The 115,343-nt window shown below is 59.5% G+C and carries 99 protein-coding genes (1 of these 99 running past the window's edge); 59 read left to right on the forward strand and 40 right to left on the reverse strand.

The features are described 5' to 3' along the window. Positions 1–649 precede the first annotated feature (649 nt). The 5 genes from glpK to ptsP all read left to right on the forward strand — a co-directional run bounded on the left by glpK (position 650) and on the right by ptsP (position 7,117). Positions 650–2,149: a glycerol kinase GlpK gene (glpK, locus tag ACTJJ7_RS02340; protein ID WP_105733553.1), complete on the forward strand. Its 1,500-nt coding sequence runs from the start codon at positions 650–652 to the stop codon at positions 2,147–2,149. 88 nt (positions 2,150–2,237) lie between these two features. After that, positions 2,238–2,963 carry an MIP/aquaporin family protein gene (locus tag ACTJJ7_RS02345; RefSeq protein ID WP_130272780.1) on the forward strand — a complete coding sequence of 242 codons (726 nt, stop codon included), beginning with the start codon at positions 2,238–2,240 and terminating at the stop codon, positions 2,961–2,963. Positions 2,964–2,978: 15 nt separating this feature from the next. Further along, entirely contained in the window at positions 2,979–3,980 is a 1,002-nt protein-coding gene (gene dhaK / locus ACTJJ7_RS02350) for a dihydroxyacetone kinase subunit DhaK (RefSeq protein ID WP_130272779.1), read from the forward strand. Between the two features lie 111 nt (positions 3,981–4,091). Next, positions 4,092–4,721 (forward strand): dihydroxyacetone kinase subunit DhaL, encoded by a 630-nt coding sequence (dhaL, locus tag ACTJJ7_RS02355; protein ID WP_130272778.1) that lies wholly within the window; start codon positions 4,092–4,094, stop codon positions 4,719–4,721. Further along, positions 4,718–7,117, forward strand: coding sequence for a phosphoenolpyruvate--protein phosphotransferase (gene ptsP, locus ACTJJ7_RS02360; RefSeq protein ID WP_440965117.1), 2,400 nt, complete (start codon positions 4,718–4,720; stop codon positions 7,115–7,117). The genes dhaL and ptsP overlap by 4 nt, the downstream gene beginning before the upstream one ends. Before the next feature lie 5 nt (positions 7,118–7,122). Here the strand turns inward: ptsP and ACTJJ7_RS02365 are convergent, their stop codons facing one another. Then, a complete protein-coding gene (locus tag ACTJJ7_RS02365; RefSeq protein ID WP_105733558.1) occupies positions 7,123–8,601 on the reverse strand; it encodes an MDR family MFS transporter in 1,479 nt (492 codons plus the stop codon). 575 nt (positions 8,602–9,176) lie between these two features. Between ACTJJ7_RS02365 and ACTJJ7_RS02370 the strand changes: the two genes are divergently transcribed. Further along, entirely contained in the window at positions 9,177–10,004 is an 828-nt protein-coding gene (locus ACTJJ7_RS02370) for a bifunctional allantoicase/(S)-ureidoglycine aminohydrolase (RefSeq protein WP_440965120.1), read from the forward strand. A gap of 36 nt (positions 10,005–10,040) precedes the next feature. Here the strand turns inward: ACTJJ7_RS02370 and ACTJJ7_RS02375 are convergent, their stop codons facing one another. Together ACTJJ7_RS02375 and ACTJJ7_RS02380 are read right to left on the reverse strand one after the other, a co-directional pair. Next, positions 10,041–10,262: a hypothetical protein gene (locus tag ACTJJ7_RS02375; protein WP_105733561.1), complete on the reverse strand. Its 222-nt coding sequence runs from the start codon at positions 10,260–10,262 to the stop codon at positions 10,041–10,043. Then, complete coding sequence (locus tag ACTJJ7_RS02380; RefSeq protein WP_440965122.1) at positions 10,259–11,014, reverse strand: COG4280 domain-containing protein; 756 nt, start codon at positions 11,012–11,014, stop codon at positions 10,259–10,261. Before ACTJJ7_RS02380 ends, ACTJJ7_RS02375 begins: the two co-directional genes overlap by 4 nt. 79 nt (positions 11,015–11,093) lie before the next feature. On the opposite strand from ACTJJ7_RS02380, the gene ACTJJ7_RS02385 reads away from it, so the two are divergent. Continuing rightward, on the forward strand, positions 11,094–12,065 hold the full coding sequence (locus ACTJJ7_RS02385) for a MurR/RpiR family transcriptional regulator (protein WP_440965124.1): 972 nt from the start codon (positions 11,094–11,096) through the stop codon (positions 12,063–12,065). Here the strand turns inward: ACTJJ7_RS02385 and ACTJJ7_RS02390 are convergent. Genes ACTJJ7_RS02390 through ACTJJ7_RS02405 form a run of 4 tightly spaced genes read right to left on the reverse strand, consistent with a single transcriptional unit; the run spans position 11,988 to position 15,505 of the window. Beyond that, positions 11,988–12,773, reverse strand: a complete 786-nt coding sequence (locus tag ACTJJ7_RS02390; protein WP_105733564.1) for an undecaprenyl-diphosphate phosphatase — start codon at positions 12,771–12,773, stop codon at positions 11,988–11,990. The genes ACTJJ7_RS02385 and ACTJJ7_RS02390 overlap by 78 nt on opposite strands. 23 nt (positions 12,774–12,796) lie before the next feature. Further along, a complete protein-coding gene (locus ACTJJ7_RS02395) occupies positions 12,797–13,396 on the reverse strand; it encodes a tyrosine-protein phosphatase (protein ID WP_105733565.1) in 600 nt (199 codons plus the stop codon). Next, a complete protein-coding gene (locus ACTJJ7_RS02400) occupies positions 13,393–14,841 on the reverse strand; it encodes an ATP-binding protein (protein ID WP_440965127.1) in 1,449 nt (482 codons plus the stop codon). The genes ACTJJ7_RS02395 and ACTJJ7_RS02400 overlap by 4 nt, the downstream gene beginning before the upstream one ends. Continuing rightward, complete coding sequence (locus ACTJJ7_RS02405; RefSeq protein ID WP_440965128.1) at positions 14,828–15,505, reverse strand: winged helix-turn-helix domain-containing protein; 678 nt, start codon at positions 15,503–15,505, stop codon at positions 14,828–14,830. The genes ACTJJ7_RS02400 and ACTJJ7_RS02405 overlap by 14 nt, the downstream gene beginning before the upstream one ends. Before the next feature lie 457 nt (positions 15,506–15,962). Here ACTJJ7_RS02405 and ACTJJ7_RS02410 point away from each other — a divergent pair, with 457 nt between their 5' ends. Both ACTJJ7_RS02410 and ACTJJ7_RS02415 read left to right on the forward strand, forming a co-directional pair. Then, positions 15,963–16,223, forward strand: a complete 261-nt coding sequence (locus ACTJJ7_RS02410; protein WP_440965130.1) for a hypothetical protein — start codon at positions 15,963–15,965, stop codon at positions 16,221–16,223. Positions 16,224–16,254: 31 nt separating this feature from the next. After that, positions 16,255–17,043, forward strand: coding sequence for a COG4705 family protein (locus tag ACTJJ7_RS02415; RefSeq protein WP_440965131.1), 789 nt, complete (start codon positions 16,255–16,257; stop codon positions 17,041–17,043). Here the strand turns inward: ACTJJ7_RS02415 and ACTJJ7_RS02420 are convergent, their stop codons facing one another. Next, entirely contained in the window at positions 17,044–17,682 is a 639-nt protein-coding gene (locus tag ACTJJ7_RS02420; RefSeq protein WP_105733570.1) for a DedA family protein, read from the reverse strand. It abuts the gene before it with no gap. Continuing rightward, positions 17,675–18,274, reverse strand: a complete 600-nt coding sequence (locus tag ACTJJ7_RS02425) for a class I SAM-dependent methyltransferase (RefSeq protein ID WP_105733571.1) — start codon at positions 18,272–18,274, stop codon at positions 17,675–17,677. Before ACTJJ7_RS02425 ends, ACTJJ7_RS02420 begins: the two co-directional genes overlap by 8 nt. Before the next feature lie 269 nt (positions 18,275–18,543). Between ACTJJ7_RS02425 and ACTJJ7_RS02430 the strand changes: the two genes are divergently transcribed. Next, positions 18,544–19,218, forward strand: coding sequence for a response regulator transcription factor (locus tag ACTJJ7_RS02430; protein WP_130272767.1), 675 nt, complete (start codon positions 18,544–18,546; stop codon positions 19,216–19,218). After that, positions 19,215–20,576, forward strand: coding sequence for a sensor histidine kinase (locus ACTJJ7_RS02435; protein ID WP_440965133.1), 1,362 nt, complete (start codon positions 19,215–19,217; stop codon positions 20,574–20,576). The genes ACTJJ7_RS02430 and ACTJJ7_RS02435 overlap by 4 nt, the downstream gene beginning before the upstream one ends. A gap of 20 nt (positions 20,577–20,596) precedes the next feature. On the opposite strand, the gene ACTJJ7_RS02440 is transcribed toward ACTJJ7_RS02435, so the two are convergent. Continuing rightward, positions 20,597–21,859 (reverse strand): amino acid deaminase, encoded by a 1,263-nt coding sequence (locus ACTJJ7_RS02440; protein WP_440965134.1) that lies wholly within the window; start codon positions 21,857–21,859, stop codon positions 20,597–20,599. 29 nt (positions 21,860–21,888) lie between these two features. Continuing rightward, the gene (locus ACTJJ7_RS02445) at positions 21,889–23,034 is read right to left on the reverse strand and encodes an NAD(P)/FAD-dependent oxidoreductase (RefSeq protein ID WP_105733575.1); all 1,146 of its coding nucleotides are present in this window, start codon (positions 23,032–23,034) and stop codon (positions 21,889–21,891) included. A 128-nt stretch (positions 23,035–23,162) separates the two neighbouring features. Here ACTJJ7_RS02445 and ACTJJ7_RS02450 point away from each other — a divergent pair, with 128 nt between their 5' ends. The 6 genes from ACTJJ7_RS02450 (at position 23,163) to ACTJJ7_RS02475 (ending at position 29,574) form a co-directional block, all read left to right on the forward strand. Then, on the forward strand, positions 23,163–23,837 hold the full coding sequence (locus ACTJJ7_RS02450; RefSeq protein ID WP_130272764.1) for a helix-turn-helix domain-containing protein: 675 nt from the start codon (positions 23,163–23,165) through the stop codon (positions 23,835–23,837). A gap of 96 nt (positions 23,838–23,933) precedes the next feature. Beyond that, positions 23,934–25,475, forward strand: coding sequence for an ABC transporter substrate-binding protein (locus ACTJJ7_RS02455; RefSeq protein ID WP_440965136.1), 1,542 nt, complete (start codon positions 23,934–23,936; stop codon positions 25,473–25,475). A gap of 178 nt (positions 25,476–25,653) precedes the next feature. Continuing rightward, positions 25,654–26,670, forward strand: a complete 1,017-nt coding sequence (locus ACTJJ7_RS02460) for an ABC transporter permease (RefSeq protein WP_105733578.1) — start codon at positions 25,654–25,656, stop codon at positions 26,668–26,670. Beyond that, positions 26,670–27,563, forward strand: coding sequence for a D,D-dipeptide ABC transporter permease (ddpC, locus tag ACTJJ7_RS02465; protein WP_105733579.1), 894 nt, complete (start codon positions 26,670–26,672; stop codon positions 27,561–27,563). The genes ACTJJ7_RS02460 and ddpC overlap by 1 nt, the downstream gene beginning before the upstream one ends. Beyond that, positions 27,563–28,582, forward strand: coding sequence for an ABC transporter ATP-binding protein (locus ACTJJ7_RS02470; RefSeq protein ID WP_440965138.1), 1,020 nt, complete (start codon positions 27,563–27,565; stop codon positions 28,580–28,582). Before ddpC ends, ACTJJ7_RS02470 begins: the two co-directional genes overlap by 1 nt. Next, complete coding sequence (locus ACTJJ7_RS02475; protein ID WP_440965139.1) at positions 28,477–29,574, forward strand: oligopeptide/dipeptide ABC transporter ATP-binding protein; 1,098 nt, start codon at positions 28,477–28,479, stop codon at positions 29,572–29,574. The genes ACTJJ7_RS02470 and ACTJJ7_RS02475 overlap by 106 nt, the downstream gene beginning before the upstream one ends. 47 nt (positions 29,575–29,621) lie before the next feature. On the opposite strand, the gene ACTJJ7_RS02480 is transcribed toward ACTJJ7_RS02475, so the two are convergent. After that, on the reverse strand, positions 29,622–31,088 hold the full coding sequence (locus tag ACTJJ7_RS02480) for a M81 family metallopeptidase (RefSeq protein WP_105733582.1): 1,467 nt from the start codon (positions 31,086–31,088) through the stop codon (positions 29,622–29,624). A gap of 108 nt (positions 31,089–31,196) precedes the next feature. Between ACTJJ7_RS02480 and ACTJJ7_RS02485 the strand changes: the two genes are divergently transcribed. The 4 genes from ACTJJ7_RS02485 to ACTJJ7_RS02500 all read left to right on the forward strand — a co-directional run bounded on the left by ACTJJ7_RS02485 (position 31,197) and on the right by ACTJJ7_RS02500 (position 35,337). Further along, positions 31,197–32,021: a M55 family metallopeptidase gene (locus ACTJJ7_RS02485; protein WP_440965142.1), complete on the forward strand. Its 825-nt coding sequence runs from the start codon at positions 31,197–31,199 to the stop codon at positions 32,019–32,021. Between the two features lie 53 nt (positions 32,022–32,074). Beyond that, the gene (locus ACTJJ7_RS02490; RefSeq protein ID WP_105733584.1) at positions 32,075–32,866 is read left to right on the forward strand and encodes a creatininase family protein; all 792 of its coding nucleotides are present in this window, start codon (positions 32,075–32,077) and stop codon (positions 32,864–32,866) included. A gap of 76 nt (positions 32,867–32,942) precedes the next feature. Next, a complete protein-coding gene (locus tag ACTJJ7_RS02495) occupies positions 32,943–34,562 on the forward strand; it encodes an ABC transporter substrate-binding protein (protein ID WP_440965144.1) in 1,620 nt (539 codons plus the stop codon). Positions 34,563–34,659: 97 nt separating this feature from the next. After that, positions 34,660–35,337, forward strand: a complete 678-nt coding sequence (locus ACTJJ7_RS02500) for a Pr6Pr family membrane protein (RefSeq protein ID WP_440965145.1) — start codon at positions 34,660–34,662, stop codon at positions 35,335–35,337. Positions 35,338–35,349: 12 nt separating this feature from the next. On the opposite strand, the gene pepT is transcribed toward ACTJJ7_RS02500, so the two are convergent. From pepT to ACTJJ7_RS02540, 8 genes are all read right to left on the reverse strand, one after another. Then, entirely contained in the window at positions 35,350–36,582 is a 1,233-nt protein-coding gene (gene pepT, locus ACTJJ7_RS02505) for a peptidase T (protein ID WP_130272760.1), read from the reverse strand. 149 nt (positions 36,583–36,731) lie between these two features. Next, positions 36,732–39,854, reverse strand: a complete 3,123-nt coding sequence (locus ACTJJ7_RS02510) for a multidrug efflux RND transporter permease subunit (protein WP_440965147.1) — start codon at positions 39,852–39,854, stop codon at positions 36,732–36,734. Between the two features lie 18 nt (positions 39,855–39,872). Beyond that, positions 39,873–41,063, reverse strand: coding sequence for an efflux RND transporter periplasmic adaptor subunit (locus tag ACTJJ7_RS02515; protein ID WP_440965148.1), 1,191 nt, complete (start codon positions 41,061–41,063; stop codon positions 39,873–39,875). Between the two features lie 184 nt (positions 41,064–41,247). Beyond that, positions 41,248–42,201: an HlyD family secretion protein gene (locus ACTJJ7_RS02520; RefSeq protein ID WP_158531279.1), complete on the reverse strand. Its 954-nt coding sequence runs from the start codon at positions 42,199–42,201 to the stop codon at positions 41,248–41,250. Continuing rightward, the gene (locus ACTJJ7_RS02525) at positions 42,188–42,919 is read right to left on the reverse strand and encodes an ABC transporter ATP-binding protein (RefSeq protein WP_105733878.1); all 732 of its coding nucleotides are present in this window, start codon (positions 42,917–42,919) and stop codon (positions 42,188–42,190) included. The genes ACTJJ7_RS02520 and ACTJJ7_RS02525 overlap by 14 nt, the downstream gene beginning before the upstream one ends. A gap of 5 nt (positions 42,920–42,924) precedes the next feature. Beyond that, positions 42,925–44,058 (reverse strand): ABC transporter permease, encoded by a 1,134-nt coding sequence (locus tag ACTJJ7_RS02530; protein WP_105733589.1) that lies wholly within the window; start codon positions 44,056–44,058, stop codon positions 42,925–42,927. Between the two features lie 4 nt (positions 44,059–44,062). Next, positions 44,063–45,511, reverse strand: a complete 1,449-nt coding sequence (locus ACTJJ7_RS02535; protein WP_440965151.1) for an efflux transporter outer membrane subunit — start codon at positions 45,509–45,511, stop codon at positions 44,063–44,065. A 225-nt stretch (positions 45,512–45,736) separates the two neighbouring features. Continuing rightward, a complete protein-coding gene (locus ACTJJ7_RS02540) occupies positions 45,737–46,369 on the reverse strand; it encodes a TetR/AcrR family transcriptional regulator (protein ID WP_440965486.1) in 633 nt (210 codons plus the stop codon). A gap of 212 nt (positions 46,370–46,581) precedes the next feature. Here ACTJJ7_RS02540 and ACTJJ7_RS02545 point away from each other — a divergent pair, with 212 nt between their 5' ends. From ACTJJ7_RS02545 to cysE, 5 genes are all read left to right on the forward strand, one after another. Next, positions 46,582–47,058 (forward strand): (2Fe-2S)-binding protein, encoded by a 477-nt coding sequence (locus ACTJJ7_RS02545; RefSeq protein ID WP_440965152.1) that lies wholly within the window; start codon positions 46,582–46,584, stop codon positions 47,056–47,058. Next, the gene (locus tag ACTJJ7_RS02550) at positions 47,055–48,038 is read left to right on the forward strand and encodes an FAD binding domain-containing protein (protein WP_440965154.1); all 984 of its coding nucleotides are present in this window, start codon (positions 47,055–47,057) and stop codon (positions 48,036–48,038) included. Before ACTJJ7_RS02545 ends, ACTJJ7_RS02550 begins: the two co-directional genes overlap by 4 nt. Further along, on the forward strand, positions 48,035–50,329 hold the full coding sequence (locus tag ACTJJ7_RS02555) for a xanthine dehydrogenase family protein molybdopterin-binding subunit (protein ID WP_440965155.1): 2,295 nt from the start codon (positions 48,035–48,037) through the stop codon (positions 50,327–50,329). Before ACTJJ7_RS02550 ends, ACTJJ7_RS02555 begins: the two co-directional genes overlap by 4 nt. A gap of 231 nt (positions 50,330–50,560) precedes the next feature. Next, positions 50,561–51,892 (forward strand): NAD(P)/FAD-dependent oxidoreductase, encoded by a 1,332-nt coding sequence (locus ACTJJ7_RS02560; RefSeq protein ID WP_440965156.1) that lies wholly within the window; start codon positions 50,561–50,563, stop codon positions 51,890–51,892. A 12-nt stretch (positions 51,893–51,904) separates the two neighbouring features. Further along, the gene (cysE, locus tag ACTJJ7_RS02565) at positions 51,905–52,714 is read left to right on the forward strand and encodes a serine O-acetyltransferase (protein WP_440965157.1); all 810 of its coding nucleotides are present in this window, start codon (positions 51,905–51,907) and stop codon (positions 52,712–52,714) included. Between the two features lie 21 nt (positions 52,715–52,735). Here cysE and ACTJJ7_RS02570 read toward each other — a convergent pair whose 3' ends face one another. Further along, positions 52,736–52,927: a hypothetical protein gene (locus ACTJJ7_RS02570; protein WP_130272751.1), complete on the reverse strand. Its 192-nt coding sequence runs from the start codon at positions 52,925–52,927 to the stop codon at positions 52,736–52,738. A gap of 329 nt (positions 52,928–53,256) precedes the next feature. On the opposite strand from ACTJJ7_RS02570, the gene ACTJJ7_RS02575 reads away from it, so the two are divergent. The 9 genes from ACTJJ7_RS02575 to ACTJJ7_RS02615 all read left to right on the forward strand — a co-directional run bounded on the left by ACTJJ7_RS02575 (position 53,257) and on the right by ACTJJ7_RS02615 (position 61,993). Then, a complete protein-coding gene (locus ACTJJ7_RS02575) occupies positions 53,257–54,138 on the forward strand; it encodes a glycine betaine ABC transporter substrate-binding protein (RefSeq protein ID WP_130272750.1) in 882 nt (293 codons plus the stop codon). An 87-nt stretch (positions 54,139–54,225) separates the two neighbouring features. Then, positions 54,226–54,843 (forward strand): ABC transporter permease, encoded by a 618-nt coding sequence (locus ACTJJ7_RS02580; protein ID WP_440965158.1) that lies wholly within the window; start codon positions 54,226–54,228, stop codon positions 54,841–54,843. A 9-nt stretch (positions 54,844–54,852) separates the two neighbouring features. Continuing rightward, on the forward strand, positions 54,853–55,494 hold the full coding sequence (locus tag ACTJJ7_RS02585; RefSeq protein ID WP_130272749.1) for an ABC transporter permease: 642 nt from the start codon (positions 54,853–54,855) through the stop codon (positions 55,492–55,494). Beyond that, on the forward strand, positions 55,491–56,423 hold the full coding sequence (locus ACTJJ7_RS02590) for an ABC transporter ATP-binding protein (RefSeq protein WP_440965159.1): 933 nt from the start codon (positions 55,491–55,493) through the stop codon (positions 56,421–56,423). Before ACTJJ7_RS02585 ends, ACTJJ7_RS02590 begins: the two co-directional genes overlap by 4 nt. Before the next feature lie 54 nt (positions 56,424–56,477). Next, complete coding sequence (locus ACTJJ7_RS02595) at positions 56,478–57,218, forward strand: DUF427 domain-containing protein (RefSeq protein ID WP_440965161.1); 741 nt, start codon at positions 56,478–56,480, stop codon at positions 57,216–57,218. Beyond that, entirely contained in the window at positions 57,215–58,183 is a 969-nt protein-coding gene (locus ACTJJ7_RS02600) for an LLM class flavin-dependent oxidoreductase (RefSeq protein WP_440965163.1), read from the forward strand. Before ACTJJ7_RS02595 ends, ACTJJ7_RS02600 begins: the two co-directional genes overlap by 4 nt. Beyond that, on the forward strand, positions 58,180–59,502 hold the full coding sequence (locus ACTJJ7_RS02605; RefSeq protein WP_440965165.1) for an LLM class flavin-dependent oxidoreductase: 1,323 nt from the start codon (positions 58,180–58,182) through the stop codon (positions 59,500–59,502). The genes ACTJJ7_RS02600 and ACTJJ7_RS02605 overlap by 4 nt, the downstream gene beginning before the upstream one ends. A gap of 14 nt (positions 59,503–59,516) precedes the next feature. Next, a complete protein-coding gene (locus ACTJJ7_RS02610) occupies positions 59,517–60,518 on the forward strand; it encodes an ornithine cyclodeaminase family protein (protein ID WP_440965167.1) in 1,002 nt (333 codons plus the stop codon). Continuing rightward, positions 60,515–61,993 (forward strand): HAL/PAL/TAL family ammonia-lyase, encoded by a 1,479-nt coding sequence (locus ACTJJ7_RS02615; RefSeq protein ID WP_440965169.1) that lies wholly within the window; start codon positions 60,515–60,517, stop codon positions 61,991–61,993. The genes ACTJJ7_RS02610 and ACTJJ7_RS02615 overlap by 4 nt, the downstream gene beginning before the upstream one ends. Before the next feature lie 26 nt (positions 61,994–62,019). On the opposite strand, the gene ACTJJ7_RS02620 is transcribed toward ACTJJ7_RS02615, so the two are convergent. Further along, positions 62,020–62,964 (reverse strand): LysR substrate-binding domain-containing protein, encoded by a 945-nt coding sequence (locus ACTJJ7_RS02620; RefSeq protein WP_440965171.1) that lies wholly within the window; start codon positions 62,962–62,964, stop codon positions 62,020–62,022. A 120-nt stretch (positions 62,965–63,084) separates the two neighbouring features. On the opposite strand from ACTJJ7_RS02620, the gene ACTJJ7_RS02625 reads away from it, so the two are divergent. Together ACTJJ7_RS02625 and ssuE are read left to right on the forward strand one after the other, a co-directional pair. Then, entirely contained in the window at positions 63,085–64,491 is a 1,407-nt protein-coding gene (locus ACTJJ7_RS02625) for an LLM class flavin-dependent oxidoreductase (protein ID WP_440965173.1), read from the forward strand. 8 nt (positions 64,492–64,499) lie between these two features. Next, positions 64,500–65,093, forward strand: coding sequence for an NADPH-dependent FMN reductase (gene ssuE, locus ACTJJ7_RS02630; RefSeq protein WP_440965175.1), 594 nt, complete (start codon positions 64,500–64,502; stop codon positions 65,091–65,093). A 22-nt stretch (positions 65,094–65,115) separates the two neighbouring features. Here ssuE and ACTJJ7_RS02635 read toward each other — a convergent pair whose 3' ends face one another. From ACTJJ7_RS02635 to ACTJJ7_RS02665, 7 genes are all read right to left on the reverse strand, one after another. Then, a complete protein-coding gene (locus ACTJJ7_RS02635) occupies positions 65,116–66,339 on the reverse strand; it encodes a sensor histidine kinase (protein ID WP_440965177.1) in 1,224 nt (407 codons plus the stop codon). 56 nt (positions 66,340–66,395) lie between these two features. Continuing rightward, positions 66,396–66,935 (reverse strand): hypothetical protein, encoded by a 540-nt coding sequence (locus ACTJJ7_RS02640; protein ID WP_440965179.1) that lies wholly within the window; start codon positions 66,933–66,935, stop codon positions 66,396–66,398. Beyond that, positions 66,925–67,629 (reverse strand): FkbM family methyltransferase, encoded by a 705-nt coding sequence (locus tag ACTJJ7_RS02645; RefSeq protein ID WP_440965181.1) that lies wholly within the window; start codon positions 67,627–67,629, stop codon positions 66,925–66,927. Before ACTJJ7_RS02645 ends, ACTJJ7_RS02640 begins: the two co-directional genes overlap by 11 nt. A 59-nt stretch (positions 67,630–67,688) precedes the next feature. After that, positions 67,689–67,940, reverse strand: coding sequence for a hypothetical protein (locus ACTJJ7_RS02650; RefSeq protein ID WP_440965183.1), 252 nt, complete (start codon positions 67,938–67,940; stop codon positions 67,689–67,691). Continuing rightward, a complete protein-coding gene (locus ACTJJ7_RS02655) occupies positions 67,937–68,227 on the reverse strand; it encodes a hypothetical protein (RefSeq protein WP_105733611.1) in 291 nt (96 codons plus the stop codon). Before ACTJJ7_RS02655 ends, ACTJJ7_RS02650 begins: the two co-directional genes overlap by 4 nt. 143 nt (positions 68,228–68,370) lie before the next feature. Continuing rightward, positions 68,371–69,672, reverse strand: coding sequence for an ATP-binding protein (locus ACTJJ7_RS02660; RefSeq protein WP_158531282.1), 1,302 nt, complete (start codon positions 69,670–69,672; stop codon positions 68,371–68,373). 70 nt (positions 69,673–69,742) lie between these two features. Continuing rightward, positions 69,743–70,288: a hypothetical protein gene (locus ACTJJ7_RS02665; RefSeq protein WP_440965185.1), complete on the reverse strand. Its 546-nt coding sequence runs from the start codon at positions 70,286–70,288 to the stop codon at positions 69,743–69,745. A 394-nt stretch (positions 70,289–70,682) separates the two neighbouring features. On the opposite strand from ACTJJ7_RS02665, the gene ACTJJ7_RS02670 reads away from it, so the two are divergent. The 4 genes from ACTJJ7_RS02670 to ACTJJ7_RS02685 all read left to right on the forward strand — a co-directional run bounded on the left by ACTJJ7_RS02670 (position 70,683) and on the right by ACTJJ7_RS02685 (position 74,928). Then, positions 70,683–72,437 (forward strand): alkaline phosphatase, encoded by a 1,755-nt coding sequence (locus tag ACTJJ7_RS02670; protein ID WP_440965187.1) that lies wholly within the window; start codon positions 70,683–70,685, stop codon positions 72,435–72,437. Between the two features lie 67 nt (positions 72,438–72,504). Continuing rightward, positions 72,505–72,969, forward strand: a complete 465-nt coding sequence (locus ACTJJ7_RS02675) for a hypothetical protein (RefSeq protein ID WP_130272736.1) — start codon at positions 72,505–72,507, stop codon at positions 72,967–72,969. A gap of 4 nt (positions 72,970–72,973) precedes the next feature. Next, positions 72,974–73,660 carry an ABC transporter ATP-binding protein gene (locus tag ACTJJ7_RS02680; RefSeq protein ID WP_440965189.1) on the forward strand — a complete coding sequence of 229 codons (687 nt, stop codon included), beginning with the start codon at positions 72,974–72,976 and terminating at the stop codon, positions 73,658–73,660. Next, complete coding sequence (locus ACTJJ7_RS02685) at positions 73,657–74,928, forward strand: FtsX-like permease family protein (RefSeq protein WP_440965191.1); 1,272 nt, start codon at positions 73,657–73,659, stop codon at positions 74,926–74,928. Before ACTJJ7_RS02680 ends, ACTJJ7_RS02685 begins: the two co-directional genes overlap by 4 nt. Before the next feature lie 5 nt (positions 74,929–74,933). On the opposite strand, the gene ACTJJ7_RS02690 is transcribed toward ACTJJ7_RS02685, so the two are convergent. Next, positions 74,934–75,779, reverse strand: coding sequence for an SDR family NAD(P)-dependent oxidoreductase (locus ACTJJ7_RS02690; RefSeq protein WP_440965193.1), 846 nt, complete (start codon positions 75,777–75,779; stop codon positions 74,934–74,936). 112 nt (positions 75,780–75,891) lie between these two features. On the opposite strand from ACTJJ7_RS02690, the gene ACTJJ7_RS02695 reads away from it, so the two are divergent. Next, positions 75,892–76,797, forward strand: coding sequence for a LysR family transcriptional regulator (locus ACTJJ7_RS02695; RefSeq protein ID WP_440965195.1), 906 nt, complete (start codon positions 75,892–75,894; stop codon positions 76,795–76,797). Positions 76,798–76,853: 56 nt separating this feature from the next. On the opposite strand, the gene ACTJJ7_RS02700 is transcribed toward ACTJJ7_RS02695, so the two are convergent. Then, entirely contained in the window at positions 76,854–79,931 is a 3,078-nt protein-coding gene (locus tag ACTJJ7_RS02700; RefSeq protein WP_440965197.1) for an efflux RND transporter permease subunit, read from the reverse strand. A 9-nt stretch (positions 79,932–79,940) separates the two neighbouring features. Further along, positions 79,941–81,074: an efflux RND transporter periplasmic adaptor subunit gene (locus ACTJJ7_RS02705; RefSeq protein ID WP_440965199.1), complete on the reverse strand. Its 1,134-nt coding sequence runs from the start codon at positions 81,072–81,074 to the stop codon at positions 79,941–79,943. A 507-nt stretch (positions 81,075–81,581) separates the two neighbouring features. On the opposite strand from ACTJJ7_RS02705, the gene ACTJJ7_RS02710 reads away from it, so the two are divergent. The 4 genes from ACTJJ7_RS02710 to ACTJJ7_RS02725 all read left to right on the forward strand — a co-directional run bounded on the left by ACTJJ7_RS02710 (position 81,582) and on the right by ACTJJ7_RS02725 (position 85,195). Then, positions 81,582–81,938 carry an ArsR/SmtB family transcription factor gene (locus ACTJJ7_RS02710; RefSeq protein ID WP_130272729.1) on the forward strand — a complete coding sequence of 119 codons (357 nt, stop codon included), beginning with the start codon at positions 81,582–81,584 and terminating at the stop codon, positions 81,936–81,938. Between the two features lie 48 nt (positions 81,939–81,986). Then, entirely contained in the window at positions 81,987–82,409 is a 423-nt protein-coding gene (gene arsC, locus ACTJJ7_RS02715; protein ID WP_440965202.1) for an arsenate reductase (glutaredoxin), read from the forward strand. Beyond that, positions 82,402–83,115, forward strand: a complete 714-nt coding sequence (arsH, locus tag ACTJJ7_RS02720; RefSeq protein ID WP_440965204.1) for an arsenical resistance protein ArsH — start codon at positions 82,402–82,404, stop codon at positions 83,113–83,115. Before arsC ends, arsH begins: the two co-directional genes overlap by 8 nt. A 103-nt stretch (positions 83,116–83,218) precedes the next feature. Beyond that, positions 83,219–85,195 (forward strand): oleate hydratase, encoded by a 1,977-nt coding sequence (locus ACTJJ7_RS02725; RefSeq protein WP_440965206.1) that lies wholly within the window; start codon positions 83,219–83,221, stop codon positions 85,193–85,195. A 27-nt stretch (positions 85,196–85,222) separates the two neighbouring features. Here ACTJJ7_RS02725 and ACTJJ7_RS02730 read toward each other — a convergent pair whose 3' ends face one another. The 5 genes from ACTJJ7_RS02730 to ACTJJ7_RS02750 all read right to left on the reverse strand — a co-directional run bounded on the left by ACTJJ7_RS02730 (position 85,223) and on the right by ACTJJ7_RS02750 (position 92,263). Beyond that, positions 85,223–86,515, reverse strand: coding sequence for a c-type cytochrome (locus ACTJJ7_RS02730; RefSeq protein ID WP_440965208.1), 1,293 nt, complete (start codon positions 86,513–86,515; stop codon positions 85,223–85,225). Positions 86,516–86,530: 15 nt separating this feature from the next. Continuing rightward, entirely contained in the window at positions 86,531–87,076 is a 546-nt protein-coding gene (locus tag ACTJJ7_RS02735; RefSeq protein WP_105733625.1) for a (2Fe-2S)-binding protein, read from the reverse strand. After that, on the reverse strand, positions 87,073–89,898 hold the full coding sequence (locus ACTJJ7_RS02740; protein WP_440965210.1) for a xanthine dehydrogenase family protein molybdopterin-binding subunit: 2,826 nt from the start codon (positions 89,896–89,898) through the stop codon (positions 87,073–87,075). The genes ACTJJ7_RS02735 and ACTJJ7_RS02740 overlap by 4 nt, the downstream gene beginning before the upstream one ends. A 239-nt stretch (positions 89,899–90,137) precedes the next feature. Further along, positions 90,138–91,112, reverse strand: a complete 975-nt coding sequence (locus tag ACTJJ7_RS02745) for a DUF2971 domain-containing protein (RefSeq protein WP_440965213.1) — start codon at positions 91,110–91,112, stop codon at positions 90,138–90,140. A 173-nt stretch (positions 91,113–91,285) separates the two neighbouring features. Continuing rightward, positions 91,286–92,263, reverse strand: coding sequence for an MBL fold metallo-hydrolase (locus tag ACTJJ7_RS02750; protein ID WP_440965488.1), 978 nt, complete (start codon positions 92,261–92,263; stop codon positions 91,286–91,288). A gap of 98 nt (positions 92,264–92,361) precedes the next feature. On the opposite strand from ACTJJ7_RS02750, the gene ACTJJ7_RS02755 reads away from it, so the two are divergent. The 8 genes from ACTJJ7_RS02755 (at position 92,362) to ACTJJ7_RS02790 (ending at position 99,865) form a co-directional block, all read left to right on the forward strand. Continuing rightward, positions 92,362–93,291: a LysR family transcriptional regulator gene (locus ACTJJ7_RS02755; protein WP_440965215.1), complete on the forward strand. Its 930-nt coding sequence runs from the start codon at positions 92,362–92,364 to the stop codon at positions 93,289–93,291. Between the two features lie 188 nt (positions 93,292–93,479). Then, positions 93,480–94,370, forward strand: coding sequence for a LysR family transcriptional regulator (locus ACTJJ7_RS02760; RefSeq protein WP_105733630.1), 891 nt, complete (start codon positions 93,480–93,482; stop codon positions 94,368–94,370). Positions 94,371–94,481: 111 nt separating this feature from the next. Continuing rightward, positions 94,482–95,285, forward strand: a complete 804-nt coding sequence (locus ACTJJ7_RS02765; RefSeq protein WP_440965218.1) for a carbon-nitrogen hydrolase family protein — start codon at positions 94,482–94,484, stop codon at positions 95,283–95,285. Positions 95,286–95,296: 11 nt separating this feature from the next. Beyond that, entirely contained in the window at positions 95,297–95,968 is a 672-nt protein-coding gene (locus tag ACTJJ7_RS02770) for an RraA family protein (RefSeq protein WP_105733631.1), read from the forward strand. Between the two features lie 33 nt (positions 95,969–96,001). Next, positions 96,002–97,042 (forward strand): ABC transporter substrate-binding protein, encoded by a 1,041-nt coding sequence (locus ACTJJ7_RS02775; protein WP_105733632.1) that lies wholly within the window; start codon positions 96,002–96,004, stop codon positions 97,040–97,042. A gap of 32 nt (positions 97,043–97,074) precedes the next feature. Beyond that, a complete protein-coding gene (locus ACTJJ7_RS02780; protein WP_440965220.1) occupies positions 97,075–98,184 on the forward strand; it encodes an ABC transporter ATP-binding protein in 1,110 nt (369 codons plus the stop codon). After that, the gene (locus ACTJJ7_RS02785; RefSeq protein ID WP_440965222.1) at positions 98,181–99,065 is read left to right on the forward strand and encodes an ABC transporter permease; all 885 of its coding nucleotides are present in this window, start codon (positions 98,181–98,183) and stop codon (positions 99,063–99,065) included. Before ACTJJ7_RS02780 ends, ACTJJ7_RS02785 begins: the two co-directional genes overlap by 4 nt. Positions 99,066–99,070: 5 nt before the next feature. Next, complete coding sequence (locus tag ACTJJ7_RS02790; RefSeq protein WP_130272715.1) at positions 99,071–99,865, forward strand: ABC transporter permease; 795 nt, start codon at positions 99,071–99,073, stop codon at positions 99,863–99,865. Between the two features lie 26 nt (positions 99,866–99,891). Here ACTJJ7_RS02790 and ACTJJ7_RS02795 read toward each other — a convergent pair whose 3' ends face one another. The 3 genes from ACTJJ7_RS02795 to ACTJJ7_RS02805 form a co-directional block, all read right to left on the reverse strand. After that, positions 99,892–100,914: an LLM class flavin-dependent oxidoreductase gene (locus tag ACTJJ7_RS02795; RefSeq protein WP_440965224.1), complete on the reverse strand. Its 1,023-nt coding sequence runs from the start codon at positions 100,912–100,914 to the stop codon at positions 99,892–99,894. A gap of 180 nt (positions 100,915–101,094) precedes the next feature. Next, complete coding sequence (locus ACTJJ7_RS02800) at positions 101,095–103,161, reverse strand: ATP-binding protein (RefSeq protein WP_440965225.1); 2,067 nt, start codon at positions 103,159–103,161, stop codon at positions 101,095–101,097. Beyond that, positions 103,158–103,901, reverse strand: a complete 744-nt coding sequence (locus ACTJJ7_RS02805) for a response regulator transcription factor (protein ID WP_280952404.1) — start codon at positions 103,899–103,901, stop codon at positions 103,158–103,160. Before ACTJJ7_RS02805 ends, ACTJJ7_RS02800 begins: the two co-directional genes overlap by 4 nt. A 227-nt stretch (positions 103,902–104,128) precedes the next feature. On the opposite strand from ACTJJ7_RS02805, the gene ACTJJ7_RS02810 reads away from it, so the two are divergent. From ACTJJ7_RS02810 to ACTJJ7_RS02830, 5 genes are all read left to right on the forward strand, one after another. Next, positions 104,129–105,148, forward strand: coding sequence for an ABC transporter substrate-binding protein (locus ACTJJ7_RS02810; RefSeq protein ID WP_440965228.1), 1,020 nt, complete (start codon positions 104,129–104,131; stop codon positions 105,146–105,148). A gap of 72 nt (positions 105,149–105,220) precedes the next feature. Next, positions 105,221–107,377 (forward strand): ABC transporter permease, encoded by a 2,157-nt coding sequence (locus tag ACTJJ7_RS02815; RefSeq protein WP_440965230.1) that lies wholly within the window; start codon positions 105,221–105,223, stop codon positions 107,375–107,377. Between the two features lie 23 nt (positions 107,378–107,400). Then, a complete protein-coding gene (locus ACTJJ7_RS02820; protein WP_440965231.1) occupies positions 107,401–108,504 on the forward strand; it encodes an ABC transporter ATP-binding protein in 1,104 nt (367 codons plus the stop codon). Between the two features lies 1 nt (position 108,505). Next, entirely contained in the window at positions 108,506–108,997 is a 492-nt protein-coding gene (locus ACTJJ7_RS02825; protein ID WP_440965490.1) for an SRPBCC family protein, read from the forward strand. Positions 108,998–109,192: 195 nt separating this feature from the next. Next, positions 109,193–115,343: the 5' portion of a DUF4781 domain-containing protein gene (locus ACTJJ7_RS02830; RefSeq protein ID WP_440965232.1), read on the forward strand. The gene runs 131 nt beyond the window's last position; only the first 6,151 of its 6,282 coding nucleotides appear in the window; the start codon lies at positions 109,193–109,195; its stop codon lies off the right edge, out of view.

The raw sequence follows: 115,343 nt of genomic DNA on the forward strand, positions 1-115,343 counted from the left end.
ATGACCGCACAGGACGTGTTGTGGCGGCGCACCAAGATCGGCCTGCATGTCACCGACGCCCAGGCCGACGCCCTCGACACCTTCATGGCCAAAACCGTCCAGCGACCATCGCAGTAGAAGCCGGCAGCAGGCTGGCTTCGCAATGGAATGTAACCGGTTGTGAATGCGCGTTTTATTTTCACTTTACATTCCTTGCCTTCGCTTTTGGTTTCGGTTATCGTTTCATCAACGACAAATGATCGCTTAGACAGCGGCTGCATCCGGTGGAACGCTAGAGTTGGGGTGGCACGTGCAAGCACGTCCTTACGGCCTCATTGTTTTCGGAGTTGATCTCGACGGCTGCGGCGCTGCCCAGCCTGCCGTGAACTCTGGATTTTGCGGGATATCCGGCGGCAGGCTTTGGCGTTTTTCCACTGAGGCGACTGCCGGACTGACCCGCACGCCGTCACGTCTTTCGAACGTGGCCAAGAGTTCAAGGCACGCCGCCTGCCGCTGCGCGATGCTGCTCAAAACCCCGTTTTCACATCACCACCCGAGATTCGAACCGAGGGGATCGCAATCCCTGCGGGACGTTGGTTGGTCCACGGTTGCAATTTCTGTTCAAACCCAAACACCACACCGAACGCAATAGAAGAAACAGGAGGAAAATATGACGAAATATGTTGGATCCATTGATCAGGGCACAACCAGTTCCCGCTTTATCATCTTTGACCGCAAGGGCACGGTCATCGCCGTTGACCAGAAGGAACACGAGCAGATATTCCCCAAGCCCGGCTGGGTTGAACACAATGCGATCGAGATCTGGCGCAACACCATGAGCGTGGTTGCCGGTGCGCTCAAGAAGGCAAAGCTTTCCGCATCGGATCTGGTCTCGATCGGTATCACCAACCAGCGCGAAACAAGCGTCCTGTGGGACAAGAAGACGGGCGCGCCGCTGCACAATGCCGTGGTCTGGATGGATACCCGCACGGACCAGCTCGTTGCGCGTTACGAGAAGGACGGCGGCAAGGACCGCCTGCGCGAAAAGACGGGTCTGCCGCTTGCAACCTACTTTTCCGGACTGAAGCTGCATTGGCTTCTCGACAACGTGCCCGGCGCGCGTGCCAAGGCTGAGGCAGGGGAGGTGCTCTTCGGCAATATCGATACCTGGCTGGTCTGGAACCTCACCGGCGGCGCCGATGGCGGCATTCACATCACCGATGTGACCAATGCCTCCCGCACGCAGCTGATGAATCTGAAGACCCTGGAATGGGATGACGAGATTCTCAAGCTCTTCAACATTCCGCGCGCCTGCCTGCCGACCATCCGCTCGTCGAGCGAAGTCTATGGCGAGATCAAGGCGGCACCGCTTCAGGGTGTACCGGTTGCCGGCATTCTCGGCGATCAGCAGGCGGCCCTGTTCGGTCAGGCGTGCCTCAATCCGGGCGAGGCCAAGAATACCTATGGTACCGGCTGCTTCATGCTGATGAACACGGGTGAAAAGCTGGTTCCATCGACCTTCGGCCTGCTGACAACGGTCGGCTACAAGCTCGGGGACAAGAAGGCGGTCTATGCGCTCGAAGGTTCCATCGCCATCACCGGCGCCCTCGTGCAATGGCTGCGTGACAATCTTGGCATCATCCAGACAAGCCCCGACGTCGAAGCTTTGGCCCGGACGGTGGAAGACAATGGCGACGTGTATTTCGTCCCGGCGTTTTCCGGTCTTTATGCGCCGCATTGGAAGGACAGCGCCCGCGGCGTCATTGCCGGCCTGACACGGTTTGCCAATAAGGGGCACATTGCCCGGGCGGCGCTCGAGGCCAGCGCCTACCAGGTGCGGGAAGTGCTCGATGCCATGGTCAAGGACTCCAAGGTCGAGATCAAGGAACTGCGCACCGACGGCGGCATGACCGTCAATGAATTGCTGATGCAGTTCCAGTCGGACATTCTCGACGTGCCGGTCGTGCGCCCGAAGGTTATCGAAACCACCGCTCTTGGCGCCGCCTACGCCGCCGGTCTTGCCGTCGGTTACTGGAAGTCCACCAATGACATCGTGGAAAACTGGGGCGTCGACAAGCGCTGGCATCCGGCCATGTCAAAGGCCGAGCGCACAAAACTCTTTACCGCCTGGAACAAGGCGGTAACCCGTTCGCTCGACTGGGTGGACTGATCATCATCAATAGGGGAGCTGCGGTCGCCGCGGCTCCCCTCGCATTCATTCCGGACAACGAAACTGATCTTTTTGGTAGGAGGAGACTATGCATACACCGTTTATCGGCGAACTCTTGGGAACAATGATGCTCATCATTCTGGGTGATGGCGTCGTTGCGGGCGTCCTTTTGCAGGGCTCGAAAGCACAGAATGCCGGCTGGGTGGCAATCACCGCCGGCTGGGCCTTTGCCGTGCTTGCCGGCGTGTTTGTCGCCACATCGACAGGCAGTCCCGACGCGCACATCAATCCGGCCGTGACCATCGGCTTCGCGGTTGTATCGGGCGATTATTCGAAGATCGCGTCGTATATTCCCGCTCAGCTCATTGGCGCCTTCCTTGGCGGGGTGATCGTCTGGCTGCAATATCTGCCGCATTGGGCGAAAACATCGGACGCCGGCCTGAAACTTGCGGTTTTCTGCACGGGACCGGCCATTCGGAATACGGGGGCAAATCTTCTCAGTGAAATCATCGGTACCTTCGTGCTGGTCTTCGTCATCGCTTCCATCTTCTCGAAAGCGGTTGCAGGCGCCGGCATCACCCCGGCCATCGGACCTTACATGGTTGCCATGCTGGTTTGGGCCATCGGCCTGTCGCTCGGCGGCACCACCGGTTATGCCATCAATCCGGCCCGCGATCTTGGACCGCGTATTGCCCATGCCGTGCTGCCGATCTCCGGCAAGGGCGGTTCCGATTGGGGCTATTCGTGGATTCCGGTGGTCGGCCCGATCGTTGGTGCTATCATTGCCGCGTTCTTCATCAAGGCCCTGATTTAACCCAAGGAGGCTGGCATGAAAAAGCTGATCAACGCTCCCGACGCTGTCGTGGAGGAAGCTCTGGACGGCATGACTGCCGCCCATGGCGATCTGATCCGGGTCCACCGCAACCCCAATTTCATCACGCGGGCCGATGCGCCCATTCGTGGGAAAACCGCCCTCCTTTCGGGGGGCGGCAGCGGTCATGAGCCCATGCATGGCGGCTTTGTCGGCCGGGGCATGCTCGATGCAGCCTGTCCGGGAGCGGTCTTCACCAGCCCGACCCCGGACCAGATGCTGGAAGCATCAAAGGCGGTCAATGGCGGCGCAGGCATTCTTCACATCGTCAAGAACTACACCGGCGACGTGATGAATTTCGAAATGGCCGCCGATCTTGCCCGGGCCGAGGGGATCGACGTCGAAAGCGTTGTCATCGACGATGACGTGGCGGTGAAGGACTCGACATGGACCGCCGGACGGCGCGGCGTTGCCACCACGGTTCTGGCGGAAAAGATATGCGGCGGTGCCGCCGAAGCCAGGATGCCGCTCGCACCGGTGGCAGATCTTTGCCGCAGGGTCAATGCCAATGGCCGCTCCATGGGCATGGCATTGTCGGCCTGCACCGTGCCGCATGCGGGCAAACCATCCTTCGTCCTGCAGGAGGATGAGATGGAAATCGGCATCGGCATTCATGGCGAGCCGGGCCGGCACCGGGTAAAGCTGGAGAGTGCGGACCGTGTGGCGGAAATGCTGCTCGAGCCCATTCTCGAAGACCTGCCTTTCAAGAGCGGCGACAATGTGCTTCTCTTCGTCAATGGCATGGGGGGAACGCCGCAGATCGAACTGTATATCGTCTATCGCAAGGCATATGAGATCGCGGCAAAACACGGTCTGAAGGTCGTGCGCAATCTTGTCGGGTCCTATGTCACCAGTCTGGAAATGGCGGGCTGCTCGATCACCCTCCTGAAACTGGACGATGAAATGGTAAAATTCTGGGACGCTCCGGTGGTCACGCCATCGCTGCGCTGGGGCGCCTGAAACGATGGATTGAAGCCCTTCGTCGGGGCTTCGGCCAAGCTGTGAAATCAAGTCCCATCCCGTTCGCGGGGTGGGACCATTGCTGTCAAAATCTATCCGGGAGAAATTCAAATGGATGTGCTGTCCGCCGCAACGCTTGTCACGTGGATCAACCGTGCCGCCGATGTCTATGAGCGTGAAAAGGCTTATCTGACGGAACTCGATGCGCCGATTGGCGATAGCGATCACGGCGAGAACATGGCCCGCGGCTTCCTCGCGGTCAAAGCCAAACTGGCGGACCAGTCATTCCCGGATGCCGCCGCAGTCTTCAAGACGGCGGCGATGACATTGCTCTCGACCGTGGGCGGCGCCAGCGGTCCGCTCTATTCGACATTTTTTCTCAGCGCCGCGGTAAAGGCGGCGGGCAAGGCTGAGCTTACCCTTGCCGACTGGACCGCCTGCCTGGACGCAGCCCTTGCCGGTATCGTGCAGCGCGGCAAGGCGGCGCTGGGCGACAAGACCATGATCGACGCGCTGTCGCCAGCCGCCGATGCGCTGAAACAGGCCGCAGGCAAGCCGCTTGCCGAAGCGCTGGCGCTGAGCGCGGCGGCGGCCGAAACCGGCATGAAGGCAACCATCCCGCTCGTGGCGCACAAGGGCCGTGCCAGTTATCTCGGGGACCGCAGCGTGGGGCATCAGGATCCCGGCGCCACATCCACCCATTACCTGCTCAAGGCACTCGCGGATGTTGCGGCAGCATGAGCGGCGCGTCTGATCACGTCGCGCTCATCCTCGTTTCGCATTCCCGCATGCTTGCCGAGGGTGTCGCCACGCTGGCGCGGCAGATGACCGGCGATGCGGTTACCATCATCTGCGCGGCCGGGATGGGCGACAATGGCGACGAGATCGGCACCGACGCCATGCGTATTCTCGAAGCCTTGGCCGAGGCGGACCGTCCGGCGGGCTGTCTTGTTCTCATGGATCTCGGCAGTGCGCTTCTCTCGGCGGAGATGGCGCTGGACCTGACCGAGGGCGACCAGCGCACGCGTGTGATTTTATCGGCGGCACCGTTTGTCGAAGGGGCCATCGCGGCTGCGGTGGCGGCGGGGCAGGGCCTGCCACGCGCCGAGGTCGAGCGTCAGGCGGTGCAGGCGCTGCGGCCAAAAATCGAGCAGCTGGGCGGTGAGGTTTCATCCGCGCCAGATGTTGCTCCGGCAGACACCGGCGCGCCCGATGCCACGGCGGAAGCGGTCATCCCGGATCCGCATGGTCTGCACGCACGCCCCGCCGCGCAGGTCGCGGCACTGGCTGCCAAATTCAAGTCGCAGATCAGTATTGCGCGGGCGGAAGGCAACAAGTCAGCCGCGTCGGCGGTCAGCATGATCGACCTCATGACGCTTGGCGTGCGGCAGGGCGACCGTCTTGTCATCACCGCGAGCGGCGCGGATGCAAGGGACGCCGTGTCCGCCATGCGTGACCTGATCCAGAGTCTGGCCGGCAAGGCCGACCCCGCGGCGGCACCGCCGCAGCCCGTCGCGAAAGGCAATGCGACGCCCGTTTCTCCGGGTATCGCCGTTGGACCGCTGACTGTTCTCAAACGCCCCGTGCTGGAACTGACGGAAGCTTCGGCCGGCGATCCGCAGGCCGAAGCGGCTCGTCTCGACACTGTTGTTGCGTCGGTCGGCGAAACCTTGAGCAAGACGCATGGCATGGCGGGAGACATTGCGGCGGTTCAAATCGGTCTCCTGGCCGAGCCGGGGTTGATTCCTGCTGCCCGCAGCAAGATCATCGACGAGAAACTGAATGCAGCCGCTGCCGTTTCAGCGGTCTTTGACAGGGCGGCACTGGTATATCGCGGCCTTGAGGATGCCTATCTGCGCGCGCGCGAGGCCGATCTGCTCGATCTGCGCGATACAATCATTGCGGCGTTGCTCGGCCGTGCGGCGTTTGAACTGCCAGCCGGGCCGCCAGCCATCTTGCTTGCGGACGAGCTGCCGCCGTCCGTCGCCCTCGTTCTCGACCCCGCGCAGGTCCTCGGCGTGATCGAACGGCGCGGCGGTGCGACATCGCATGCGGCAATCCTGTTGCGCGGGGCCGGCATTCCAGCCATCGCCAATGCCGGGGCACTTGTTCCCGCCGATGCGGTAACCGTTGCATTCAATGGCGCCACCGGCGCTGTTCTGTTCGATCCGACGCCCGAGCAAAGCGCGCCGTTCGTCAAAGCGCGGGATGAAGAGAAGCTGGATGCCTCGGGCTCCCCTCTGACCGATGGCAGCATCGCGATGAAGGACGGGCGCAGAATTGAGCTGTGGGCCAATGTCGTCGGCGTTGGCGATGCCAAGGCTGCGGTGAAAGCCGGCGCTTTCGGTATCGGCCTGCTGCGCACCGAAATGATGTTCCTGGACCGGCAGGAAGCGCCCGGTGAAATCGAGCAGATGCGCGAACTCAAGGCGATCTTCGACGTGTTCGCGGGCAAGCCGATCGTGGTGCGCACGCTGGATGCCGGAGGAGACAAGCCGGTTCCCTATATGAACATGCCTGAAGAAGCCAACCCATTCCTTGGCGTGCGTGGCTTGCGCCTTTCCCTTGCGGAACCGGCAATCTTCCAGACGCAGCTGCGCGCGATCCTGCGCGCCGCCGCCGGGCACGATGTGCGGATCATGCTGCCCATGGTCACGCAGGTCGATGAACTGCACGCGGCACGGCGGGCACTGGACGAGGCACATGCAGCCCTCGAGACTGCAAAGATCGATCACCGCTGGCCCATCGATCTCGGCATCATGGTGGAAGTACCGGCTGCAGCGCTGACGGCCAAACAGTTTGCGCATGCAGCGGATTTCTTTTCCATCGGCACCAATGATCTGACCCAGTACACACTCGCGGCGGAGCGGGGCAATCCACGGCTTGGCGCCTTCGCCGATGCGACCCATCCGGCCGTGCTTTCCCTCATCCGCGACATCGTAGAGGCCGCCGGAGAAACAAATATTCCGGTTTCCGTCTGTGGTGAAGCCGCAGGCGATGCCGACGCGGCGCTTCTGCTTGTCGCGTCCGGCGTGACCAAGCTCAGCATGGGGGCGGCATCCCTGCCGCGCGTGGCAAAGCGATTGCTTGGAACAGAGATAAACCCGCGCGATCAGCGTTCCACGAAACGGGCTTGAACCGTTCAGTGATGCCCGCCGGAAACCTGGCTTGTTTCAGGTTTCCGGATGAAGAACGCCGCGACAACGGCACCCAGCGAGATAATCGCTCCGCAGAAAAACGCGATTTTGATGCCACCGGTCGTGGCAGTCAGAATATCGGCTCCGCCCGCAGCAAGGCTCGCCGAACGCAAGGTCATGATGGCGACGAACAGCGCCGTTCCCGCTGCACCGGCCACCTGCTGGGTGGTGCCGATCATGGCGCTGCCATGGGAATAGAGATGCGGCGGCAATGAACCGAGGCTGACCGTGAACAGCGGCGTGAACATGAGCGCGAGGCCGATGCTCAGCGCGATATGCGCGATCAAAAGGACCCAGAACGGCGTGTCCTGCTGGACGAAGACAAGGCCCCACAGCACCAGGCTCAAGACAATGGCGCCGGGGATGATCAGCGGCTTCGGTCCATACTTGTCGAAAAGACTGCCGACAGTGGGCGCGCAAAGCCCCATGATCAGGCCGCCCGGCAACATCAGCAATCCGGTTTCCAGCGTCGAAAGCCCGAGGACGTTCTGCAGATAAAGCGGCAGCAGGATGAAAACGCCGAACATCGACATCATCAGGATCGCCATCATCGCGGTGGAAATGGCGAACGTCCGTATGGTCAGTGTGCGCAGGTCGAGCAAGGCCCGCTCCTGCTTTTGCAACTGCAACTGGCGCAGGACGAAAACCGCAATGACCACTGCTCCCAGCACAAGCGGGAACCAGGGCGATACGGCGGGCGTGTGAATCGCGGCTTCACCCAGTCCGCTGAGGCCGTAAACGAAACTGCCGAAACCGATGGCCGAGAGAAAGACGGAGAGCACGTCGATCGGCGCCTTGATCGGAACCGTTACATTGCGCATGCGCAGGGTGCCGAGGGCCAGCGCCAGCAGTGCAATCGGCAGGACCAGCAGAAACAGCCAGCGCCAGTCGAGCGCGGAAAGGATCAGCCCGGAAATGGTCGGTCCGATGGCCGGGGCCACGGAAATGACGATGGAGATATTGCCCATGGTCTTGCCGCGCGTTTCCGGCGGCACGAGATTCATGATCGTGGTCATGAGCAATGGCATCATCACCGCAGTGCCGGACGCCTGGACAATCCGCCCGATGACCAGTTCGGGGAAACCTGGTGCCAGCGCGCATACCAATGTGCCGGTGCTGAACAGCGACATGGCCAGAATGAACACCTGCCGCGTATGCAGCCGCTGCAGCAGAAAGCCGGTGATGGGGATGACCACGGCCATGGTCAGCATGAATGCCGTGGTCAGCCACTGGGCCGCACTTGCCGTGATTTTCAGATCCGCCATCAAATGCGGCAGCGCCACGCCCATGATGGTTTCATTGAGAATGACGACAAATGCCGATACCAGGAGCAAGGCAATGACGAGCCTGTTGCGGGCGCTGTGGTCTTCGGCGGGGGACGCTGATGACGTCTCGTCGGCATAGGTCGAAGTATCGTGGGTCATGGAACTGCCTTGATGTGACATGGAATCTGGGTACGCCTGTTTTGTCCGGAGACAGAAGCGCTTGATGCGTCTCGTCCATGAAGACGAACCACAACGGGAGATTGCGACAGGTGCGATGAATTATTTTGAATTGAACATCGGCAACAGGAAGCTCAGCATTGAACGAGGCATCTGGAATAAATTCCTTGCGGACTCAAACGCGACTCATGGGCACAAGCATTCTCATTTGATGGCATAAAATGCAATGGAACGAATTCTGACAGAAGTACATATTTGATGTCATAGCCGCCGGCGATCGCCATGATTGCGCCAGTGTCCGCTTGGACAAAATGTCGTAGACGAAATCGTCAAAACATCTTCAATATCATTTTGAAAATGCCGGGCATCCGATTGATTTACCATGGGTGGAATCGCCGCGTGAGCGGCGCGGATCACCCCATGTGATTTCAATGGGATTCTGCTAGGGATGGGGAGTTTGCTTCATTTGCAAGATGGTTCATAGGAGCGGGTGACACTGGCCTGCGGAATTGCGCATCTGGCGCTCAAACATTATTGGACAAGCTGAGGAGTCTCCCATGTCCCGAAACACCTATTATGCACCCCAGGGCGGACACCCCTCGCAAAGTCAGCTGCTGACGGGCCGTGCCGTATTCACCGAGGCCTATGCCGTTTTGCCGAAGGGGGTGATGCAGGATATCGTCACCAGTGTTCTGCCGTTTTGGGACAAGACCCGGTGCTGGGTTCTGGCAAGGCCGCTGTCCGGCTTTGCGGAAACCTTCTCGCAATACATCATGGAAGTCGCCCCTGGCGGCGGCAGTGCACGCCCGGAACTGGACCCGGATGCGGAAGGGGTGCTGTTCATTGTCGAGGGTGAGTTGCAGCTGACGCTTGCCGGCACGACCCACATCATGCAGCCGGGCGGCTATGCGTTTATCCCGCCGGCAACCGATTGGTCCGTTGTGAATACAACGGGGACCTTCGTGCGTTTTCACTGGATACGCAAGGCTTACGAAGCCGTTGACGGAATCGACCGGCCCACGCCGCTTGTGCTCAATGAAAACGACATTGCGCCATCGGTCATGCCGGACACGGACGGCAGGTGGGCGACGACGCGTTTCGTCGATCCGGCCGATGTGCGGCACGACATGCACGTGACCATTGTCACGCTGCAGCCGGGCGCCGTTATCCCGTTTGCCGAGACGCACGTCATGGAGCATGGTCTCTATGTGCTGGAAGGCAAGGCCGTCTATCGTCTCAATCAGGATTGGGTCGAGGTGGAAGCTGGCGACTTCATGTGGCTGCGCGCGTTCTGCCCGCAGGCCTGCTATGCTGGCGGCCCGCAGCCGTTCCGCTACCTGCTCTACAAGGATGTCAACCGCCATATGAAGCTGACGCATAGGTGAATGGAGTAACGGCCGGACACCGGAAAGCGTGTCCGGTTATGGCCGCCGCGAGCGGACGGCCGCTGCCGTTGTGACGATAATCAGCGTTGCCAGGCATCCCGCTAGAAACAGATATCCGGCAATGGCGGGATCGAGGGCAGGCACCCACCGGATGATGGCGGCCGTCGCCGCCACCACGGCGCAGGTGGCCGCTGTCAGCTTGGCATCGCCGAGGAACATTTTGTAAAGTTCCGCAAGCACTTCCTTCAGAATGTTCATCGGGAAATCTCCTGCCTCTTTGTGCCAAGGATATAGGCCATCGCGATTCCCGTCAGCAGGAAGAGAGCGGCAAAGAGAAGCAATGTCAGGTCCTGTCCCGGCCAGGCGATGCCCAGGCCTTCTCCGGTCCAGAACACGCCGAAGGAGGAGAGCATGATCCCGACGCCGAACTTCATGGTGTTTTCCGGCACGCGCGACAAGGGCTTGTGGACGACAGCACCCACCAGCAAGACGAGCACGCACGCGGCCAGCGCGCCGAGCGCCGCCGGACCGACAAGGCCGCGGCCGGAGCCGACGGCGATCACGATGAACACCACTTCAAGTCCCTCAAGAAGAATGGCCTTGAAGGCCGTTATGCCGGCGATCCAGTCGAGCGAGGTGCCGCGCGTCCGTGCTTCCTTGTCGAGATTGGCTTTTTCCGCCTGAAACGCCGCAAGCTCGTCGTGCAGGGGAACAATGCCTGCCGAGCGGAGGATGGCCTTGCGCAGCCAGCCCATGCCGAACAGCAGGAGCAGAACGCCGATGACCAGCTGCAGGCCGTGCAGTGGAACCTGATCGAGCAGCGGTCCCAGACCGGCGACGATGATTGCAAGGACCGCCAGCCCCGCAAGGGTACCGGCGATGGCGGGGCGCCAGCCCCTGAGGACACCCACCGCCAAGACGATGGTGAACGCCTCAACGACCTCGACAACGGAGGCCAGGAAGGCCGCGCCGATTGCTGGTCCCGCAATGCTCCACGAGATACTGTCCATAATGATGAGTCGCTTGGTTGTATTTACTACATTGCGTGTAATAATGTAGTAAATACGACAAATGTCAATGGAGAACATGGTGTCTGGAGCACGTTCCATCTTTCCACCGGTCCATGGCGGCTCTCTTGCGCTGAGCCAGACGGAACGGCGGGTTGCAGCCTATTTCGCCGCAAACAGGCATCAGGTGCTGGTTATGTCTGCGATGGAACTTGCCAAAACGCTGGGAACCAGTGATGCGACCATCATCCGCACCGCCAGGGCTCTCGGCTTCGACGGGCTTGATGCCCTGCGCCGGGCGATTGCCGATGATTTGAAGACACAGGACAATCCGGCAGAGCGGATCACCCAGACCATCAGGGAAACCGGGGGCGATCTGAAAAGGGCGTTCGAGGACACGCAAAGGGCACAGATCCAGGCGATCGAAGCAATCAGCGCGAATGTGCCGGCGGATGATTACGCTGCGCTGGTGACAAGAGTGGCCGGTGCCCGCGAGACCGTTATCTTCGGCATCGGCCCCACGAGCGCGCTTGCCGTCTATTTCGCAACGCAACTGACGCGGTTTGGCTTGCGGGCGCGCGCGGTGACGGCAACAGGCCTTCTGCTGGCCGATCAGCTCCTGCCGATGGAGAAGGGCGATCTGCTTTTCATCATGGCCTATGGGCGGGTCTATTCGGAACTTGACGTGCTTGTCGACCATGCCAGCCGCGTCAATGCCGGAAAAATACTGGTGACGGATACGTTGCAAAGCCAGCTGGGGCCAAGAGTTGACATGACGCTCACGATCCCGCGCGGAAAGACCGATGCCTTCAGCATGCACACGGCAACGCTGGCCTTCATCGAGATGATCATCGTCGGCCTTGCCACCTACCAGCCAAAGGCGGCGATTGAAAAGCTCGAACTTCTCAATCTGCTGCGTTCGGAGCTGGCCGGAGACGATGTCAGGCTTATGCACCGTCTCCACAAAGGCGGCAGATCAGGCAAACATCGCGACGCCAAGCAGGACAAGCCCGAACAGAATGCGGTAGATCGCGAAAGCGGTGAAGCGGTTTGAACGGATGTAGTTGAGCAGCCATTTGACCGCGATGAATGCGGTGATGGTCGACACGACAAAGGCTATGCCCAGGGCGCCCCAGTCCTCATTGCCGCCACCGGTTTTCCACTGGCCGTATAATTCGTAGGCGCTGGCCGCATACATCGTTGGAATGCCGACGAGAAATGCAAATTCGGTTGCCGCGGCCCGATTGCTGGTGCCGGCGAGCATGGCAATGAAAATGGTGGCGGCTGACCGCGAGGTGCCGGGGAATATGCCGGCCACGATTTGCGCGATACCGACGAGAATGGCAACCAGCCATGTCACCTCGGTCCGATCAGGCTGTTTTGCAGCAAGCCATTCGGCCACCAGCATCCACAGGCCGCCAATGATCAACGCCCACGCGACCGGCTGCAGGGTCTCCGGCAGTTTGAAGCCCAGCTTCTTGGCGATGAGCCCCAAAGCGGCGGTTATCAGAAACGCCAGAAGCAGCTTGCCGACATAGGCGCGGTTTTCCGGCAGATGCAGGCCGAAGGCGAGGGACCATATCCGCCGCCAGTAAACGATCGTCACCGCCAGTATGGCACCGGCCTGAATGACGATATTGAACAGATCGGACCTTTGCCCCAGCCAATGCTCGGCGATCAGAAGATGGCCGGTGCTGGAAATCGGGAGAAACTCCGTGATGCCTTCAATAATTCCCAGGATGACCGAATTGAGAATATCCATTTTGCGCGCCTAGAGATGAGGGGTTACGAATCGGGGAAACCAAGCCAAGGTTCGAGTTTTTCGAACGTGATGTCCATCGCATAGGCAGGATTGCCCCACACCGAGAAGTGACCGAACAGCGGAGAAAACTGCGATTCCGCGTGTTCTTCACCGCCGTGCGAGATTGCCGCGATGTAGAGAGCCGCGGCCAGCCCGGTCCGGTCGGCCCCGCCTTCGCAATGGATCAGCACCGGCTTTTCGGCCTGCTTCATCACGGCGAGCAAAGCTGCGGCGTCATCCTGCGAGAGGACTTCCCGCGACGACATGCGAAAATCGACATGCTTGACCCCAAGATCTCTCGCGGCCAGCACTTCCTTGTCATACCAGCCGGTGCCGGTATTTTCGCCGCGCAGATTGATGATGGTCTTGATGCCATAGGTCTTTTGATAGAAGGCGATCTGTGAGGGTGTCGGCTGGGCCGATCTGTATAGTTCGCCAGGGATGGTTGCATGGAAATTGCCCTGCCAGCGCATGGTGCCGTAATAGCCGCCGGCGCCCAGCACTGCGACAAGCAGCGCCGCGCCGCTGCCTTTGAGAATCTTTCGCCAACTGCCGCGACGAGCCGACTGCGTGCGTTGCTTCATTGGCCGGTGTTCTCCGCAGGTGGGTTTGACATGAATGATGGCTTTGCGCGCGCCGTAGTCGCAGCCAGATCAGGGCGGTTATAAGGCGAAACAACCGGGAACGACAATTTTACCCGCAGACCCGGCGCATTGTCTTCCAGTTCAATGCCGGAGTGGTGGAGATCGAGAATAGCCTTGACCAGGCTCAACCCCAGTCCGGTGCCCGGTGTTGTCCGGCTCTTATCGAGACGGTAAAGCCGCTGGAAGACCTTGCTGCGTTCTTCAACCGGGATTCCGGGACCATTGTCGGCAACGCTGACATTGATCGTGGCGTCTGAATGGGTTGCATTGATCCAGATTTTCGCGCCCTCCGGGCTGTGGCGTATCGAATTTTCAATCAGATTGGCGAAGAGCTGGATCAGCAGCTCGCGGTCGCCCGTCATCACAAATGCAACATTCGGTTCAAGCGATAGCTGCAATTGCTGTTTTCGATCATCGGCCACATCCGCGTAAACCTCCAGGATCGTTTCAAGACATTCTCGCAGGTCAACCTCGGAGAACCGTGACCGCCGCGATCCGGCCTCGATCTGCGCGATGCGCAGGAGGGCATCAAAGGTCGCGTTGATATGATGGCTTTCGTCCTGAGCCCGCTTGAGATCGGCGACAATCGACGACCCCTGGCCTGCCTTGTCGATGGCCTGGCTGATTGTCAGAGACAGTCTGTTGAGGGGTGTCTTGAGATCGTGGGCGATGTCTGTGCTGACCTGGCGCATGCCTTCCACCAGCGAACTGACCCGCCCGAGGGCCTGATTAACCTGGTCCGAGAGACGGTCGATATCGTCGCCGTTCCCGACCAGCGGAATGCGCACGTCGAGCTTGCCGGAGCCGATCTTGCGCATGGTCGATGCTACCGTTTCCAACCGCTTCTGTACGCGCGATGCCAGAAAAACACCGCCCGCCGCGGCAAGGATCAAAACCATGACGCTGGCCCAGGCGAAACTGATGAAAACAATCCGCAGAAACTCTTCGTTTTCCCTGAAACTCATTCCGACAACCAGCGGCTGCTTGTCCACTTGGCCGGAATAGACGCGATAGGGCTCGTCATTGGCCAAGCCCAGCCGTGTCCCCTCGACCGTCGACCAGCCGGAAGGCACATCCGCCGTCTCTATGTTGCCTGCCAGGCGCTGTCCGTCCTTTGACGACAACAGGAAGACGCGGCCGAGGCCCGAAGACGACAGGACATGGCTGGTGACCGTCTCGGACAGTTCGGAGGCATCGCCCTCTCCATAGGACGCGGTCAGAATCGCATAGGTATCCTGGATGGTCTGGTCCAGATGGTCGGCAAGTTCCCGTTTGAGCAGTTGAAAGGTGATGAAGCCCGCCACCACAAATGACATGATGAAGAGCGTGGCAAAGATGATGGCCAGCCGGAACGGCGTGCTTTTGAGAAGGTCAATGCGGCGCATGTAGGCTGTAGCCGGTGTTTCGGATGGTGTGCAGCAACGGAAACGAAAACGGCTTGTCGATCTTTGCCCTGAGACGGCTGATATGCGTCTCGACAACGCTGGTCTTCGGGTCAAAGTGAAAATCCCAGACGCGCTCGAGCAGCATGGTCCGGGTCAGGACGCGGCCCTCATTGCGGATGAGAATTTCCAGCAAGCGGAATTCCCGCGGCTGCAGATCGATGAGGGTGCCGCCGCGCTTTACGGTTCGGCGCATGAGATCAACTTCCAGATCGGCGACGGCCACGGTGTTGCTCTCGCTTTGAAAGGGCGGCCGCCGGTGCAGCGCGTTGACACGGGCGGACAGTTCCGAAAAGGCGAATGGCTTGACCAGATAATCGTCACCGCCTGCCTCCAGACCCTCGACCCGGTCATCCAGACCGCCGACCGATGTGAGAAACAGGGCCGGTGTCTTCACGCCGGCCACGCGCAGCGCCTTGACGATGGAGAGGCCATCAAGACCCGGAAGCATCCTGTCGACGATGAGAATGTCGTATTCGGTGCCCGCTGCATGGGAAAGTGCGCTTCTGCCATCTGAAATCACCTCGGCGATGTGTCCGGCTTCGGTAAAACCTTTGGCAATGTAGTCCGAAGTCTGCCGGTCATCCTCGATGATCAGTATGCGCATGTCCCGTCCCGAATTCGTCCGTGTTGATCGACTGTAGCATAAACCAAATGCACATGATGTCTTGATGTGGATTCGTATCGTCCTCCATGGGGCGTACAGGCTTCTCGTCACGGCCACCTTTCCGGCACTTTACAAATTGGTAAGAAAACGGCGCATGCCTGCGCTTACGAAATGGTAAGGACGGGGCGAAGTACCCGTAAGAATGGGCGTTCACACTCTCCGGCAACGACCAAACCATGCTGGAGAGACCCTATGGATCGATATCTCGCGAAATACCCCACCCTGTTTATCGGGGCCGTGCTGTTGGCGGCCCTGTTGCTCTCGTTCCTGACCGTTCCCTCCTGAGGGAACTGCCACACCGCCACTTACGAACCCAATTACGCGCAGCGAACCGGCATGTGTTGCGTTCGGTTTGCCAGCCCTTTTCCCCCGCCGATCATTCAATGGAGTTTTCACGATGAAGAAATATGCCCTCTCTCTGTGCCTGCTTGTGCTCTCGACCAGCCTTGTCACCTCGCAAAGCTTTGCCGCCGGGCCGATGCCTTGCGAAGACATGTTGAAGGATGTGCGCGCTGCCAAGGCCACGGCGAAGCTGAACGAAGCCGACAAGGTGCAGGTGGACCAGCTTGAAGCCAAGGGCGTCGAACGATGCAATGCGGACGATGACAAGCGCGCTGACGATTTTTTTGCGCAGGCTTTGAAACTGCTGGGCAAATAACTGATTTCACCGACCGGAAGGAACCCTGACAATGGATGTCACCAGGCACGAGACACATGGGGCGCTCAACCGCGTCCCCGAGGTCAAAGTCGATTTTTGGCTGATCAAACTGATGGCTGTGACGATGGGAGAAACCGCTGCGGACTATCTGGCGGTGAATCTCGGTCTTGGCCTGTCTGCAACGTCCCTGATCATGAGCTCTATTCTGGTCGTGGCGCTGGTCCTCCAGTTCCGCCAGCGCCAATATGTTCCCTGGGTCTATTGGACAGCCGTGGTTCTCATCAGCATTGTCGGCACGCTTGTCACCGACAATCTCGTCGATAATTTCCATGTTCCGCTGGAGGTGACCACGATTGTCTTCACGCTTGCTCTGATTGCGACGTTTGCAGTCTGGTATGCCTATGAGAAGACGCTCTCGATCCATTCGATTTTCACAACGCGGCGGGAAGCCTTCTATTGGCTTGCGATCCTGTTTACCTTCGCTCTGGGCACTGCCGCAGGCGATCTGGTCGCGGAAAAATTCGGCTTGGGGTTCGCTGCGACCGGGCTGATATTCGGGGCAGTCATTGCGCTCATCGCGGTTGGTTATTTTGTCTTTCACCTCAATGCGGTGGTGGCCTTCTGGCTCGCCTACATCTTCACCCGCCCGCTCGGCGCATCGTTCGGTGATTTTCTCTCGCAGCCCATGGAATATGGCGGCCTGGGTTTTGGAACGATCATCACGAGCCTGATCTTCCTGGGGTGCATCATCGCCATCGTTGTCTATATGACCGTGATGTTCCGCAACGGAAACCGCAAGGCGGCAAGCCAGGCCGCCTAGCTATTCCTGCTTCACCGGGAGCCCCTGCCGGGACGATCTGCCGGACATGCGGCGTCTGTAGATGGCAACGATGGCAATGATCGAGGTTTCCACCCCGACGAGGCCGACCGCGGCCCAGAATGCCGCCCGGAAGGGATCGTATTCGGACGTTCGCAAGACATATCCCAGACAGAGGAAAGGCGCGTTCCAAAGCATGCTGCCGAGCAGTGTTGCCACGCTGAAAATCTTGAAATCCAATCCCAGTATCCCGGCAGGAAGCGCAAGATAGACACGCGCTGTCGGGATGGTTTGACCTGTCATGGTGACCCAGAAATGATTGCGCCGGTAAGCGTTGGTCAGGCGTTCATAGAGCTTGGGGGAGAGAAATATGAACTTGCCATATTGCCCGACCTTCCGGGCCACGCGTTCGCCGCCCAATGTCCGGCCGATACCGAACCAGCAGCAGGCACCGATGGTCGACCCCAGTGTTGTCGCTGCAATCGTGGCAATCAGGCTCTGCGGATCCGGCACCGTCATGCCCAGCAGCATGAGAAGGACATAGGACGGAAAGAGCGGAATGAACTTTTCCACGACGGCCAAACCGGTGAGGCCGACAAAACCATAGCCGAGAAACCATGCCACCGTGCCAAGCTCATCCATTGGCCCGGTCCTGTTCCGGCAGCGCGGCGCGGCGTTTGATCCGGTACACCGATGCCGGGGGGATATTGCGCATCGTCTTGCCGACAAAGCTTTCCTCAAGCTGGAGGTGATCCAGAATGGATTGCGGAACAGGACAGCGCGGACCATAGGTGATCTGGTAAAAGGCGCCGTCCGGGCGAAGATAGCGGAAGGCGCCGCTGAGAATTCCCTTCACCTGCCGCGGCGGCATGGTCAGAACGCCCAAGCCGCTGACAACCGCACCGACCGTGCCGGGTTCGAACAGATTGAAGTCACCGATCCGCGCGGCATCCATGCGCAGAATGCGCGCATGCGGAAACCGTTTTCCCAGAAGCCGGGCGAATTCGGTGCTGTACTCCACGAGGGTCAGCCTTGCCTCCGGTATGCCCCGCTCAAGCAGCGACCGCGTGAACGGCCCGGTTCCCGGACCCAGCTCAAGAACCGGCCCCATATCCGCATCGATCTCCCTGGTCATGAGCGCGGAGACCCGGTTTCCCGACGGGAGTATGGCGGCGGTGCGCAGCGGATTGCGTATCCAGGAGCGCAGGAAGGGGAGAAGGTCAGCAACCGGCATGGCGTGCGCCTTTTGTGTGGAGGGTGCTGCGGCCAGCCTGCCGGTATGCAGAGCCGTGATGTCGCTTTGATTTCATTGTTTCCTCGCTGGAATTGTCATTGACGGGGAAACGGTTGCCGTTTCTACATTGAGGCAGCGTGTCATGTGCGGACTTGTGAACACATTTGGCGCCGCAGCGGGGGAAGGGCCGGTTTCGATGCAAGCCAGCCTCAATGTACGCACGCTATCCTGTGTCATCTTGTTGGCGGGCAGGCTTATGGGGGACTGGAATGCGAGTGTTGCTGGTGGAAGACGAGAAGGAGATGGTTGCGGCTCTGTGCAACGTCCTGACCCGTCAGAATATGATTGTCGACAGCGTCTCGACCATTGCCGCTGCGGAATTCATGCTGAAGGACAATGTGCATGACGTGCTCGTTCTCGACCGTCAGCTGCCCGATGGCGATGGATTGTCCCTGGTTCCGCGCTTGCGGGCAAACGGGCAGAACATTCCGGTTCTGGTCCTGACGGCGCGAGGCGATCTCAATGACCGCGTTGCCGGCCTGCAGGGCGGAGCCGATGACTATCTGGGCAAACCATTTGCCTTTGAAGAACTTCTGGCCCGGCTGCGTGCCCTTTTGCGCCGCCCGTCAAGCGTCGTGCCGGAGGTGGCGAAGATCGGCCAGCTGGCATTTGATTTCGAGCACCGCGAGGCCTGGGTCAAGGGCGAGCGCATCGATATGCCAAGGCGGGAGGTTCTCGTGCTTGAAGCCTTGATGCGGCGCATGGGGCGCATGGTTCAGCGCGCCACGCTGATGGAGGCAGTCTTCGGCATGAATGACGAGATCGATTCGAACGCGCTGGATACGCATATTTCGCGGGTGCGCCGCAAACTCAGCGATGCCGGTGCAGGCGTTACCATCAATGGCGTTCGCGGCCTTGGCTACCTCCTGCGGGAGACAGCATGAAATTGTGGAGTTCGCGGTCGCTGAAATGGCGTCTCGTCAGCCGCCTGCTGCTTTTTGAAGCTGCGATCATCCTGTCGCTTTTGGTGGCCATTGTCGGCGGCCTGTGGAGTTCCGGCTATCTGATCGAGGATTATGAAGGCGGCAATCTCGATGTCCTGAAAGATGCCCTGTCCCGCAACGGCGCGGGTCAACTGGTTCTGCTGGATACGCCGGATATGGTGCAATTGCGTGGGGATGTCACCGATCTCTGGTTCATCATCCGCGACAAATCGGGAAATGAGCTGTCGCAGGGGAGCATTCCTCCCGAGTTCGCACTGACGGGCGCCATGCTCGATCATCTGGCGGATGCGCGTCTGGCCGATGAGCCGGGACGTCCAAAACGGCCCGACGCCGTTGTCAAATGGCAGGATACCGCTGCCGGGAATGTGCAGATATTCACGGGAACGCAGGGACACATGTCATTCAAGCGCATGATCGCCGGTGTGTCCGGCGGGATGATGACCGTCATCATCCCTCTTTTCCTGGCAATGGCCCTGGCCAGCCTCGCCATAACCCCGCTGGTCGTGCGGTTTGCGCTGAAGGGGGTCAAGAGGGCTGCCGACGAGGCTGCTCAGATCGCCTACGACAAGCGCGGCCTGCGTTTGTCGACGGCTGAAGTTCCTGAGGAGCTTGGTCCGCTCGTCAATGCGGTCAATGACGCCTTGAGCCGGCTGGACAAGGGATATGCCCTGCATGAGCGCTTTCTGGCGCAGGCGGCACATGAGCTTCGAACACCCATTGCGATCCTCAACACGCGCGTCGCGGCATTGCCTGCAAGTGGCGAGAAAACCCAGCTTCTGCAGGATATATCAAGACTGGCCATCCTGAGCGGGCAGCTTCTCGACCTGCAACGGCTCAACCATGCACCCATGCCTTTCGTGCCGGTCGACCTGGTGGGCGTTGCCGGACGCGTCGTGCTCGACCTCGCGCCGCTGGCCTTCGCGGCGGGGTATGAAATGTCGTTCGAACCCGATGCCGGTGAAATCATCGTGGATGGCGATCCGATGTCCATCGAGCGGGCGCTTACCAATCTGGTTCAGAACGCGATCGATCATGGCGGCGGCTCGGGCACGATCCTCGTCAAAGTGCTGCAAACCAAAGCCATTGTCGTGGCGGACGAGGGCGCAGGGATTTCCCGGGAGAAGCGCGAGGAGGTTTTCGAGCCTTTCAACCGCCTGCAGCCGCAGAGTTCGGGAACGGGCATCGGCCTGAATCTGGTCAAGGAGATCATGCAGCTTCACAACGGAGCCATCGAGATCGGCAATGGCCCTCTCAAGGGTGCCTGCTTCACGATGCGCTTCTCCGGCACGGCGGCTTGATGTCCTGAGACGGAAGAGTTCTAGAAAAATGTCTTGAACACGTCCTGGATGTTATAATCCCCATCAACGAGATACATGATGTCCCATTTGTCGAACGTCGTGCACGGATGCGAAATCCCCAGGCCGATACGGTCGCCATAGGCAAGTTTCAAGCCGGGATCAAAGCGCATGAAACAATGCTGGTCATTGATATCGATGATTGCACATCCGTCGGGAAGGTCCCGAACGCCGGTATCCGCATTGGCCATGAGCAGCGGTACCGGTAATCCGGCATCGGTGCCGCAATCGCGGCGGCCAGCCGTGAGCAGGGCAAGCCCGGGTTCGGGAACGGATTGCACATAGGCCCAGATTTCCAGTGCCCGCCGCAACCCGTCTTCTTCTCCAAGGATGGATTTCAGCTGGGTGTGGTGGTTGTGATAGAGCCCCGAGTCGTGTGTCACGTAGCAGCCGCTGCGCGTGACCACGCGCATTCCCGCCTTCGCCAGCTGTTCAATGACAATATGATAATAGGACGAGCCGCCCGCGGTGACGATCGGCTCCTCTGTTCCGAACAGACCCTGTTCCCGGAATGATTGCGCCAGGGCGGCGATCTCGGCGACAAAAGCGGTAACAGCCTGCTCCTGCGCGCCGGATTTTGCCTTGATCAGGCCCTCGAAGGCTTCAATTCCGGCAAGGCAGACTTCCGGCGTGGCGCGGATATGATGGGCAAGTTCGGTGGCGATGCCGTTGGTGCGGCAGCCGGTGCGCCCGCCGCTGTATCCGCGTTCGACGAGCAATTTGACCGGCCGGGTAAGATGGTTACGCCGTGCAGCGTCCGCGATGGCTGTCACACCCTCGATGCTGTCGGCGATCATCATGAAATCAAGGTCCGGCGCTTCCAGCATTCCGGCAATGGCATCGAGTTCGGCTGCACCCACGGCCTGGTTGGCGAGGATGATCCTCTGCGCACCGAACTGGCGGCAAACGCGCATCTGGTGGACCGTGGCAACCGTCAGCCCCCAGGCTCCGTCCGCAATCTGGCGGGCCATGATCTGCGGGCACATGGTCGTTTTGACATGGGGCGCGATCAGCGCGCCGCGATCGGTGACAAACCGCTGCATCCAGCGTGAATTGTGGGCCAGCGCATCCGCACGGATCACCGCTGCGGGAAGCGGGACATCGCCGGCAAGCACGTTCCAATGCTGTCTGCCGACATCGCCAAGCGGCATGCGCTTTCCGAATGGAAAACTCTTGATGCTGTCGTCCAGCATCAAGGCTGCGAGCGAATCCACATTGAAAGTCATCAGCCGGTCCCTTTGATGCTGCCGAGATATCAGGCTTGCAGCCGTTGAAATGATTTGAGTTCCTTTCGCGCGGGTGAAACGGATCCCGCGTCGAAACCGGCTTGAAGGATTGTGTCCGGCACCGCCTCGTGACAGGCAAGCGCTGCCGCCACCTTTGCCAGCGCCGGAGCGGTCTGTATGCCATAACCGCCTTGGCCGGCAAGCCAGAAAAAATTGGCGAGCGCGGGATCGTAGCCAACGACCGGACTTCTGTCGGCGGCAAAAGTCCGCAGTCCGGCCCATCGGCGTGAGATGGAACGGACCGGCAGATCGGCCGCCTGCTGGATACGGTCGACGGCGATGGCCACGTCCATCTCGTCGGCTTGCGCGTCACAGGGCTCGCTCGGTGTTTCGTCGGCCGGGGAGGCCAGCAGCTTGCCCGCTTCCGGTTTGAAGTAGAACTCTTCGTCAATGTCGAGCACAAGCGGCCAGGAGGAGACATCGACACCATCCGGCGCGTCCAAAATCATCGCGGTCCGGCGCAGCGGCGTCAGGCCGATCCGTGCTGCCCCGGCCGCCGCCGCCACATCATCGGCCCAGGCCCCGGCTGCATTGATGACGGTTGTGCCGTGGAAAGCACCATTTGATGTCGTAACGTCCCAGCCTGTCGAGCTCCGCTTCAGCGCAAGAACGTCCGCTGATGTTACGATGCTGGCGCCACGGGCGCGTGCGCCTTTCAAATAGCCCTGATGCAGGGCGTGGACGTCGATATCCCGGGAGCTCTCGTCCAGCAGCCCGTAGGCGACATAACCGGGACGGATGATCGGCACGCGCTGGCATATGGCGGCGGGTGTCATGACCGGAGAAGCTTTTCCGCTGGAACCGAGAATATCGGTCATTGCAGCGATGCCGTCATGCTGATCGGCACGGGCGATATAAAGGACGGAACGCGGGCTGAGCAGTTCATTCTGGGCAAAACCTTCGGGCGGCGCTTCATACATGCTGCGGCTTGCCCGGGTGAGTGCGCGGATCGCGGCATTGCCGTAGGTTTCGGAAAAGAGCGCTGCGGACCGCCCCGTGGTGTGATATCCACAATGGGACTCGCGCTCCACAAGAAGCACGGATGATTTGGCGGCCAGTTCATAGGCTGCCGAAGCGCCCGCAATGCCACCGCCAATGATAATGAAATCGAACATGTATCACTCCTGAATTTAGCGTATAAGAAACTTAATTTTCTTAATGATCAAGTAAATTTTCCTTATCGCGTCGGCAGACGCGCTGTAGTAGCGTAATTCGCTATAAAATGTAGGATGATAGAATTATAATGACCGATCAGAAAACTGGCTTGGGTGACTTTCTCCGGGACATTCGCGTTCGCAATCATTGGACTCTGTTGGAAGTAAGCGAGATGACCGGGCTTGCCGTGTCGACGCTTTCCAAGGTCGAGAACAATCAGATGTCCTTGACCTATGACCGTCTGGTTCAGCTCGCTGCAGGGTTGGGTGTCGATATTGTTGAGCTTTTCGGCACAAGACCGGTGGAATCCACGCCCAGTCTCCTGGGGCGCCGTGCCATAAGCCGGCAAGGGGAAGGGCGTTTGATCCAGACCGGCAACTATGACTATCTCTACCTTTGCACCGAGATATCCAAGAAATCCATGGTGCCGATCCTTGCCGTTCTGCATGCCAGAACAATGGAAGAGTTTGGTGAATTCGTCCATCATGACGGTCAGGAATACACCTATGTCATCGAAGGTGCGTTGGAGCTGCACACGGAGCATTATGAGCCCGCAATGCTGAAAGCCGGCGATTCCGTCTATTTCGATGCCTCCATGGGCCATGCCTATCTCTCCGTCAGCGAGAGCCCGGCACGGATTCTCTGTGTTTGCTCCACCTCCGAAAAGGAACTCATCAACTCACTGGTCGGCGCGGATGGAGAGATTTCGAATTTGAAAAAGAAATCCAAAAGCCGACGCAAGACTAGTACGATAAGAAAATAAGTTGCGCTTAGGAAAATCATTACCTATTCTGATCGTGCGGATAAATTGCCGGAAACAAGGCGCCGTTCGAGTCCGCCGAACCTCAGAGGGTATAAAATGGTTTTCTCACAATGGAAGAAAATGGGGCTTGCCCTGTTGCTTGCCGCATCGGTCAGCAGCAGCGCGCTGGCTGCCGCCGATGTTCTGGTTCTGGCGCGCGCCGAGGACCCGCCCACGGCGGACCCGGGCGTGGAAATCAGCAATAGCGGCTATACGCTGATCTACGCAGCCTATGAACATCTGGTTGCGTATAAGGGTGCGACCACCGAGGTTGTTCCCGAGCTTGCCGAGAGCTGGTCCGTCGACGACTCTAATCTGGTCTGGACGATCAAGCTCGCCGCCGGCCATAAATTCGACGATGGCACGCCGGTTGATGCCGCGGCGGTCAAGTTCAGTTTCGATCGCCTGATGAAGCTGAAGGCCGGACCATCCGATTCATTTCCCGTGCTGAAGGAAGTCCAGGTCGTCGATCCGATGACGGTGAAATTCGTGCTGTCGTCGCCATTCGCTCCGTTTCTTTCGACCCTGGCGGTTTCGGGTGCGGCGATTGTCAATCCGAAGGTGATGGAGCACGAAGTCAATGGCGACATGGCCAAGGCCTGGCTTGTCGAGCACACGGCAGGCAGCGGCGCTTACAGGATTTCGAGCTGGGAGCGCAATCAGAGCATTGTGCTCGATCGCAATCCGCACTTTTCCGGACCGGCGCCTGCCTTGAAGCAGGTCGTCATCCGGGTCATGGGAGAAGTTTCCGCCCGCCGCCTTCAACTCGTCAATGGTGATGCGGACATCATCGAACAGGTGCCCGTCGATCAGGCGGAAGCCCTGAAGAAGGACCCCTCGATTGTTGTCGAGAGCAATCCAAGCCTTTATGTGAGCTACGTCTACCTCAACAACAAGCGCCCGCCGCTGGATGATGTCCGCGTGCGCCAGGCGATTTCCTATGCCGTTGATTACAAGGGCATCGTGGACGGCATCATGCAGGGGCAGGCCGAGCAGATGCGCGGAGCCGTGCCCGATGGAATGTGGGGTCATGATCCCGCCGGTTTCCAGTACAGCTATGACATTGAGAAAGCCCGGGCGCTGATGAAGGAAGCGGGCCAGTCCAATGTCCATCTGACCTATACATTCTCCCAGGCCGATACCTCGTGGGAGCCGGTCGGTCTCGCCCTGCAGGCCAGTCTCGCCGAAATCGGCATCAAGCTGGATCTGCAGGCGGTGGCCGATACAACCAAGCGCGAAATGGCGGCCAAGGGCAATTACGACCTTGCCCCGGGTGCCTGGACCCCGGATTTCGCCGATCCCTATATGTTCATGAACTACTGGTTCGACCCGGACAAGATGGGCGGGCCCGGCAACCGGGCATTCTACAAGAACCCCAAGGTCACGAGTCTCGTTCAGGAAGCGGCCAGTACCGTTGACCAGGCCAAGCGTGAAAAACTCTATCTGGAAGCCCAGACGCTTTCCACGCAGGACGCGCCTTATCTCTATCTCATCCAGAAGAACGATATTTTTGCGCGGCGGGCCGCGGTTCAGGGTTATGTCTATAACCCGATGCTGATCCAGGTCTACAACTTCGCGACAATGTCCAAGAAGGAATAGCCGGGCGCTGGCGTGACCACCCGGCCTGACACCTCGTCAGTTGAAACTCCTGTTCCAAGCGCTCACGCAATGCGAGGGACAGGAGGACTATCGGGTTCCGTCCGAACAGGACGGAAGGGATACGCTCATTTCCATGATATGAAGCAGCAAAAGCTGCACGAAATGAGGATTGATAGTCATGACAATCACTCGAATTATCGTTCCGCGCCTCATCCTGTTGTTCTTCGTCGTCTTTGGCGTCGCCATCATTACCTTCGCCATTTCGCACCTGATACCCGGCGATCCCGCACGCCTGATCGCCGGAGACCGGGCGAGTGCGGAAACGCTGGAGAACGTGCGGCGCGACCTGGGGCTCGACCGGCCGGTCACCGATCAATTCGTCATCTATGTGCGCAACCTGCTGCACGGCGATCTGGGAACGTCGCTGCGAACGCGGCGGCCGGTGGCCGCCGACATCGCGACCTTCCTGCCCGCTACGCTGGAGCTTGGCCTTCTCTCGCTTGTGCTGGCGGTCCTGATCGGCGTGCCGCTCGGGGTCTTCTCGGCGATCTACAAGGATGGTCCGATCGACCAGATTGCCCGTACGGTGTCGGTCTGCGGTATTTCGATGCCGGTCTTCTGGTTCGGCATGGTGGTCATCCTGCTGTTTTATGCCAAACTGCAGATCCTGCCGGGAAGTGGCAGGCTGGCCATGGCGTTCGCCGCACCGCAGCGTGTCACCGGCTTCTTCCTGATCGATACCCTGCTGGAGGGCCGGTTTGACGCGTTTCTCAGTGCCGTGCGGCATCTCATTCTGCCGACCTTCGTGCTGGCCTTCGCCAATCTCGGCGTCATTACACGGCAGATCCGCGCGTCGATGCTCGATGTGCTGCAGGAAGATTACATCCGCACCGCCAGGGCAAGCGGCCTGCGGCGCAGGGTTGTCATCTTCAACCATGCCCTGCGCAATGCGCTGATACCCTCGATCACGCTGCTCGGTCTCGCCTTGGGCGATCTGCTCTACGGGGCCGTGCTCACCGAAACCATCTTTGCCTGGCCTGGCATGGGCACCTATGTGGTGACCTCAATCCAGACCCTGGATTTCCCGGCCATCATGGGTTTCACCGTGGTTGCCTCCATCGGCTACGTCCTCATCAATCTGGTGATCGACCTGGCTTACATGCTTGCTGATCCGCAAATCCGGGAGGTGGGATAATGGTTGCAATCAATCCCGAAGATCAATCCGCCGCAGGCCGCGTGCCGAAGCGCTCGCGGCTGCACTTTCTCTGGTATCTGACGCGGCGCAGCCCGCTGACACTGGTCGGACTGCTGATCATCACGCTGCTCGTCATCATGATCGTCGGCGCCCCCTTCATCGCGCCGTATGACCCCAACAAGGTCATGCTGTCGGCACGGTTGATGCCGCCAAGCGCGGCCCATTGGTTCGGCACGGATGAAGTCGGCAGGGACCTGTTTTCGCGGGTTATCTATGGTTCGCGCGCCTCTTGCGGTGCGGCTTTCATGATCGTGCTCATTTCCATGAGCATCGGCGTGTTTCTGGGTTGTCTCTCAGGCATTGTCGGCGGAGTTTTCGACAGTGCCATGATGCGTATCATGGATGTCGTCCTGGCCTTGCCCGCGCTGGTGCTTGCCATGGCATTGGCGGCGGCCCTCGGCCCGAGCCTCTTCAATTCGATGCTGGCGGTGGCGATCGTGCGCATACCGGCCTATGTCAGGCTGGCGCGCGGCCAGACGCTCTCGCTGCGCGAGCGGGTTTTCGTCAAGGCATCCCGAACCTTCGGGGCCTCCAATCTCTATATCCTGCGCTGGCATATGCTGCCGAACGCACTCTCGCCGCTGATCGTGCAGGCGACGCTCGATCTCGGCGGTATTGTTCTCATCGCGGCGGCGCTGAGTTTCATCGGCCTTGGCGCGCAGCCGCCGACGGCGGAATGGGGCGCGCTTGTCAGCAGCGGCCGGAGCTTCATCCTCGACCAGTGGTGGTACGGAACATTTCCGGGGCTGGCAATTCTTGTGACGGCCATGGGCTGCAATCTTCTGGGTGACGGCATCCGCGACATGCTGGATCCGCGATTGGGGACGAGATAATGACCGCACACAGCGTACAGCGCCCGCACGCCTTGAGCATTGAAAACCTTTCGCTCGAATTTCCGACCTATGCCGGTGCCGTCAAGGCGCTGGATGGCGTGACGATCAAGGTGGGAAATGCCGAAATCGTTGGTCTGGTGGGCGAGTCTGGCTGCGGCAAATCCGTCAGCACCATGGCGGCCACACGTTTGTTGCCGGAAGGCCGATACAGGATCACCCAAGGGAGCATCCGCCTTTTCGGGCGCGATCCGATGGCGATGGACGAAGAGGAGCTTCAGCAGGTTCGCGGCAAACTGGTTTCGACCATTTTCCAGGAACCCATGAACGCGCTCAACCCGACGATCCGGATCGGCCAGCAGCTGGTGAGCGTCATCCGGCGTCACGAAGCGCTCGGCAGGAAGGCGGCCGAAGCGGTGGCGGTCAATATTCTGGCCGATATGCTCATCCCGGAGCCCGCCCGCATCATGCAGGCCTATCCGTTCGAATTGTCGGGCGGCATGCGCCAGCGGGTGCTCATCGCCATGGCATTCTCGTGCAATCCGGGCCTGATCATCGCCGACGAACCGACGACAGCCCTCGACGTCACGGTCCAGGCGGCGATCCTGCGGCTTATTCAGGGGCGGGCAAGGCGGACCGGAACATCGGTGGTGTTCATATCCCATAACATCGCCGTCGTATCGCAAATCTGCGACCGGCTTTACATCATGTATGCCGGGCGCATCGTGGAGTCGGGGCCGACCCGCGCGGTCCTCGACCGGCCGCAGCATCCCTATACCAGGGCGCTTCTGCGCTGCCTGCCCGAACGGGTCCGGCCGAAGGAGCCGCTGGAGTCCATTCCCGGCACGGTACCCAATCTCCTTGATCCGCCGCCGGGATGTTTTTACCGGCCGCGATGCCCGGAGGCCGATGCCAGATGCATGGAGAAACCGCATTCAACCGCCTTGCCGGGCGGGCAGGCCGTGTCCTGCTGGCAACGGGCCGGCCATCCATCCCATCCGTCGAGCGAGGTTCCGTCGTGAAACCAGCCCCGCTCCTCAGTGTCGAAAATCTCACCGTCCGGTTTCCTGGAGCAACGAACTGGTTCGGGCAGGTGACATCGCAGGTCCATGCCGTGAACAATGTCGATCTCTGCGTGCTGCCGGGCGAGAGCCTCGGTATTGTCGGGGAATCTGGCTGCGGCAAGAGCACGCTCGTTCAGGCTGTGATTGGCCTTGTCAGGCTGACGAGCGGCAGAGTGCTGGTGGACGGGCATGATTTTGCCGGTGCAAACGGCACGCTCAAGCGCGATCTCCGGCAGAAGATGCAGATCGTCTTTCAGGATCCGCAATCGTCGCTTGATCCGCGGTTGCCGGTCTGGCGCCTGATCACGGAGCCGCTGCATATCAGGGGAGGCATGCCGGCGGCTGCCTTGCGGGCCCGGGCGGAAGAATTGGCCGTCTCCGTCGGATTGAGAAGCGATCAGCTCGACCGGCTGCCGCATGAGTTTTCCGGGGGACAGCGCCAGCGTATCGCCATCGCCCGGGCGCTCAGCACGGACCCCGAACTTCTGATCCTCGATGAGCCGACATCGGCATTGGATGTGTCGGTGCAGGCCCAGATCATCAATCTGCTCCTGAAGCTGCAGCGCGAGCTTGGGCTTTCCTACCTGTTCATCTCACACGATGTGTCGCTGGTCCGCCATTTCTGCGACCGGGTTGCGGTCATGTATCTTGGACAGATCGTCGAGACGGGGCCGGCGGAGGCGGTGTTTGACGATCCCGCGCATCCTTATACCCGGACCTTGCTCGCCAGCGTTCCCAGTTTGGAAAATTCCCTTCCCGACGTGGATGCCAGCCTCACAGGCGAGCTTCCGAACAACCGCCGTCTGCCCGCCGGGTGCTATTACCGCGAACGGTGCAGATCAGCTGTGCCGGGATGCGAACTGCAGCAAGCGCTTTTGGCTGTGCCAAAGGCCGATGCGGAGAGTGCGCCACGGCATCAGGCGCGCTGCTGCCTGCATATGCCGGCATAGATAGGAAACGCCGCAGTTCGTTTTGACCTGCGGCGTTTCCAGGCGCTCTACGCCATGGCGGCGGCGAAGGGGTTTTCCACCCTGGGCCAATAGCTGTTCTTCAGTTTTGTATAGGGCAGGTCTTCAAAATGCGGCTGCAATGCGCCCGGTGCGGCGATGTAAAGGATTTTGCTGGCAATCGGCTCAAATCCCGCGCGGAAGTGATTGCTTGATTTGACGATGACGATTTTCCGGGTCGAGGGATCAAGCCCGAGTGCTGTCATGCATTCCGGATGAAACGTCTGGGTGCGCAGGCTGTTGAGGATGATGTCAACACCATCGCAACTGACCCAGGCGGCATCGCCAATGGACAGTGGCACAATGCCGAAACGCTGGGTGATGCCGGAGGCAAGGCGCCGTACGGTCACTGTCAGGTCAAGCGGCTGGCCCGATGCCTCGCCGATCTTGCCGCCGATCCGCAAGGGAAGCACAGCGCCTTCCCCGGCTTCGTGGCAAAGCCGGACGGCGATGGGATCCCAATAGAGGCAGCTGACAACGTCCTTGATGCCCCGTTCAATGACGCGCCTGAGCACGAACGTCGAATCTCCGGGCGCGCCGCCGCCGGCATTGTCCGATACGTCGGCAAGCACGACCGTACCGTGCGGCACCTCCAGCGCCTGATCGAGCGCTTCGTCGATGCTGGCGTGTTCCGGTTTGAGTTCCTTTCGCAGCGAGAATATTTCCTGGCCAAACGCCGTTGCCAGCGCCTGCGCCTTGCCGATATCGCGATCCGCGACCACCAGCATCTTTGCGCCGACATCCGCAACATCGCCCCAGGGAAAGCCGTGGCAGAAGGAGACAGACAAGATGCCGTCCTGTCCCTCGAGGGCTTTCATCCGGTCAACCAGCCCGCGCAGCGGCTGCTGATGCACGCGGAACGTGCCGATCATGCGGCAGTCGAAATCGGCCATCACCGGCCGGCAGCCGTCCTCAACCACCTTGACCAGCAGCTGGAACAGGTGTTCCGCGCGCTCTTCTATATCCGTATGCGGATATTCCTTGTAAGCGACCAGCATGGTGGCATTGTCGATCATGGTTCTTGTCATGTGGCAATGCAGATCGAGTTCCGCACCGACGGGTATGTCAGGGCCTACGATCTTGCGGACATGAGAGAGAAGGTCGCCTTCGACATCGTCATAGCCCTCGGCAACGCAGGCGCCGTGCAGTGCCAGCAGCACACCATCAACGGGCATTGCCGCCTGAAGGTCGGCGAGGATTTCCGCGCGAAACGCTTCATAGGTTGCCCGGGTCGTGGTGCCGCCCGGTTCCGCCACGGCGCAGAGGCTTTCAACCACATCCCAGCCGCGGGCCGCTGCGGCATTCAACCAGACATGCATCTGGGACGAGCAGCAATTCAACGGCCTGGACGTGGCGTCGCCATGCGCAATAAGATTCTCACGGAATGCCTCATAACCCGTTGGTATGGGGGAAAAGGTGTTTGTCTCCGTATCCAGACCTGCAATGAACAGCTTCATGGGACTCCTCCGAATTTTTGAAAATTAATTTTCGTATAGATAAATTATGTTTCTTGTCGGAAAGTCAATCTGGTATTAAGCCATACAGTCTGGAGCTGGGAGGAAAACATGCGCCTTTACATTTCTGCCGATATTGAGGGGATCGTCGGCGTGGTCAGCCGCGATCATCTGACGCCCGAGGGGTTCGAGTATGAACGCGCCCGCGATTGGATGACCGACACGGTTGTCGCCGCCTGTGAGGAGGCGCACGACAACGGCGTCGAGGAAATCGTGCTGAGCGACTCGCACGGCAATGGCCAGAGCATCAAGATCGAGCGCCTGCCCGATTATGTTCAGATCGTCCGCAGCTGGCCGGGGCCGCTGATGATGATGCAGGGGATCGAGGTCGGAACATTCGCCGGAGCCATGCTCATCGGCTATCATGCCGGCGCCAGTCACATGGGCGGCGTTCTCTCCCATACGATCGGCGGAACGGCATTTCATGAAATCCGCATCAACGGCAAGGTTGTGCCCGAGGCCGGCATCAATGCCGCGACCGCTGGTGATTTCGGCATTCCGGTCATCCTGACGTCCGGCGACGATGTGGCGATGCAGGAGATCAGCGAACATCTGGGGGACATCGTGACCGTTCCCGTGAAGTGGGCCTATGGCACCCGTTCAGCGCGCTCGCTCACGCCCAATGCGGCCCATGAAAAATTGCGTGCGGGCGTTAAGACGGCCTTGTCGCGGATCGGTTCGATGCAACCGCTGGTGATTGAGAAACCCGTTCTGGAAATCACCTTCCGCAACCGGTTGCCCGCCGAATTCCTGTCCTATCTGAAGTTTGTCGAGCGAACCGACGGCTATACGATCCGTTATCAGGCAGACGATATGGTCGATGTGTCGAAGTTCATCATGTTCGTTCTCGGCTTCAATTCTCAACTGACATTCTAGCCACGCACAAGCCGTCACCCGCAATGACTGCGTATTTTGGGAGTATGGAAACAATGACGAGGGAAGTTGAATGGGCCCGCTTGACGGCCCCGGAACTGAAGGAGCGGGCAGGGCAGCCAAATGCGCTGGTGATCCTGCCGGTTGGCTCGCTCGAGCAGCACGGGCCCCATCTACCGGTCATCACCGATACCGCCAGCGCCGTTGCCGTGTCGCTGCAGGCGGCAAGGCTGGTTGCTGAGGAGATTCCGGTAACGGTTCTGCCCGGCCTCTGGCTTGGCATGAGCGAGCATCATTTCCCCTTCGGCGGCACGATCAGCCTCGATTATGCGGCCTATCGCGCCGTGCTGACGAGCATCGTCCGCTCCCTCAAGGTTCTGGGCTTCCAGAGGCTGCTCATCGTCAATGGCCATGGCGGCAACATCGATCCGCTGGCCGTTTCCGTGCGCGAGCTGGCGGTAGAATACGCCATGCCCATCGTTGCCACAACGCCGTGGATGCTTGCGCCGGAAAAGCTGGCCGCGGTCTTTGAGGTGGATGCGGGGCCGACCCACGCCTGCGAGGGGGAATCCTCGCTGATGCTGGCCATCGCCGGGGACATGGTGAAGACACAGAAGTTTTCCGAAGCTGCGCAAAAACATGATGGCGCCATATCGGTTCCATCGGGGATTTCGCGCTTCTACGCCTTTCCGGAAAGAGCCCCCGTCACCGGCACCATGGGAGACCCGCGGTCGGCATCGGCAGAAAAGGGTGAGCGCTTCCTGCAAATTCAGGCGGACGAGCTTGTGTCGCTGATCCGCTCGGAGCAACTCTGGTCGAAGCCGCAGGCGGTCTGGGCCGCATCGTAATCCGGTTTGGTTTGCAAGGAAGACAGGCGGGGCGCGTCTAAGCCCCGCCCATAAAAACAAAAGAGGAGAACATCTGATGAATTTCGGTATCGCCCAGCATTCCATCGCTCTTGCCTGCACCGCTTTGTCCCTCACGCTTTTCCCGGTCCTGGCAGCACCGGCCAGCGCCAAGACACTGGTCTATTGCTCGGAGGCCTCGCCTGAAGGGTTTGACCCGGCGCTTTATTCCACCAACAGCACCTGGGATGCCTCATCGAAGCCGGTGTATAATCGGCTTGTGGAGTTTCAGAACGGAACAACCAATGTCCTTCCCGGTCTTGCCGAGAGCTGGACGATTTCCGATGACAAGCTCACCTATACGTTCAAGCTTCGAAACAACGTAAAATTCCACACGACCGAGTATTTTACGCCCAGCCGCGACCTCAATGCTGACGATGTTGTTTTCTCGCTGCAGCGCCAGCTCGACAAGACCAGTCCCTGGCACACCTATATCACGGGCATCACCTGGGAAATGACAACCGCCATGGGCCTTCCCGACATGGTCAAGGAAATCAGCAAGGTCGACGACAAGACCGTTAAGATCGTTCTGTCGGCCCCCAGTGCTTCGGTGCTTGCCAACCTTGCCATGGACTTTGCATCGATCCTTTCCAAGGAATATGCCGATCATTTGCAGGCGGATGGAAAGATGACACAGCTCAACGAATTGCCGGTGGGGACCGGACCATATCAGTTCGTCAATTACCAGCAGGACTCCGTGGTCCGCTTCGCCGCCAATCCGGATTACTGGGACGGCAGACAAAAGATCGACGACCTGATTTTCTCCATTACCCTTGACCAGACGACGCGGATACAGAAGCTGCGGGCAGGGGAGTGTCAGGTTGCCTCCTATCCGTCGCCCGCCGATGTCGCCGGGTTGAAAGCCGACAGCGAATTGAAGGTGCTGGAACAACCCGGCCTGAACGTCGCCTACCTCGCCTACAACACGCTTGTCCCGCCGTTCGACAAGGCCGAGGTGCGCAGGGCGTTGAACATGGCGATCAACAAGCAGGCCATTGTGGATGCCGTATTCCAGGGCATGGGGCAGGTCGCCAAGAACCCGCTGCCGCCTGCAGGCTGGGGTTACAATGATGCCGTCAAGGACGATCCCTACGATCCGGAAAAGGCAAAATCGATGCTTCAGGCTGCCGGCGTCGGCAATCTGGCGATGAAGGTCTGGGCAATGCCGGTCAGCCGCCCCTATATGCCCAATGCCCGCCGGGCCGCCGAATTGATCCAGGCCGATTTCGCCAGGGTTGGCGTGTCGGTCGAGATCGTTTCCTATGAATGGGGCGAATACCTCAAGAAGGCGCGCGACAAGAACCGGGACGGAGCCGTCATTCTCGGCGGGACCAGCGACAATGGCGATCCGGATAACCTTTTGAGCTTCTTCTTCGGCTGTGCCGGTGTGGGTTCCAGCAACTACTCGAACTGGTGTTTCCAGCCGCTCGATTCACTTCTGCAAAAGGCACGGATTATTCCGGATCAGGCCGAACGCACCAAGCTCTATGAAGAAGCGCAGGTCATCATCAAGAGGGAGGCGCCGATTGCCGCCCTCGATCATTCGACGGTTGTCATGCCCATGTCGAAAAAAGTGTCCGGATATGTGCTGGATCCCCTAGGGTCGCATCGTTTTGACGGTGTCGATCTGGCGGAATAGCTGAAAGCACCGGCGCAGGGTCGATTTCGGTAAAAACCGCTTCAGTTTCCCCACGGATATGGCTAGAGCATTTCCGGCCATAGGGGGAACTGGAGCGGTGGAATCACGACATATCGTTCAAGCACCGGGTGCCGCGGCCGTTCGAATCTATCGCGTCCTGCTCGCACTTGCCGTTTTGATGGGTATTGGCATCGCCTATTTCGCCATCATACCGGCCGCTCATGTCAGCCGGCTCCGGCTGACGGCTAACTTTTTCAGCTATTTCACCATCCAGACCAATACGCTTGTCTTTCTCGGCCTGGTGTTTTCACTGGCAGCACCAGCTTCCCGTCCGGGACAATGGGTGCAGCGTCCCCCTGTCAGGTCGGCGCTGTTGTCATACGTGGTCATGACCAGCATCATCTATGCCCTTGTCCTGCAGACCGCGTGGCGGCCAACCGGATGGCAGGCGCGCGGCGACCAGATTCTGCATTACGCCGTTCCGGTGCTTTACGCCATTGACTGGCTGTTCTGGGTCCGGCGCGGCGCGCTCTTGTGGCGCCATGCTTTGTGGTGGCTGCTTTTCCCGGCGGCTTATGCGGTTTACACCCTGATCCACGGTCATTTCTCCGGGTTCTATCCCTACCCGTTTATCGATGTTCCCGAGATCGGTCTCAGCGAAACCGTGGTGAACATGGCCTGGATGACCGCCGGTTTTCTCGGGCTGGGGACACTGGTCGTCACTATCGACCGGCTGATATGCAGATATGGTGCCCGCAAGACACGAGCACTCTAAAGAAATTCTGCTCTAGGCCCGTTCCTCCCAGATCTTCGCAAGTTCGACCAGCGTCTTGACGGCCCTTTCCATATCCTGGCGGCTGACCCATTCGAGCGGCGAGTGGAAGGCGTGGCCGCCGGCAAAAATATTGGCGCAGGGCAATCCCATGAACGACAGCCGCGAGCCGTCGGTACCGCCGCGGATGCTGCCGCGCACCGGCACCATACCGGCCCGGCGAACCGCCTCAACCGCATTGTCGACGATCTCCGGATGCCGGTCGAGGACGGACTTCATGTTGCGGTACTGCTGCCTGACAGTGAACGTATGGGAAGATCCGGGATAACCGGCCATGACCTCCTTCACCAGCGCTTCGAGCATGGCTTCCTTGGCAGCAAGGCCATCCTCGGTGAAATCGCGGATGATGAAGCTGAGCGCCGCCTTTTCCATCGAACCGGTGACGCCTGTCGGATGAATAAAACCCTCTTTGCCTTCCGTTGTCTCGGGCGCAATATCCCGCGGCAGCCGGTCGATGATGGCGCCGGCGATCTTGATGGCGTTTTCCATCTTGTCTTTGGCGAAACCCGGATGAATTGCGACACCTGAAATGGTGATGTCGACCCCGTCGGCCGAGAAACTCTCGTCCTCGATATGGCCTGCGGTTTCGCCGTCGACGGTATAGGCGAACTGCGCGCCAAGCTTGGCCACATCCACCTTGTCGACGCCGCGCCCGATTTCCTCGTCCACGGTGAGCAGCAGTTTGATCGTGCCGTGGCGGATATCCGGGTTGTCGACAAGGAACTGTGCCGCCGTGATGATCTCTGCCAATCCCGCCTTGTCGTCGGCACCGAGAAGGGTGGTTCCGTCTGTCGTGATGATGTCATTGCCGATCTGGTCGAGCAGGACCGGATTGTCACTGACGCGAATGACCTGCTGCGGGTCGCCGGTCAGCTGTATGTCGCCGCCGCCATAGTTCTGCAGAATGCGCGGCTTGACGTTTGTGCCGGTAAAATCGGGCGCCGTGTCCATGTGCGAGCAGAAGCAGATGACCGGCACCGGCTTGTCGACATTGGACGGGATCGTTGCGTGGACATAGCCGTGCTCGTCCATATGCGCATCGGATAGGCCGATGGCGAGCAGTTCCGCGACCAGCACATGGCCGAGATTCTTCTGCTTCTCGGTGGATGGTTGCGTCGGGGATTGCGGGTCCGATTGGGTGTCGATGACGACGTAGCGAAGGAAACGATCGGTAACGGTGTCAGTCATGGGCTCAGCTCCAATCTTTGCATGCCAGCGATGTACTGCTGTAACTCTTGGCACCGGAGTCGTGAATAGATTTTTGCCTTGCTCCCCGCTTTTTCCCGTTGACCAGCTGGCACGCGCATCGGGACCGGGCGAAAGCGGACAGGACAAGCCTATTCGGCCTGCGGCGCGGGCACCTTTGTTTGCGCCGGCTTGCGCTCGAACAGTTTCATGACGAACACAAAGAAAACAGGCACAAAGAAGACGGCAAGAACCGTGGCCGAGACCATGCCGCCGAAGACGCCGGTTCCCAAGGCGTGCTGCGTTTCGGCACTGGCTCCGCGTGCGATCATCAGCGGGACAACGCCAAGCGCAAAGGCAAGCGACGTCATCAGAATTGGCCGCAACCGGAGGCTGGCCGCTTCGGTGACCGCCTCCCGTAGACCCGCGCCCTGCGCACGCAGCATTTTTGCAAATTCCACGATCAGAATGGCGTTCTTGGCGGACAGGCCGATGATGGTGACCAGCCCGACCTTGAAGAAGACGTCATTGGGCATTCCCCGCAACTGAACCGCCAGCACTGCACCGATGATACCGAGCGGAACGACCAGCATGACGGAAAGCGGGATCGACCAGCTTTCATAGAGCGCCGCCAGCACCAGGAAGACCACCAGCATCGACAGTGCAAGCAGGATCGGCGCCTGGGACCCGGATTGCCGTTCCTCCAGGGATTGACCTGTCCATTCCACGGCAAAGCCGGGGGGAAGCTGGGCGGCCAGCCGGTCCATTTCAGCCATGGCCGTGCCGCTGGAAACGCCGGGCGCGGCATTTCCGGCAATGCGGACGGCGGGAAAGCCGTTGTAACGGACGAGCTGCAACGGACTGGCTGTCCAGACGGGGGTGACGACTTCCGACAGTGAAACCATGCCGCCTGCGGTGTTGCGGACATAAAGCTTCAGGACATCCTCGACCTGCATGCGCGTGGGGGCATCCGCCTGGATGATAACCTGCTGCAGCCGGCCGTTGTTGGGGAAGTCGTTGACATAGGAGGAGCCCATGGCAATCGACAATGTGTCGCTGATTGCCGAAAAGGGCACGCCAAGCGCATCCGCCTTCTGCCGGTCGATATTCAATTTCACGCTTGGGCCATCGGGCAGGCCTTCCGGATACACACCAGCGACGAGTTTGCTCTGGGCGGCGAGTGCCAGCAGTTTGGCAAGCGCCGCTTTGAGCGCCTCCGGGCTGCGGTTCGAGCGGTCCTGCAGCCGAAGCGAAAAGCCTGAGGTGGTGCCAAGTTCTTCGATCGCCGGAGGCTTGACCACCATGACCGTTCCCTCGCGTGTTCCCGCCATGGCCTCGGTGGCGGCTTTTACCTCGTCGTCAATGGTCGCGCCGTTGCGGTCCGACCAGTCCTTCAAGGTCGAAAAGGAAAGTGCTGCGTTCGGTCCCGAGCCGTTGAATCCGAATCCGAGAATGGAAAGATTATCCCGGATTGCCGGGCGGGATGCGGCATGCCTGTCGTAGGTTTCCACAAGTGCCAGGGTGCGCTCGGCCGTTGCATCGGCAGGCAGCGAGAACGACGCCATGAAATTACCCTGGTCTTCTTCGGGCAGGAATGACGAGGGCAGCTGCATGAAGCTGTAGGCCAGCGCGGCAAGGATGACCGCGTACAGCACCATCATGCGGCCGGTGCGCTTGACAAGGCCGGCAACCGATCCGCGGTAGCGGTTGGTGAGCCGGTCAAACATGCGGTTGAACCAGCCGAAGAAGCCCTTCCTGTCGTGGTGCGCCGGATCGACCGGCTTCAGCAGCGTTGCGCACAGGGCCGGGGTCAGCGTCAGAGCCAGGAAAGCCGAGAACAGGATCGACACGGCGATCGAGAGCGTGAACTGCCTGTAGATCGCGCCGACGGAGCCGCTGGTCAGTCCCATCGGGATAAAGACCGCCGACAGGACCAGGGTAATGCCGATTACGGCGCCGGTGATTTCCCGCATCGCCTTCTGCGTCGCTTCCTTGGGCGGCAATCCTTCTTTGGCCATAATGCGCTCGACATTCTCCACGACGACGATGGCGTCGTCGACGATGATGCCGATTGCCAGAACCATGCCGAACATGGTCAGGACGTTGATGGAAAAACCGGCGACGAGCATGATGGCGAAGGTGCCAAGCAGGGCAATCGGTGCGACGATGGCCGGGATGAGCGTGTAGCGAATATTCTGCAGAAACAGGAACATGACCAGGAAAACCAGAACCATCGCTTCAACAAGCGTGTTCACCACTTTCTCGATCGAAATCTTGACGAACGGCGCCGTGTCGTAGGGAATGGAGTAGGTCATTCCCTCCGGCATGACCGGTGCGAGCTCGGCCAGGCGAAGACGGACGGCATCGGCCGTGCGCACGGCATTGGCGCCGGGCGAGAGCTGAACGGCGGCGGCAGAAGCGGGCTGGCCGTTGGCGCGGGTCGAGAACGACAGATTCTGGGCGCCCAGTTCCACGCGGGCAACGTCGCGCATCAGCAGCTTGGAGCCGTTGGATTCCGAGCGCAGGACAATGGCGGCAAACTGTTCCGGCGTCGTCAATTGCCCCTGCACGGTCAGCGGCACCGTTACCTTCTGTCCCGGCACCGTTGGCGCGTCGCCGACGCGGCCCGGTGCAATCTGCATGTTCTGGGTCTGAATTGCCGCGGTGATGTCGGCCATGGTCAGATTGAAGGAAATGAGCTTCGAGGGGTCGACCCATATGCGCATGGCATGTTCGGTGCTGAACGCCTGCACCCGGCCGACGCCGTGAATGCGCTTCAACTCCTCGACGATGTTGCGGCTCATATAGTCGCCAAGCTCGAGTTCGCTGTACCGGCCGTCCTTCGAATTCAGACTGACGATCATGAGGAAGCCCGAGGAGGAGGATTCCACGGTCACGCCCGTCTGGCGCACGGCCTGCGGAAGCCGCGCCTCGACAGCCTTCAGGCGGTTCTGCACGTCAACCTGGGCAAGCTCCGGATCCGTTCCCGCCGTAAACGTCGCGGTGATGCTGGCGCTGCCTGATGTATCGGCTGACGATTCGAAGTAGAGCAGGTTTTTCACGCTCGACAGTTCGCGCTCGATCAGTCCGACGACGCTGTCATTGATGGTCTGTGGCGTAGCGCCCGTATAGGTGGCGCTGATGCTCACGCTTGGCGGCGCTATCGTCGGAAAACGGGCGACCGGCAGTTGCGGAATGGCGATGACGCCGAACAGGATGATGAAAATCGCGATGACCCAGGCAAAGATCGGGCGATTGATGAAAAACTGAGCCATGACCAAACTTTCCGGTAGTCAGCGCTGAACGGTCGCGGACGACGGCTCATAGGCGACGGTCTTGAGCGCGACGCCTTCCTGAATCCGGTCCTGTCCTTCGACGACGATGGTTTCACCGGCTTTGAGCCCGCTGGTGATGACGTACTGGCCGTTCACGACGTCGCCGAGTTGCACCTGGCGCACCTGCACCTGCTTGGCATCATTGATGACCTGAAGCTGCGGGCGGCCCGAGCCGTCCCGCACCACGGCCTGTTGCGGCACCAGGAGGGCGGCGGGCTTGTTGCCGCGTGGCAAACGCGTGCGGACATACATGCCGGGCAGAAGCACGCGGTCGCGATTGTCGACGAGCACGCGCACCATGACGTTGCCGGTGCCCGGATCAACGCTGATATCGGAAAAGAGCGCGCGGCCGGTGACCGGATAGGGCGTACCGTTCGCAGCAAGGATGACAACGGGCACTTTGGACGCGTCCTCGAGTTCGCCTGACCTCGCGGCGGCGCGAATGACATCCAGCTGTGCCGCAGGCTGGCGGACATCGACATAGACCTGGTCGATCTGCTGGATCGTTGCCATGGGTTTGGCATCCGTGGGGCTGACAAGCGCCCCTTCGGTCACCAGCTCCTGACCGATGCGGCCGGGAATGGGGGCTTTGACTGAAGCAAAGTTGTAGTCGAGGCGGCGGCGCTCCAGCGCGGCGCGGGCACCGGCGACATCCGCCTTCGCACCGGCCTGCTGGGCAACGGCGTCTTCATAGCTCTGCGGACTGATCGCCTTGCTCGCGATGAGGCTGCGTGCCCGTTCGACCTGCGCTTCAGTCCGGACAAGTGTTGCTTCAGCGCGCTGCAGAGCGGCATCGGCGCTGTCGACGTCCGCCTTGAAGGGCGCCGCATTGATCTGGAACAATGGTTGGCCGGCCACGACCTCCGAGCCCTGTTCGAACATGCGTTTTTCGATGATGCCGCCGACCTGGGGACGAATCTCCGCGGTCCGGAATGCCGAGACGCGGCCGGGCAGCTCATCGGCGATTGTAACGGCAGCCGGGTTGATCTGCATGACCGATACGGTGGCCGATGGCGCGGCGTCGTTCGGCGCGGTTTCGGCAGCGGTATTCCTGCCGCAGGCGGCAAGACTTGCTGCAACAACAACGGTAAAGACGATCTTTGCCCCCTGGCGGCAAAGGCGGGAAAACATTTGAATGGGGAACAACATCAGATCTCGCGCGCATATACCTGTTTGAAAAGGCCAGTGTTCAGGGAACAGCTGGCATGATGGAGAGCAAGGAAGCGATCATTCCTCGCCATCGATCGTGACGTTGCATTTGCAGGCATTGCTTCTCACATCCTATTGAGCCGGCACCTTTTCATGTCTGGGTTACCTGAACATGATGCGGTCATCAGCGAGGCGGCTTTCCGGAACCGTCAGCGGGCAAGGTTTTGAAGCGGACGATCACCCGCTGCCCGATGAGAAAGGATGACTTGGGCTGAATGCTGATAATGCACTCAGCCGTGCGGATATCGACACGATCGCCGGGTGCATCGCGTGATTTTGGCTGTTCAAGGACATGCTGGATGCTGGTGACGCGCCCCGGAACGGAAACGGTGTCGTCGTTTTCCGAGATGATGTCGACATCCATGCCGGGTTTGACCAGTCTGACAAACTGCTCCTGGATTTCGGCGCGGACGATACGGGGTGCCTCGGGCAGAAGCGTGAAAAGTTCGCTGACGGCCTGGGTCGACACGACCTCGCCAACCCGCGCGGACTGGCGGATGATGCGCGCCGCGATGGGCGCGCGGACCAGCCGCATTTCCACTTCGAGACGGGTATTGTCCGCCCGGCTTTCCGCCGCCGCCACGGCGGCTTCGGCGATGACCACTTCGGCTTTGGTTGCCGACAATTGCGCCTCGGCTTCGTCAAGCGCCTGGGCCGAAACGGCATTGCCTGCCGCTGCCCGGCGAAGCCTTGCCGCCTGACGGGTCTGGGCGCCGAGCTTGGTCTGCAATGCGTCCAGCTGGCCCTTGGTCTGGCGCGCTTCCGCTTCGGCGGTGCGAAGGGCGATGAGTTCGCGGCGGTTGTCGAGTGTAGCGAGGATGTCGCCGGCTTTGACACGCTGTCCTTCCTTGACCTGCACTTGCTGAATCATCCCGTCGCGCTGGGTGGAGAGCCGCAGCAGGCCGCCCTCGACATCGACCACACCGCGCGCCGCTGCGATGATGCCGGGTCTGGCCTGGGCAACTTCCGCCTGATTGGCTTCCGTTGCGCTCGATATGCTCCAAAGCGCCAGACCGGCACCGGCCAGGGCTGCCAGAACGATCGCATACTGCACAGTGGTACGCTTAAACATAATCATGACTGGTATTTCCTGCGGCTTTTGTACCGGCGGCGGGACGCCAGTCACGAAGAATGCGGCCATCTTCCATCTGCAGGACACGGTCCGCATGGGCAATGAGGCGGGGGTCATGCGAGACGCACAGAACCGTGGCCTGGGTGCGTCGTGCAATCGTATGCAATATTTCGATGACGATTTGACCGTTGACGCTGTCGAGCGCACTGGTTGGCTCATCGGCAAAGAGGATGGCGGGATTTTTCACAATGGCGCGGGCGATGGCCACGCGCTGCTTTTCGCCGCCGGACAGTTCGGCGGGGTGCAGGTGACGCCGGGCGGCGAGACCAACCTGTTCCAGCGCCCGTTCCGCCCGCTCCGCCGTCTCGTCAGCCGCAACGCCGAGATAGTCCAGCGGCACCTGGACCTGTTCGACGGCGGTCAGGGCAGGAAACAGGTTGAAGCCCTGGAAGACGAAGCCGCAATGATGCAGGCGAAAGGAATCCCGTTCGGCATCGCTTGCGGCGACAAGGTCGGTTCCAAGCGTCCTGATCGCGCCCGTATCGGGAATGGTCAGGCCGCTCAACGTCGCCAGCAGGGTGCTCTTTCCGCATCCGGAAGGCCCGATGATCAGCGTCAGTTCGCCTTGGAAAATATCGATGGAGACGTCCTGCAAAGCAATCGTGCGGATTTGCTTGACAGTGAATGCCTTGCTGATGCCGGTCGCGGAAATCGTTGGCTGCATGGCGGTCACCGGAGCAATGTTGCGGGATCGGCGTGCTGCAGCCGCCGCAGGGCAAACAGGCCAGCCGCAAACGCCACGGTGAGCACAACGGTGGATGCTGCCAGGATGATGCTTGTCCGCAGTTCGAACGGCACGCTGTAGATGCGGGCGATAAGAGCGGCGGCGGTGCTGAAGACCGCGCCGACAAGCAAGCCGAGAACCCCGACCCAGGCCGCCTGTTCGATGACGATGGCGCGCAGTCCCTTGAACGACACACCCAGCGCCCGCAACGTCGCATATTGCGGAATGGACCCGGCCACGGCGGCCATCAGGGTCTGGCTGGTGACGAGCGCGCCGACAAGCATGGCGATGATGGTTGCGAAGATGAAGGCGATGCCGGCACCGGATTCGAGAAGCCAGTACCGTATCGACATTCCCGCCAGTTCCGGCGCTGACCAGACATGAAAACGCGGGATGCCGGCCGGACTGTTCAAACGATCGCGAATGGCATCCGCCGGTCCGAATTTCGTTACGGTATAAAGGAAATAGGTCACGTCATCCGTCGCCCCGAGCGCATTGTCCAGGGTCCGTGCCGTATCGATGGATGTGACCACGTTCACGCCGCCCAGCCCTCGCAAGCCTTCGATCAGGCCGACAATGTGAATGCGGCGGCCATTGATCTCGGCGGTATCACCGACATCGACGGCCAGTTTGTGCCGGTCGGTTGCATCGACCAGCGCCGTACCGGGCTGCAGCAGCAGGCTGCGCATGGCCGCGGGAACGACCGAGGAGAGACCGATGCTGCGGGCGCGCGCGTCAATACCGACGATATTGATGCTTGTGCCGCCGCCGCGGGCGCCGCGCCAATCGCCGGAGCCGAGCAGGAAACGTTCAACGTGGGAAATGTTCGGTTCCATGTACAGGCTGGTGGCAATGCTGGCGCTGATCGGCCGGCCGAGGTCGACGCTTTGCGTGCCGGGAAAGCCCACCCAGTACTGCGCGCTGGACTGTGTGACGTAAAGCGCATTGGATCCGATGATGCCCAGAAGCAGGGCGCCCTGGACAATCATGAGAACGCCGGAAAAGCCCACCGCCACAATCGCCGGAAGAAACCGCCGCCATTCATGGACCAATGTTTTGCGTGCGATGGAAACGGACATCCGCTTACCCCTTCCGTTGCCGGGCTGGGGCGGCGTCATGTGTGCTGGTCGTCAGGGGCGAAGCGCCGCCGATGGCCTTGTAGAACGTGATCAGGGCAAGCGCTTCAGCTTCCTGCGCATCGGCCAGCTGCTTGCGCTGCGCCAGAACCCGCATGGCTGCGCCGATCGACTTGGATCCGTCGCTCAGGCCTTCCCGCTCCAGGACCGTGGTTGCGGAGCGCATCTTTTGCGCGGACGCCAGATTCGTATTGAGTTGCCGGGTGGTGGCATGAACGGCCGACCACGCCCGCAGCGCGGACGACGCTTCCTCGTAGGCAACGAGAACGCTCTGCCGGTAGGCTGCAACAGCGTCGTCGAACAGAGCCTGCCGTGCCGCAACGACAGCGCGCCGCCGTCCCTGATCGAAAACCGGAATTTGAACCGAGGGCCCGCCCATGATGCCGAACGGCGAACCGTTCGACGGACCGCCAACACCGACAATGCCGCTCAGGCGGAGTTTGGGGTAAAGGTCGGCCTGGGCGATGCCAATATCGGCCGCGGCGCGCACGGTTGCAAGTTCTGCCCGCCTGACGTCCGGGCGCGCGCGCAAAAGGTCCGCCGGGCGGCCGGCGACGGGGTCCAGCCGGGCGACCGGTTGAGGTTTGGCATGCTGCAGCGAAGCATCGATCTGCGCGGTCCCGAGAAGGGTGGCAATCTGCTGCAGGGTGATGTCGATCTGCGTCTGGAACCGGGCTTGCTCCGCCTTCGCTTCGCCGAGATTTATCCGGGATTCCTCCGCGTCCGATGCGGCGGCAAGGCCGGAACGGTATTTGACCGCGGCCAGGTTTCCATCGCGCTCGATCAGGGCAAGGGAGGCGCGGGCGATCGCCTCGCGCTCCTGCAGCGCGCGCAGGCGCACATAGGCACTGGCAATTTCGGCGGCAACGGTGATCCGCGCTGCTTCGACATCCTCGGCGACCATATCAGCGGATGCCTTGGCTGCCCGCTGCGTGTTCTCGCTCAACCCGAACAGGCCAATTTCCCAACCCGCTTCAAGGTTGAGCTGAACCGGGCGGCGCAACAGCTCCTCCGATTTGGTCGAACCTGTTCCGGCATTGGCCGTGCCCGATACGTCGGCGGTGGGCATGAAAAGTGTTCTGGATGTCCGCGCCATCGCGCGTGCCGCAACAAGCTGCTGCTTCGCCTGTGCGATGGTGAGGTTCTGTGCAAGCGAACGCTGGACGAGCCCGCTCAGGACCGGGTCGCCAAAGGCCTGCCACCAGTCGCGCAGGTCCCGCTGCCTGCCCGAGGGCAGCTTTGCCGCTGCCGCATAGCTTGCCGGCAGGCTGGGCGCCGAAAGGGCCAGGCCCGACGCATCATTCTGGCAGGCGGTCAGCAGTGCTGCTGCGGCAAGAGCACAGATGGTCTTGACGCAGGCATGGCGATGGAGAACGAGCAATGGGGCAGGGCGCAATATCAAATCTCACACACGCGGCCTTGCCCACTGCGCCCGCTATTGCGGGCACAGCCATGGTCGTGGAAGCCGCGGGAACGATCGTTTTTCCCAATCGCGCTCGGTGTTGTATCTGCAGGCATTGCTTCTCACATCCAATTATCCGCACATTGTTGCACGCGAGGATTGCGGGAACATGATGGTGGAGTTGCCGTGGCGCAGATTTAAGGGTGAAAAACTGCCGTCTCAGGGCGCGTGTTTCGCCCCGGCACCCCATCGCAGGCCATCCATCAGCAGTTTGACCAGACGGCGGGAACGCTCATGCCAGTCGGGAGCATCGGGAATGGAATAGATGGTGAAGAGGGCATGCAGCAGATCGGTGCTGTCGATGTCGCGCCGGATGAGATCCTGACCGGCGGCGGCTTCCACCAGATTGCGCAGGGCGACGGAGACCATGCCGGAACTTTCGGCAAAAAGCTCGGAGTTCGTGTTGACCAGCATGCGCAGGCTGTTTGCCATGCCTCTTTTCGCGGCGATATAGCCGACAAACCGCTGCATCCACTCTTCGAGAGCCACATCCGGCGCATGGTTCAGGGATAATTCACCCGCCGCCGCACAGAGGCTCTCGACTTCGCGGCGGTAAACCACTTCGACGAGATGTTCGCGCGTCGGGAAATGACGGTAGAGCGTGCCGATGCCAACACCGGCGCGGCGCGCGATGTCTTCGAGGGAGCCTTCAATGCCGCGTTCCGAGAAAACCGCGGCCGCAACTTCGAGCAGCTTCTCCCGGTTGCGGCGCGCATCGGCGCGCATGCCCTTGGCTACCGGCAGGGTTGGCTCGGAATTTTCTGGCGGCTTGGCAACCAAAATCTGCTCCATGCTCATGGGGGCTTGACCACGGGCAACAAGGTCTTAAGATAAGCGGAGGCCCCTCCGTTTAAGTGGAGTCCGTTTGCCTTCTTATCGCAGAATGGGTGCCGGTGTCATGTCTCTAATACACATGGGCTGGTTTTGAATTCTCTGGCAGGCGGCAGGTGTCCGCATCCCGGGCCGCCGACCGAATCTGCATCCGCTACAGCAGGAGCAATAGAATGACCGGAACAATCGATTTGAAGCTGAACATCAATGGCCAGGAGCAGCAGCTTGCCGTCGAGCCGCGGGTGACGCTGCTGGACGCCCTGCGCGAGCATAGCGGTCTGACCGGAACCAAGAAGGGCTGCGATCAGGGACAGTGCGGCGCCTGCACCGTTCACATCGACGGCAAACGGGTGCTCGCCTGCCTGACGCTCGCCGCCCAGGCCGAGGGCCGCGCGATCACCACGATTGAAGGTATCGCGGCGGAAGATGGCGCATTGCATCCCGTCCAGGCCGCCTTTCTCGAGCATGATGCCTTTCAATGCGGTTATTGCACGCCGGGACAGATCATGTCGGCAGTTGCCTGCATTCGCGAAGGACATGCCGGGTCAGACGACGAGATTCGTGAATACATGTCGGGCAATCTGTGCCGGTGCGGGGCCTATTCCCATATCGTGGCCGCTGTCCGTGAAGCTGCGGAGGCCGCATCATGAAGAATTTCACCTATGTCAGGGCAGGTTCGGCGCAGGAGGCGCGCACGGCCTCAGCGCTTGCCGGGAGCATGATCCTGGCTGGCGGCACCACGCTGCTCGATCTTGCCAAATGCGGGGTTACCGAACCGGATACTGTCGTCGATATCACGCATCTCGCCGGCCTTGACCGCATAGAGGTCGACGGGACCGGGGCATCGATCGGATCGCTAGCCCGCATGAGCGCGGTGGCCGATCATCCTGCAATGCAGGACGCTTTTCCGGCCGTCACGCAGTCGCTGGCGCTCGCGGCCTCCGCGCAAATCCGCAACATGGCGACCATCGGCGGCAACCTGCTGCAGCGCACGCGTTGTCCCTATTTCCGTGACGCGGCCGTATTTCCCGCCTGCAACAAGCGCAGTCCCGGCTCCGGATGCTCTGCGCTTGGCGGCGTGACCCGCAATCATGCGGTTCTGGGGACAAGCGACGCCTGCATTGCCACCTATCCGGGCGACCTGGCTGTCGCGCTGGTTGCGTTGGATGCGGTTGTGCATCTGGGAAGCCGCGCCATACCGGTCGACGACTTCTTCCTGCTTCCCGGCAATCATCCGGATCGCGAACACGCCATGGAGCGCGGTGAAATTATCACTTCCGTGACAATACCACTATCGGCTGCTGCACGGCGCTCGGTTTACCTCAAGATCCGTGACCGGCAGTCCTATGAGTTTGCTGCCGCCAGCGCCGCTGTCGGGCTTGAACTGGAGGAGGATGGAAGGACGGTCCGCGATGTACGCATCGCCCTTGGCGGCGTTGCAACGAAGCCATGGCGGGCCCGCGCGGTGGAGGCGGCATTGATCGGCAAGGTGCTTGAACCGCAGCTGGTCCGTCAGGCCAGCCTCCTGTCCATGCAAGGCGCGGCTGATCATGGCGCGAACCATTACAAGATCGATCTCGCCCCGCGTGTGATCACGCGCGCTGTCCTGCAACTGGGAGGTCTGGCATGACTTTTATCACTCCAAAGGCCAAGCACGGCGATGCGTCCGACGGCAATCTCGGCGGACGCCTGTCACGGCTCGATGGTCCCGCCAAAATCACCGGCAGTGCGACCTATGCGGCCGAACATCAGATCGACGGGCTGGTCTATGCCGTAACGGTGCAGAGCACGATTGCAGCCGGTGTCGTAACATCCGTCGATGCCAGCGCTGCGGAAGCATCGCCGGGCGTATTGCTGGTGTTGACCCCCGACAATATCATGCCGCTGAAATCGGCGACGACATGGGCCGGTACGCCCGGCCCGGAAGGCCCGTTTCTGGCGCTGCCGAGAATTGTGAGCTTCAATGGCCAGCACATCGCTGCCGTCGTGGCCGAAACCCTGGAACAGGCCACGGCCGCTGCCGCCCTGATCAGGGTCACCTATGAGGAAAAGGCGCATGTTTACGGCCTCGACGACCCCAAGGCCGGGGAAGGCGTGCCGATCGACCGCATGACGATGTCCCGAGGCGATGCCGTGAAGGCACTGGCCGAGGCGCCGGTGCGGATCGAACAGGAATACCGGACGCCGCGCGAATACAATGTTGCCATCGAACCGCACGGCATCATCGCGCGGTGGGAGGCAGACAGCCTGACGCTATGGGAGCCCAGCCAGTGGATCGACGGCATGGCCCGTTCCTACGCCGAATGGTTCGACATACCGTTCGAGAATGTCCGCATGATCTCGCCCTATATCGGCGGCGGCTTCGGCTCGAAGGCGCTGTCGCTGCCGCATGGCGCCGTTGCCGCGATCGCCGCGCGGATGCTTGGCAAACCGGTTAAGCTTGTGGTCACGCGTCCGCAAACCTTTACCGCCTATGGCGGCCGTCCAGCCACGCGTCAGACATTGGCCCTCGGGGCAACCAGAGAGGGCAAACTCCTTTCCATCGTCCAGCACGGCGTCAATGAGACATCGATGCTTGGCGTGGCGGTCGAGCCACTCGGTTCCGTCACCGCGATCATGTATGCGGTGCCCAATTTCAGCTCGCGGCAGAATATCATTCCGCTCAACACGGTCACGCCAGGTGCCCTGCGGGCGCCGGGTGAAAACCCCAGCGCTTTCGGCATCGAATCGGCGATCGATGAGCTTGCCTATGAAGTGGGTATCGATCCCTTGCAGATCCGCCTGCTGAATTATGCGGAGGAAGACCCGCAGGCAAAAATACCCTGGTCGACGCGCCGGCTGCGGGAGGCATTCGCTGCGGGTGCGGAAGCCTTCGGCTGGTCAAAGCGCTCGCCGGCACCCCGTTCGATGCGCGAGGGCAAGCAGCTGATCGGCTGGGGTGTCGCGGCAGGGACCTATCCGGTGCGGCGCACACCCGGCGAAGCACTGGTCCGCATTCTTGCCGATGGCACGGCGGAGGTTGCGAGCAGCAGCATCGATATGGGGCAGGGAACCTATACGATCCTCGCCCAGACTGCCGCCGAGGTTCTGGGTATTCCGGTTGAGCAGGTTCGGGTCAAACTCGGCGATTCCGCCTTGCCGCGGGCGCCCGTTGCCGGCGGCTCGCAGCTTGCCAACCTGATGACGGGCGCTGTCCACAAGGCAGCCCACGCCGCACGCGATGAACTGATCGGTCTTGCGCTCAACCATCCCGGTTCGCCCTTCCTCGATCAGCAGACCAATACCCTGACCATTGCCGATGGCGTGATTTCGACGCCGCGCAGTGAACAGCCCAGCATTTCCATCGCCGATTTCATGCGCGTCATCGGGCAGGAAAAGGTTGAAGCCCTGCGCGATACCCTGCCGGAGGACAAGAAGAACACGCAGGACCGCTACAACAACTTCACCACCATGATGGCGATGAAGCCGCCAACCGAAGGCGGCTATTCCCTGCACAGCTGGTGCGCGCATTTTGTCGAGGTGCGGGTTGATGAGGATTTCGGCACCGTGCGTGTCTCGCGCATGGTCTCGGCGCTTGATTCAGGCCGCCTTTACAATCCCAAGCTGGCGGAAAGCCAATGGCGCGGCGGCATCATCATGGGCATCGGCCAGGCGCTGCTTGAGGAAGGCGTTGTCGATCCGCGCTACGCCCGTGTGATCAACAACAATCTCGGCGATTATCTCGTGGCGACCAATGCGGATATCCCTGATTTGCAGGTGATCTCCGTGGGTATCCCGGATCACCATGCTTCCGTGCTCGGCGGCAAGGCGGTTGGAGAATTGCCGATTGTTGGCGTGGCCCCGGCAATCGCCAACGCGGTTTTTCATGCCACGGGAAAACGCATCCGGGACCTGCCGATCACGCTGGATAAGCTCCTGTAGGATCTATCGGCCAACGGGCATTTCGCGCGCAAGGCGCGCGAAATGCCCCGATTTGAGCATGTTCCTGCGCAGATAGGCGGTCATTCGCAAAACAATACCTCCTTTCGAAACTGATCTTCTCTACCTTGCGGCAGCGGCGATGCAATGCCATGGCAGCAAAAGCATCTGCACACGGCGTCGCAACGCTGGTAGAGCTGTATGATCGATTGTTGGTGAGAGGAAACCTGTCCAATGCCTGGCCCCTATGTTGTGCGCGTTCACGGCGACGAAGACCTTCCGGAAAAGGTGGACGTGGTCGTTGTCGGTGGCGGTATCATAGGAGCCTCGACGGCGCTCGAACTGGCCGAACGGGGCCTCAAGGTGGCCCTGTGTGAAAAGGGCGGTATCGGCCAGGAGCAATCGAGCCGCAATTGGGGATGGGTGCGTATATCGCGCCGTGACCCGCGCGAGGTGCCGCTGATGGCGGAGGCGCTGCGCCTGTGGTCCGGTTTTGATCAGCGGCTTGGCCGCGATACCGGGTATACGCGCGCCGGCATTCTGTTCACGGCGCCGGACGACAAATCCTATGAGGAAAATGAGCGCTGGTTGCAGAATTTGGAGGGCTATCAGCTGGAGAGCCGCATGATCAGCGGCAAGGAGCTCGAAGCTCTTCTGCCGGGCGGACACATGCCGCTGAAGGGCGCGCTTTATACGCCGGTCGATGGCCGGGCTGAACCGCAGAAGGCAGCGCCCGCCATCGCCGAAGCGGCGCGCGACAAGGGCGCGGCGATCCTGACGGAATGCGCCGTGCGGGGCATTGAAACATCCGGCGGCAAGATATCCGGTGTTGTCACGGAACGGGGAACAATCGGATGCAGCGCGGTTGTGCTGGCGGGCGGCGCCTGGTCCAATCTGTTTTGCGGCCTCTATGGCATCGATTTGCCGCAACTCAAAGTGCTGAACACCGTCATCCGCACCAAGCCTTTGCAGGGCGGCCCGGAGGCGGCGCTCTGGTCCAAGGATTTTGCCATACGCAAGCGTCAGGACGGCGGGTATACCATTGCCTCCGGCCATGAGAACATTGTCGATATCGTGCCCAAATCATTCCGCTATGCGCGGCAGTTCCTGCCGGCGCTGAAACTGGAGTGGAATTCATTGTCCTTCCGCCTGGGCGGCCGCTTCTTCGATGAGGCGCGCATTCCGGCCAAATGGAAAATGGATGAGGCGAGCCCGTTCGAGTACAACCGCGTCCTTGATCCCAAGCCATCGCTGGATCTGTCGAACCACTTCTTCGACAGCCTCAAGGCGGCATTTCCCGTGTTCAACCAGGCGGAGGTTGCCCAGCGCTGGGCGGGCTATATCGACGCCACGCCCGATGCTATACCTGTCATTTCTGCCGTCGATGAAATCCCCGGCTTTCATATCGCCACGGGCTTTTCCGGGCATGGGTTCGGCATAGGACCGGCTGCCGGACGTTTGATGGCCGATATCGTGACCGGGCGCGCGCCGGTGGTGGACCCGGCGGCTTTCCGGTTTTCCCGTTTCAGTGACGGTTCAAAAATAACGCCGATCACCGGATTTTGAGTGTGGTGCACAATGACCAATGCAACGGCAGTTTCGAAAAAACGCGCGCTATGGTTGCGTATTCTTGCAGAGGCGGCGGCGGTGAGCGAGCGTGAACCGACGCTTTCCGCTTTTCTGCAGCATGCGGTATTGCGTTTCGACAATCCTGAGGATGCGCTTTGCCTGCAGCTGGCGGATGTTCTTGGCAGCCCGGTCGTGACAAGCGAAAAGCTGCGGGATCTGTTCAGCGGCGTGCTGGAGCAGAACCGGACGGTGCTGTCCGGGATGGAGAGGGATATCAGCGCCGTTCTCGAACGCGATCCCGCCACCAGGAGTGCCCTGCATGTGCTGCTCTATCTGAAGGGCTTTCACGCGATCCAGGTCCACCGGTTCGCCCATCATTTGTGGAATACGGGCCGGGAGGATATGGCGGCATTCCTGCAATCGCGTTCATCGCGCGTTCTGCAGGTCGACATTCATCCCGCCGTGCGCATGGGAAAGGGCGTGTTTTTTGATCATGCCACCGGTATCGTTGTCGGCGAGACGGCGGTGATCGAAGACAATGTTTCGATTCTGCAGGGCGTGACGCTGGGCGGCACGGGAAAAGATACGGGAGACAGGCATCCCAAGGTGCGCCATGGCGTTCTCATCGGTGCCAGTGCAACCGTCCTTGGCAATATCGAGATCGGCGTCAATTCCAAGATCGGGGCCGGTTCGGTTGTCCTGAAATCCGTTGAAAACAGGAAAACGGTGGCGGGTGTTCCCGCCAAGGTTATCGGCGGGGTGCAGGAAAGGGAGCCCGCCCGTTCGATGAACCAGATTCTTTATGATGTCGGGCTCTGAACCCTGCGGGAGACAATCGGCCTATGTCGCCGGATTGTCGTTGGCTATCCCGCGCCTGTCCGGTTCTTTCAGCCGCGCCATCGAGAATTTCAGGACGTTCTGCACCACATCCAGTTCATGACGGCCGGCAGCCGTCGCACCGTGCGCATCTTCGGTGAGCTTCAACATCTTCCGGAACAATTCGCGAATTTCGAATTCGGACAATGGAGCCATTGTTTGAATGTCTTCGATACGCATCGGTTTGTTGTCGCCGTGTTCATGCATCAGGATAGCTATTGAAACCCTTTTCAGCCGGGGTGTCTGGACATGGGTTTCCTCAAGTCGCGCAAGAATTGAAAATTATTACCGCCACAACCGCGTTGTGTTTGGCCGGGTCAAGCCGGTGACAGGGCGGTTGCAATTCTCGGGTAAATAATTTCTACTTATCCGGGAAATATTGGGAGTTTGTTCTACGAACTTGCCCCCGCCGATTGCTAGCATGCGAAATGAACAACGAAACCAGTGGGATACTTGAAGTCCTACGTCAGCTCGCAGGGTAAATCATGATTTTCAAAAACGTCGCCTCCATGGGGCTGGGGGTAATATTGGCATTGGCCGCTGCAACGCCGGGCTTTGCCCAGGTTGTGAAGATCGGCAGCAAGAACTTTACCGAACAGTTCGTGGTGGCTGAAATCTATGCGCAGGCGCTGGAAAAGGCCGGTGTGAAGGTTGAGCGGCGCACCAATCTTGGCGCGACCCTGATTGCCCATTCGGCGCTGCTGAATGGCGAAATCGATCTTTATCCCGAATATACGGGCACCGCTCTGGCGGCGGTGGTGAAGGGCGATCTCTCCGGCTCGGCCGAAAAAATCTACGGCGAAGTCAAGGATTACTACGAGAAGACCCTGCAGCTGACCTTGCTCCAGCCGACCAATATCAACAACGGCTATGCCATCATCACGCTTCCCGAAACCGCGGAAAAATACAAGCTCAAGACGCTGACAGACCTCGGACCCGTTTCGAAGGACCTCAGCTTCGGTGCGGAAGGCGGGTTTGGCGAACGCAAGGACGGCTTGCCCGGTCTCAAGCAGACTTATGGCATCGTCTTCAAGGATTTCCGTATTTTTGCCAAGCTCGGTATCCGTTACAGCGCCCTGACCAGCAAGAATATCGACGTTTCCTATGGCTTTGCCACGGATTGGCAGATCGCCGACAACAAGCTCGTTGTGCTCGCCGACGACAAGAACCTGTTTCCGCCCTATTACCTCGTGCCTGTCGTGCGCCAGGACACCCTGGCCAAAAATCCCAAGATCGCGGAAGTCCTGAACAAGGTCAGCCCGCTCTTGAACAATGAGAACATGCGGGAGCTGAATGCCGCCGTCGAGCGTGACAAGAAGGAACCGAAGGAAGTGGCGGAAGCCTTCCTGAAGGAAAAGGGCCTCTGAGGCTTACCTGCCACGTGGACATCCCGGAAACAGCGGAGATAGGATTGTCTCCGCTGTTTCAATTCTGACCGATATGGAACGACGCATTTGAACTGGGCTCCCAAAAACATTCCGGAAATTCTGACCGCAACCTGGCAGCATCTCGTGTTGTCGGTTTCATCGGTTCTGATCGGGCTCATCATCGCGCTGATCCTTGGGATCATCTGCGCCCGGCGCCCGCGGTTCTATGCCGTTGTTCTGACGATCACCGGCATCATCTTCGTCATCCCCAGCCTTGCGCTGTTCGCGCTGCTGATCCCATGGCTTGGCCTCGGCACCAAGCCAGCGCTGGTTGGCCTTTCCTCCTATTGCCTGCTGATTCTGCTGCGCAATGTGGTGACCGGCCTGCGCGGCGTTCCCGCCGATGTGCTGGATGCCGCCGATGGCATGGGCTACAGCGCCTGGCAAAGGCTGGTGCGTATCGAATTGCCCCTGGCCCTACCGCTCATCGTTTCCGGCATCCGCATCGCGCTGGTAACGGTTATCGGCATCGCCACTGTTGCCGCCTTCATCGACGGCGGCGGCCTTGGAACCATCATCCTGATGGGCATCGACCAGAGCTACACGGAGAAAATCCTCGTTGGCGGTATCCTGACGGCGCTGATGGCGACGTTCTTTGACCTCGTTCTGAGCCAGGCGGAAAAAGCCCTGGTTCGCTGGCGTTGAGGATCTGACATGCTGATCACCGCCTTCAACTGGATCGTCAACAACCAGCCTGAGTTCCTGCGGGCGCTCGGCCAGCATCTGGTCATGTCCGGTGTCTCGCTGGTGTTTGCGCTGGCTATCGGCCTGCCGCTTGCCGTGCTCATCATCAATCGCGGCGGACTGGCCTTTGCAGTCATCAATTCCATCAATGCGCTGCGCACGATCCCCAGCCTTGCCATTCTCGCCATCATGATGCCGCTGCTCGGTATCGGCCTGTGGCCATCGATCGTCGCGCTGACCGTGCTTGCCCTGCCGCCCATCCTGCTCAATGCCTTTATCGGGCTGCGCGATGTCGATCCCGATGCGGTGGAAGCTGCCATTGGCATGGGCATGAGCCGCGGCCAGGTGCTGCGCAAGATACGCATTCCGCTGGCTGCCCCTGCCATGTTCGCCGGTGCGCGCACCGCTGCGGTTCAGGTTCTCGCCGGTGCAACGCTCGCTCCTTTCATCGGCGGCGGCGGCCTTGGCGATTTCATCGCCGTCGGCATCAGCATGATGGACATGTCGCGCCTTCTGGTTGGCGCGGTACCCATTGCCATCCTGGCGCTGGCTACGGAATTCACGCTCGGCCTCGCCGAAAAAATCTTCTTCGCAGAAAGAACATCCGCATGATCACCATGGAACATGTCACCAAGCGCTATGGAGAAGGCAGCGCTGCTTCGGTTGATGATCTCAGCCTGACCGTTGCCGAAGGCTCGACGGTGGCGCTGATCGGGCCGTCCGGTTGCGGCAAGACCACAACCATGCGCATGATCAACCGGCTGATCGATCCGACCGAAGGCAGGATCATCGTCAACGGAGAAGACGTCACCAAGGTTGATCCGGTGATCCTGCGTCGCCATATCGGTTATGTGATCCAGCAGGTAGGCCTGTTTCCGCATATGACCATCGCCCAGAACATCGCTGCCGTGCCCAGGCTGCTTGGCTGGGATGAGGCGCGGATCAGGAGCCGCACCGACGAGCTTCTGCATCTCGTCGGTCTTGACCCGGCGGAAATGCTCAAGCGCTATCCCCGGCAGCTATCCGGCGGTCAGCGGCAGCGCATCGGCGTGGCACGGGCGCTTGCGGCCGACCCGCCCGTGCTGCTGATGGACGAGCCGTTCGGTGCCATCGACCCGATTGCCCGCACCCGCCTGCAGGACGAGTTCCGCCAGATTTTGCAGCGGGTGCGCAAGACAGTCGTGCTGGTGACACATGATCTGGATGAAGCCATTCGGCTGGGTGACCGCATCGCGATCATGAAGAGCGGCAGGATCGTCCAGTATGACACGCCCGATGCGATCCTTTCCCACCCCGCTGACGCATTTGTCGAAAACTTCGTCGGCATAGACCGGGCGATCAAGCGTCTGAGCCTGTTTACTGTCAGCGATGCCATGACGGCGGACAGGCCGCGGGACGGAGCGCATCCCATTGCCTCCACCAGCAACCTGCGCGATGCGCTGGCGCTGATGGTCGCCGCAAACAGCGATGTCCTTGCCGTCGTGGATGCGGCCGGGACCGTCACCGGCCGGTTGACCCGCGACGCGATTTTTTCGGTCTGATCGCATCCCGTCCGATCAGACCTGCCGATAGAAACTCACCTTTGGAGAGTGCTCATGTCCATCAGCTATCGTTCCCGGGAAGTTCCCGCTGTCCTGATCGAACCGACCTATCGCCGTATCCGCCTGAAACTGGGTGAAGAGGTGATCGCCGACAGCACGCAGGCCATTGTCATTTATGAGAATGGCGGCCATCCCGTTTACTACCTGCCAAAAGCGGATTTCCGTGATGGTGTTCTCCAGCCATCGGAAAAGTCGGGGGCATCGCCTGTACTCGGCGCAAGGCGCTACTGGTCGCTTGACGGTGCTGGGGACAGCGCCTGGAGTTACGAGCATGTGCCGCAAGGCGTGCCTGAACTCGCGGATTATGTGACAGTCGCGTGGAGCGCCGTGCGCTGGTTCGAGGAAGACGAGGAAATCTTCGGCCACCCGCGCAATGTTCACTGGCGGGTCGACACGATCGACAGCAAGCGCCGTGTCGAGGTCTTTGTCGATGGCATGCTGGTGGCGCGCACGAACCGCGCGGTATTCCTGTTCGAGACCAGTTTGATCCCGCGTTACTACTTTCCCGTGGAGGATCTGATCGCCGGGACGCTGGCGGATAGCGCGCTGCACACCTATTGCCCCTATAAGGGCAGGGCGTCCTACTATCACTTCGATCTCAATGGAAAACGCCACGAGAACATCGTCTGGTATTATCCAGAGCCGCTCCACGAAAGCGGACGGATCAAGGGATTGATCTCGTTCTACAATGAAAAGGTCGACGAAATCCGTGTCAGCGCCGGAGATGCGGAATGATGCATATCGGCCTGTCGCTGACGCCGTTCGGCCATCATCCGGCCGCCTGGCGCGCAAAAAGCGGCCAGCTGGACGCGCTCGATTTCAATCACATGGCGGCGCAGGTGAAACAGGCCGAGGCTGGCGGGCTGGATTTCGTCCTGCTGGCTGATAGCCTTGGTCAGCGGCCTCATGATGATCTGTCGCCGCTTGCCGTGCCGTTCGAGCCAACCATGCTGGTGTCGGCGCTGGCGACGGCTACGCGCAGGATCGGCTTGATTGCCACCGCAGCAACGCATCAGCACGAACCGTATAATCTCGCCCGGCGTTTTGCCTCCCTCGATCTGATCGGCGGCGGGCGTACCGGCTGGAACGTCATCGGTTCCGGCGATCCCGATCGCGATCAGGAATATCTTGCCGTGGTATCCGGGCTTTGGAACAGCTGGGACGATGATGCCTTTGTCCATGACAAGGCGCGGGGACGGTTTTTCGAACCTGATAAAATGCATGTCCTCAACCACAAGGGCGCGCATTTCACCGTGCGCGGCCCGCTGAATGTCAATCTGTCACCGCAGGGCAGGCCGGTGATCAGCCATGTCCTGACGCCGGACACTGTTGAGATTGCCGCCCGTTCGGCGGATGTGGTTTTCCTGCCGGATACATTGGGAGCACTTGCCATCAAACTGGTTGAACGCCTTGGCGCGCATGGGCGCCAGCGCGGCGATATCCGGCTGCTGGCAAACATCGTTCCCCCCACCGGCACGGCTGCCGGCATTGCCGACCAGATGCAGAAGCAGGCAGCGGCGGCCGGTCTCGACGGATTTGTTCTTCTGCCGCCCCGTGCGCCCGAAGGTATTGCCAGCTTCGTCGATGAGGTCATTCCGGAATTGCGGCGGCGCGGTGCGTTCCGTCCTGCCTATGATGCCGTGACATTGCGCGGCCATCTCGGTCTTGCGCATCCGGTCCGGCAGGAGCGAGCATCATGAGTGCGGACCAGATGAAACTCGGTGCCTTTCTCATGGCGGGTGGTCATCACATCGCAGCCTGGCGCCATCCCGACGCCCATGCCAATGCTGGGGCCGATATCGGCCATTTCATCCAGCTGGCCCAGACAGCCGAACGGGCCAAGTTCGACATGGTCTTTATCGAAGACGCCGCGGCCATTCGCGAGCGCAACCCGGAGATCGCCAGCCAGGCGGCGCGCTCGACCAGTTTTGAGCCGCTTAGTCTCTTGGCGGCGCTGGCAGTCAATACCTCCCGCATCGGCCTCGTTGCCACGGCATCCACCACCTATAACGAGCCCTATGGCCTTGCCCGCACATTCGCCGCGCTCGATCAGCTCAGCGGCGGGCGGGCCGGATGGAATCTGGTGACGTCCGCCAGTGACCTTGAAGCGGAGAACTTTGTCTCGAGCGGCTTGCGGCCGCATGGCCAGCGCTATGAACGGGCAGAGGAATTTGCCGAGGCTGCAGCCGCTGTCTGGGATAGCGTGGACGAGGGGGCCTATGTCCTCGACGGGGAACTGGGCGTCTATGCCGATCCGGAAAAACTTCATCCGGTCGATCACCGTGGCACGCATTTCACCGTCACGGGCGTACTGGACAGCCAGAGATCGCCGCAGGGCAGGCCGCTGATGGTGCAGGCCGGTGCCTCCGATGTTGGCAAGGATCTCGCCGCGCGGACCGCCGATGTGGTCTTTTCCGCCGCCCAGACCATGGGCGAGGCGCAGGCCTTCTATACCGATGTGAAAGCCCGGCTGGCGAAATTTGGCCGTCAGACGGACGATCTCAAGATCATGCCCGGCGTTTCACCCATCGTCGGCGAGACCGAAAGTGAAGCGCGGGCAAAGTATGAAGCGCTGCAGGAGCTGATCCCGGATCAGGTCGGCGTGGCGCTGCTGGCGAGCTATCTCAGCCTCAAGGACCTGTCGGCCCATCCGCTCGACGGACCTTTGCCGGATATGCCGCAGACCGACGGCATCCAGAGCAGGCAGCAGCTCATCATCGATCTCGGCCGCAGGGAAAACCTGTCCATCCGGCAACTGGCACGGCATTTCGCCGGAGCGCGCGGCCATTGGCAGCTGATCGGCACACCCGTCCAGATCGCCGATGCGCTGGAAGAACGGTTCCGCGGCAAGGCAGCCGACGGGTTTAATGTCATGCCGCCGCTCTTTCCCACGGGGCTTGATGATTTTGTGAGACTGGTTGTGCCGGAACTGCGGCGCCGCGGCCTCTTCCGCCGGGAATATGAAGGGCGCACGCTGCGGGAAAATCTGGGTGTCAGAACACCAGCCCGTTCGTCATGAGCAGAGAGAACAGCATGAAACCGATCTATATCGACTATCTGAATGCCCTCGACATCGAGGCGCTGCAACTGACCGATGCGGAGATTCTGGCCGCCATCGAAACCTCGCTTGCCGCACAGGGCAATGGTCAGACCGTGATCGAGCCGCGGGTGCACCTGGAGCCTGATGAAACGTTTCATGGCCATTTCAACGTGCTGCGCGGCTATGTGGCGCCGCTCAATCTGGCGGGCGTCAAGATCGTCGGCGATTTCGTTGATAATTATAAGCTGGACTACCCTTCCGAATTCGGCGTGCTCAATCTGTTCGATCCGCGCACCGGTGCGCCAAAGGCCATTCTGGATGCCACTGTCATCACCGACATGCGCACCGGCGCGATCACCGCGCTCGGCGCAAAACATCTGGCACGCAGGAACTCAAAGGTGCTTGGCCACATCGGCGCGCGCGGGACGGCCTACTGGAATGTGCGGCTGCTCGACCATCTCTATGATTTCGATGAAATTCGCGTGCATTCGCGCCGTCCGGAAAGCCGCGATGCCTTTGCCAAAAAACTCGCCGATGATCTCGGCAAACCGATAACCGTCACCGATAACTGGCAGGCCTGTGTCGAGGGTGCCGATATCGTGGTCGAGGCATCGCGCCTGCCTGAACCGCAGCCCATGCTGAAGACCGAATGGATCAAGCCCGGCGCCTTCGTCGTGCCCTACGGCACGATGAGCGCGGTGGAACTGTCGCTCACCGATATCATGGACAAGCTGGTGGTTGATGACTGGGGCCAGTGCAAGGGCGGCAAATTCGGCTCGCTGCGCGCCCATGTCGAGGCAGGCAAGCTGTCCGAACAGACGCTGCATGCGGAACTTGGCCAGATCGTCGCCGGTCACAGGACGGGACGCGAGAACGACGGCGAAACCATCCTGTTCTGGCACAGGGGCCTGTCGCTCAGCGATATCGCGCTCGGCTATGCCATGCTCGAGAAGGCGAGGGCAAACAATATCGGCCAAAGGCTGCGGTTCGCATGAACACGCTCGTTCTCTCGGGATCAGGCGTCACCAGCGCCGATATCGCCGCCGTCGCGCGCCAGGATACTATCGTCACCGCGACGCCCGGCATATGGGCCAGGCTGGCCGAGGCGAGGGCCGTGCTTGATGCGGCAGCGGCTTCCGGGCAGCAGATTTACGGCCTGAACACGGGGCTTGGAGCCAATCTCAAGACGGCGGTTGCCGATGAAACGGGTGAGTTTCAGCCGCAGCTGGTGCGCGGACGCGGTGCCGGTGTCGGCCCCGCACTGCCGCGCGACGAGACCCGGGCCGTCATGGCGGCGCGTCTCTCCATGCTGGCAACCGGCGGTTCCGGCCTGTCGCCGGATGTTTTTGCCGGTCTGCTCGCGCTTATCAATCACAAGGTGCATCCGCTGGTCCCATCCATCGGGTCGATCGGTGCAGGTGATCTTGTTCTGCTGTCTGCCATTGCCCAGACCATGATCGGCGAGGGGCAGGCCGAATATGACGGCGTGGTGCTCGCCTCAGCCGAAGCTCTGTCAAAAGCTGGTCTTCGACCCTCGGTGCTTGGTCCGAAGGACGGGTTGTCGCTTCTCAATGCGTCGGCGGTCTCGGCGGGGAAGGGTGCGCTGGCCGTTGCCGATGCCCGTGTTTTGCTCGACTATCAGCGGCAGGCGGCCGCGCTCAGCTTTGAGGGGCTTGGCGGCAACCCGCTGATCCTTACCCCAGCGATTCAGCGCGCGCGCCCGGCAGCCGGGCAAGTACAGGAAGCCGAAGAGATTCTTGCCCGTCTCGAAGGCTCGTCGCTGCATGAGGCGCGTGCGGCCATTCAGGACCCGCTCAGCCTGCGCTGTGTCGCCTCGATCCACGGAGCGCTGGCGCATGCGCTGGATGCAGCAAGAGAAGCCGTGGAGATCGAGCTGAATGCGGCGGCGGACAATCCGCTGGTGCTTGTCGATGAGAACAGGGTGCTTTCAACGGGGAATTTTCACACACCGTCCCTGGCGTTGGCGTTTGAAACCCTGGGACTTGCCATTGCGCAGACGGCGCTTGCCTGTGCGGCCCGGTTCATTCAACTGACCGGCTCCGGCCGCAATGGCCTGCCGCGCTACCTTTCATCGGTCGGCGGCGCATCCGCCGGTTTTGTCCCGCTGCAGAAGACGGTTACGGCGCTCGCTGGTGCGATCCGGCACAAGGCCAATCCGGTCATGCTGGATTTCCTGCCCGTTTCCGAAGGGGTTGAGGATCACGCCACCCAGACGCTCCTCGCGGTTGCAAAATGCGCCGATATGCTCGGCCTCTGGCGCCATCTCATTGCCTGCGAAATGCTGGCTGGGGCGCAGGCCGTCGATCTGCGCGCGGGTCACCGTTGCGGCCGCGGTACGCAGCAGACCCATGATCTGGTGCGCTCCATTGCCGGACCTCTCGTCGAAGACCGTCCGCTTGGATATGAGGTATCCCGCCTTGCGGAGCGTTTGCGGGATACCGGCAGGTGACGGAGCTGAAGCTGTTGGCCGCCGGGCTACTTCTGAAGCTTGGACGCCAACAGTGCGGGCGCGTTCACACAGCGCAGGCATTCATCGATGAACCATGATTTGAAAGCCGCAACAACGGACCGTTGTGTGCTTCTGCGCGGCGTGGTGATGCAATAGGGATTGGCAAGGTCGAGCACGTGATTGCAGGCAACCACCAGCTCTCCCGCTTCCACTTGGCGGGCACAGAACAATCCCTGCGCGAGCGTTATGCCCAATCCGCCGCGCGCCAGGTCGAGCGCAGCCATGGACGAGTTGGCAGTCATCCCATGCTGGATATGGCGGCCGGGCGTCACACCGGCGGAGGCGAACCAGTTTCGCCATGATGGAAAGGAGGCTCCCGCAGGTCCCCAGTCGGTGTGGATCAAGGGGACTGACAGCAACCTTTCCGGAGAGGCCATCGGGTCATGCCCGGCCAGGAACTGCGGCGAACACACCGGATAGACCGCATCGGTGCCAATCGCTTCGGTGACATGTTCCGGATAATGAAAGACACCGTAGGACAGGCGCATGTCGATGAGATCGCGGTCGAATGGCACCGGATCATCTTCCCCCCTGAGGGAGATGTCGACCGGGCCGTGGATATCGACGAATCGCGGCAGACGCGAGGAGAGCCAGCCCATGGCAACGGATGGTGCCACCGACACCACCAGCGAGGACCGCTGATTGCCGCTGCCAAGCTCACGCGACACGCTCCTGAGTTCATTGAAGGCATTGGCAAGCCGCGGAAAAATCTCCAATCCGGCCTCGGTCAGCACGACACGCCGGTTGATGCGATGAAACAGCTTGCGCCCCACCTGATCCTCAAGTGCGCGAATGAGCTGACTGACCGCGGCGGCCGAAATCGCCAATTCTTCGGACGCAGCGACAAAGCTTCCACAGCGGGCGGCGGCCTCGACCGCCTGCAAGCCGCGTAAAGAGGGGATACCCGTCATCCCATCACCCCGAAATAGATAAGTTGAACTTATCTTTCTTGCAGAAATCATCGCTTTTGCAAAGGGAAAGCCTCGCCTAATTTAGCTGGCAGCGCAGGATACGGCCATTCCGGAGCAAGCGTGATCAACGAAACACCGGCCAAGGGAAGGTCTGCCATGCCGCGCCGTCAGATGATTTTAGCTGGCTTTTTCTTCAATCCCCAGGGAGATCATCGCCTGTCATGGCGGCACCCGCGTGCACCCGTCCGCGAGTTTCTCGATCTGGATTACTATCGCCGATTGGCAGAGGCTGCGGAGCGCGCCAAGCTCGATACGATCTTCATCGCCGATCATCTCGGCATCTGGAACACCTATGGCAGCGGGCTGGCGCATTATGCCAATCCCAGGCTGGAGCCTTTATCGCTCGTATCGGCTCTATCTGCAGTCACCAAGGACATCGGCTTCATGGTGACGGCGTCGAGTTCCTACAACGAACCATTCAACACTGCCCGCATGTTTGCTTCGATGGATCACATCAGCAGAGGCCGGGTCGCTTGGAACGTGGTGACGTCGGCTCTGGAAGAAGAGGCCGCCAACTTTGGCCGCGATGCCAATATCGAGCATGCGGTCCGCTACGAGCGTGCCGCCGAGTTCCTCGATGTGGCCAAGGCCCTGTGGGACAGCTGGGAGGACGATGCACTCGTCATCGACAAGGCCACCGGCCTTTTCGCCCATCGTGAACACGTGCATTATCTCGACCATCGGGGAAAGCACTTCAAGGTAAAGGGGCCGCTCAACGTACCGCGGCCGCCGCAGGGCCATCCGGTGATCGTCCAGGCCGGGTCGTCCGATGCGGGCAGAAACCTGGCTGCGGCACATGCGGATGTGCATTTTGCCGTCATTCGCAGCGAGGCGGAAGGGCTGAGCTATCGCGCGGATATCAACAGCCGCCTGGCGAAATATGGCCGCGCGCCGGAAAGCCTCAAACTCCTGCCGGGTATCCTGCCGATCGTCGCTGCCTCCGCATCCGAGGCGCAGGAAAAACAGGACTATCTCGAGACTTTGATGCTCGATGCGGTTGCCGTCGATCTCCTTTCCAGTTGGGCGGGGGTGGATTTGTCCCGCTATCCGCTCGATGGACCAGTACCGGACCTGCCTGACGAGGGTACGTTCAACGGCTGGCGCACGTGGCTGGCGCTTGTCAAGGACGATGCCAACAAGGGTCTTTCCATACGCCAGCTCGCCCGCAAGATCGCCAATACCGGCTCGGTTCCGCTGGTTGCCGGGACCGCTTCGCAAGTCGCTGATCAGCTGGAGGCCTGGTTCGTTTCGGGGGTGGCTGACGGGTACAACCTGATGTTTCCGCTGCTGCCGGAGGATTGGTTGAATTTCATGCAGACCGTGGTGCCGGAATTGCAAAGGCGCGGCTTGTTCAGAACCGAGTACGAGCCCGGCACATTGCGCGACCGTCTGGGGCTGGCGCGCCCGCAGAATGCATTTGCTGTCCGTCGCGAAGCGCCGGATCGCGTCCGGGCCGGAAAAGCGTGAGTTCGTCCATGGGCAACCGGAAAGTTCTGGCCATATCCGCAAGCCCTTCCGCCACGTCCAAGACCGCGAGGGTGGTCGAGGCGGTCCTGGAAGAATTGCGCGGACAAAAAATCGACACGGAGCACGTCGTTCTGCGGCATCTCGATCCCGGTGCCTTGCTGTCAGCCGACGCGCAGGCCCCGTCGGTGGCGTCGTTCCTGGAAAAGGTTGCCGCCGCCCATGGTCTGATCATCGCCACGCCGATCTACAAGGCATCGTTTTCCGGCCTGTTGAAAGCGGGTCTGGACGTGCTCCCGCAGTTTGCGCTGGCTGGGAAGGTCGTCTTGCCGCTCGGCACGGGCGGCAGCCTCGCCCATGTCCTGGCGCTTGATTACGGTCTTCGGCCGGTGTTTCAATCCATGGGTGCCCGGCATGTGGTCCAGTCGCATTACGTATGCGAGAGCGATTTTCCCAAAACCGGCGAAATGATATCGCTGCTCGACCCGCTTTGGGCTGCGCTTCGTCACGCCTGCGAGAACTTCGTCTATTCCCTGACCGACGATGAAAGGGCGGCGATGCTCGGACATCCGCGCGGCGCGGTCCCTCGTGTGAACAGCCAATGACCACTTTTGAGGGCAGGCCAGATCAGGCGCGTGCCGGCTGCACCCCCGGCTTTTGATTTGCCGGGCGCAACGGATAGCGAATTGTTACTTCTGTCCCGGCTCCGGGAGCGGAACTTATCTTGAGTTTGCCGGCCATGGTCCGGACCATTTCAACACAGCCTGACAGACCCAATCCGACATGGCCGCCATCCCGCGTCGAGTAGAACGGTGTGACGGCAAGTTTCAATTGGTTTTCGTTCATGCCAATTCCATTGTCTTTGATCCTCAGGATCAGCTGCGGCCGGAACAGGAAGGGCCGCTTCACGCGGGCGTAAACGCCGATGGAGGCATGAGGATTGTCTTTCACGGCAACTTCGGCATTTGCGATCAGTTCATCGATGATGAGGTGAAACTGTGAATTCGGCACATGGGTCCTGGCTGCGTCGTCGTCGATATCCAGCAAGGTCGTGGCCTTGCGGTCCGATATGACGGAGTGAATCACCGATCCGAGGGTTTCATGAACGGTTGGCTTGGTTGAGTATGCAATTCTCAAAAGCCCGGCGTTGATAGTGTCCAATTCCGACGCGGTTTTCCGGGCCGCTCCCACCATGTTCATATCGGGCGGCTGATCTTCCTTGAGAAACTCGAGGAACAACATCAAGGCGGCGATGCGTGTCCGCGTCATATGCGCAAACAAGGTGGAGAAGGAACGGATATGATGGTCCTTCCGGCGCTCGTAAAGCGCTCTTTGATGCATGAACAGGCCGGCCAGAATGACTGCCAGAACGGCCATTGCGAACAAAAAGGTGTTGCGTTGCGCGTTGGCCCGTATTTGTGATGTTGCGCTCAATGTCGTGCTCTGATCAACCGCAGCGCCTGAAATGTCGATCATGTCTTCCTTGATATGCAGCAAACTCGACAGAACGCTGGAATACTGGTCCGAACGGTCGATGAATGGTTTCACGCCGGTCTGCAGCAGGTCTTGCGCGCGGCCCAGCTTTCTCATGCCTTCCGCTTCAAACCAGTCCTCAACGCCCGGTTGAGCGCGCAGGTACCTGATATTCAGGTCGATGATTTTAATATTGTTGGGAAATTCGGGATCGAGCTTGCCGGTGGCCATTGCCAATCTGAGATTGCCGATTGCGATCGCCAGTTGTTCGCGAATTTGCGCCGCGCGCCATTGAATTTCGAAGGTCCGGTTGAGAAGCGTATCGGTCTGGGCGCGATAGGTATCAGTTCTCAGAAACGTCCAACTGCTCAAGATCATCGCGGCGACCAGGGCTACATAAGGTAGAAACCACGCGGATTTGAGGAGCCTCTTTTTCATTTCACACCGCGGATATTGACAACAAACCAGACCCAGATGGCATTGCGCGCGGGAACATAGGATGGCGGAAGCTTATCCTGCGGCCAAACGATGAAAAATGGACCTGAGTCATCGAGCGTGAGCCGGGTGAATTCCTGTCCCGGCGTACACCGGCCATTGTCCCGATCCGGTTTCGTGCAGGCGCGCTCATAGGCCAGGACCGGATGGTATTGCCTCACCTCGTCCATTTTGATCTTTGAACGAAATTCGTTGTAAGCGGAGGCTTCAATCGAAACGTCGCCGTCCAGCTTGTGCTGCTTGAGCACATCCATCAGGAGCGGGCCGCGATATGTGATGGTCTCCGCTTTGGCCGTCCACGGCGTTTCCGTCTTCAATGTCACAATGGAATAGCTCGATTGCAATTGATCGGCGGTATAGCGCGTGGCAGGACCGGATCCGTCTGGCTCGACAGTCAGTACGGTCGGATCCGAAGCCCATGCCGGGCTTGCCACTCCAAGCAAACCAGCCATCAATGCCGCCAGAAGGCTAACGCGCATTGACCTGCTCCAACTGATATTCGCGCGTGACTTCGCTGCGGGTGAAAACCAGACATGCGCCGCTGGAGGCGCGCGGGTCATAGGCAAAGCCCTTGGCAGCAAGTGCCGCCATGATTTCCCTCACGCCAATCAATCCATACAGGTGATCGTGCAGCTCGACGAAAACCCGCTCGACGCCGGGAAGAGCCGCATCGATAAGCAGGCCATGTTCCGCACCTTCGATGTCCATGACCACGACATTGATCGCGTGCTTTGCGACGAATTGATCAATGTCGCCGGAAATCACATCGAGCGTACTCTCATAGGGTCCCTGGTGTTCATAAACCGACGACATCCAGAGATCACGCCGGATATAGAACTTGAAGCGTTTGGGTGTGCCGGCTGTCAGTACCCCGGTCGTCAACTCAACATTCTCATGGCCGTTGGCTTCGATGACTCGCGCCGCCAGATGCGCCGTGGACGGGTTGGCATCAAAGGACCAGATGTATGTGCCTTCCACCCGTGCCATGATCGACGTGACGACGCCCAGACCGGTTCCCAATTCCAGCACCCTGTCATTGGGCTGGACCGCATGGGTAACAAGGTGCACTTCCCTGGCTTCATAGTCGCCTTTGGTCAGTGCCGCCCAAATAGTCGGTGAAACTTCCTGGCTGTCGATCGGGATTGTCACACCATGTACGACGGGATACGCCATCTTCAAACTCCGTTGGGTAGAAAGCCGTCCTTTTAAGAGCTTGGCTTACATCTTCTTGTTTACTTCGCCATTGCTTCGCCGTCGATGGCTATCTTGTCATCTGCCGGGCATACCATGCGCCAGATGAGCCGGGTGGCACGGCCGGGACAGGTTGAAACATGGGGGATGGATCGGTTCGTTGCGGGCAGGGCCGCAGCGCGTGCTTTATCGGGCTGGCTGACAGCACCGGGAGAGGCCTTTGCCCATTCAGGCCGGCACTGACCGGCGCCCGTGGCATATTCGTTCATCGGATGGTCGATCTGTCTTCTCAAGAGCGGCTTTTAATCTTGCTGGTCACAATGCGGATGAGACGGCGGATTGCCCGCTTGTTCGGGCTCTCCCCCATCTTCTTGAAGCGCTGATGCAAAAAACCATCAATTTCCCGTACGGATACACTGGCCAGGTCCGGTCCATAGCGTGCCATCAGAGCCTGTTCGATCATTTCGAGATCGCGCGTGGTTGGGTTGTAGCCAGACGTGGTAATGGCCAAGGGTAGTGACTGGTGTATCAGGTATCTGGCTAGTTTCGATAACTCCGGATCATTGTCCAATTCTGCCATAAATTCTCCCATGTGCTCTGCGGCACTATAGAACAATTATGCCCTTAAAGCCGAACGAGCACCATACCGCCAGACAGAGAAATTTGGCGATCGTCCTGCCATCTGCGCTGTGTTCTGTCTTCTGCCAAATTCCGGAATTTTGTTCAGGTGACTTTCCATCTTATCGCGGGAAGATTGGAGAGCGGGCAGGAGAGGGTTACCCGGGTTCCCTTGCCCTTGGCGGATTGAATGGAAAGAGAGCCGCCCATTGTCTGAATCAGCCGCGCGCACCCGGTTAAACCCAGGCCGCTGTGACCGCGCGCTTCGCCCTTGGTCGAGAAAAAGGGCGTCGTGGCTTTTCTTATTTGCTCGGCGGTCATTCCAACCCCGGTATCTTCAATCACGATGATCAGATTTCCGCCAATCGTCCATCGCTGCCGGATGTCGACACTGATGATGATCTCGGCATTGGCAACACCATCGACCGCGTCCTTGGCATTACGCAAAAGCTCCTGAAGCATTAGGTGAAACTGACCTTGGGGTACCAGCAGCTGGGTTGCCTTGATATTGGCGCGCAGTGTCGGCACAACGGCGGCGTCCGAGCGATCTATTTGATCAAGGATCGTGCCCAAGGTAACGATAGGCGTATTGTCCTGATCAAATTTTGGATATGCAATGCGCGCCAGCCAATCGGTCACGACCGAAAGATCGGTGATGCGTTTACGGGCCATGTCGAGGAGCATCGGATCAGGCTTGTCGTCCGGCGTCAGTGTCTCGTGCATCCACATCGACAATCCGCTTATCCGCGTAAAGGTCATGTGGGAAAAGAGCAGCGCGAACTGCCGGACCTGATTGTTGTAGAGCGATTTGCTGCGGTAGGTGACGAAGGCCATGAACATCGCCATTATCACCAGGGCAAATGCGAAGGTAAAGGCCAGGAAGAGATTGTCGTACAGCGCTTTCTGTTCGAGATCAGCGGTCCTTTTTTGCGTGTTTCCCAGGTTTCCCGTGGTTGTCAGGACAATGTGCGGCCACAGTTCCTCCAGCCCCGATACGATCATCTGGTAGTCCGGATTTGCAAGCTGGAGCTGGGGTTTGATGCTCTTGTTGGCGAAATCGAGGAGAGCTCTCATCTGATCTATATCCGCTTGAGGCATTATTTTGCTGGTATAGGTCAGGCCGACAAGCGTTTTGGTGTTGATGATAAGATATGTGCTGTCGGTGAGGATTTTCGCGCGGTAATCCGGAGCATTGGTGAGAGCGGCCAGTCTCGCCCACCCCATGATGCTCACCATTTTTTCACGCGCCTGACTGGAGCGCCATTGGATTTCGTTGACTTCGGCAATAACCCCATTGGACTTGTTGCGCGCGCTGTTGGTTTCAATGAAGGAAACAAGACCGAACAGCACGCAAATGCCAAAAATCAATCCAAGTACGTAGGCTCCGTAAGTCCGAAAAAGGTGCATCAGATAATCTGCCAGCAGTTTGAATGAAGCCTTTCCGCACGCATCTGCAAGACGATCGAAACGCTGCTGTTCATTGATCGGGCTGCAATTCGGACAAGAACCAGACCCATCTGGAATGATCGCTTGGATCGAACGATTGCGGCAGCTCCTCGTATGGCCATACAATGAAGAACGGTCCAAAATCCTCGGTTTCAAGCGATCGCATCTTGCCTTGGGTACAGGCCCCCGATTGCGCTTCGGTTGCGTTGCACGCGATCTGTGACGCAACGATCGGGCGGTACTTCTGTATTTCCCGCATGTCGATTCTGGCAGCGAAATCATTGGGGGCAATGCCGATAACCACCTTGGCATCGGCAAGGCCGTTCTTCTTAAGGATTTCCAGCAGCGAAAAGCCCCTGTATGTCCGCTTTTCACCGTTGGTCCAAGGCGTCTGGGTCGTGATGTCAAGGTAGGCGAATATTTGCGCAAGATCGGCTTCGCGATAGGACGCAAGCGGTGTGCCGCGCACCCGTTCGACAACCAAAACGCCGGGATCCGAACTGATGGCATGAGAGGCGGTGATTCCGCCTAGCAGAGTGAGCCCGGTCAGAAGGGCTGGCAACCGGCCTGCATGCATGATGTGCGTCGATCCCCTGTTCGAATACGTCACTGTTGCCAGCTGACAATCGGCTGTGTACCGCTTCCCGGCCAGGCGCAAGCCCCTTGCGGCACGCTCGCTCGATGTTTTGAAGCGAGGCTTGGGCCATTTGTGCCTTTCTAGCAGGCGCATGGATGGAAGAATAGGTATCAGCCGGGCACCTATTTCAAGCCATGTCAATGACACGGGAATAGGGGCCGCGCGCTCGTTTCAGGTAACTATCCGGCCCGGCAAAAGGACGCGCCATGGCGAGCGCGTACGGTGACGATCGTGTCCTCAAGGCCGATAGCTGCAAAAACTGGCGCGATTTCATCTGGCTGTCATCGGGGATTTATAAAGGGAGGGGGAAGCTAACCAAGTTTGGGGGTATGAAATGCGTAAACTTTTCCTTGCGGCGGCGTCGGCGGCACTTTTGTCCGGGGCGGCCCATGCGACAACGATCTATCCGCTGGACCGGGCCACGGTCCTTGCCGGCTCGCCATTCGATTTCAAGGTTGAATTCAGCAAGGTTGTGAAGCCGGAAGACGTGAAGGTCACGATCAACGGCGAGAGCTACGACGCCGTTTTCGGCAAGGCTGCCCAATTCGTCGCCGAGGAGAAGGGTGCCGAAGACAAAGTGCTCGGATCCGCGCTCATCCTGCGTGACATCAAGCTCGCAAAGCCCGGCCAGTACAAGGTCGAGGTATCGGCCGGCGACGAGAAGAAGTCCGTCGGCTGGGATGTCTACACGACATCTGACACGCCAAAAGCCAAGAACATCATCTTCCTGCTGGGCGACGGCCTTTCCGTCGCGCACCGCACCGGCGCCCGCCTCATGTCCAAGGGCATGACCGAGGGGAAAGCCAATGGCCGCCTTGCCATGGATGACATTCCGCCCGTCGCCTTCATCGGCACGTCCTCGACCTCGGCCATCGCCACCGACAGCGCCAACACCATGTCGGCCTACATGACTGGCCACAAGTCCGCGGTCAATGCGCTCGGCGTCTATGCTGACCGTACACCGGCCAGCCAGGACGACCCGAAGGTTGAAACGATCGGCGAGGCTCTGCGCCGCACCGGCAAGAAGTCGCTCGGCATCGTGACGACATCCGAAGTGCAGGACGCGACCCCTGCGGCCCTCGTTTCCCATACGCGCAAGCGTGCCGACAAGGCCGACATCGTCGGCATGATGTACAACGTCAAGCCGGACGTGCTGCTCGGCGGCGGCTCGGCCTACTTCCTGGCCAAGGACGTGCCCGGTTCGAAGCGCAAGGACGACAAGGACTATATCGCGCTCTTCAAGGAGGCGGGTTACGCCCTCGCCACCGACAAGAACGAACTGGCCGCCGCGGCCGGCTCGAATCAGGACAAGCTGCTTGGTCTCTTCCACACCGGCAATCTCGACGTCACGCTCGATCGTGAATTCCTCAAGAAGGGCACTGTCGACAAGTTCCCCAACCAGCCGGGCCTGGTTGATATGACCAAGGTGGCGCTCGACAGGCTGTCGAAGAATCCGGATGGCTTTTTTCTGATGGTGGAGGCTGCGTCCATCGACAAGATGAGCCATCCCCTCGATTGGGATCGTGCTCTTGTCGACACGATTGAATTCGACAAGGCCATCGCGGCTGCACGCGACTTCCAGGCAAAGAACCCGGATACGCTGATCGTCGTCACCGGCGACCACACGCATGGCGTCTCGATCATCGGCACCGTCGATGATGACAAGCCGGGCACGGAAATGCGCGACAAGGTCGGCACCTATGCCGCAGCAGGCTTCCCGAACTATGAAGACAAGGACGGCGACGGCTATCCGGACCGCGTCGATGTCTCCCGCCGTCTGTTCATCGCAGCCAACAACGGTCCTGACCATTACGAGACCTTCCGTCCGAAGCTCGATGGTCCTTTCGTTCCGGCCATCCAGAACGAGAAGAAGGAATATGTTGCCAATGAATCTTACAAGGACGTGCCCGGCGCCGTCTTCGTTCAGGGCAACATTCCGCGCGATGAGGATAGCGGCGTTCATGCGGTGGACGATGTCGTGCTGCAGGCCGTTGGCCCGGGCGCGGAAGGCTTCCGCGGCTACATGGAACAGAGCGACGTCTATCGCGTCCTGGCTGACGCCTTCGCACTCGGCGCGTCAAAGATGTAAATCTGTCCGGTTGACGAACAGGGCGGGCGGCTTTCGGCCGCCTGTCTTGCTGTTTAAGGAGATTGCGATGACGGAAAAGAAGACCTTTGCCATCGGCCGCCGGGCGCTGCTCACGGCGGCTGCGGTCTTGCCTTTCATGGGCATTGCCGCACGCGCAAGCGCCGCTGAAAAGCTGGGCTTCGGCGAGCTCTACAAAAGCTTTGGTCCGCTCGGTCTCGAATTTTCCGACAAGGTGAAGCAGTTGAGCGGCCAGGAGGTTGCCATCAGCGGCTTCATGGCGCCGCCGCTCAAGGCGGAAGCGGCATTTTTCGTCCTGACGGAAATCCCGATGTCGCTCTGCCCGTTCTGTTCGTCCGATGCCGACTGGCCGGACAACATCATGGTCGTCTATCTCTCGGCCAAGCAGACCTTCGTCCAGTTCAATGCGCCGATCGTCGCGCGCGGCGTCCTGGAATTCGGCTCCTGGACTGATCCGGAAACCGGCTTCATCAGCCAGTTGCGTCTCCGGAACGCCGCCTTCAGGACCGTCTGACGCCATGCTCACGCTCGATGTTTCCGATCTACAAATGCACTTTCCGGGCCTGGCGGCGCCGGTCCTTGCCATCGAACGATTTCATTTGCCGGCCGGCGGCCAGCTGGCGATCACCGGGGCTTCTGGCTCGGGCAAAAGCACATTCGTGAATGCCATTACCGGCCTGGAAAACGTCACGCACGGCAAGGTTTCCTGGAACGGCACGGATATCACCCGCCTTTCCTCCGGCCAGCGCGATGCTTTTCGTGCGCGCAATATCGGCCTTGTCATGCAGGATTTTCATCTTTTTCCCGGTCTTTCCGCTTTCGAAAACGTGGTGCTGCCAGTCAGGCTCGCCCGCCGGCTGACCGCCGGGGAACGGGAGCGCGCTCTGACGCTGCTTGCGGCCACCGGGATCGACCGGGTCAGTCAGAAGATCGAGACATTGTCGCGCGGTGAAATGCAGCGTGTCGCCGTCGCCCGCGCGCTGCTGCAGCGCCCCGGCGTTATCGTCGCGGATGAGCCGACGGCCAGTCTTGACCGCCATGCGGGCAACGAGGTTGCCGAGCTGCTGCTGCGGCTTTCAGCAGAGCAGGGCACGACGCTGGTGGTGGTCACGCATGATGCCTTCCTGGCGGAGCGTCTTGGCCGCCGCATCTGCCTGGCGAGCGGGCGTGTCGACGAGGATAGTGGAGAGAGTGCCGCGCAATGATGACATTCATTTTTGCCGACCTGCGGCGTTTCTGGAGCGGGGCGCTCGCCGTAGTGGTGCTCATTGCGTTGTCGGTGGCGTTAAGCGTGACCGTGACGCTGCAGGAGCGGGCTGTCCGGCTCGGCAGTGCGCGTGCGGCCGAGAAGTTTGACCTGCTGGTCGGAGCCGCAGGCAGCGAAACCCAGTTGGCGCTTTCCGCCGTTTTCCTGCAGCCGGCACCGCTGCCGCTGATGGATGGCGCCGTTCTTGGCCGCCTCGCTAACGATCCGCGCGTCGAATTGGCGGCGCCCGTCGGCTTTGGCGACTCGGCAGACGGCTTTCCGATCGTCGGCACCACGACAAGCCTGATTTCGGCGCTGTCTCCGAACCTGTCGCAAGGGGCGCATTTTTCGCGCCTTGGCGAGGCGGTGGTTGGCTCTGACGTGGCGCTGTCGCCGGGCGCGCAAATCAAGCCGATGCACGGCACGGCGGAAACGGGCGGTGAAACCCATACGGCCATTGCCTACACGGTGACCGGCCGCATGACGCCGACCGGAACCGCCTGGGATCGCGCCATCCTGGTGCCGATCCGGGCCGTATGGCAGCTTCACGGCATGCATGGTGAAGAGCATCATGACCATGAAAACGAGGAAGCCGGGTCGCACGATGCCGGGGAAAAAGATCATGGCCATGAGCATGAGCACGGCCATGTCGATGCGGATGCGCCGCTGGACGAGCATTTCGACGCGCAGTCGCCGGGCGTTCCGGCCATTCTCGTCAAGCCGAAGACGGTTGCCGACGCCTACCGCCTGCGGCAGGAATACCGCACGGGCGCAACGCTCGGCGTTTTCCCGGCAGAGGTGCTGACGCGGCTCTACGCGACGTTGGGCGACGCCCGCAGCCTGCTTCTGGCCATCGCCCTGGGCACGCAGGCCATCGTCATCGCCGCGATCGCATTGGTGACGATCATGCATGTCGGGACGAGGTGGCGTCAGATCGGCGCCTTGCGCGCGCTCGGCACGCCGGTTCGCTCGATCATCGTGCTCGTGTGGGGAGAGCTTTTCCTGCTGTTCGTCGCGGGGATCGCATCGGGAATAGCTCTCGGCTATGCTGCAGCGTCAGCGATCTCCGCGCGGCTGACCGCGTCGACGGCCGTCCGGCTGCCTGTCGAATTCGCGCCGGACGATCTGTGGCTGGCGGCCGGTTTTCTCGCCGTCGCGGCAGCGGTTTCCATTGTTCCCGCTCTTGCCGCCTTGCGTTCCAGCCCCGCCGCCGCTTTACGCGCCTAGCGGTCTCATCCCAACCCATGCCGTTCATCTGTCGCGAAATCGGTGCTGCGGGTGATATCTTCCCAGGCATCGATCTCATCGGCGATCTGATCCAGCTTGCTCCGGGCGCGGCGCAGCGCATCGCTGCCCAGAAGCAAATGAAGCGGCGGGTTGCCGGAGCGGGTGAGAGCGATGATCGCTTGTGCCGCGAAATCCGGATTGCCCTGCTGCCGGCCCGCGGCGGAATCGAAGGCGGCGGAACTCCGTCCAACCGTCTCGGCGTAGGCGGCATCTTCGGCATCGCTTTTGCGGATCGAGTGAGACGAGAGGAAATCCGTCCGGAATGCACCGGGCGCAACCGCCGTTACCTTGATCCCCAGCGGCGCGACCTCCAGTGCCAAGGCTGAGGAGAGGCCCTCAAGCGCATATTTGGCGGCAGCATAGACCGCTGATCCGGTGGTTGGCGCGCGACCGGCGATCGACGTGATGTTGATGATGTGACCGTGGCCCTGCGCGCGAAGGTGAGGCAATGCGGCCCGGATGATCCGGAATGGCGCAAAGACATCGACGGAAAACAGTCTCTCCACATCCGCATCCGATGCTTTTTCCAGCGCACCCAGCAGCCCGTATCCGGCATTGTTGACGATGACGTCGATCGGACCCGCCATTGCAAAGGCCTTGGTTATGCTGGCAGCCGCCGCCTGACCGTCGGCGAGATCGACAGTCAGGACATGCAAAGTGCCGCGATCATGCTCAAGGTCGAACGGCCCCGTCCGGACTGTCCCGATCACGGTATCCCCTTCTGCCAATGCCGCCGCCGCAAGGGCTTTGCCAAGGCCACGTGAAATTCCGGTGATGAACCAAACTGTCATTTTCTAACCTCTTTGATGAACTGGAGAGACAATGCCATGAGGGCTTCCTCTTTATAATACACCAAAAAATTACATAGCTTGTTAGGTGGGCTAAGTAATGTATGCTGCAAAAATGGATATTTTGCTCGCCGGACATGATTACAATCAGCTTCGCGCCTTCATCGCCGTTGCCGAATTTCTGAGCTTCAGCCGGGCTGCCGACAGCCTCGGCGTCTCGCCTTCGGCACTCAGCCAAATGGTGCGGAATTTCGAGGAACGGGTGGAGACGCGCCTCCTTCACCGGACGACGCGGAACGTGTCCCTGACGGAAGCCGGTGAAAATCTGCTTCAGCGGGTCAGACCCGCGGCATTCGAGTTGGGACATGCCGTCGCGCAGGCCCGCCGTACGGGGGAGAATCCCGCCGGAACAGTGAAGGTGCATTCGTTCCGGTCAGCGGCGCGAAAACACATCGAACCCATTCTTGCCGGCTTTACCGAACGCTACCCCGACGTGCTGCTCGATATCACGGTCGATGACGAGGTCACTGATATCGTCGCGGGAGGTTTCGATGTGGGGCTGCGCATAGGTGAGGTGATCGAGCGCGACATGATCGCCGTTCGTTTGGGATCGGAGCTGCGGCAGGTGGTGGTGGCGACACCGGATTACCTCGCGCGCCATGGACGTCCGGAGCACCCGCGCGATCTCGTCGGTCATCGCTGTATCCGATGGCGCTGGCCGGGCCGGACGACGCCATACGCCTGGGAATTCTTCGAGAACGGCGCCTGGTTCAGTGTTTCGGTTGAAGGCCCGCTGATCTTCAGTGACAAGGAAATGGCGCTCGGTGCGACCCTCAAAGGAATCGGGATCGGCTTTCCCATCGAAGACACGGTTGAAGAACACATTGCCGAAGGCAGGCTTATCAGCCTGCTCAATCCATGGTGTGCTGCATTCCCCGGATTGTTCCTGTGCTATCCCAAACAGCGCCATATGGCGCCAGCGCTGCGTGCCTTCATCGATACCGTTCGAGCCGGAGCCTGAATAGCCGTTTTGGGCTCTCCGCGCCGTCAGTATCATCAACGGCTCAACTGCCCTCTTCAGTGCGTGGAGGGCGAGGTCTCCGCGGACGCAACCGGCTTGGCCTGATGGTCCGCAGCCAGAAGCATGTACACCGCAGGCACCACGAAGAGCGTGAACAATGTGCCGATGGCCAGCCCGGCGGCGATCACCAATCCGATGCTGAAACGGGCGGCCGCACCGGCACCGGTGGCCAGGATGAGCGGCACCACGCCGAGAACCATGGCGCCTGTTGTCATCAGGATCGGCCGCAGCCGGATGCCGCAGGCGCCTTCAATGGCCTCGCGCTTTGATTTTCCCCCGGCCTGCAGCGTGTTCGCCACCTCGACGATCAGAATGCCATGCTTGCTGATCAGCCCCATCAGCGTGACCAGCCCGACCTGAGTATAGATATTCATGGTTGCGCCGCCGATACCGAGGGTGATGAAAGCGAGCGCACCCGCAATCGACATGGGCACCGATACAAGGATGATCAGCGGGTCGCGGAAACTGTTGAACTGTGCCGACAGGGCCAGGAAAACGATGATCAGTGCGAGGGCGAAGGTCGTGGCCATCCCGCTCGACTCCTGCACGAACTGCCGGGACTGGCCGCCATAGTCGACGGTATAGCCTTGCGGCAGTGTGCGCGCCGCGATTGATTTGAGGGTGTTCAGCGCATCGCCGACGGCAACGCCCGGTGCCGGGACGCCGGAAATGGTGGCTGAGTTCAATTGCTGGAAATGCGCGACGGAGCGCGGCGTTGCCTGGAGTGTGACCGTCGCGATCGCCGAGAGCGGGATCTTGCTGCCGTTCACGCTCGCGACGGGATAGCTCATGATCTGGTCAATGGTTTGGCGGGAGCGCTGTTCCACCTGCGGGATGACCTGATAGGAGCGGTTGTCGATGCTGAAATAATTGACGTAGCCGCCGCCCAGCATGGAGGCCAGTGCCGCCCCCACATTGTTCATCGACAGGCCGAGCGCCGACGCCTTGCTGCGGTCGATCTGGATCGAATATTGCGGATTGTCGATATTGAGATCCTTCATCAGGAAAATGAACATGCCCGATTTCTGCGCTTCCTGCAGAAAGGCATTGGACACGTCATTGAGCTGGTCGAAACTGCCGGTGCTGCCGATGGCGAACTGCACCGGCAAGCCGCTGGCGCCGGGCAGCGGCGGTATCTGGAACACCACGGCCTGACCGCCGGCGATGCCGGCCATCTGGGCCTGCACCAATGGCTGCAGATCGTTTGCAGTTCGCTTGCGTTCGTCCCACGGTTTCAGCACCATGCCCTCGAACGATGTGCCCGGCGCCTCGACCTGCAGGGTCTTGTCCGTTTCCGGGAAGCTGCGGAAGATCTTGGTGACCTGGTCAGAATTGAGCAGCTTCTGCTGCAGCGTCGCATTTGGCGCGTTGGTTACCTGCGCGCCAAGAAAGCCCTGATCCTCATTGGGCGCCAGTTCATTCTTGGCGCTGGCATAGAGGAAATAGATGCTGCCGAGGACGATTGCAGCGAACACCAGCGTCACCACAGTCGTGTTCAGGCTGCCGTGAAGCAACCGCATATAGGGGCGATGAATCTCCGAGAAACGACGATCGATGAAATCCGAGATGCGCTCCTCCCAGCCGCTGCGGTCGGTGAGGTGCGGTTTCAGGATGCGCGAGCACATCATGGGCGTCAGCGTCAGGGCGATGATCATGGAAACACTGACGGAGGCCACCAGCGTGAAGGCGAATTCCGTGAACAGCGCGCCGGTCAGGCCGCCCTGGAAACCGATAGGGATGTAGACGGCGACCAGGACAACGGTCATGGCCAGGATCGGCCCGACCAATTCGTGCGCGGCAGCCAGCGCCGCCTGCATGGGGGGCGCTCCTTCTTCGATATGCCGGTTGACGTTTTCGACGACGATGATGGCGTCATCGACCACGAGGCCGATGGCCAGCACCAGGGCGAGCAATGTCAGAAGATTGATGGAAAAGCCCATGATCAGCATCAGCGCGAAGGTGCCGATCAGCGACAGGGGTATGGCGACGATGGGAATTGCGACAGAACGCGGCGAACCGAGAAATGCGAACACCACGAAAATAACGATGATCAGGGCTTCGACCAGGCTTTTCACCACCTCATCGATCGATTTCGTCACGAAAGTGCTGGAATCATAGACGATGTAGCCTTCCAGCCCCTGCGGCAATTGTGCCTGAATGTCCGGAAACACCGCGCGGACGCCAGCGATCACGTCGAGCAGGTTTGCCGTCGGCGCGATCTGGATGCCGATGAACACGCCGGTCTGCGCATCGAAGCCCACCTGGACGTCGGTGTTCTGCGATCCGAGTGCAACGGTGGCGACATCCTTCAGGCGCACGATCGCTCCGCCGATCTGCTTGACCACCATTTCCTTGAATTCGTCGGCCGAATGCAGATCGGTCCGTGCCGTCAGCACGGTCTGGGTCATCTGGCCGCGCGTCGTGCCGATGCCGGAGATGTAATTGTTGGCCGCGAGTGCAGTCCACACGTCGCCTGCCGTCAATCCATAGGCCGACAGCTTGTCCGGCTTCAGCCAGGCCCGCAGTGCGAAGGTTCTGCCGCCGAGAATTTCCGCTGTCTGGACGCCATTGACCGTCTGCAATTTGGGTTGAACCACACGCGCCAGATAGTCAGTGATCTGGTTGCTGGCCAGAATATCGCTGCGAAAGCCGATATACATGGCGTCGATGGTCTGGCCGATGGAAACCGACATGGTCGGCTGCTGCGTTCCGGTCGGGAGCTGGTTGAGCACCGAGGACATCTTGGCGTTGATTTCGGTCATCGCCGCATCGGCATCATAGTTGAGACGCAGATTGACCGTGATGGTGGAGCTGCCGCTCGTGCTCGACGAGGTCATGTAGTCGATGCCGTTGGCCTGGGCGATGGCATTTTCAAGCGGCGTGGTGATGAAGCCTGCAATCACATCGGGCGCCGCGCCGGGATAGACGGTGGTGACCGTGACGACGGCATTCTGCGTGCGCGGGAATTGGCGCACCGTCAATGTGCGGAAGGATTGATAGCCGATGACGACGATCAACGCACTCACCACCAGGGCAAGAACGGGGCGCCGGATGAAAATGTCGGTGATGTTCATCGCCGCGCCTCAGTTGGGGTTTGGTGGTTCAGCATTTGGATCGTTCGCAGGCTGCACCGTATTGTTGACAATCACCGGCGAGCCGTTGCTCAGTTTCAGCTGGCCTGACGTGACGACGACCTCTCCGGCATTCAATCCCTTCGTCACGGCGATCTGATCGCCGCGTGCCTGACCGGTGGTGACGAATCTCTGGCTGGCTGCGAATTGCGGCTTGCCATCGGGGCCCTTGTCCTTTTCGGTCACGATATAGACGACATTGCCGTAGGGATTGATGGTAACGGCGGTCTGCGGCAGCGTGATATAGCTTTGCGGCTCGCCCACCACCACGGACACATTGCCAAACATGCCGGGTAAAAGCTTGTGATCGGGATTGGCGAGACTGGCGCGGATCGTGAGGTTGCGGCTCTGGCTGTCCACCAGCGGGCTGATCGCCGTGATCTTGCCGTCAAAGGCCTGATTGCCGTAGGCGTCCAGCGTTGCAGTCACTGTCTGGCCGACCTTGATCTGCGACAGGGCCTGCTGCGGCATCGAGAAGTCGAGTTGAATGGGATCAAGCGACTGCAAGGTGACAACCGCAGTTCCCGCAGCCAGATACTGACCGAGGCTGACCAGTTTGATGCCGAGCCTTCCGTCGAAGGGCGCGCGGATCGAATACTGATCGATCAGTGCCTGCTGTGCCACGACTTGCGCCTGCGCAGCTTTCAAGGTTGCCAGATCGCCGTCGACCTGTGACTGCGGAATGGTGTTCGTCTTGATCAGCTTGGAATCGCGATCATAGGTGATCTGCGCATTCACCACGGTGGCCTGGTACTGCTGCAGCGTGGCGATCTGCTGATCGGCAAGCAGTTGCACGATCAGATCGCCCTTCTTGACGTCCTGACCATCCTGAAAGCCAATCTTCTGCACAATGCCCTGGACCTGCGCCGAAAGGCTGGCCCCTTCGACGGCATTGAAACCACCCACGGATTGCAATGTCGTCTGCCATGGGCTCATCGCAGCCGTGATTGTCGAGACCGTTTGCGGCGGCGCCTTGAGGTTGGCGAGATAGGCTGCGATCATGCGGTTCTTGAATGCCTGAAAGCCGAAGATTCCGCCCAGGATCAGACCTATCACGATCAGCATGATCACCATGCGTTTTATCATGGCTTCAGACTCTCACGTTAAGGACAAGCCGGTGCAGCACGTATCGGTGCCAGGTCCGGCAGGTCGCGTGGAAAATGCCCGTGCACCTCTGCTGTCGCAAGACCGGCGCCGCCGCGGCTGAAACCGGGGGCGTTCAAACCGGCAATTCTCAAACAACGCGGACCGGTCAAGCATCACTGACAGACCTTCATTTTCCGATTGAGTACGGATTGGTTGCGAGAAGTAGAGAGGTTCCTGTTTTCGATTTCAGACTGCGCACAAACGGAATATGTGCGAAGCCAAGCATAAGTTACAACGTCGTATCAGGCCAGCCGGTGAACATCGGACGCAAAACCAGGCACTTCATGCATGGTATGACAAAGCACGCGGAATTCGACATTAATATATTATAATTATTCAAATAATGATTTGATCGCAATATTGACAAAATTATGGAAGCCCGCGCCTTCTCGAAGAGGCGAAGCGCCGCTCTTGACATCTGGATAATATATCGATAAATCCAGATATATGGGAAAAGAAAACACCATTGAGGCCTTTTCGGCTCTTGCTCAAGCCTCGCGCATGGACGCTTTCAAGCTGATTGTGATGCATGAACCGGAGGGAATCGCCGCCGGGGAAATAGCGCGCATGCTCGATATTCCCCAGAACACCATGTCGACGCACCTCGCGATCCTGTCGCGGGCCGGGCTGATTGCTTCGGAACGCCAGAGCCGCTCCATCATCTACAAGGCCAGATTCGAGAACCTTCGCGCGGCGATCAATTACCTCTTGAAGGATTGCTGCGCGGGTCATCCTGATATTTGTGCGCCGCTCATCGCTGACATTGTTCCGTGCTGTCCGCCCGCGCAGACATTCACTGGCTGATAGCCTCTGCACGGATGCGATCAAGGTCAAAGCAGAAAGGAATGCCCGATGACCGTCACCATTTATCACAATCCATCCTGCGGCACGTCCCGCAACGTTCTCGCGCTCATTCGCAATCCCGGCATCGAGCCGGCGATTATCGAGTATCTCAAGACGCCGCCCGCCCGGCAGGAGCTGAAAGACCTGATCCGCAGGGCAGGGCTGACCGTGCGCGCGGCCATTCGCGAAAAGGGAACGCCGTATACGGAACTGGGGCTCGATGACCTGTCGTTGAATGACGAGCAGCTGTTGGATGCCATGGAAGCACATCCGATCCTGATCAACCGTCCCTTTGTGGTGACGGAAAAAGGCGTGCGCCTGGCCCGGCCGTCCGAAGCAGTTCTCGATATTCTGCCAAGCCCGCAGCAAGGAGCGTTCACCAAGGAAGACGGCGAGGTTGTTATCGACGGTGAGGGGAAGCGTATTGTCTGATTTGCCCAATACGGTATCCGGCATTCTGCACGTTCCGGATAGTGAAAAGCTGTCTGCACCATTTTCGGCGCACCGCCCGCGCATCCTTCTGCTCTACGGCTCCATCCGGAAGGTGTCCTACAGCCGCTTTCTGACCCAGGAGGCGGCGCGCCTGCTGGAACATTTCGGCGCCGAAACCCGGATTTTCAATCCGGCGGGGCTGCCCTTGCCTGACGATGCGCCGGTTGACCATCCGAAAGTCCAGGAGCTGCGCGAACTCTCGCTGTGGTCGGAAGGGCAAGTCTGGACCAGCCCCGAGCGGCATGGTGCAATGACCGGGGTGATGAAATCGCAGATCGACTGGATACCCCTGGCCATGGGCGCGATCCGCCCCACGCAGGGGCGGACGCTGGCGGTCATGCAGGTGTCCGGCGGATCGCAATCATTCAATGCGGTCAACCAGATGCGGGTGCTCGGCCGCTGGATGCGCATGATCACGATCCCGAACCAGTCGTCGGTTGCCAAGGCGTATCAGGAGTTTGACCAAAACGGCCGGATGCAGCCGTCAGCCTATTATGACCGCGTCGTCGATGTGATGGAGGAACTGGTCAAATTCACGCTGCTGACGCGCGATATATCCGGCTACCTCACCGACAGATACAGCGAAAGAAAGGAAAGTTCCGCAGCTCTTGAGCAACGGGTGAAGCTGAAGTCAGCAACGGAGTAAGAAATACCTTTCAAGTCTGTCTTCCCGGTCTTTCATGACGTATGGTTTTGCGCGGGCCGCATGCCATGTGGCCGGAATTCAACATGGTTCGGAGAGAGGTGTCATGACCAACGCAGACGAAACCACTGCTGCATCCGGCAAGACGTTTACGGTCGAGAACGACACGACTGCCGCCTATTGGCACAACAGCGCCGGCAATAGCCTGCCGCCTCCCGACATGATGGGAGCTTATATGCGCAACCGCCCGGTTCCGGCCGGGTCGGCCGAACGCCGCAAGGCGTGGATCATCGGCAGCGGCATCGCAGGCCTTGCCGCCGCCTTCTACATGATCCGCGACGGGGGCACGGCGGGCGAAGACATCACCATACTGGATACGATGCAGATCGAAGGAGGCTCGCTTGACGGCGCAGGCAACGCCGAGGACGGCTATATCGTCCGTGGCGGCCGCGAGATGAATTGGAACTACGACAATCTGTGGGACATGTTCCAGGACGTGCAGGCGCTGGAACTGCCCGAGGGCTACAGCGTTCTCGACGAGTATCGGCTGGTCAACGATAATGACCCGAATTTCTCAAAAGCCCGGCTGATGCACAAACGCGGCCAGATCCGTGATTTTTCGACACTGGGTCTCTCCAAGCCGCAGCAGTGGGAGCTGATCCGCCTGCTGCTGAAGCGCAAGGAGGATCTCGACGACATCACCATCGAGCAATATTTCAGCGCGGGCTTCCTCGAGACCAATTTCTGGTATCTCTGGCGCTCCATGTTTGCGTTCGAGAACTGGCAGAGCCTGCTTGAGATGAAGCTCTATATGCACCGGTTCCTCGATGCTATTGACGGGCTCACCGATATGTCGGCGCTAATCTTCCCGAAATACAATCAGTTCGACAGTTTTGTTCGTCCTTTGGTGAAGCATTTGCGGGAACGCGGTGTGAAGGTGCAGTTCGATACGCGCGCCTATGATCTCGACATGGCCGTTGCAGGCGAGACGCGCACGGTGACGGCCATCCGCGCCAAGGTGGGCGGTGCCGATACCGCCATTGCGGTTGGCCCGAAGGATCTGGTTTTTGCGCTCACCGGGTCGATGACCGAGGGCACCGCTTATGGCGATATGGACAATGCTCCGGTGCTCGACCGCGGCAGGCATGATCCGGGCGACGCCAGCGATTGGGCACTGTGGAAGAATCTCGCCAGGAAATCGCCCATCTTCGGCAAGCCCGAGAAGTTCTACGGCAATGTCGACGGTTCGATGTGGGAATCCGTTACACTCACCTGCAAACCGTCTGCCTTTGTCGAAAAGCTGAAGAAACTTTCGGTCAACGATCCCTATTCGGGCAAGACGGTGACCGGCGGGATCATCACCTTTACAGACTCCAATTGGGTGCTCAGCTTTACCTGCAACCGCCAGCCGCACTTCCCGACGCAACCGAAGGATGTCCTGGTGGTCTGGGTCTACGCATTGCTGATGGACAAGGAAGGAAATTACGTCAAAAAGGCCATGCCGGCCTGCACCGGGCGAGAAATCCTGGCCGAGCTTTGCTATCATCTGGGCATTGAGGATCAATTGGACGACGTGGCGGCAAACACCAAGGCGCGCATTGCGCTGATGCCCTATATCACGGCGCAATTCATGCCGCGCGCGGCGGGCGACCGGCCGCATGTCGTGCCTGCCGGCTGCACGAATCTTGGCTTGATGGGTCAATTCGTCGAGACGTCGAACGACATCATCTTCACCATGGACAGTTCAATCCGCACCGCGCGGGTCGCGGTGTATAGGCTTCTCAACCTGAAGAAACAGGTGCCTGACATCAGCCCGACCCAGTATGATATCCGCTCGCTGCTGAAAGCCGCCCGCGCGCTGAACAATGGCGAGCCGTTTCCGGGCGAACGCCTGCTGCACCGGCTGCTGGACAAGACCTATTATGCCCATATCCTGCCGCCACTCCCCGAACCCGATTCGGCCAAGCGCGAGGCTGCCGAAGGCGAACTGACGGGGCTGCTCGGCAAGGGCAATCAGGCGCTCGGCAGCGTCCTCGGCTGGCTGGAAAAGGTCCGGGAAAGTTTCAATCCGCACAAGCGCTAGGGCTTGTGCGGCCACTGGCAAGGCAACCTAGTCCGCGTGGCGCGCCGATGCGACATCGGCTGTCTTGACATCAGGCTCCCGGCCGCCCCATGTCGCCCGTGCCCAGTTGGCAAGGTCGGCAACCTGCTGATCGGTGAGCTTGTCCTTGAACGCGGGCATCGGCTGCATGCGCTCAAGACCCGGAAAACGTTGCGCGGGAATGCCATTAAGGACGGTGCGGATGAAATTGCGCGCGTCATTGATGCGCAGTGACGTGTTGGTGGCCAGCGGAACCGCGACGTGCGGAATACCTTCGCCCTGGGCACCGTGGCAGCCCGAGCAAAGATTGAGATAGGTTCCCCGTACCGATGCCGCCAGTTCGGGAGCCACATTGACCGGCTTGGGCGCTGGCGGCGGCGTGGATTGGTCCGGTGCGGCGTCGAGGTTGAACAGATAGACCGAGAGCGCCTTCATATCGTCGTCAGTCATGTACTGTGTCGAGAAATGAACAACCTCGAACATCTGGCTGGTCATCGCACCCCCGGCAAAAATGCCGGATTTCATGAAGCTCGCCAGCAAGGGGACGTCAAATCCCATGCGTGTCAGCCCATCCTTGGTGATATCAGGCGCAGCGACGCCTTCAATGACCGTTCCCTGCAGATACCTTGTTTGCTCCATGCCTTGCATCAGGTTGCGCGGCGTGTGGCACTCGCCGCAATGGGCGAGGGCATCGGTGAGGTAGCGGCCCCTGTTCCACAATGCGGATCGTGCCGGATCATCTGCTGGCACCGCGCCCGGCAGATTGACAAGATTCCAGAAGGTAAGCGTGCGGCGGATATTGAACGGAAACGCCAGGCCGTTGGCTTGATTCTTCACCGGCATGGGTTCGCGGGTCATCAGATAGCTATAGACCGCATCAACATCTTCCGTGGTCATCTGCCGGTAGGAGGCATAGGGCATTGCCGGATAGAGATGTTTCCCACCCTTGCCGATACCATCGCGAACAGCACGCTGGAACTCGTACCGGGTCCAGTTGCCGATGCCATTTTCCTTGTCTGACGAAATATTGCTGGAGTAGATCGTGCCGAACGGCGTTTGCATCGGCAGCCCGCCGGCCCACGCAGCCCCGCCCTTTGCCGTGTGACAGGCATAACAATCCGCGGCAACCGCGATATAGGCACCCCGTTGCGCCAATGCTTTCATCTGGTCAGCAGTCAGGGGTTGCTCGACGTCCTTGGCCACGACGCTTTTTTCGAACAGGCCGGCAAAAACGCTGCCTGCGGCCAGCCCGCCGCACACGATCAGTATCGCCAGGATCCAGAGTAGCCTGTGCAACGTCATGGACTACTTACTCCCTCAGGTTTTGACGAGGCCGGGTGTCTTCAGCACCAGGTCGCGCACGGCCTGGTGATAACGGACATAGCCGGTACAACGGCAGATATGATTGTCCAGCGCTTCAGTGATGGCCTGTTCCAGATCGGCCCTGGCGATCGGCTTTCGTTTCAACTGGTCGATGAAAACGGTTGCTCCGGTGACAAAGCCCGGCGTGCAGTAACCGCATTGGAACGAAAAATTCTCGATGAAGGCCTGCTGAATTGGTGAAAGTTCCACAATGGCGCCGGAGGCATCGCGTTTGGCGTGCCCTTCCACCGTGCGCACCTTTTTGTCCTGGAACCAGTGCGCACCCGTGATGCAGGTGCGCACCTCATCGAGCGTACCGTCATTCTTTTCCACGATCACCGTGCAGGCGTGGCAGATGCCTTGCCCGCAGCCCATGCGTGAACCCGTCAGATTGAGATACTCATAGAGGAAATCCTGCATCATCATGCCCTCGGGCACGTCAACGGGATCAATTGCCTTGTCATTGACGGTCAGCGACAGCTTTTTTGTAGCCAGGGTCATGCCAGCGCTCCCCGTATCTTTTCCGGCGTAATCGGCAAATCGTAGAAGCGCTTGCCGATGGCGTGCGACACGGCATTGGCAAGAGCCGGCACCACCGCAATCATCACGACCTCGGCGATACCCTTGGGCGGGTCGGTTTCCGAAAGCGGCGCGAGGATTTCGACGGTCTGGGTCCAGACTGCCACGTCTTTCGAACGAGGCAGCTCGTAGCGGTTCCAGTTCCAGGTGCCGTCGCCGGGACCATCTTCATACAGCGGCAGATACTCCTTCAGCGCATGGCCGATACCCATGGCGATGCCCCCCTGGATTTGCCCGGAAACCAGTTCGGGAACCACCTGGGTTCCGCACTCCATGATCGAGTGATGCGAAAGCAGGGTGACCTCGCCTGTCGCCGTGTCGACGCTGATTTCGGCCAGTGTCGCCATCGGCGCGTAATAGGTGACGCCGGCATTGTTGCGCTGGGTGGGGGGATAATGCACCGCCGCCCGGTCGACGAACTGCCAGCCGTCAAGTGTCATGAGCGTTCTGGTTTCGGCGGAGGCGCCGTCGCCATATTTCAACGCAAGCGCATCGACTGGAAGCCGCACCCGTTCCGCATTCGGGATGTCGAACTCGGCTTCCGTCCATTGCCACCGGTTGAAGGTATGGACCGTCACGCCGGTGACGAGACCGAGCCGGTGCGCTTCGGCTGCAACCGCCTCGAAGCGCAACGGCGGCAGCCCGCCTGCATTCACCTCGCCATTTTCAAGCCGGATATCCTCGCGCCGCACGGCGTAGGGGGTCATTGAACCGCCGCCGATGCCGCGCGACCACAGTGACTTCGCCGCCGGCCAAATGGCAAGGTCGACAAGCGCATGCGCCGCTTGCCGCGTGGCGTGGCCGAGATAATAGACGCTGTTGGTTGCGCTCATCGGCGAGGTGAAACTCGGTGTCCAGCGTGGGTTTTTGCTGTGCTTGTCCTCGTCTTCCTGAGACATGGTGTATGGCTCATCGGAGGTTTCAAGCGGCATCTGCGGCCAGCGCACCTTGCCGAACTCTGTCTCGTCGGGAACGCGGCCGAGAATGTCGCCAACCATGATCGCCTGCGACGTGGTCGTGCCTGTCCCGATCTCATGTGCCACATGCGCGAACCTGATCCGGCCCGATGCATCGAACTCAAGCGCTGCAAGTGCCGACTCCGCGCCTGTGCCATAATCCTTCTGCACGTGACCGTAGCCGACGCCGTAGCGCTTGCCGGGATTGGCGGCATCGAACGCGGCCTTCTTTCCGGCGCGGTTTGTCCACAGCGGATGGTCGCGCGCCTTGAGCAGGATTTCCTCGTTGCGCAGCGCGCCTGCGGGGATGGCCCCTTGCGTGTTCTTCATTCCGGACTTGAAAACATTCTTCAAGCGAAGGTCGATCGCATCCATTTTGAGGATTTCGGCAACCTCGTCGACCATCATTTCGGTCGCCGACATGGACTGGAGGGTGCCATAGCCTCGCGTTGAGCCCGCGTCGACAGCACGTGAGGCAATGGCCGCGGCCGAAAAATCGCTTTTCGGCAGATAGTAGATCGATTGCGCCGCCGTTGCCCCGACGAAGCCCACTGAAAACGAGAAGTTGGGGCGCCCGCCGCCGTCGTTCTTGAAATGGCCGGTCATGGCGCGAAACTGGCCTGTTTGACGGTCAACGACCAGCGTGTTGTCCATCCAGAAGGCATGCCGCTTCAGTCCCATCTGGAACTGCTCGTAGCGATCATTGGCAAGCCGTACCGGACGGCCATTGCCATAGAGACCCGCCAGGACGCAGAAGAATGGAAAGATGGAATGATCCTTGGTGCCGTAGCCCACGGTATAACCGACCTTGAGGTCGACTTCCTTGAGATGGAATTTCGATTTGGAGACGAGGCTCGCCGAAACCTCGGCCACTTCATAGGGCGACTGCGTCGCCATCATGATGTGAAGGACACCGGTTGAGGCATCATACCAGACATTGCCGTTGTCTGCCTCCATGGCGGACGCATCGACCGACTGCGAGAAGTACTTGTGTTTGAAAACCAGCAGGTCGTTGCTGGCGTCGCTGATTTCTTTCTCGATCTGCGCGGCGGCAGCCATGCCGCGCGCCATGGCATTGCCTTCGCCCGCAGCCGGCCATGCCGGTTCGTCGCCGGCAAAACCGCCATAGATCACAGCATCCTTCAGCGGCGAGTAGCGGTCATCCGCGTCAGGCGTGCCGCCGTCGATACGCACATAACGCGCCGCGCCATAGTGGGCCGGATGGCTGTAAGGCGCCTTGCCGCCATAGCGGACCACCGTATCGTCGAAGCGTATCAGCCGCTTTGCCGCGTCGTAACGGGCGAAGTCGTGATAGACGAGGAGTGCGACCGGCTGCCCGAGCAGCCGGGCTGTCTGCCCTTTCGGCACGAAGAATACATCACCATAAAAGCCTTCGCCCGGGATGGTGATATCGTCGGCAACGAGATCTTCGTGAAGAACGACGCGATCGGGTTTCAAGTCGTCGCCGAGAAGGCTCAGGTCGATGCCTTCGAATATGCGATCTGCTTTGGTCGCATGCAGCATGAAGGCGTGCGCCTGCTGCTTCGGCCAGTTTTCAAGATCGCGGGCGCGGTAGTCGCGCGCGAAGGTCTTTCCACCGGTAACCTTGGCAATGGCGTCGAGCCGGTATTTCGGCTTGCCATCGGCCTTGAGCCAGTCGGGCCCGGGCAGGGGAGGTGTTTGAACGAGTGCAGCCTGAGCCGGTGCCGAGAGAAAAGATACCTTGATGGCAATGCCTGCCGCGACGCTGCCTTTGATAAAGGTTCTGCGCGAAACATTGGGCCTCATGTTTTCCTCCGAACAATTGCCAACAATCTAGCGCGCCATTTGTTGTATAGATAGAGCGGGCGCAATTTTAGTGTCAAATAATACACGGTACTGCCGGTGAAGAAGTCACCGTTCTATGGTCGGCCCGTTCGGATGTACACCAACTATTTGCTGGTTGTTTAGCCCTCTAAACAAGTGTTGCGGCCGCAAGATCGATAAACGCCTTGGCCGCACCGCGCATTGCCGGGTGTTCAAACGCTCTACCCCATGGCTTTGGCGCGAACCGGCAACTTCGACATGATGACTTTCGCAGCGGGTTGCGGCACGTTTTTCTCGGCCAGTTTTGACACGATTTCTTCCCGGACCGCCTCGGCATGCATGGAAGGGCCGATAATGACCCGCGAGATCAGCTGGGGAAATTCCAGTCCGGTGATGTTCTCCATCGGCCGGTTCTTGAGGGGGAGTGTGTACATCGTCCGGTTGCTGCCTTCGACGCCGGAATTATGCTTGGTGAGCAGTGTCGACGGCCACAGAAGCGGGTTGGTCAAGACACGCCATTCCCGCTCGTCGCCAAGCCCAGGGTGCTTGGAACATGTGGCGGCAAAGAGCAGCATCAGGAAGGTGACTTCACGCAGCAGAGCCCGGTTGGTCCGGGCGATGAACTGCTCATTCTCCAACAGAGTGGCGGCAACCGTTTCAAACTCGCCGATGAACTGCTGTCTTGTCCAATATGCAACCGGGCTCGAATAGGCTTTCAGTGCCTGCGCCACCTGCATGAACGGCAAGGTGTCGACAACGACCGCAACACCGGTGACATCCCGTTCAAAGGCCCGCCACAAAGACAGGCGCCCGGTATTGCTCTCGGCAGGATCGTGTTCGGCGACGGACAGGACATAGGTCTCGTTTCGCACATCCGGCAGCCGGTCCTGAAATTTCCTGACGCCTTCACTCCAAACACCCGGTGCGCACCGGTCAAGCGCGTCGGCGAGCGCCGTGCCGCCGGAACGGCCGATCCAGTCCTGCAGTCTCTCCACGCCGATCTCAAGGTCGTGGTGATCGTTCATATCGCGGGTGTTCTGGAACTCGATCTCTCCGCTGTCGAGAATGTCGAGCAGATTCTTCGACGTGGTGTAATGGACGAACCGGGATTCCGGCGTGATGGCCGCACGGCTTTTGAAGGTACTCGGCATGAAGATGCTGAGAATTCTGACAACGGCCGGATCCCAATTTTCCATAGACATGTTCCTTGGATTTGACGCAAAGCCGCCAATGCGCTCGCAGCACACCGGTATGCACCGGTTGCCTTAATTTTCAAGGGGCTATCTACAGGCCAAGGATGAGATTCGCGCCGCTGCTTCATTACAACAGACAATTGATAGAACGAATTCAACGGCTTATATCTGGAACCCTAGAGAATCGAACTGTAGTTGAGAGGCACCCAATCGTAATTGGAGCTGTCACGGCGCACATGTCCAATGCCGGGGAAGGAGATGTGCGCGCCTGCGACAAGGTAACCCTCATTGGCAGCCTCGCTGAACGCTGCTTGTCTGGAGATGATGGCCTTCTCCGAGTCTTCGTCGAATGCGATTGCAATACCAGGCTCGTCAAATTGGACGATATCGCCGTGTGTGATGTCGCCCCAGATCACCAGTTTCCGTCCCTGGCTTTCAAGCACAACTGAGGAATGACCCGGCGTGTGGCCCGTGCGCAGGATCGTCTTGAAGCCCGGTATAGGTTCGGCATTGTCGGCGAAGGTCCTGAGCTTTCCGGCGTCGATGTAAGGGTTGATCGCCTCCATTGCTTCCCTATAAAGCCCCTTCTTTGTATCCGGAGCGGCCTTTGCGTGCAGAGGATTCAGCCAGTAATCGACATCACGTTTATTGACGTGCAGCAGGGCATTGGGGAAAGCGCGCTTGCCATCCGCAATCAAGCCACCCGAATGATCCGTGTGAATATGGGTCAGGAGCACATCATCGATCTGCTCGGGTTGATAGCCCGCCGCCTGAATATTCCCGATGAGCTTACCAAGGGTCGGCCCGAGATACGTACCGGTGCCTGCGTCTATCAGAACCAGCCGGTCACCCGTATTGACAAGATAGGCGTTGACCGAGGCTTCGGAGGGAGATGACTGAAACACACCGGACAGTATCTTGTCGATATGGTCGGGCGTTGTATGGTTGTACAGCGTATTGAGAGGTATTTTGACGGTGCCGTCGGAGAGCGCCACTATTTCATAGGCGCCGAGCATCAGCCGGTGATAGGCTGGCGCTATGCTCTTGATTTGAGCCGCACGAGCGAAAGCTTCGAGCGGTGTCAATGCTGAAAGAGCCGTTGCTCCAAGCATCAATAGCGCTGTTCCCTTGAGCATCGATCTGCGTGTTGTCATCATGGCCGTCTCCAATTGCCTGTAGCAACTCTTTTGAATTGCAGCTTCATGCAAAACAGGTATTGGTGATCAGTCCAGCAATCAAATCGATACGAAGAATGAACTCCATCGATCATTTCAATCTACGCTCGTTCGATCTCAATCTGCTTGTTGCGTTTGACGCCATGATGCAGGATCGCAGCGTTACGAAGGCCGCGGCACGTCTGAAAATCCAGCAGCCCGCCATGAGTCACAATCTCGCAACGCTGCGTTTGCTGCTGCAAGACGACCTGTTCATACGTATGGGACAGATCATGCAGCCGACGGCGAAAGCTCAGGCGCTGTCGGTACCCATCCGCCTTGCATTGAATCAGGCGCAATCGGCCCTGAATGCCCGTGTTGCTTTTTCCCCGGAAACAGAAGAGAGAACATTCCGCCTTGGTCTTTCCAGCGAAATAGAGCTTCTGCTTCTGCCTGATCTGACCGCACGGCTGCAAGCGCAAGCACCCGGTATCAAGGTGCTTTCCCGCGTTGCGCATCCTGATCAGGTTGAGGCGATGATCGATATGCAGGCCATTGATCTGGCGGTGGGATGCTCGCACCACAATGGACCGCGCTACAACAGCGAGGTGATGTTCGACGCGCATGTCATGTGTTGTTTTAATCCGCTGCTTCTGGATTTGGACGTGCCGGTAGACAGGCAAACCTATCTGTCCCAAAGGCATGCGGTTGTCTCGCAGACAGAAAGCCTGCACGGTTGTGTTAAAGAGGCACTTGAACACGCGGGTGTTGATCTGGATGTTGTGGCTGCGGCGCCAGACTTTTTGTCGGTCCTTTCAACCGCAATGAAAGCGCCTGTTATCGCAACTGTGGCTGCTCGCGTGGCTCTCAAATACGGGCCCGTCCTGGGTCTGCGGGTTAGTCCCGTTCCACTGGATCTCAAGTTCCCGCCAGTTACTATGGTGTGGTCACATTATGCCGACAAGGATCCGGCCAGTCTTTGGATGAGGCGCCAGATCAGGGAAAGTTTTGAAATGGCACCTGTCTGAAAGGCGGGTATTAGACATTCCGAAGTGAGCTTGGATTTGCACGGTCTCCCTCAGATGGCCAGTGTGAATGATTCTCTGGGGCCTCTTTTCGCTGCACGCTCCGGAAACGTGCGATTTCATAGGCGATGCGCATTATCCATTGGCATCATTATTCCTTTGCGGGAAGATGGGAGAAAAAGGGGTCCCTCATGAACTTGCGCTTTGTCGAAACATTTCTCTGGATCGTCCGCCTTGGCAGTTTTAGTGCCGCGGCGGAAAAATTGAACACAACCCAGGCCTCGATTTCCAACCGCATCGCAACGTTGGAACGTGAACTGGGCGTGCAATTGTTCGATCGCGATACGCGCACGGTCAAACTCACGCCCGTTGGCCAGCAGGCTGTCGCGAAGGCCGAGGACATCGTGAAAGCGGTCAGCGAGTTCCGCGAAGCGATCGCCGATCCGACGAGCCTCAAGGGTTCGGTCAGCATCGGAACCATCGATTCCATCGTGCACTCGTTTTTGCCGCGACTCGTCGAGCGGGTTCAGGAGCGCTATCCGGGTATCGCCATCGATCTGAATGTTGATACGAGTCTCAATGTGGCGCGGGAAATCATCGAGCGGAAAATTGATCTGGCGCTGATCATGGGGCCGGCGCTCGATCACGGTCTGGTCAATATCGATCTGGGCACCTATCGCTGCGTCTGGGTGGCCAGCCCGAAATACGGCCTGGCGGGAAAGCCGCTGACGCTTGCGGATATTGCAAGTTATCCCCTGTTGGCTTTTTCCAAGGGCAGTGTGCCCCATCACGGCCTGCTGCAGCAGTTTCGCGAAGCTGGCCTTGAGGCGCCGACGATCTCAAATTCGAATTCGCTGGCAACAATCATGCGCCTCGCCAAGGACGGCCTTGGAATAGCACCTTTGCCGCGGGTTATTCTCGGGGACTATGTCGATACCGGCGCGCTGGAGATCCTCGACGTTACGCCCGTGTTCCATCCGCTGACATTTCATGCGGTCTACGCGGATCATCCGGACAGCCTGTTGCCTTCGATCATTGCGCAGATGGCGGCTGAAGTATCCCTTTGCATGGCCGACGCCTGATAGTTCCGGTCTGGCCCATAAGAAAATTCTATAGGATTGCTCAATTATTTCGAGTTTGTCTGGAGCCGATATTTTCCGCACGATCCCTTCATCAACAATGGAGGAATGAGCGTGAAAGTAAGTCTGATCCAAATGAACTCGCAGGATAGCAAGACCGCCAATCTCGAAACGGCTGCGCGGCTGATCAATGAAGCTGTCGAGAGTGAGTCGCCAGATCTTGTCGTTCTGCCGGAATATTACGCCTTTCTCGGCGAAGGGCGGGAGAACATCTACGCCAATGGCGAAACCTTCCCCGACGGCGATGGTTATCGCCTGATGGCCGGCCTTGCCGCCCGGCACAAGGTGACCATTCACGCCGGCAGCATTGTCGAACAGGACGGCAACAAATATTACAACACCACCATTGTATTCGGTCCGGACGGCAGGGAACTGGCAAAGTACCGGAAGATTCACCTTTTCGACGTGGATACACCAGGCGGCACCATCTATCGCGAATCCGATACGATCAGCCGGGGTGAGGACATTGTCACCTACCAGGTCGGCGACACCAAAGTTGGCTGTGCCATCTGCTATGACGTCCGCTTCCCCGAACTCTTCCGCAAGCTGCGTGACGAGGGTGCCGAGGTCATCGTCCTCCCGGCCGCCTTCACCCTGATGACCGGCAAGGATCATTGGGAGGTTCTGGCCCGCGCCCGCGCGATCGAAACACAGACCTATTTCCTCGCCGTTGGCCAGACGCTTTCCAATTCAGAGGGGCGCAAATGGTGCTGGGGGCATTCGATGGTCATCGATCCGTGGGGGCATGTCGTGGCGCAGTGCTCCGATGGTGTCGGAACCACCAGCTCAAAGCTCGACCTGAGCTATGTCGCCAAGGTGCGCGGTGATGTGCCCGTCGCCCGCCATCACGTTCTCTAAGAGGTAAAATCATGTTTGAAGTCAATGAAATGCCGCGTCAGATCAATGCCGATCTGATCAAGCTGATGGAACAGGTCGAAACGGCGACGATCGGACACTTCCTGCATTCGGGTTTTATCGACCGGGAAATCCGTGCGGTCCTGCCGGAAAAACGTGTGGCGGGAACGGCCGTTACGGTTCGCATCCCCCATGCAGACTCGACAATCCTGCATTACCTGACCAAGCTGGTACGGCCGGGTGATTTCGTCGCTATCGAGCGGTGCGGCGATGACCGCCATGCCTGCTGGGGCGGTGTCGTTACCCACGCCATGAAACTGGCGGGTATCGTCGGAGCCGTGATCGATGGGCCTGCGACGGATTTTTCTGAAATCCGCAAGGTTGAAATGCCGATGTGGTGCCGCGGACCGTCACCGATAACAACAAAAATTTTGGGATTGGAGGGCGCAATTAACGTCCCGGTCACAGTCGGCGGTCAGGTTGTCAGGCCAGGTGATGCCATCATTGCCGATGAGAGCGGTATCGTTGTTCTCTCACCCTCTCAGGCCCGCGCTGCGACGGAAAAAGCACTTGGCATGCAGGAAAATGAAATCACACTGCTTGAGCGCCTGCGCAACGGTGAGTTTCTTCCCGATATTTCAGGTGCAACGAAAATCGTGGAGGGTCAAAAGCGCCAGGTTGCCTGATCGAAAACAATCAACTCAAAAAAGGGGAACGAGATGATGTTCGCAAGACTTTCAATTGCTGCTTCTGCATTCACAATTGCCGCAATGTCCAGTGCCTGGGCGGAGACTGTGACACTGACGGCCTATAGCGGGATATTTCAGGAACATTATACCAAGGCTGTCATCGAGCCTTTCATGAAGAAATATCCCGATATCACCGTGCAGTTTTACGGTATGCCGAATTCGGCCCAGATGCTTGGCACATTGCGTGCGCAAAAGAGCAGTCCGCAAATCGACGTGGCCATTCTCGACGTGAGCGTGGCCAAGGCGGGAGCGGATGAGGGTATTTTTGACAAGATCGATGAGAGCGTCTCGCCGAACGTCGGGGATCTCTATCCCAATGCACGCGTGGAGGGTGTTGCGGGGGTCGGCGTCACCTTTGATAATCTCGTTCTCATCTACAACACGGATCAGGTCAAACAGGCACCGAAGTCCTGGAACGTGCTATGGGACAAGGCTTATCAAGGCAAACTGATCATTCCTTCGGTCCCCGATATTCAGGGCACGACCTTTACCATCATTTCAAACAAGCTCGCGGGCGGTACTGACTACAAGACCGACCTCACGGCGGGGATCGCCAAGATTGGCGAACTTGCTCCGGGCGTGCAGACCTGGGAGCCCAAGCCCGACGTTTATGCGCCGATTGCCAATGGACAGGCCGCGCTCGGCATCGGCTGGAATGCCCGCGCACAGATTTATGCGCAGACATCAGGCGGAAAACTCGGTGTTTCATTGCCCGAGGAGGGCAGCGGGTTTCAGATCAATACGATCAATCTTGTGAAAAATGCTCCGGCTGGAGATGCCGCGAAAAAGTTTATCGATTACGCGCTCAGTCCGGAGGCCCAGGCCGCATTCACCAGCGAAATGTTCTATGCGCCGACAAACTCAAAGACAGTTGTCGCCAAGGATGCAATCGAGCGCACGGCAGCGGGCGATATGGACAAGATGATCGATATCGATTGGCTGGCCGTGGCGAAAATCCGGGATAACATCACCGAGCAGTGGCGCCGCCGCATCATTCCGCTCAGCCGCTAGACCTTGTCAGCAGAGAAAATTTGGAGGCTAGAATGATGCATCAAACCATCAAAGGCAGCGGCGTTGCAGCGGTCAAAGACCCTTATCTTTGTCTCGAAGGCATCAACAAGAAGTACGGCCTGATTGAAGTCATTTCCAATCTGAATCTCGAAGTTCGCAAGGGCGAGCTGATTGCCCTGCTTGGTCCCTCCGGCTGCGGCAAGACCACGACCCTGCGCATGATCGCGGGCCTTATCACGCCGACCGCCGGCAGGATCGCCGTCGGCGGCCGCGACGTCACCCGCATTGCCCCGCATGGCCGTGACATGGGGCTGGTCTTCCAGAGCTACGCCCTTTTTCCCCACATGACGGTGGCCAAGAACGTGGCTTTTGGCCTGGAAATGCGGGGTCTGTCCCGCGCTGAGATTGGTGCGAAGGTTACCAGGGCTCTCGGGATGGTTCAGCTTGAACATCTTGCCGGACGCAAACCGCGGGAACTTTCGGGCGGACAGCAGCAGCGCGTTGCATTGGCGCGCGCCCTCGTGATCGAACCCTCGATCCTGCTGCTCGATGAGCCGCTTTCGAACCTCGATGCGAAACTGCGCGACGAGATGCGGACGCAAATCCGGGATATCCAGCAGCAGCTCGGCATCACCACGGTTTTTGTGACGCATGACCAGGTGGAAGCCCTGAGCATGTGCGACCGCATCGTTGTCATGAAGGGCGGACTGATCGAACAAGTGGGAACGCCGCATGAAATCTACGAACATCCCGCCACACCCTTCGTGGCTTCCTTTGTCGGGCGCACCAATCGCATCAAGGGTGTCAGGAACGCGGATGGCAGCATAGGCATTGGATCATCGCTGATCCGGTCCGCTTCTTCCGTAAAACCGGGCGATGTGATGGTGATGGTGCGTCCGCATCGCATCCGCATTGATTGGAGCGGGACCGAACGGCAAGACGAAACAGCAAACCGTATTGCCGCGTCGCTGTCGCGGATCACGTTTGTCGGCGACGTCATCCAGTATCATTTCGATGTCGACGGCTCGGAGTTTATTGTCGAGGAGACGACGGTAAAGTCTCAGGCGGGTCATCACACGGGCAAACAGGCCACATTGTCATGGGCTGTCGAAGACACGTTCGTTTTCGGAGCGGATCAATGACAACAGCAACGTTTGATCTGGCTGCCGATGTTCCAAAACGATCCAGTACAGCCGGTATTGCGGTTGTCCTGTTGTTGCCCATTGCGCTGGTGAACGCCATCGGTTTCATTCTTCCCGTCCTCAACCTGGCAAGAATGTCCTTCAACGAGGCCTTGCCCGGCGGCGGGATTGCCGAAACCTTGACCGCCGCCAACTGGACCGGATTGCTGCAGGATCGGTTCTATCTGGACCTGATCGTCAATTCCGTTGCGGTGAGTCTCGGGATCACACTTGCCACGCTGCTGGCCAGCTATCCCATCGCGCTCTATCTTCACCGGGCATCCGGTGTCTGGCGGACATTTTTGACCATTCTGGTGATATCGCCGCTTCTGACCTCAGCTGTGGTCCGGACTTACGGCTGGATAGCACTTCTGGCGGAACAGGGACCGGTTGCCAATGTCATCGCCGCGATGGGATTTCAGCCGCCGCGGATGATGTTCAACACGACGGGTGTCGTCATCGGGCTTACCGAAATTCTCATGCCCTATATGATCCTGTCGCTCATGGCGGGGTTTGGCCGCCTGGATCCAAAGGTCGAGGAGGCGGCCCGAACATTGGGCGCGACGCCGTTCAGGACATTCTGGCGCGTTATCCTGCCCCTGACACTGCCCGGTATCGCTCTTGGCTGTCTTCTTTGCTTTGTCCTCGCCATTTCATCGTTCATCACCCCGAAACTGATGGGCGGTGGCCGCGTGTTCCTGCTGGCGACGGAGATTTATGATCAGGCAATCGTAACATTGAACTGGCCGCTGGCCGCCACGCTCTCCATGCTGGTGCTGATCATCTTCGGTGCAGCATTGGCGGTTTACTCGCGCGTCCTGCGCATGATCGATCAAGGATAATGACGATGGAAGACAACCCAACCTCGTGGTTCATGCGCGTGACCGTCGGCCTTTTGTTTCTTTTCCTGCTTGCGCCGGTGCTGCTCGTGTTTCCGATTTCTTTCAGCGGTGATCGGGTGCTTGCCTTTCCGCCGAGTTCCTGGTCGCTGCGATGGTATGAGGCCCTGCTTGGAAACAGCGTGATGATGCGTGCCTTCCTGACCAGCCTCGGACTTGCAGCCGTGGTCACGGTGCTGTCGCTGATCATCGCGATACCTGCGTCCTATGCGATTGTTCGATTGAAAGTGCGCGGATCGGAATTCCTGTTCAACCTGTTTACCGCACCGTTGCTGCTGCCGACGATCGTTCTGGGATTGGCCATCCTGATCATTTTCGCGTCGACGGGATTGCTTGCGACATTTACCGGGCTCGTCATCGGCCATTTGGTGATCACGCTTCCCTATGCGCTGCGCGTCCTGTCGGTATCTCTGGGGAATCTTAGTCTTGCCTGTGAAGAAGCTGCTTCCTCACTCGGCGCCAAGCCTTTGATTGTGTTCAGAAAGGTGACGCTTCCGATGATGGCGCCGGGCATCGTCGCCGCCACGGCGCTCTGTTTTCTCGTTTCGTTTGACGAAGTGGTCATTACGCTGTTCCTCACCGGTCCGCGCATGACGACCCTGCCGGTGGAGCTGTTCCATCACGTCGAGAGCCAGGCGGACCCGCTGGTCGCAAGCGTTTCGGTTCTCCTGATCCTGATGACAATCGCCGTGGTCATGATCGTGGACCGGACCATGGGGCTGACGAAAGCTTTCGTGAAATAGGATGCGGCGCCTGTTCTGGCCTGCCCTCACTTCCATCCGAGGGCAGGCGCAACGTGCTTCAGGATCGCTTCAAGCACGTGTGCATTGTAGTCGACGCCCAGCTGGTTGGGCACTGTCAGCAGCAGGGTATCGGCTTCCTTGATGGCCTCATCCTGTGCAAGCTCCTTGACAAGCGCTTCGGGCTCGGCGGCATAACTGCGGCCGAAAATGGCTCTGGTGTTTTCATCGATGTAACCAACGGAGTCCTGTTCCTTGTTGCCATTGCCGAAATAGGCGCGATCGCGGTCGTTCACCAAGGCAAAGATGCTCCGGCTGACGGAAACACGCGGGGTCCAATCGTGGCCCGCTTCCTTCCAGGCGTCGCGATAGGCCCGTATCTGCGCGGCCTGCTGGACATGGAACGGCTCGCCGGTTTCATCATTCTTCAGCGTGGAGCTTTGCAGGTTTACACCGAGCTTGGCCGCCCACACAGCCGTCGCGTTCGAGCTTGCGCCCCACCAGATACGCTTGCGCATGCCTTCGGAATGCGGTTCGAGGCGCAGCAGACCGGGCGGGTTCGGAAACATCGGCCTGGGGTTCGGTTCGGCAAAGCCCTTGCCGCTGAGCAGACCCAGGAAAACCTCCGCGTGCTGGCGCCCCATATCGGCGTCCGTGGCACCATCGTCCGGCTGGTAGCCGAAATAGCGCCAGCCGTCGATGACCTGTTCCGGCGAGCCGCGGCTAAGCCCCAACTGCAGCCGGCCGTTGGAGATCAGGTCCGCGGCACCGGCATCCTCCGCCATGTAGAACGGGTTCTCGTAGCGCATATCGATGACCGCCGTGCCGATTTCGATATTCTTGGTTTTCGCGCCAATGGCTGACAAAAGCGGGAAGGGCGAGGCCAGTTGCCGGGCGAAATGATGAACACGGAAATAGGCGCCGTCGATGCCAAGCTCCTCGGCGGCGACCGCCAGGTCGAGCGACTGAAGCAGTGCGTCTCCGGCCGAACGGGTTTGCGATTGCAGGGAAGGCGCCCAGTGGCCAAACGAAAGGAAACCGATTTTTTTCATCATATCACACCTGAAAAGGAGCAAACCCATTTGCTCGGGAGCGCTCAATATGGGGCCGGATACCAGTGGTTGTAAGTCCGTTGAACAGTCTGTTCGAAGAGTGGGATGGGAGCGGTGTGAACCAGCAGCCGGATGGCGCGCTTTTGTGTCTTGTGGCGGGCCTGCAGGAACGAGGTAAAGTCAGGCAGTTTCAAGGAATGACATGGTTATCGTGGTCCCGACATTGACGGTCGACATCAGGGTTATGTCACCATTGGCCTGACGCACGAAGCCGTAGACGATTGCCAGCCCCAGCCCCGTACCGCCCGATGATCTGCGCGTGGTGAAATAAGGCTCGAACACGCGATCAATGAGTTCAGGCGGGATACCCTTGCCCGTATCGGTCACGACAACACGCACGCGATCTGCCGTGTGTTCGAGCGCAATGATGATGTCACCGCCGTCAGGCATGGCGGCAGCGGAATTGCGGCAGATATTGACGATGGCTTGCTCGAACAGGGCCGGATCGAGCGACACATCAGGCAGGTTTGCGGGCGCGTCTATTGTCAGACTGATGCGCGGACCCAGTATGACATGCAAAACATCCTCGACCCCGCGCAATGTCTTCCGCAGGTCGCAGCGAACGGGAATATTGTGCTGTTTGCTGGCAAAGGAAAGCATGCCTTCAACGAGTTCCTTGCCGCGTTCCGAGGCTTTGCGAATGCGGGCGACGTTGCGTTTCTGCGGATCAGTGAGGGTGCCCATTTTCTCCAGCATTCCCACGCTGCCAACGACAATTCCGATCATATTACCAAGCTCGTGGCTGAGCTGATGGCTGAGGCGCACCAGGCCGTCGAGCTTTTTGGCACGCTGGACCTCCTGTTCCTGGTTTTCCTGTTCAGTGATATCGCGCACCACGACAATGGAGCGGTCCCCCGGCTGATCCGTACGGGAAACTTCAAGGATCCTGTTGTTCTTGCTGATACGGGTAACACTGGGCACGCCATCCGGCACGGGCCCAGCGCTGGAGATGGTGAAGGCCGAAGCCAGTTGCGGCAAGCTCCAGGTCCGGGCTGTCGCTCCAACGCCGGCGAACTCGACAATACGCCGGTTCATGGCCATGGCCTTTCCGTTCGCATCAAACAGGGCGATGCCTTCATTCATGCTGCGAAACGTCCAGCGGATCGTACGGGCCGCCCGTGTTGCCCGGATATGGAGGTGATTGAAGCGCTCTACACTGTTCTTGAACGCATTGAACGCCCGGATAAGATCCTGCAGCTCCGTCTCGTTCGTGCCCACGGCGGGCAGGCGGACATCTCTTTCGCCTCTGGCCAGCCGGTTCAATGCATCGGAAATCTGGGCGATTCCCGCCGATACCCGAATGATCGAGTAATAGATGGTCACGGTGCAGAGTATGATCACAAGCAGCACAGTTGCGAGAACGAAGGTCCGCATGCTGTCGAGATTGTTGGATATGGCCGCAACACCGGTATTGAAATCATTGCGGAGCAACTGACTCTGTTGTTCGAGCCCGGATGTGAGTTTTTGCGATGCATTGCGCATTTCGCTCAGGATGCTGCGCATCTCGATGAACCGGCGCAGATAAATCTCGCGCATCTGAAAGATTTGCTCGTAGATGCTGTACTGCACCGAGCGCTGCCCCGCAGATGCCGGGGTGAGGACAAAAGCGGAGCGGCGAAGATACGAACGGCGTATTTCGCCGAGGCTGAAAAGGCTGTCGGCAGAAGCAGCGTTCAGCGCGAACTGTTTCAGTTGCAGGTCCGGTTCGGGGCCTGTGCCGTGCCGGATCGCCTCAAGGCTCCGGGTAATCCTGTCCTTGTAGAGCTGCGCTTCCTCTGCCGCGGCAGCCAGCTTCAGGGTGGTTGCGCGGACCGATCCCAGGGCGTCGACCAGCTCGGCTGTACCCGGCGTATCGGTTGATCCGGATGATCCGCCATTGCGCGCAATATACCCGCTCAAGGAATCGATCTGTTCCGCGATGGACAGACTTTCGTCGGACAGGCGGTACGGCGATGTGGTGTTGAGTATGAAGGGGGCGGAGGAAAGAAGGGCCGATGCCTGGCGCGAAATGTTGGATGCCACGGCGAGATCCGCATAGGTCTGTACACCATAGGATGTCATTTGCGTCTTCGCATCGGTCAGGCTTTTGACCGCCATGAGCGACAACAACAGCACAAGGGCACAGATGAAGCCGATGGCAAGGGGGATGCGAAAGGCGATGGAATTGAAGAACCGGTCCGCAATCACTGGACAGCCTGCTCGGCTGGATCAAGGACAAGCATGTAACCTTTGCCGCGATTGGTCTTGATGTGCTTTGGCATGGAGGGATTGCGTTCAATCTTGCGCCTGAGTCTGAGGACAAGAACGTCGATGTTGCGGTCTATATAGAGCCGGCCATCTGAACCCAGACGCTGCAGGATTTCGACCCGGTCAATCGGTATTCCGGGTTTCGCCGCCAGGATTTCCAGCAGGGAGAATTCGGAGTTTGTGAGCGTGGCGAGCGGATTGCTGGTGGAATAGGCCAGGCGCGCTTCAAGATCGATCAGCCAGTCGCCTATCCGGATCGTTCTGGTGCTCTCGCGCCTGTCAGGTTGTTCCGCTGGGCGGCTTGGGACTGTCGACCGGCGCAGGACAGCCTTGATCCGCGCAGCCAGTTCAATCGGCTCGAATGGCTTGACCACGTAATCGTCGGCTGCCGTTTCCAGCCCCAGCACGCGGTCAATCGAGCTGCCCGCAGCCGTCACCATGATAATACCCTTGTCGGTATCACGCCGAAACCGCTGCGCCAGCGAACGGCCGGAAATACCAGGCAGGTTGTGGTCGACCAGGAGGAGGGAGATCGACGTATCGTCGATCTTTTCCAGCGCCTCTTCGGCCGAGAAGACACGAATGGCTTCCCAACCCTCCGATTCCACCAGATCCGCAATGACTTCGGACATATCTGGATCGTCTTCAACAATCAGAATTCGAACCGGCGAACTATTCAAGACGGATTCCCTCACAGTATTCTCACAGATTTTATTTTAATATGAGTAACAGGGCTTGTCAGCAAGCCGTGATGTGTACAACCACTGCCTGATTGTAATAATTGAAAGGAAAAATGCGGCTGGATGTCATCTACGCAATGAAATGCCGATTGCAGTCGTGTTCATTACTCTCTTATGTGATCAGATGTGAGCGCCTTGGCGTTGACCGGTTTCCGGGGAGGATTGGGATGAAAAAGCTTCTTTTGACGGCCGCCATTTTTTTCGTGGCAACGGGCGGTGCATTGTCGGCCGAGCGGTTGAGTGTCCTGTGCGGTGCGGATGAACGCTGGTGCGCGGAAATGAAGACCAGCTTCGAACAGAAAACCGGCACGCGTGTCTCCATGGTCAGAAAAAGCACCGGTGAAATCCTGGCTCAGCTGCGCGCGGAGAAGGACAATCCGAAGGTTGACGTGTGGTGGGGCGGCACCGGCGATCTGCAGTTGCAGGCAGCATCCGAAGGCCTTCTGGAAAAATACGTGTCGCCGAACAAAGCCGATCTTCTGGGATGGGCTAACAATTTTGAAGAAATATCCAAAGGACAGGCATCGGGCATCTATGCCGGGGCGCTTGGTTTTGCTTACAATGCAGATATCCTGCGCAAAAAGGGTCTCCCCGCACCAACGTGCTGGAAAGACCTGACGAACGGGACCTATCGCGGCGAAATCCAGATCGCCAACCCGGCCTCATCAGGCACGGCTTATACGGCGCTGGCGACCCTGGTGCAGCTGTTCGGTGAAGATGAGAGTTTCAAATACTTCAAGGCGCTTGATGCCAACGTCAATAGTTATACGAAGTCCGGCTCGGCACCGGTAAAGGCGGCCGCACGCGGCGAAACGCTGATAGGCATCGCCTTCATGCATGACGCGGTCACGCTGAAACAGGCAGGCTTTCCGCTGGAGGTCGTCGCTCCCTGCGAAGGCACCGGCTATGAGATTGGTGCTGTCAGCATCGTTAAGGGCGCCCGCAACATTGAAAGCGCCAAAGCCTTTGTCGATTATGCCTTGAGTCCCGAAGGGCAGGCCACGGGCAAGGCGGCGGGACAAAACCAGGTGCCATCCAATGCAAAGTCAGAGGTGCCGGACGGCGCCCCCGATATCACTTCGTTGAAGCTGATTGACTATGACTTTGCCATCTATGGCGCTTCTGAAACACGCGACAGGCTGCTTGCGCGCTTTGCGACCGAGATAAAGGCGGCAGACGCGCAATAGGCCTTCTCACCCCCGGCATTGTCGACACCTGTGATCCCCACGCTGTTGGGATCCGATTTCAAGATAGACATCATGAATCGCTCACTTCAACTCATCGCAATGCTGGGTCTGGCAGCCTATTGCCTGGCGCCCTGGTCCGGCGTTGAATACGGCATATTCGAACGGGACTGGATTGATGCGGGCGGCCTTCTGTCGGAAGCCGGCGCATCGGGATTGCTCCGGCTGGGTCTGTTTCGCGACGCTGCAATGGCAATTCCGGCGGCCGTGCTTCTGTTCCTTGTTGCGGTTGGATTTATCAGACAGGCCTCGCGCCCGCTGCTCCTGTTCTCGCTCGCCGCAACGATCCTTGCGCTGGCCGCTATTGTCATCGATGCGTTTGCCGGCGGCACTGTGATCCGGTCGCTTGGTTACGGCGCAACAATCGTCATGACGATGCTTTTCTTGTCGGCAACCCATCTGTGGTCGCGCCTCGGCAGGGATAATCGCGATGCATTCGTCGTCTCGTCGATTGCCGGCGTGTGTGCGCTGATCGTGCTGTTTGTGTTCTATCCGATTGCGCAAATCCTGGTCCAGGCATTTGTGGACAGACAGGGTGCGTTCAGCCTTCCCGGTGCCCTTCATATCGCCATGGGCGGCGATATCTGGAGCGTCGGTTGCATTGCGGGAAAATCGCGGTGTGGTGTTGCAATCAATTCGATCATTCTGGGTCTTCTGACCGCGACAAGCACAACCATACTGGGGCTTGCCTTTGCCCTTCTCATGAGCCGGACCCGCTTTCCGGGAAAGCCGCTCCTGCGTGCGCTGGCTGTTCTGCCGATCATCACCCCGCCGTTCGTGATCGGCCTGGCCCTGATCCTGTTGTTTGGCCGTGCAGGCTTTGTCACGGATATCATGTCGGGTCTCCTGGGGCTGGAAGCCAGCCGCTGGCTCTATGGCCTGTGGGGAATCTGGCTTGGTCAAACGCTGGCGTTCACGCCCATCGCGTTTCTTGTGCTGACGGGTGTTGTCCAGGGTATCAGTCCTTCGCTGGAAGAAGCATCGCAGACCTTGCGTGCTGACCTGTCATCGACGTTGCGCACGGTTTCGCTGCCCTTGATGAAGCCGGGCATCGCCAATGCGTTCCTATTGGCCTTTATCGAAAGCCTGGCGGATTTCGGCAATCCGGTCGTGCTTGGCGGCGGCGACAATGTGCTGTCGACGGAGATCTACTTTGCCATTGTCGGCGCGCAGGCCAATATGATGCGCGCCGCGGTTTTATCGCTCATTCTTCTGGTGCTGACGCTGACCGTTTTCATTGTTCAGAAGCGATGGCTGGGACGCACAAATTTCACCACCATCACAGGCAAGGCCGACAATGGCGCAAACAGCATGCTGTCGACCGGTCACAAGGCGATTGTCTATGGCCTCACACTGCCGTGGATGGTCTTCACAACAACAATCTATGTGATGGTGTTCTATGGCGGCGTTGTCCGGCTCTGGGGACAGGATCACACGCTGACATTTGCCCATTACAGGGAAGCATTCGACATTGGCTGGTCTGATGGCGGCATCTGGTGGAAGGGCGCAGCCTGGGACTCGTTCTGGACGACCATCAGTATTTCAGCCATTGCGGCTCCGCTGACGGCAGCACTTGGTCTCCTGACGGCCTGGCTGCTCGTGCGGCAGAAATTTGCCGGCCGAAGCACCTTCGAGTTCCTGACGATGTTGAGCTTTGCCGTGCCCGGAACGGTTGTCGGCGTGAGCTATATCCTGGCGTTCAACAGTGCGCCAATCGAGCTGACGGGCACCGGGACGATACTTGTTCTGTGCTTCATATTCCGCAACATGCCGGTGGGCGTTCGCGGCGGCGTTGCTGCCATGAAGCAGCTCGACGCCAGCCTGGATGAGGCATCTCTGACACTGGGTGCGAACAGCTTCAAGACGCTGAGGCATGTCGTGTTGCCATTGATGCGCCCGGCGATTGTCTCCGCCGTCGCCTACAGTTTCATTCGGGCCATCACATCCGTCAGCGCCGTCATTTTTCTGGTTGGCGCGGATCACAACATGGCAACGGCCTACATCATCGGGCTGGTGGAAAATGGCAGCTATGGCCTGGCGATTGCCTATTCGACGGTGCTGATCGTCGTCATGCTCATTGTCGTCACCGTGCTTCAGCTTGCCTTTGGCAAGCGGCGTCTGCGGCGGGAAGACCGGGTCGGATACCAGCCACCACGTCCTGTTGCCGCATAGTTGAACCGAACGAGGATAGAAAAATGAAGTTGGACACGCGCTGGCAGGCCGCCGAACAGGTCAGTATCCCGCTGAATGAGGGACGCGGCAGCATTGTCTTCAGAAACGTCGTGAAAAAATACGGCGTGGTTCACGCGGTTGACGGCATCGATCTCGAAATCAGGAGCGGGGAGCTGGTCACGCTGCTGGGGCCAAGCGGCTGCGGTAAGACCACGACATTGCGGATGATCGCCGGGCTGGAACTGCCGACCACGGGAACCCTTGCCATTGGCGGAACGGATGTTTCCCGGCTTCCGGCAACATATCGCAACGTTTCCATGGTGTTCCAGTCCTACGCCCTGTTTCCACACCTGACAGTGCTGGACAATGTGGCCTACGGACTGCGCATGGGCGGTTTGAAAACGCCTTTGGCCCGAGACATGGCGGAAGATGCACTGTCGCTGGTTGGCCTTGCCGGCTTCGGCCCGCGTCTTCCGAGCGAGCTGTCCGGAGGCCAGCAGCAACGTGTTGCTCTTGCCCGCGCCATCGTGCTTGAACCGGAGGTTCTGCTGCTCGACGAACCGCTCTCCAATCTTGATGCGAAGCTGAGACGGTATGTACGTGAGGAAATCCGCACGCTGCAGCAAAGGATCGGGGTTACGACCGTTTACGTCACGCATGATCAGGAAGAGGCAATGGCCGTATCCGACCGCATCATTGTCATGGAGCAGGGCAGGATTGCGCAAACGGGCTCCCCCGCCGAGCTCTACCACAATCCCCGGTCGGCCTTTATTGCCAGCTTTATCGGCGAGGCTAATCTGATCTCCTGCGTCGCGGCTGTTGACGCCGACGGGAGCAGAGTAGCGCATGTTAATGACAGCCACCGGTTTGCCGTGCCAACCAGCACGGTGGCAGAAGGCGATGCAACGCTGGTCATCCGGCCGGCCGCTATTTCATTTTCCACCGGTACCGGCGCGGGCATGCCCGGCACGATCACATCAGCCGCCTTTTTGGGCGATCGTGTTCTCTACGGTATCAAGACACCCATCGGCCGGCTGTTCCATATTGAATACGTATCCTCGATCCGGCATCCGGATGGAACCGAGGTCAATATCATTCTCGACCCTGCGAAACTGCATCTTGTTTGAGATGGCGAGCCCGGGGACAAGCCTTGATCATGCGAATCCGGAGGATATGCCGGTGCGGGCGATAAAGCGTGGTACTGCCGTCTTCGAGAGGCGACTGGATATACCGGCTCAGGCCGCGTTCACCGCATGGACGCGTCCGATCGATCTTCATCTGCGGCGGGACCGCAGCGGCAATCTGTTTTCCTATGTCAGCTTTGACTTTCGTATCGATGGCGAAACAATCTTTGGTTTCGGTGCGCCCGACGGCAGATGGTATCGCGCGAGGCAACGATATGAAGAGATTGTTGAAGGGAAACGCATCACATATGTCCTCACAATCAAACGCCGCCACAAACTTGTATATCTCGGCACAGTGACGATTTCCTTCGCCGATACCGCTACAGGTTGCACCCAGACCTATTGCGAGCAGGGCACCAGTTTTGACAACGAATCCATACCAGATCACGTACAATGGTACGCAGGACGCTTGTTTGGGACAGGGTTTGCAATGTGACTGCGTGAAAACCGGTCATGGGAAGACGGGGTGCAGGGCTGTAAGTTTTGTAATCAAAAAAATGCCGGAATGGCTCACATACATATCACAATATGCGATCACATAATGTATGAGTGTTAATGAGCATCCTGGGGCGGGCATGCCGATGGCCGCCAAGCAGAGCAACTGGGCTTTGCCCGAGACATAGGTGATTTCATGTTTGGTCCCGATGGTATTCTTTTTGCAAAATTCTTCCGTGACATTGAAATATTGCGGCAGAACGCGATTGCCGCTGCGGCTGCAGCGGCTGCAAAACCCACCTATACCGCCACCAAAAATCAGACACCGCAAATAATTGCCAAGGCATTGGGCCACACCGATGGCGGTGAGGCCATTGCCAAGGCCAATAAACTGCGCGTGGATCAGGTGGTGGAGCCGGGGGTGGTTCTGGTCATTCCGAAAGTCGAACCCCTTGCGGATCCTGCGGAAACGAATTTCAAAAAGGCCGTCGCAACACAAAAGGAAACCCCGCCGCCTGTTGATCCGAAACTGATATCCGCGGATGTGAAGGGCGGTAAATCGATCGAACAAATCGCCGCCGACCGCAAGCTGAAGGTTTCGGATGTCACGGCAGCGATTGATGCGGCGGGCCTGCAGGTCAAAACCACCGACCCGGTCAGCAACAATGGCGATGTCAAAACCACCGAGATCATCGACAAGTCAACCAGCAAGGTCGTTGCCACGTTTTACGACGATTACCAGCATGGTGGGACCACATCGAAAGTCACGGATGCAGATGACAAAGAGGTAACGCAGACCGAGTTTGGCGACGGGTCGAGCAGCCGCACGGTCTACGATTCGAAAAAGGGTGAGACCACCACACGCGTCGAGGATCCGAAGGCTGGCAAGGTTACCGAGACCACGATCGACGCGGACAAGCGGCTGACGCAAACCATCACCGAGAAAAACGGTGACGAAACGCGCAAGACCGAGAAGCTTTCATTCAACGGCTACGAGCTGACAACCGCGCCGGACGGCAGTTCCGTCCTTGTAAGGCAAGCGGATGGCGTTCAGCTTGCGATGAAGCCTGAAACGCCTGAAGCGTCGCTGGCCAAGGCGCTGTTCGATGTCAACCCCAACAGCAGTGATGCGGCAGAGGCAAAGAAGGGGGCTGTCGTCAAAACCGTCATTGACGGCATGCTGCTGGGGCAGAATTACAAGGATCTTGATGCTGCGGCTCAGGCCAAGGCTGGCGAGACGAAGGCTGCCATTGATAAATACGGCGCGGGACAGACTGGAACACCGGCACAGCCCAAGGCTCCATCGGGTAAAAGCTGGGTTCAGGTCGGTGAACTCTGGGTTGATCCCGAGGTTGCCAAGGCGATGGCCGCGGAAAACACCGCCGGTGCCAAGCTGATCGAAGCTTCCGCAAAGATGAAGCAGGCGAACGATCAGTTGAACGTCTATGCCCTTGATCCGGATTATAAATCGGCGATGAACGGTGCGGGAAAGATTCTCGACAAATCTTTGGCGCCCCATGATCTCGTCTGGGAGCGGCCGGAGGGTACGGGCACGCTTGAGGAAGCGCGGCAACAGCTCGCAACCGCCGGCACGCAGCTGACAACGGCCAGCACAACCGCGAAGGAATATGCCGAGGCCGAGCGGCTTACCGGGGAAGCGATCGCCAAACAGGCGCAACTGCCGCCCCCGGTCAGAAAAGATGTACCAACCGTGACGTCTTCATCGTCACATTACGATCCGGAAACGGCGTCGATTGAATGGAATGCCAAGAATGCCGAAGTGAATGATCTTTTTGCCAAGGCGAATACGCATACGGCCAACGGCGACAAAGCCTTCGCCGACTATCTCGTTGGCATAAGGCAGGAGAACCTTGCCGCGACAAAGCCGGGTTCGAAGGAAAATACAGAAGCCAAACAGCTGCTTGACCAGGCACTGTCTCAACAGGACAAAGCGGGCAAGAATGTCCATGCCGCTGAGGTCTATCAAACCTATCACGATGCCAACAAGACAGCGGCAGATCTGCAGGTAACCGGCCAGGGAATAAAGCAGAAAATCATCGCGGAAGACATCAAGAACAATCCGGACCGTTACGATTGGAACAAGAAAAACAGCACTTATGGCGGCGATTATCTCGGTAAGATAAAGGATCAAAAGGTTGTCGAGGACCCCAAGGACAATCAGCTCTATGTCGAGACAACCTATGAACATGGCGGCACAAAACGGGTCCAGCTGACATTCGCCCGCAACGACAAGAATGTACGCGGTGAATTCAAGGATCGCGAGCTCAACAAGCAGTGGCAATCGCTTGTCGACGGCCCGGAGGGCAATTGCGGGCTGGGCGGCCTTAGGGGCGCGCAACAGGCGGTTATCTCGGCCGGGGAAGCAATCAAGGACGTGCAGATCAGCGATCTTGATCTTCAGATCAAGGACCTTGACAAGGCGATTCCGGAACTGAAAAAAGCCCGCGATGACGCCATCGCGAAATATGGTGCAGGCACGCCCGACGCTCCGGCTGACAGCAAGCCGAACGGCTCCAATGCCGTCAATGTGGCTTATACAAGACCAGCGGGCAAGGACGCGGGAAATGAATCGGCGGACGGCGAGCGCGTCCGTGTCCAGATGGACGGACAGTGGGTGTGGGTGCATCCGGAGGTGGCCAATGCACAGCTTGCGCTGGATACGGCATCGGCGCAGAAGCAGGCGGCCGAGCGTGCCCGCGACGAGGCCCATGCCGCCCGCAATCGCCTCAATTTTGCCTTGACGCAACCGATCAAGCTCATGGTCGATAAAGGCTCCGACTCCTACGGCAAGAATACGGAATATGCCTATCTCGACAAGCGCAGGGACGAGGCCCTCGGCGAATATCAACTCAAGTTCAAAGACCTCTACAAATCAGGTTATACAAATGATTTCAAAGGTATAAAGGGCGGAAAAGAACTTGATGCCACCGTTGCGCAGGCCTTCGGACTGACGCCGGGACAGAATGCTGAAACGCTGAAGAAAATTACCGGAGAAGTGCATGACATCGCCGGGGACAACGTCCAGTACAAAATTGTACCCATGTTCCATGTCAATCAGGACGAGGGTTCCCAACAGACGGCATTGATTGCGGTCAAGAGCGGCGGCGGCAAGGTCTATTATGTCGATGTGACAGGCAAGCACTTTGAAAGCCTGCAGGATTTCCAGGACAACAACACCCAGTTCGGCGAAGGTGGCCGGCTGGTCGTGCCGCGCAGTCTCGACATGCGGCAGAGCCCGGATTCAACCATCCCGCTTGAAGTCGTCAGTGCGCGCAATTTCACGGTTGCGGAGAAAATCATCGATCCCGTGGTCGGGACCATCACCACCGTTGCGACGGTTGCCTCTTTCATCCCGCCATTCGCCCCGGTCGCCGCACCCATAGCCATGGGCGGCGGCGCGTACCTCGGCGGCCGGGCGATTGCCCGGCAGATCAATTATCTCCAGCATGGCGGCGAGTGGGGCGATTCGGAATCCTGGATGAATATGGGATCGGTTGCCAGCTCGTTCATCCCCATGGCGGCGGGCGGATTGCGCACGCTTGGCATGTTCCGCACGGTCTCCGACATGTCGGTGTTGCAGGCGGCCAGGGGCAGTATCGGCGCTCTGAAGGCAGAATCGCCAATGGCACTGAAAGCCGCGGAATATATGAGCAATGGCGGTAAGCTGAACCGTACAGCGCGCGGATTGGACTGGTCGTCCCTTGGCATCGGCGTTCCGATGGTTGCTGTGTCGGTGCATGACATTGCTTCGGGCAACATGAAGGGTCTCGACCTTTTCAATGCGGTGACAGGCGTTGCAACCGGCACGGTCGGGACCGGGTTTGGCGTGCGCGGGCTGATGATGACGCGGCCGGGCAAAGGCAATTCTGAAAACAGAGGCGATGATCCGTCACCTGCCTCGCAACCACTTGTCAATGCTGGAAACGCCAGACCGGCGAGCAGCAATACGCCGGTGTTCAAGACATTGGATGAATACCGGAAATTCGCTAATTCTCTGCCGGAACCCCGCAACCTCTCTGCGGCGGGGCAGCCGAAGGACCCGATTGAGATTTGGAAGGCCTTCCAGCGCCAGATGGGAAAAGATCCGGATGCCGGACCGCCCCCCGGGCTCTTTGATATTCCCGGAGTGGTCAGCCCGCTGCATACGGGAGCCGATCCTAAGAACGGCATCGGTTCGATCACCTACAGCAAGCCGGAGATCACAGCCCACACGACGCCCGAGCAGGTGGGTTCTCTGCTCCCCGGGCAGCTTGCGCGATTGGAGCCCAGTGATTTTGAGAACCTCACGCCAGCACAGGCGGCGAGCATCAGGAAGGCAGCCAAAGGTAGCCTCAATGATGAACAGCTTGCGGCGCTTGAGACAGCAAAGAAGCGGCGCGATCAAGGAACATCTGCTCCCAAGCAGACGGTGCAGCCCGCGGCGGGAAGCAATGAAAGCACTCCTGTCGGCGTGACCAACGTTGCGGTCCCGGATGGCCCCTCCAAACCGGTCATTACGCTTCTCACCAAGCCTAAGGAAATCAAGAATCTCTCCGATGAAGAGGTCGCGCTGCTGACCCCCGAAGATCTGCAATCCCTGCGCCGGAAACAGGCAAAAGCGGTCAATCCCGATAAGCTGGAAACGGACGAGCAGCTATCCGCTCTGCTTTATGCCCAGCGGCGGCGGGGCGCTAATGAGAAGCGGCGTGAACTGCTTGACGTAATGGGTGAGCGCAATCCTCCGCAGCTCAAAACAGGACTTATCAAGACGAGTGTTGTCGGGGTGAATGTGGTCGCCGAAACGCTCAAGCGGTCGGTCGGCTTCTCCGGTGTTTCCAGCGTGCTTGGCGGACCATCTTCCGCTTTCATTCTGGCCGTCCGTTCCAACGGCTCGAAACTGGCCTGGTGGACGAACAACCATGGTGTTCAGCGGGCGTTTGGCTATGCCATGCTTGGCAACGAGGCCCGTGCGATCAAGAAGGCAGAAAGTCTGCTCAACAAAAGCGGGCTGACTGGAACGGCCAAACCGTCGCAAGCCCAAAGAGACGCGCTGATCGCAACCCTCAAGGAAGTCGCCAAATTGGGACGTGCCTACAAGGAAGCGCGTGATGAGGCGCTGCGAGGGGACCGGTCGCTGTTGCCCAAGGCCAACACCGACAACCTGAAGCCTCCGAGCCTTGCGGAGGAAAAGACCCTCGACAAGATGGACAAGCGGGTCAAATACGCGGTGGATAAGCAGGTTGATCCCGATAATATTGCCGGCGCGCGGGAAAGGATCGATGATCTTTATGCGGCGGATCAGGAGGCGTTTGGCCCAGCTTACGCCAGATACAGCCGCACGGAGGATGCACGGAAAGCCTATAGCGACCTGCATGAATATCTCCTGGCCAAATTCGAGCATCAGGACAATGACAGCAAGGGCACTGTCGATTGGAAGCGGGCGGAGAAACTGGTCAGCAGTTCGATGTCACCCGAGACGCATTTGGGCTACGCCTTCAAGGCCGGTGCCTTGGCAGCTCCGGTCAACGCCTTGGCTGCCATCATGCTGAGCAAACATTCAGGTGACATGAACTGGGTCCAGTGGGTTAGCCAGGATGGGGGTAATTTGCTGCGCGCCCTGCCGGCGGTGCTCATCCAGACGGCCTATCTCAAGGCGGTACAGAACCTTGCGGATATCAAGATGGAACGGGGGCCCATGACCCCGGAGAAAGAGGCAAGGGTAAAAGAGCTGGATGCCAAGAAAGATGACATGAATTTTGAGAGCGACAAGACGGCCTGGAAATACAGCCTGCCCGGTTTTGCGCTGCTTGGAACCGTTGCCGCGACGATGCCGGGTGGCGGCTTGAAGGCAGGGCTTTATGGCCTGCAGGCCCTTGGCGGTCTCACCTGGTATGTTGCCCAGCGTCCGCCGTCATGGTGGCCAAAAATGCCCAGCGGCGTCAATGAAGGCATGCGGGCACTCGGCATTGCCACAAGTTTTGGCGTGCCGCTTTACCTCCTTGTTGATTTCATGCTTTCCGACAGCAAGGATAACGGCAAGGACAAGTCAAATCTGGACAAACTGGTCGAACTGACGACCTGGGCGTTCAGCGATAAACAGCCTTTGAGCCCCGGACCGGTGCCAAGAACGACTTTGCCGCCTGCGCCGACGACCGTCCTGCCAACCATGCGGGCGCCTGCAACGGGCGGTTCAACGCCAACCGTCATCACGCCGACTGCGCGCGCGGGCTTGAAGCCGATCAACTTCACCATGCCGACAGGATCCGGCAGCGTCGAGGATGAGCTGAGTTTTCATTTGCGCAGGGCGGAGGTGATGCTTGATCCGGCCTATGCCGGCTCGAAAGAGC

This window comes from Phyllobacterium sp. 22229 (genome assembly GCF_052056495.1).
GTDB classification, from domain to species: Bacteria; Pseudomonadota; Alphaproteobacteria; order Rhizobiales; family Rhizobiaceae; genus Phyllobacterium; species Phyllobacterium myrsinacearum.

Bases quoted from the DNA above. Each gene is read 5' to 3' on its own strand.
- dhaK (WP_130272779.1), top strand. From the start codon at position 2,979: ATGAAAAAGCTGATCAACGCTCCCGACGCTGTCGTGGAGGAAGCTCTG.
- ACTJJ7_RS02620 (WP_440965171.1), bottom strand. From the start codon at position 62,964: ATGACGGGTATCCCCTCTTTACGCGGCTTGCAGGCGGTCGAGGCCGCC.
- ssuE (WP_440965175.1), top strand. From the start codon at position 64,500: ATGGGCAACCGGAAAGTTCTGGCCATATCCGCAAGCCCTTCCGCCACG.
- ACTJJ7_RS02740 (WP_440965210.1), bottom strand. From the start codon at position 89,898: ATGAGGCCCAATGTTTCGCGCAGAACCTTTATCAAAGGCAGCGTCGCG.
- ACTJJ7_RS02400 (WP_440965127.1), bottom strand. From the start codon at position 14,841: ATGCGCCGCATTGACCTTCTCAAAAGCACGCCGTTCCGGCTGGCCATC.
- ACTJJ7_RS02790 (WP_130272715.1), top strand. From the start codon at position 99,071: ATGGAAGACAACCCAACCTCGTGGTTCATGCGCGTGACCGTCGGCCTT.
- ACTJJ7_RS02710 (WP_130272729.1), top strand. From the start codon at position 81,582: ATGGGAAAAGAAAACACCATTGAGGCCTTTTCGGCTCTTGCTCAAGCC.
- ACTJJ7_RS02480 (WP_105733582.1), bottom strand. From the start codon at position 31,088: ATGAAGCTGTTCATTGCAGGTCTGGATACGGAGACAAACACCTTTTCC.
- ACTJJ7_RS02405 (WP_440965128.1), bottom strand. From the start codon at position 15,505: ATGCGCATACTGATCATCGAGGATGACCGGCAGACTTCGGACTACATT.
- ACTJJ7_RS02395 (WP_105733565.1), bottom strand. From the start codon at position 13,396: ATGAAGCAACGCACGCAGTCGGCTCGTCGCGGCAGTTGGCGAAAGATT.
- ACTJJ7_RS02755 (WP_440965215.1), top strand. From the start codon at position 92,362: ATGAACTCCATCGATCATTTCAATCTACGCTCGTTCGATCTCAATCTG.
- glpK (WP_105733553.1), top strand. From the start codon at position 650: ATGACGAAATATGTTGGATCCATTGATCAGGGCACAACCAGTTCCCGC.
- ACTJJ7_RS02525 (WP_105733878.1), bottom strand. From the start codon at position 42,919: ATGCAGCCAACGATTTCCGCGACCGGCATCAGCAAGGCATTCACTGTC.
- ACTJJ7_RS02745 (WP_440965213.1), bottom strand. From the start codon at position 91,112: ATGGAAAATTGGGATCCGGCCGTTGTCAGAATTCTCAGCATCTTCATG.
- ACTJJ7_RS02590 (WP_440965159.1), top strand. From the start codon at position 55,491: ATGATCACCATGGAACATGTCACCAAGCGCTATGGAGAAGGCAGCGCT.
- ACTJJ7_RS02680 (WP_440965189.1), top strand. From the start codon at position 72,974: ATGCTCACGCTCGATGTTTCCGATCTACAAATGCACTTTCCGGGCCTG.
- ddpC (WP_105733579.1), top strand. From the start codon at position 26,670: ATGGTTGCAATCAATCCCGAAGATCAATCCGCCGCAGGCCGCGTGCCG.
- ACTJJ7_RS02430 (WP_130272767.1), top strand. From the start codon at position 18,544: ATGCGAGTGTTGCTGGTGGAAGACGAGAAGGAGATGGTTGCGGCTCTG.
- ACTJJ7_RS02735 (WP_105733625.1), bottom strand. From the start codon at position 87,076: ATGACCCTGGCTACAAAAAAGCTGTCGCTGACCGTCAATGACAAGGCA.
- ACTJJ7_RS02615 (WP_440965169.1), top strand. From the start codon at position 60,515: ATGAACACGCTCGTTCTCTCGGGATCAGGCGTCACCAGCGCCGATATC.
- ACTJJ7_RS02445 (WP_105733575.1), bottom strand. From the start codon at position 23,034: ATGTTCGATTTCATTATCATTGGCGGTGGCATTGCGGGCGCTTCGGCA.
- ACTJJ7_RS02555 (WP_440965155.1), top strand. From the start codon at position 48,035: ATGACTTTTATCACTCCAAAGGCCAAGCACGGCGATGCGTCCGACGGC.
- ACTJJ7_RS02460 (WP_105733578.1), top strand. From the start codon at position 25,654: ATGACAATCACTCGAATTATCGTTCCGCGCCTCATCCTGTTGTTCTTC.
- cysE (WP_440965157.1), top strand. From the start codon at position 51,905: ATGACCAATGCAACGGCAGTTTCGAAAAAACGCGCGCTATGGTTGCGT.
- ACTJJ7_RS02750 (WP_440965488.1), bottom strand. From the start codon at position 92,263: ATGACAACACGCAGATCGATGCTCAAGGGAACAGCGCTATTGATGCTT.
- ACTJJ7_RS02585 (WP_130272749.1), top strand. From the start codon at position 54,853: ATGCTGATCACCGCCTTCAACTGGATCGTCAACAACCAGCCTGAGTTC.
- ACTJJ7_RS02540 (WP_440965486.1), bottom strand. From the start codon at position 46,369: ATGGAGCAGATTTTGGTTGCCAAGCCGCCAGAAAATTCCGAGCCAACC.
- ACTJJ7_RS02695 (WP_440965195.1), top strand. From the start codon at position 75,892: ATGGATATTTTGCTCGCCGGACATGATTACAATCAGCTTCGCGCCTTC.
- ACTJJ7_RS02425 (WP_105733571.1), bottom strand. From the start codon at position 18,274: ATGCCGGTTGCTGACCTTCTCCCCTTCCTGCGCTCCTGGATACGCAAT.
- ACTJJ7_RS02375 (WP_105733561.1), bottom strand. From the start codon at position 10,262: ATGAACATTCTGAAGGAAGTGCTTGCGGAACTTTACAAAATGTTCCTC.
- ACTJJ7_RS02725 (WP_440965206.1), top strand. From the start codon at position 83,219: ATGACCAACGCAGACGAAACCACTGCTGCATCCGGCAAGACGTTTACG.
- ACTJJ7_RS02450 (WP_130272764.1), top strand. From the start codon at position 23,163: ATGACCGATCAGAAAACTGGCTTGGGTGACTTTCTCCGGGACATTCGC.
- ACTJJ7_RS02410 (WP_440965130.1), top strand. From the start codon at position 15,963: ATGAAGAAATATGCCCTCTCTCTGTGCCTGCTTGTGCTCTCGACCAGC.
- ACTJJ7_RS02530 (WP_105733589.1), bottom strand. From the start codon at position 44,058: ATGTCCGTTTCCATCGCACGCAAAACATTGGTCCATGAATGGCGGCGG.
- ACTJJ7_RS02675 (WP_130272736.1), top strand. From the start codon at position 72,505: ATGACGGAAAAGAAGACCTTTGCCATCGGCCGCCGGGCGCTGCTCACG.
- ACTJJ7_RS02575 (WP_130272750.1), top strand. From the start codon at position 53,257: ATGATTTTCAAAAACGTCGCCTCCATGGGGCTGGGGGTAATATTGGCA.
- arsC (WP_440965202.1), top strand. From the start codon at position 81,987: ATGACCGTCACCATTTATCACAATCCATCCTGCGGCACGTCCCGCAAC.
- ACTJJ7_RS02595 (WP_440965161.1), top strand. From the start codon at position 56,478: ATGTCCATCAGCTATCGTTCCCGGGAAGTTCCCGCTGTCCTGATCGAA.
- ptsP (WP_440965117.1), top strand. From the start codon at position 4,718: ATGAGCGGCGCGTCTGATCACGTCGCGCTCATCCTCGTTTCGCATTCC.
- ACTJJ7_RS02490 (WP_105733584.1), top strand. From the start codon at position 32,075: ATGACGAGGGAAGTTGAATGGGCCCGCTTGACGGCCCCGGAACTGAAG.
- ACTJJ7_RS02515 (WP_440965148.1), bottom strand. From the start codon at position 41,063: ATGTTGTTCCCCATTCAAATGTTTTCCCGCCTTTGCCGCCAGGGGGCA.
- ACTJJ7_RS02825 (WP_440965490.1), top strand. From the start codon at position 108,506: ATGGCGAGCCCGGGGACAAGCCTTGATCATGCGAATCCGGAGGATATG.
- ACTJJ7_RS02440 (WP_440965134.1), bottom strand. From the start codon at position 21,859: ATGACTTTCAATGTGGATTCGCTCGCAGCCTTGATGCTGGACGACAGC.
- ACTJJ7_RS02780 (WP_440965220.1), top strand. From the start codon at position 97,075: ATGATGCATCAAACCATCAAAGGCAGCGGCGTTGCAGCGGTCAAAGAC.
- ACTJJ7_RS02545 (WP_440965152.1), top strand. From the start codon at position 46,582: ATGACCGGAACAATCGATTTGAAGCTGAACATCAATGGCCAGGAGCAG.
- ACTJJ7_RS02705 (WP_440965199.1), bottom strand. From the start codon at position 81,074: ATGATAAAACGCATGGTGATCATGCTGATCGTGATAGGTCTGATCCTG.
- ACTJJ7_RS02610 (WP_440965167.1), top strand. From the start codon at position 59,517: ATGAAACCGATCTATATCGACTATCTGAATGCCCTCGACATCGAGGCG.
- ACTJJ7_RS02640 (WP_440965179.1), bottom strand. From the start codon at position 66,935: ATGCGCGTTAGCCTTCTGGCGGCATTGATGGCTGGTTTGCTTGGAGTG.
- ACTJJ7_RS02820 (WP_440965231.1), top strand. From the start codon at position 107,401: ATGAAGTTGGACACGCGCTGGCAGGCCGCCGAACAGGTCAGTATCCCG.
- ACTJJ7_RS02560 (WP_440965156.1), top strand. From the start codon at position 50,561: ATGCCTGGCCCCTATGTTGTGCGCGTTCACGGCGACGAAGACCTTCCG.
- ACTJJ7_RS02510 (WP_440965147.1), bottom strand. From the start codon at position 39,854: ATGGCTCAGTTTTTCATCAATCGCCCGATCTTTGCCTGGGTCATCGCG.
- ACTJJ7_RS02485 (WP_440965142.1), top strand. From the start codon at position 31,197: ATGCGCCTTTACATTTCTGCCGATATTGAGGGGATCGTCGGCGTGGTC.
- ACTJJ7_RS02415 (WP_440965131.1), top strand. From the start codon at position 16,255: ATGGATGTCACCAGGCACGAGACACATGGGGCGCTCAACCGCGTCCCC.
- ACTJJ7_RS02600 (WP_440965163.1), top strand. From the start codon at position 57,215: ATGATGCATATCGGCCTGTCGCTGACGCCGTTCGGCCATCATCCGGCC.
- ACTJJ7_RS02550 (WP_440965154.1), top strand. From the start codon at position 47,055: ATGAAGAATTTCACCTATGTCAGGGCAGGTTCGGCGCAGGAGGCGCGC.
- ACTJJ7_RS02810 (WP_440965228.1), top strand. From the start codon at position 104,129: ATGAAAAAGCTTCTTTTGACGGCCGCCATTTTTTTCGTGGCAACGGGC.
- ACTJJ7_RS02570 (WP_130272751.1), bottom strand. From the start codon at position 52,927: ATGGCTCCATTGTCCGAATTCGAAATTCGCGAATTGTTCCGGAAGATG.
- ACTJJ7_RS02785 (WP_440965222.1), top strand. From the start codon at position 98,181: ATGACAACAGCAACGTTTGATCTGGCTGCCGATGTTCCAAAACGATCC.
- ACTJJ7_RS02605 (WP_440965165.1), top strand. From the start codon at position 58,180: ATGAGTGCGGACCAGATGAAACTCGGTGCCTTTCTCATGGCGGGTGGT.
- ACTJJ7_RS02455 (WP_440965136.1), top strand. From the start codon at position 23,934: ATGGTTTTCTCACAATGGAAGAAAATGGGGCTTGCCCTGTTGCTTGCC.
- ACTJJ7_RS02730 (WP_440965208.1), bottom strand. From the start codon at position 86,515: ATGACGTTGCACAGGCTACTCTGGATCCTGGCGATACTGATCGTGTGC.
- ACTJJ7_RS02665 (WP_440965185.1), bottom strand. From the start codon at position 70,288: ATGCATGCAGGCCGGTTGCCAGCCCTTCTGACCGGGCTCACTCTGCTA.
- ACTJJ7_RS02760 (WP_105733630.1), top strand. From the start codon at position 93,480: ATGAACTTGCGCTTTGTCGAAACATTTCTCTGGATCGTCCGCCTTGGC.
- ACTJJ7_RS02660 (WP_158531282.1), bottom strand. From the start codon at position 69,672: ATGCACCTTTTTCGGACTTACGGAGCCTACGTACTTGGATTGATTTTT.
- ACTJJ7_RS02380 (WP_440965122.1), bottom strand. From the start codon at position 11,014: ATGGACAGTATCTCGTGGAGCATTGCGGGACCAGCAATCGGCGCGGCC.
- ACTJJ7_RS02690 (WP_440965193.1), bottom strand. From the start codon at position 75,779: ATGACAGTTTGGTTCATCACCGGAATTTCACGTGGCCTTGGCAAAGCC.
- ACTJJ7_RS02795 (WP_440965224.1), bottom strand. From the start codon at position 100,914: ATGAAAAAAATCGGTTTCCTTTCGTTTGGCCACTGGGCGCCTTCCCTG.
- ACTJJ7_RS02770 (WP_105733631.1), top strand. From the start codon at position 95,297: ATGTTTGAAGTCAATGAAATGCCGCGTCAGATCAATGCCGATCTGATC.
- ACTJJ7_RS02815 (WP_440965230.1), top strand. From the start codon at position 105,221: ATGAATCGCTCACTTCAACTCATCGCAATGCTGGGTCTGGCAGCCTAT.
- ACTJJ7_RS02520 (WP_158531279.1), bottom strand. From the start codon at position 42,201: ATGATTATGTTTAAGCGTACCACTGTGCAGTATGCGATCGTTCTGGCA.
- pepT (WP_130272760.1), bottom strand. From the start codon at position 36,582: ATGACTGACACCGTTACCGATCGTTTCCTTCGCTACGTCGTCATCGAC.
- ACTJJ7_RS02345 (WP_130272780.1), top strand. From the start codon at position 2,238: ATGCATACACCGTTTATCGGCGAACTCTTGGGAACAATGATGCTCATC.
- ACTJJ7_RS02700 (WP_440965197.1), bottom strand. From the start codon at position 79,931: ATGAACATCACCGACATTTTCATCCGGCGCCCCGTTCTTGCCCTGGTG.
- ACTJJ7_RS02655 (WP_105733611.1), bottom strand. From the start codon at position 68,227: ATGGCAGAATTGGACAATGATCCGGAGTTATCGAAACTAGCCAGATAC.
- ACTJJ7_RS02420 (WP_105733570.1), bottom strand. From the start codon at position 17,682: ATGGATGAGCTTGGCACGGTGGCATGGTTTCTCGGCTATGGTTTTGTC.
- ACTJJ7_RS02685 (WP_440965191.1), top strand. From the start codon at position 73,657: ATGATGACATTCATTTTTGCCGACCTGCGGCGTTTCTGGAGCGGGGCG.
- ACTJJ7_RS02390 (WP_105733564.1), bottom strand. From the start codon at position 12,773: ATGGATATTCTCAATTCGGTCATCCTGGGAATTATTGAAGGCATCACG.
- ACTJJ7_RS02645 (WP_440965181.1), bottom strand. From the start codon at position 67,629: ATGGCGTATCCCGTCGTACATGGTGTGACAATCCCGATCGACAGCCAG.
- ACTJJ7_RS02635 (WP_440965177.1), bottom strand. From the start codon at position 66,339: ATGATCTTGAGCAGTTGGACGTTTCTGAGAACTGATACCTATCGCGCC.
- ACTJJ7_RS02670 (WP_440965187.1), top strand. From the start codon at position 70,683: ATGCGTAAACTTTTCCTTGCGGCGGCGTCGGCGGCACTTTTGTCCGGG.
- ACTJJ7_RS02475 (WP_440965139.1), top strand. From the start codon at position 28,477: ATGCATGGAGAAACCGCATTCAACCGCCTTGCCGGGCGGGCAGGCCGT.
- ACTJJ7_RS02365 (WP_105733558.1), bottom strand. From the start codon at position 8,601: ATGACCCACGATACTTCGACCTATGCCGACGAGACGTCATCAGCGTCC.
- ACTJJ7_RS02370 (WP_440965120.1), top strand. From the start codon at position 9,177: ATGTCCCGAAACACCTATTATGCACCCCAGGGCGGACACCCCTCGCAA.
- ACTJJ7_RS02470 (WP_440965138.1), top strand. From the start codon at position 27,563: ATGACCGCACACAGCGTACAGCGCCCGCACGCCTTGAGCATTGAAAAC.
- ACTJJ7_RS02435 (WP_440965133.1), top strand. From the start codon at position 19,215: ATGAAATTGTGGAGTTCGCGGTCGCTGAAATGGCGTCTCGTCAGCCGC.
- ACTJJ7_RS02775 (WP_105733632.1), top strand. From the start codon at position 96,002: ATGATGTTCGCAAGACTTTCAATTGCTGCTTCTGCATTCACAATTGCC.
- dhaL (WP_130272778.1), top strand. From the start codon at position 4,092: ATGGATGTGCTGTCCGCCGCAACGCTTGTCACGTGGATCAACCGTGCC.
- ACTJJ7_RS02495 (WP_440965144.1), top strand. From the start codon at position 32,943: ATGAATTTCGGTATCGCCCAGCATTCCATCGCTCTTGCCTGCACCGCT.